Origin of the sequence: Pseudomonas sp. 65/3-MNA-CIBAN-0223 (assembly GCF_040310425.1) — a bacterium.
Lineage (GTDB): Bacteria > Pseudomonadota > Gammaproteobacteria > Pseudomonadales > Pseudomonadaceae > Aquipseudomonas > Aquipseudomonas gregormendelii.
In genome coordinates, this window is sequence record NZ_JBEOPV010000011.1 from 111,954 (window position 1) to 217,317 (window position 105,364).

104 protein-coding genes, 2 tRNA genes, 4 pseudogenes and 1 riboswitch (1 of these 111 running past the window's edge) are annotated in these 105,364 nt (G+C 59.5%); of the genes and pseudogenes, 64 read left to right on the plus strand and 46 right to left on the minus strand.

Translation table 11 applies throughout. From position 1 onward, the window contains the following. From gcsR to gap, 10 genes and pseudogenes are all read right to left on the minus strand, one after another. Positions 1-1,163 carry the 5' portion of a transcriptional regulator GcsR gene (gene gcsR / locus AAEZ09_RS15675; RefSeq protein WP_045058213.1) on the minus strand. It extends 346 nt beyond the left edge of the window, so 1,163 of the gene's 1,509 nt are visible here — the first part of the coding sequence; it begins with the start codon at positions 1,161-1,163; the stop codon falls past the left edge of the window. 184 nt (positions 1,164-1,347) lie between these two features. Next, a complete protein-coding gene (locus tag AAEZ09_RS15680) occupies positions 1,348-1,707 on the minus strand; it encodes a DUF5064 family protein (RefSeq protein WP_045058212.1) in 360 nt (119 codons plus the stop codon). A 168-nt stretch (positions 1,708-1,875) separates the two neighbouring features. Next, positions 1,876-2,631: a methyl-accepting chemotaxis protein gene (locus AAEZ09_RS29465; protein WP_442963619.1), complete on the minus strand. Its 756-nt coding sequence runs from the start codon at positions 2,629-2,631 to the stop codon at positions 1,876-1,878. A 102-nt stretch (positions 2,632-2,733) separates the two neighbouring features. Then, a pseudogene (locus AAEZ09_RS29470) lies at positions 2,734-4,014 on the minus strand (methyl-accepting chemotaxis protein); the annotation flags it as partial. A 250-nt stretch (positions 4,015-4,264) separates the two neighbouring features. After that, positions 4,265-4,654 carry a YbaN family protein gene (locus tag AAEZ09_RS15690; RefSeq protein ID WP_045058281.1) on the minus strand — a complete coding sequence of 130 codons (390 nt, stop codon included), beginning with the start codon at positions 4,652-4,654 and terminating at the stop codon, positions 4,265-4,267. A gap of 191 nt (positions 4,655-4,845) precedes the next feature. Then, a complete protein-coding gene (locus tag AAEZ09_RS15695; protein ID WP_350599973.1) occupies positions 4,846-5,448 on the minus strand; it encodes a biliverdin-producing heme oxygenase in 603 nt (200 codons plus the stop codon). A gap of 119 nt (positions 5,449-5,567) precedes the next feature. Then, positions 5,568-8,132: a TonB-dependent receptor gene (locus tag AAEZ09_RS15700; protein ID WP_350599974.1), complete on the minus strand. Its 2,565-nt coding sequence runs from the start codon at positions 8,130-8,132 to the stop codon at positions 5,568-5,570. A 122-nt stretch (positions 8,133-8,254) separates the two neighbouring features. Continuing rightward, on the minus strand, positions 8,255-9,220 hold the full coding sequence (locus tag AAEZ09_RS15705; protein WP_350599976.1) for a FecR family protein: 966 nt from the start codon (positions 9,218-9,220) through the stop codon (positions 8,255-8,257). Between the two features lie 82 nt (positions 9,221-9,302). Further along, positions 9,303-9,821 carry an RNA polymerase sigma factor gene (locus AAEZ09_RS15710; RefSeq protein ID WP_045057895.1) on the minus strand — a complete coding sequence of 173 codons (519 nt, stop codon included), beginning with the start codon at positions 9,819-9,821 and terminating at the stop codon, positions 9,303-9,305. Between the two features lie 175 nt (positions 9,822-9,996). Beyond that, the gene (gene gap, locus AAEZ09_RS15715; RefSeq protein WP_045057896.1) at positions 9,997-10,998 is read right to left on the minus strand and encodes a type I glyceraldehyde-3-phosphate dehydrogenase; all 1,002 of its coding nucleotides are present in this window, start codon (positions 10,996-10,998) and stop codon (positions 9,997-9,999) included. Between the two features lie 220 nt (positions 10,999-11,218). On the opposite strand from gap, the gene edd reads away from it, so the two are divergent. From edd to AAEZ09_RS15770, 11 genes are all read left to right on the plus strand, one after another. Next, a complete protein-coding gene (gene edd / locus AAEZ09_RS15720) occupies positions 11,219-13,045 on the plus strand; it encodes a phosphogluconate dehydratase (RefSeq protein WP_045057897.1) in 1,827 nt (608 codons plus the stop codon). After that, a complete protein-coding gene (locus AAEZ09_RS15725; protein ID WP_350599977.1) occupies positions 13,042-13,992 on the plus strand; it encodes a glucokinase in 951 nt (316 codons plus the stop codon). Before edd ends, AAEZ09_RS15725 begins: the two co-directional genes overlap by 4 nt. 175 nt (positions 13,993-14,167) lie before the next feature. Next, positions 14,168-14,899, plus strand: coding sequence for a response regulator (locus AAEZ09_RS15730; protein ID WP_045057899.1), 732 nt, complete (start codon positions 14,168-14,170; stop codon positions 14,897-14,899). After that, complete coding sequence (locus AAEZ09_RS15735; protein ID WP_205892696.1) at positions 14,889-16,358, plus strand: ATP-binding protein; 1,470 nt, start codon at positions 14,889-14,891, stop codon at positions 16,356-16,358. Before AAEZ09_RS15730 ends, AAEZ09_RS15735 begins: the two co-directional genes overlap by 11 nt. 234 nt (positions 16,359-16,592) lie before the next feature. Beyond that, a complete protein-coding gene (locus AAEZ09_RS15740) occupies positions 16,593-17,852 on the plus strand; it encodes a D-mannose isomerase (RefSeq protein ID WP_350599978.1) in 1,260 nt (419 codons plus the stop codon). A gap of 116 nt (positions 17,853-17,968) precedes the next feature. Further along, a complete protein-coding gene (locus AAEZ09_RS15745; RefSeq protein WP_045059713.1) occupies positions 17,969-19,267 on the plus strand; it encodes an ABC transporter substrate-binding protein in 1,299 nt (432 codons plus the stop codon). A gap of 154 nt (positions 19,268-19,421) precedes the next feature. Beyond that, positions 19,422-20,330: a carbohydrate ABC transporter permease gene (locus AAEZ09_RS15750; RefSeq protein ID WP_045059712.1), complete on the plus strand. Its 909-nt coding sequence runs from the start codon at positions 19,422-19,424 to the stop codon at positions 20,328-20,330. Further along, positions 20,323-21,168: a carbohydrate ABC transporter permease gene (locus tag AAEZ09_RS15755; RefSeq protein ID WP_045059711.1), complete on the plus strand. Its 846-nt coding sequence runs from the start codon at positions 20,323-20,325 to the stop codon at positions 21,166-21,168. The genes AAEZ09_RS15750 and AAEZ09_RS15755 overlap by 8 nt, the downstream gene beginning before the upstream one ends. Before the next feature lie 3 nt (positions 21,169-21,171). After that, positions 21,172-22,332: an ABC transporter ATP-binding protein gene (locus AAEZ09_RS15760; RefSeq protein ID WP_350599980.1), complete on the plus strand. Its 1,161-nt coding sequence runs from the start codon at positions 21,172-21,174 to the stop codon at positions 22,330-22,332. Between the two features lie 69 nt (positions 22,333-22,401). Beyond that, the gene (locus tag AAEZ09_RS15765) at positions 22,402-23,748 is read left to right on the plus strand and encodes a carbohydrate porin (protein ID WP_122840174.1); all 1,347 of its coding nucleotides are present in this window, start codon (positions 22,402-22,404) and stop codon (positions 23,746-23,748) included. A 114-nt stretch (positions 23,749-23,862) separates the two neighbouring features. Further along, positions 23,863-24,711: a D-hexose-6-phosphate mutarotase gene (locus tag AAEZ09_RS15770; protein WP_350599982.1), complete on the plus strand. Its 849-nt coding sequence runs from the start codon at positions 23,863-23,865 to the stop codon at positions 24,709-24,711. Positions 24,712-24,862: 151 nt separating this feature from the next. Here AAEZ09_RS15770 and AAEZ09_RS15775 read toward each other — a convergent pair whose 3' ends face one another. After that, positions 24,863-25,723, minus strand: a complete 861-nt coding sequence (locus AAEZ09_RS15775) for a MurR/RpiR family transcriptional regulator (protein WP_177328568.1) — start codon at positions 25,721-25,723, stop codon at positions 24,863-24,865. Between the two features lie 224 nt (positions 25,724-25,947). Between AAEZ09_RS15775 and zwf the strand changes: the two genes are divergently transcribed. Genes zwf through AAEZ09_RS15790 form a run of 3 tightly spaced genes read left to right on the plus strand, consistent with a single transcriptional unit; the run spans position 25,948 to position 28,800 of the window. Beyond that, positions 25,948-27,417, plus strand: coding sequence for a glucose-6-phosphate dehydrogenase (gene zwf, locus AAEZ09_RS15780; protein WP_045060432.1), 1,470 nt, complete (start codon positions 25,948-25,950; stop codon positions 27,415-27,417). After that, complete coding sequence (gene pgl / locus AAEZ09_RS15785; RefSeq protein ID WP_122840176.1) at positions 27,404-28,117, plus strand: 6-phosphogluconolactonase; 714 nt, start codon at positions 27,404-27,406, stop codon at positions 28,115-28,117. Before zwf ends, pgl begins: the two co-directional genes overlap by 14 nt. Positions 28,118-28,134: 17 nt before the next feature. Continuing rightward, positions 28,135-28,800: a bifunctional 4-hydroxy-2-oxoglutarate aldolase/2-dehydro-3-deoxy-phosphogluconate aldolase gene (locus AAEZ09_RS15790; protein ID WP_205892680.1), complete on the plus strand. Its 666-nt coding sequence runs from the start codon at positions 28,135-28,137 to the stop codon at positions 28,798-28,800. A 223-nt stretch (positions 28,801-29,023) separates the two neighbouring features. Here AAEZ09_RS15790 and AAEZ09_RS15795 read toward each other — a convergent pair whose 3' ends face one another. Then, positions 29,024-30,205 carry an aminotransferase class V-fold PLP-dependent enzyme gene (locus AAEZ09_RS15795; RefSeq protein ID WP_350599984.1) on the minus strand — a complete coding sequence of 394 codons (1,182 nt, stop codon included), beginning with the start codon at positions 30,203-30,205 and terminating at the stop codon, positions 29,024-29,026. Positions 30,206-30,219: 14 nt separating this feature from the next. Next, entirely contained in the window at positions 30,220-30,456 is a 237-nt protein-coding gene (locus AAEZ09_RS15800; RefSeq protein WP_045061551.1) for a DUF3820 family protein, read from the minus strand. 204 nt (positions 30,457-30,660) lie between these two features. Between AAEZ09_RS15800 and AAEZ09_RS15805 the strand changes: the two genes are divergently transcribed. Then, positions 30,661-31,128, plus strand: a complete 468-nt coding sequence (locus AAEZ09_RS15805) for a PA2169 family four-helix-bundle protein (RefSeq protein ID WP_045061535.1) — start codon at positions 30,661-30,663, stop codon at positions 31,126-31,128. 80 nt (positions 31,129-31,208) lie between these two features. Here the strand turns inward: AAEZ09_RS15805 and AAEZ09_RS15810 are convergent, their stop codons facing one another. Both AAEZ09_RS15810 and AAEZ09_RS15815 read right to left on the minus strand, forming a co-directional pair. Further along, entirely contained in the window at positions 31,209-31,679 is a 471-nt protein-coding gene (locus AAEZ09_RS15810; RefSeq protein WP_045061536.1) for a MaoC family dehydratase, read from the minus strand. 41 nt (positions 31,680-31,720) lie between these two features. Continuing rightward, a complete protein-coding gene (locus AAEZ09_RS15815) occupies positions 31,721-32,665 on the minus strand; it encodes an alpha/beta hydrolase (protein WP_045061537.1) in 945 nt (314 codons plus the stop codon). Positions 32,666-32,894: 229 nt separating this feature from the next. Here AAEZ09_RS15815 and fadD2 point away from each other — a divergent pair, with 229 nt between their 5' ends. The 3 genes from fadD2 (at position 32,895) to AAEZ09_RS15830 (ending at position 38,133) form a co-directional block, all read left to right on the plus strand. Further along, positions 32,895-34,583: a long-chain-fatty-acid--CoA ligase FadD2 gene (gene fadD2, locus AAEZ09_RS15820; RefSeq protein ID WP_350599986.1), complete on the plus strand. Its 1,689-nt coding sequence runs from the start codon at positions 32,895-32,897 to the stop codon at positions 34,581-34,583. Positions 34,584-34,919: 336 nt separating this feature from the next. Continuing rightward, positions 34,920-36,614, plus strand: coding sequence for a long-chain fatty acid--CoA ligase (fadD1, locus tag AAEZ09_RS15825; protein ID WP_205892677.1), 1,695 nt, complete (start codon positions 34,920-34,922; stop codon positions 36,612-36,614). A gap of 229 nt (positions 36,615-36,843) precedes the next feature. Beyond that, complete coding sequence (locus AAEZ09_RS15830; protein ID WP_350599987.1) at positions 36,844-38,133, plus strand: pentapeptide repeat-containing protein; 1,290 nt, start codon at positions 36,844-36,846, stop codon at positions 38,131-38,133. Here AAEZ09_RS15830 and AAEZ09_RS15835 read toward each other — a convergent pair. Then, a complete protein-coding gene (locus AAEZ09_RS15835) occupies positions 38,108-38,485 on the minus strand; it encodes a hypothetical protein (protein ID WP_109634211.1) in 378 nt (125 codons plus the stop codon). The genes AAEZ09_RS15830 and AAEZ09_RS15835 overlap by 26 nt on opposite strands. Positions 38,486-38,686: 201 nt before the next feature. Between AAEZ09_RS15835 and AAEZ09_RS15840 the strand changes: the two genes are divergently transcribed. The 3 genes from AAEZ09_RS15840 (at position 38,687) to def (ending at position 40,556) form a co-directional block, all read left to right on the plus strand. Further along, on the plus strand, positions 38,687-38,878 hold the full coding sequence (locus AAEZ09_RS15840) for a CsbD family protein (protein WP_350599989.1): 192 nt from the start codon (positions 38,687-38,689) through the stop codon (positions 38,876-38,878). 185 nt (positions 38,879-39,063) lie between these two features. Then, positions 39,064-40,020 carry a YihY/virulence factor BrkB family protein gene (locus AAEZ09_RS15845; protein WP_045061541.1) on the plus strand — a complete coding sequence of 319 codons (957 nt, stop codon included), beginning with the start codon at positions 39,064-39,066 and terminating at the stop codon, positions 40,018-40,020. Further along, entirely contained in the window at positions 40,017-40,556 is a 540-nt protein-coding gene (gene def / locus AAEZ09_RS15850; protein WP_350599990.1) for a peptide deformylase, read from the plus strand. The genes AAEZ09_RS15845 and def overlap by 4 nt, the downstream gene beginning before the upstream one ends. A 44-nt stretch (positions 40,557-40,600) precedes the next feature. On the opposite strand, the gene AAEZ09_RS15855 is transcribed toward def, so the two are convergent. Then, positions 40,601-41,011 (minus strand): GNAT family N-acetyltransferase, encoded by a 411-nt coding sequence (locus tag AAEZ09_RS15855; RefSeq protein WP_350599991.1) that lies wholly within the window; start codon positions 41,009-41,011, stop codon positions 40,601-40,603. A gap of 736 nt (positions 41,012-41,747) precedes the next feature. Here AAEZ09_RS15855 and AAEZ09_RS29475 point away from each other — a divergent pair. After that, a pseudogene (locus tag AAEZ09_RS29475) lies at positions 41,748-42,425 on the plus strand (PAS domain-containing protein); the annotation flags it as partial. A gap of 111 nt (positions 42,426-42,536) precedes the next feature. Further along, positions 42,537-42,968, plus strand: a pseudogene (locus tag AAEZ09_RS29480) (methyl-accepting chemotaxis protein); the annotation flags it as partial. A gap of 25 nt (positions 42,969-42,993) precedes the next feature. On the opposite strand, the gene AAEZ09_RS15865 reads toward AAEZ09_RS29480, so the two are convergent. Beyond that, positions 42,994-43,626 carry a glutathione S-transferase family protein gene (locus tag AAEZ09_RS15865; RefSeq protein WP_350599994.1) on the minus strand — a complete coding sequence of 211 codons (633 nt, stop codon included), beginning with the start codon at positions 43,624-43,626 and terminating at the stop codon, positions 42,994-42,996. A gap of 62 nt (positions 43,627-43,688) precedes the next feature. Further along, positions 43,689-44,120 (minus strand): PACE efflux transporter, encoded by a 432-nt coding sequence (locus AAEZ09_RS15870; protein ID WP_350599995.1) that lies wholly within the window; start codon positions 44,118-44,120, stop codon positions 43,689-43,691. A 127-nt stretch (positions 44,121-44,247) separates the two neighbouring features. Between AAEZ09_RS15870 and AAEZ09_RS15875 the strand changes: the two genes are divergently transcribed. Beyond that, on the plus strand, positions 44,248-45,123 hold the full coding sequence (locus tag AAEZ09_RS15875) for a LysR family transcriptional regulator (protein WP_350599997.1): 876 nt from the start codon (positions 44,248-44,250) through the stop codon (positions 45,121-45,123). 49 nt (positions 45,124-45,172) lie between these two features. On the opposite strand, the gene gntR is transcribed toward AAEZ09_RS15875, so the two are convergent. Beyond that, positions 45,173-46,204 (minus strand): HTH-type transcriptional regulator GntR, encoded by a 1,032-nt coding sequence (gene gntR / locus AAEZ09_RS15880; protein WP_350599998.1) that lies wholly within the window; start codon positions 46,202-46,204, stop codon positions 45,173-45,175. A 214-nt stretch (positions 46,205-46,418) separates the two neighbouring features. Here gntR and AAEZ09_RS15885 point away from each other — a divergent pair, with 214 nt between their 5' ends. Together AAEZ09_RS15885 and AAEZ09_RS15890 are read left to right on the plus strand one after the other, a co-directional pair. After that, positions 46,419-46,952 (plus strand): gluconokinase, encoded by a 534-nt coding sequence (locus AAEZ09_RS15885; protein WP_350599999.1) that lies wholly within the window; start codon positions 46,419-46,421, stop codon positions 46,950-46,952. Between the two features lie 82 nt (positions 46,953-47,034). Continuing rightward, positions 47,035-48,387, plus strand: a complete 1,353-nt coding sequence (locus AAEZ09_RS15890; protein ID WP_350600001.1) for a GntP family permease — start codon at positions 47,035-47,037, stop codon at positions 48,385-48,387. An 80-nt stretch (positions 48,388-48,467) separates the two neighbouring features. Here AAEZ09_RS15890 and alaC read toward each other — a convergent pair whose 3' ends face one another. After that, positions 48,468-49,685: an alanine transaminase gene (alaC, locus tag AAEZ09_RS15895; protein WP_045060723.1), complete on the minus strand. Its 1,218-nt coding sequence runs from the start codon at positions 49,683-49,685 to the stop codon at positions 48,468-48,470. A gap of 139 nt (positions 49,686-49,824) precedes the next feature. On the opposite strand from alaC, the gene AAEZ09_RS15900 reads away from it, so the two are divergent. From AAEZ09_RS15900 to AAEZ09_RS15910, 3 genes are all read left to right on the plus strand, one after another. Beyond that, positions 49,825-50,487: a LysE family translocator gene (locus AAEZ09_RS15900; protein ID WP_350600002.1), complete on the plus strand. Its 663-nt coding sequence runs from the start codon at positions 49,825-49,827 to the stop codon at positions 50,485-50,487. A gap of 68 nt (positions 50,488-50,555) precedes the next feature. Beyond that, positions 50,556-51,044, plus strand: a complete 489-nt coding sequence (locus AAEZ09_RS15905; RefSeq protein WP_350600003.1) for a GyrI-like domain-containing protein — start codon at positions 50,556-50,558, stop codon at positions 51,042-51,044. 41 nt (positions 51,045-51,085) lie between these two features. Beyond that, complete coding sequence (locus AAEZ09_RS15910; RefSeq protein ID WP_205892670.1) at positions 51,086-51,574, plus strand: GNAT family N-acetyltransferase; 489 nt, start codon at positions 51,086-51,088, stop codon at positions 51,572-51,574. 160 nt (positions 51,575-51,734) lie between these two features. Here the strand turns inward: AAEZ09_RS15910 and AAEZ09_RS15915 are convergent, their stop codons facing one another. Next, the gene (locus tag AAEZ09_RS15915) at positions 51,735-52,340 is read right to left on the minus strand and encodes a pyridoxamine 5'-phosphate oxidase family protein (RefSeq protein WP_045060727.1); all 606 of its coding nucleotides are present in this window, start codon (positions 52,338-52,340) and stop codon (positions 51,735-51,737) included. Further along, positions 52,324-52,836 (minus strand): GNAT family N-acetyltransferase, encoded by a 513-nt coding sequence (locus tag AAEZ09_RS15920; protein WP_045060728.1) that lies wholly within the window; start codon positions 52,834-52,836, stop codon positions 52,324-52,326. The genes AAEZ09_RS15915 and AAEZ09_RS15920 overlap by 17 nt, the downstream gene beginning before the upstream one ends. 141 nt (positions 52,837-52,977) lie before the next feature. Here AAEZ09_RS15920 and AAEZ09_RS15925 point away from each other — a divergent pair, with 141 nt between their 5' ends. The 4 genes from AAEZ09_RS15925 to AAEZ09_RS15940 all read left to right on the plus strand — a co-directional run bounded on the left by AAEZ09_RS15925 (position 52,978) and on the right by AAEZ09_RS15940 (position 55,580). Then, positions 52,978-53,403: a YybH family protein gene (locus tag AAEZ09_RS15925; RefSeq protein ID WP_045060729.1), complete on the plus strand. Its 426-nt coding sequence runs from the start codon at positions 52,978-52,980 to the stop codon at positions 53,401-53,403. 79 nt (positions 53,404-53,482) lie between these two features. Continuing rightward, the gene (locus AAEZ09_RS15930) at positions 53,483-53,827 is read left to right on the plus strand and encodes a YciI family protein (RefSeq protein ID WP_045060730.1); all 345 of its coding nucleotides are present in this window, start codon (positions 53,483-53,485) and stop codon (positions 53,825-53,827) included. Positions 53,828-53,853: 26 nt separating this feature from the next. After that, positions 53,854-54,345 carry an SRPBCC family protein gene (locus tag AAEZ09_RS15935; RefSeq protein WP_205892668.1) on the plus strand — a complete coding sequence of 164 codons (492 nt, stop codon included), beginning with the start codon at positions 53,854-53,856 and terminating at the stop codon, positions 54,343-54,345. After that, on the plus strand, positions 54,345-55,580 hold the full coding sequence (locus tag AAEZ09_RS15940; RefSeq protein WP_350600004.1) for an RNA polymerase sigma factor: 1,236 nt from the start codon (positions 54,345-54,347) through the stop codon (positions 55,578-55,580). Before AAEZ09_RS15935 ends, AAEZ09_RS15940 begins: the two co-directional genes overlap by 1 nt. 98 nt (positions 55,581-55,678) lie before the next feature. Here the strand turns inward: AAEZ09_RS15940 and AAEZ09_RS15945 are convergent, their stop codons facing one another. Then, complete coding sequence (locus AAEZ09_RS15945; protein ID WP_045060733.1) at positions 55,679-56,533, minus strand: LysR family transcriptional regulator; 855 nt, start codon at positions 56,531-56,533, stop codon at positions 55,679-55,681. An 89-nt stretch (positions 56,534-56,622) separates the two neighbouring features. Between AAEZ09_RS15945 and AAEZ09_RS15950 the strand changes: the two genes are divergently transcribed. Next, on the plus strand, positions 56,623-57,060 hold the full coding sequence (locus tag AAEZ09_RS15950; RefSeq protein WP_350600005.1) for a multidrug/biocide efflux PACE transporter: 438 nt from the start codon (positions 56,623-56,625) through the stop codon (positions 57,058-57,060). Between the two features lie 125 nt (positions 57,061-57,185). On the opposite strand, the gene AAEZ09_RS15955 is transcribed toward AAEZ09_RS15950, so the two are convergent. After that, the gene (locus AAEZ09_RS15955; protein WP_350600006.1) at positions 57,186-58,802 is read right to left on the minus strand and encodes an inorganic phosphate transporter; all 1,617 of its coding nucleotides are present in this window, start codon (positions 58,800-58,802) and stop codon (positions 57,186-57,188) included. A gap of 107 nt (positions 58,803-58,909) precedes the next feature. Beyond that, positions 58,910-59,932 (minus strand): transporter, encoded by a 1,023-nt coding sequence (locus AAEZ09_RS15960; protein ID WP_045060736.1) that lies wholly within the window; start codon positions 59,930-59,932, stop codon positions 58,910-58,912. 855 nt (positions 59,933-60,787) lie between these two features. Here AAEZ09_RS15960 and AAEZ09_RS29485 point away from each other — a divergent pair. Continuing rightward, a pseudogene (locus AAEZ09_RS29485) lies at positions 60,788-60,898 on the plus strand (hypothetical protein); the annotation flags it as partial. A 228-nt stretch (positions 60,899-61,126) separates the two neighbouring features. Then, positions 61,127-61,831 (plus strand): methyl-accepting chemotaxis protein, encoded by a 705-nt coding sequence (locus AAEZ09_RS29490; protein WP_442963632.1) that lies wholly within the window; start codon positions 61,127-61,129, stop codon positions 61,829-61,831. A gap of 61 nt (positions 61,832-61,892) precedes the next feature. Here AAEZ09_RS29490 and AAEZ09_RS15970 read toward each other — a convergent pair whose 3' ends face one another. Further along, positions 61,893-62,201 carry a PepSY domain-containing protein gene (locus AAEZ09_RS15970; protein WP_045060738.1) on the minus strand — a complete coding sequence of 103 codons (309 nt, stop codon included), beginning with the start codon at positions 62,199-62,201 and terminating at the stop codon, positions 61,893-61,895. Positions 62,202-62,344: 143 nt separating this feature from the next. Beyond that, on the minus strand, positions 62,345-63,472 hold the full coding sequence (locus tag AAEZ09_RS15975; protein ID WP_350600008.1) for a glycerophosphodiester phosphodiesterase: 1,128 nt from the start codon (positions 63,470-63,472) through the stop codon (positions 62,345-62,347). A 217-nt stretch (positions 63,473-63,689) separates the two neighbouring features. Between AAEZ09_RS15975 and AAEZ09_RS15980 the strand changes: the two genes are divergently transcribed. Then, positions 63,690-64,016 carry a DUF2025 family protein gene (locus tag AAEZ09_RS15980; RefSeq protein WP_045060740.1) on the plus strand — a complete coding sequence of 109 codons (327 nt, stop codon included), beginning with the start codon at positions 63,690-63,692 and terminating at the stop codon, positions 64,014-64,016. A 35-nt stretch (positions 64,017-64,051) separates the two neighbouring features. On the opposite strand, the gene AAEZ09_RS15985 is transcribed toward AAEZ09_RS15980, so the two are convergent. Beyond that, on the minus strand, positions 64,052-64,591 hold the full coding sequence (locus AAEZ09_RS15985; RefSeq protein WP_045060741.1) for a DUF1003 domain-containing protein: 540 nt from the start codon (positions 64,589-64,591) through the stop codon (positions 64,052-64,054). A 125-nt stretch (positions 64,592-64,716) separates the two neighbouring features. After that, positions 64,717-65,328 (minus strand): TetR/AcrR family transcriptional regulator, encoded by a 612-nt coding sequence (locus AAEZ09_RS15990; RefSeq protein WP_205892660.1) that lies wholly within the window; start codon positions 65,326-65,328, stop codon positions 64,717-64,719. A gap of 213 nt (positions 65,329-65,541) precedes the next feature. Here AAEZ09_RS15990 and AAEZ09_RS15995 point away from each other — a divergent pair, with 213 nt between their 5' ends. Next, entirely contained in the window at positions 65,542-66,594 is a 1,053-nt protein-coding gene (locus AAEZ09_RS15995) for an MBL fold metallo-hydrolase (protein WP_350600009.1), read from the plus strand. Positions 66,595-66,735: 141 nt separating this feature from the next. On the opposite strand, the gene AAEZ09_RS16000 is transcribed toward AAEZ09_RS15995, so the two are convergent. From AAEZ09_RS16000 to AAEZ09_RS16030, 7 genes are all read right to left on the minus strand, one after another. Then, positions 66,736-67,056 carry a helix-turn-helix domain-containing protein gene (locus AAEZ09_RS16000; RefSeq protein WP_350600010.1) on the minus strand — a complete coding sequence of 107 codons (321 nt, stop codon included), beginning with the start codon at positions 67,054-67,056 and terminating at the stop codon, positions 66,736-66,738. After that, the gene (locus AAEZ09_RS16005; protein WP_502947582.1) at positions 67,049-67,240 is read right to left on the minus strand and encodes a type II toxin-antitoxin system RelE/ParE family toxin; all 192 of its coding nucleotides are present in this window, start codon (positions 67,238-67,240) and stop codon (positions 67,049-67,051) included. Before AAEZ09_RS16005 ends, AAEZ09_RS16000 begins: the two co-directional genes overlap by 8 nt. Before the next feature lie 43 nt (positions 67,241-67,283). Further along, complete coding sequence (locus AAEZ09_RS16010) at positions 67,284-67,601, minus strand: helix-turn-helix domain-containing protein (protein ID WP_045060746.1); 318 nt, start codon at positions 67,599-67,601, stop codon at positions 67,284-67,286. Between the two features lie 205 nt (positions 67,602-67,806). Further along, on the minus strand, positions 67,807-68,790 hold the full coding sequence (locus tag AAEZ09_RS16015) for a hypothetical protein (RefSeq protein ID WP_350600011.1): 984 nt from the start codon (positions 68,788-68,790) through the stop codon (positions 67,807-67,809). Between the two features lie 114 nt (positions 68,791-68,904). After that, on the minus strand, positions 68,905-69,384 hold the full coding sequence (locus AAEZ09_RS16020; RefSeq protein ID WP_082069214.1) for a YbaK/prolyl-tRNA synthetase associated domain-containing protein: 480 nt from the start codon (positions 69,382-69,384) through the stop codon (positions 68,905-68,907). Between the two features lie 9 nt (positions 69,385-69,393). Continuing rightward, positions 69,394-70,158 (minus strand): sulfite exporter TauE/SafE family protein, encoded by a 765-nt coding sequence (locus AAEZ09_RS16025; RefSeq protein WP_045060748.1) that lies wholly within the window; start codon positions 70,156-70,158, stop codon positions 69,394-69,396. Between the two features lie 5 nt (positions 70,159-70,163). Next, positions 70,164-71,249 carry a TauD/TfdA family dioxygenase gene (locus AAEZ09_RS16030; RefSeq protein WP_350600012.1) on the minus strand — a complete coding sequence of 362 codons (1,086 nt, stop codon included), beginning with the start codon at positions 71,247-71,249 and terminating at the stop codon, positions 70,164-70,166. 109 nt (positions 71,250-71,358) lie between these two features. Here AAEZ09_RS16030 and AAEZ09_RS16035 point away from each other — a divergent pair, with 109 nt between their 5' ends. Then, the gene (locus AAEZ09_RS16035; protein ID WP_350600013.1) at positions 71,359-72,282 is read left to right on the plus strand and encodes a LysR family transcriptional regulator; all 924 of its coding nucleotides are present in this window, start codon (positions 71,359-71,361) and stop codon (positions 72,280-72,282) included. A gap of 202 nt (positions 72,283-72,484) precedes the next feature. Next, a complete protein-coding gene (locus AAEZ09_RS16040) occupies positions 72,485-72,994 on the plus strand; it encodes a hypothetical protein (protein WP_350600014.1) in 510 nt (169 codons plus the stop codon). Between the two features lie 195 nt (positions 72,995-73,189). Here AAEZ09_RS16040 and AAEZ09_RS16045 read toward each other — a convergent pair whose 3' ends face one another. Next, positions 73,190-73,480 carry an XRE family transcriptional regulator gene (locus AAEZ09_RS16045; RefSeq protein WP_045060752.1) on the minus strand — a complete coding sequence of 97 codons (291 nt, stop codon included), beginning with the start codon at positions 73,478-73,480 and terminating at the stop codon, positions 73,190-73,192. A 14-nt stretch (positions 73,481-73,494) separates the two neighbouring features. Then, on the minus strand, positions 73,495-73,836 hold the full coding sequence (locus tag AAEZ09_RS16050) for a type II toxin-antitoxin system RelE/ParE family toxin (RefSeq protein ID WP_350600020.1): 342 nt from the start codon (positions 73,834-73,836) through the stop codon (positions 73,495-73,497). A gap of 393 nt (positions 73,837-74,229) precedes the next feature. On the opposite strand from AAEZ09_RS16050, the gene AAEZ09_RS16055 reads away from it, so the two are divergent. Beyond that, positions 74,230-74,556 (plus strand): type II toxin-antitoxin system Phd/YefM family antitoxin, encoded by a 327-nt coding sequence (locus AAEZ09_RS16055; RefSeq protein ID WP_237142268.1) that lies wholly within the window; start codon positions 74,230-74,232, stop codon positions 74,554-74,556. Positions 74,557-74,687: 131 nt separating this feature from the next. Here the strand turns inward: AAEZ09_RS16055 and AAEZ09_RS16060 are convergent, their stop codons facing one another. Further along, entirely contained in the window at positions 74,688-75,326 is a 639-nt protein-coding gene (locus tag AAEZ09_RS16060; RefSeq protein ID WP_350600015.1) for a helix-turn-helix domain-containing protein, read from the minus strand. Between the two features lie 287 nt (positions 75,327-75,613). Here AAEZ09_RS16060 and AAEZ09_RS16065 point away from each other — a divergent pair, with 287 nt between their 5' ends. From AAEZ09_RS16065 to AAEZ09_RS16075, 3 genes are all read left to right on the plus strand, one after another. Further along, complete coding sequence (locus AAEZ09_RS16065; protein WP_350600016.1) at positions 75,614-75,979, plus strand: avidin-fold protein; 366 nt, start codon at positions 75,614-75,616, stop codon at positions 75,977-75,979. A 283-nt stretch (positions 75,980-76,262) separates the two neighbouring features. After that, positions 76,263-76,574 carry a type II toxin-antitoxin system TacA family antitoxin gene (locus tag AAEZ09_RS16070; protein WP_045057826.1) on the plus strand — a complete coding sequence of 104 codons (312 nt, stop codon included), beginning with the start codon at positions 76,263-76,265 and terminating at the stop codon, positions 76,572-76,574. Beyond that, positions 76,546-77,106 carry a GNAT family N-acetyltransferase gene (locus tag AAEZ09_RS16075; RefSeq protein ID WP_350600017.1) on the plus strand — a complete coding sequence of 187 codons (561 nt, stop codon included), beginning with the start codon at positions 76,546-76,548 and terminating at the stop codon, positions 77,104-77,106. The genes AAEZ09_RS16070 and AAEZ09_RS16075 overlap by 29 nt, the downstream gene beginning before the upstream one ends. Before the next feature lie 116 nt (positions 77,107-77,222). On the opposite strand, the gene AAEZ09_RS16080 is transcribed toward AAEZ09_RS16075, so the two are convergent. From AAEZ09_RS16080 to AAEZ09_RS16100, 5 genes are all read right to left on the minus strand, one after another. After that, positions 77,223-77,918: an HNH endonuclease gene (locus tag AAEZ09_RS16080; protein WP_045057828.1), complete on the minus strand. Its 696-nt coding sequence runs from the start codon at positions 77,916-77,918 to the stop codon at positions 77,223-77,225. Between the two features lie 138 nt (positions 77,919-78,056). Next, on the minus strand, positions 78,057-78,572 hold the full coding sequence (locus AAEZ09_RS16085) for a BRO-N domain-containing protein (RefSeq protein ID WP_045057833.1): 516 nt from the start codon (positions 78,570-78,572) through the stop codon (positions 78,057-78,059). A 386-nt stretch (positions 78,573-78,958) separates the two neighbouring features. Beyond that, complete coding sequence (locus AAEZ09_RS16090; RefSeq protein WP_045057829.1) at positions 78,959-80,209, minus strand: ribonucleotide-diphosphate reductase subunit beta; 1,251 nt, start codon at positions 80,207-80,209, stop codon at positions 78,959-78,961. A 518-nt stretch (positions 80,210-80,727) separates the two neighbouring features. Then, positions 80,728-81,003: a hypothetical protein gene (locus AAEZ09_RS16095; RefSeq protein ID WP_045057830.1), complete on the minus strand. Its 276-nt coding sequence runs from the start codon at positions 81,001-81,003 to the stop codon at positions 80,728-80,730. A gap of 184 nt (positions 81,004-81,187) precedes the next feature. Then, positions 81,188-81,451 (minus strand): DUF2790 domain-containing protein, encoded by a 264-nt coding sequence (locus AAEZ09_RS16100; RefSeq protein WP_045057831.1) that lies wholly within the window; start codon positions 81,449-81,451, stop codon positions 81,188-81,190. Between the two features lie 474 nt (positions 81,452-81,925). On the opposite strand from AAEZ09_RS16100, the gene acs reads away from it, so the two are divergent. The 14 genes from acs (at position 81,926) to astE (ending at position 98,248) form a co-directional block, all read left to right on the plus strand. After that, positions 81,926-83,881, plus strand: a complete 1,956-nt coding sequence (acs, locus tag AAEZ09_RS16105; protein ID WP_205892650.1) for an acetate--CoA ligase — start codon at positions 81,926-81,928, stop codon at positions 83,879-83,881. Between the two features lie 701 nt (positions 83,882-84,582). After that, positions 84,583-85,356: an L-arginine-binding protein AotJ gene (gene aotJ / locus AAEZ09_RS16110; protein ID WP_045057457.1), complete on the plus strand. Its 774-nt coding sequence runs from the start codon at positions 84,583-84,585 to the stop codon at positions 85,354-85,356. A gap of 92 nt (positions 85,357-85,448) precedes the next feature. Then, a complete protein-coding gene (locus tag AAEZ09_RS16115; RefSeq protein WP_045057456.1) occupies positions 85,449-86,138 on the plus strand; it encodes an ABC transporter permease in 690 nt (229 codons plus the stop codon). Then, positions 86,135-86,833: an ABC transporter permease gene (locus AAEZ09_RS16120; protein ID WP_045057455.1), complete on the plus strand. Its 699-nt coding sequence runs from the start codon at positions 86,135-86,137 to the stop codon at positions 86,831-86,833. The genes AAEZ09_RS16115 and AAEZ09_RS16120 overlap by 4 nt, the downstream gene beginning before the upstream one ends. A gap of 1 nt (position 86,834) precedes the next feature. After that, positions 86,835-87,947 (plus strand): M14 family metallopeptidase, encoded by a 1,113-nt coding sequence (locus tag AAEZ09_RS16125; RefSeq protein WP_045057454.1) that lies wholly within the window; start codon positions 86,835-86,837, stop codon positions 87,945-87,947. Between the two features lie 27 nt (positions 87,948-87,974). Continuing rightward, positions 87,975-88,739, plus strand: a complete 765-nt coding sequence (locus AAEZ09_RS16130; protein ID WP_045057453.1) for an ABC transporter ATP-binding protein — start codon at positions 87,975-87,977, stop codon at positions 88,737-88,739. Positions 88,740-89,026: 287 nt separating this feature from the next. After that, on the plus strand, positions 89,027-90,007 hold the full coding sequence (locus AAEZ09_RS16135) for a GlxA family transcriptional regulator (RefSeq protein WP_010457247.1): 981 nt from the start codon (positions 89,027-89,029) through the stop codon (positions 90,005-90,007). A 326-nt stretch (positions 90,008-90,333) separates the two neighbouring features. Beyond that, the gene (locus tag AAEZ09_RS16140) at positions 90,334-91,554 is read left to right on the plus strand and encodes an aspartate aminotransferase family protein (RefSeq protein ID WP_045057452.1); all 1,221 of its coding nucleotides are present in this window, start codon (positions 90,334-90,336) and stop codon (positions 91,552-91,554) included. 227 nt (positions 91,555-91,781) lie between these two features. Beyond that, on the plus strand, positions 91,782-92,801 hold the full coding sequence (gene aruF / locus AAEZ09_RS16145; RefSeq protein WP_045057451.1) for an arginine/ornithine succinyltransferase subunit alpha: 1,020 nt from the start codon (positions 91,782-91,784) through the stop codon (positions 92,799-92,801). 83 nt (positions 92,802-92,884) lie between these two features. Next, positions 92,885-93,910 carry an arginine N-succinyltransferase gene (astA, locus tag AAEZ09_RS16150; RefSeq protein WP_045057450.1) on the plus strand — a complete coding sequence of 342 codons (1,026 nt, stop codon included), beginning with the start codon at positions 92,885-92,887 and terminating at the stop codon, positions 93,908-93,910. After that, entirely contained in the window at positions 93,907-95,376 is a 1,470-nt protein-coding gene (gene astD / locus AAEZ09_RS16155) for a succinylglutamate-semialdehyde dehydrogenase (protein ID WP_240889566.1), read from the plus strand. Before astA ends, astD begins: the two co-directional genes overlap by 4 nt. Before the next feature lie 160 nt (positions 95,377-95,536). Further along, on the plus strand, positions 95,537-96,883 hold the full coding sequence (gene astB / locus AAEZ09_RS16160) for an N-succinylarginine dihydrolase (RefSeq protein WP_350600018.1): 1,347 nt from the start codon (positions 95,537-95,539) through the stop codon (positions 96,881-96,883). 51 nt (positions 96,884-96,934) lie between these two features. Further along, positions 96,935-97,225, plus strand: coding sequence for a hypothetical protein (locus AAEZ09_RS16165; protein ID WP_045057447.1), 291 nt, complete (start codon positions 96,935-96,937; stop codon positions 97,223-97,225). A 12-nt stretch (positions 97,226-97,237) separates the two neighbouring features. Continuing rightward, positions 97,238-98,248 carry a succinylglutamate desuccinylase gene (gene astE, locus AAEZ09_RS16170; protein WP_045057446.1) on the plus strand — a complete coding sequence of 337 codons (1,011 nt, stop codon included), beginning with the start codon at positions 97,238-97,240 and terminating at the stop codon, positions 98,246-98,248. Between the two features lie 108 nt (positions 98,249-98,356). Here astE and AAEZ09_RS16175 read toward each other — a convergent pair whose 3' ends face one another. Next, a complete protein-coding gene (locus AAEZ09_RS16175; protein ID WP_045057445.1) occupies positions 98,357-98,866 on the minus strand; it encodes a 6,7-dimethyl-8-ribityllumazine synthase in 510 nt (169 codons plus the stop codon). 102 nt (positions 98,867-98,968) lie between these two features. Next, positions 98,969-99,139, minus strand: a riboswitch (FMN riboswitch). A 268-nt stretch (positions 99,140-99,407) separates the two neighbouring features. Between AAEZ09_RS16175 and ltaE the strand changes: the two genes are divergently transcribed. From ltaE to AAEZ09_RS16205, 6 genes are all read left to right on the plus strand, one after another. Further along, on the plus strand, positions 99,408-100,412 hold the full coding sequence (gene ltaE / locus AAEZ09_RS16180) for a low-specificity L-threonine aldolase (RefSeq protein ID WP_350600019.1): 1,005 nt from the start codon (positions 99,408-99,410) through the stop codon (positions 100,410-100,412). Between the two features lie 146 nt (positions 100,413-100,558). Then, complete coding sequence (gene alaS / locus AAEZ09_RS16185; protein WP_122840234.1) at positions 100,559-103,177, plus strand: alanine--tRNA ligase; 2,619 nt, start codon at positions 100,559-100,561, stop codon at positions 103,175-103,177. A gap of 91 nt (positions 103,178-103,268) precedes the next feature. Continuing rightward, positions 103,269-104,510 carry an aspartate kinase gene (locus AAEZ09_RS16190; protein WP_031319071.1) on the plus strand — a complete coding sequence of 414 codons (1,242 nt, stop codon included), beginning with the start codon at positions 103,269-103,271 and terminating at the stop codon, positions 104,508-104,510. A 186-nt stretch (positions 104,511-104,696) separates the two neighbouring features. Then, complete coding sequence (gene csrA / locus AAEZ09_RS16195) at positions 104,697-104,885, plus strand: carbon storage regulator CsrA (RefSeq protein WP_002554426.1); 189 nt, start codon at positions 104,697-104,699, stop codon at positions 104,883-104,885. A gap of 62 nt (positions 104,886-104,947) precedes the next feature. Next, positions 104,948-105,038, plus strand: a tRNA-Ser gene (locus AAEZ09_RS16200). Between the two features lie 107 nt (positions 105,039-105,145). Next, positions 105,146-105,222 (plus strand) — tRNA-Arg (locus AAEZ09_RS16205). Positions 105,223-105,364 lie beyond the last annotated feature (142 nt).

Consider the following 105,364-nt stretch of genomic DNA (forward strand, 5'->3'; position numbering starts at 1 on the left):
TGGATCTGTGCACAGGCCTGCTGCATGAAGTAACGGGCCAGCAGGAGGATGTCCTGGCCCCGCTCACGCAGCGGCGGGACTTCGACATTCAGGACATTCAGGCGGTAGAAGAGGTCTTCGCGGAACGAGCCTTCGCTGACCATTTTTTCCAGGTCGCGGTGGGTTGCGCTGAGGATTCGCACGTTGACCTTCACTTCGCGGTCACCACCGACTCGCCGAAAGCTGCCGTCATTCAAAAAGCGCAACAGTTTCGCCTGCAGGTAGGGAGACATCTCGCCGATCTCGTCGAGAAACACCGTACCCTGGTTGGCCAGTTCCATCAGTCCCGGTTTACCGCCTCGTTGCGCTCCGGTGAATGCCCCGGGGGCGTAGCCGAACAGTTCGCTTTCGGCGAGGTTCTCCGGCAATGCCGCGCAGTTCAGCGCCAGGAAAGGTGAGCTGTACCGGGCGCTGATGGCGTGGCAGGCGCGCGCTACCAGTTCCTTGCCGGTGCCCGTTTCGCCCTGGATCAGCAGGGGCGCATCCAGGGCCGCCACGCGCTGGGCACGGGCCTTGAGGGTGCGGATGGCGGGAGATTCGCCAAGTAGCGCATCAAAGCCTTCGGCATGGTCATGGTGCAGCGCTGACAGGCGCTCGCCGATGCGGTTGGGTTGATACAGGGTCAGCAACGCACCGGCGTCGGTAATGGGCGTGGCGTCGAGCAGCAGGGTCTGGCCGTTGACGGTGATCTCGCGCAGCGGCAGGCGAAAGCCGTGCTCCAGCAACGCGTCGAGCAGCGCCGGGTCGGCAAACAGCTCCGCCACGCTTTCCCCGGCCGGTTCGCGACCATACAGGGCAATCAGTGCCGGGTTGGCCAGCAATACATTGCCCGCACTGTCGAGCGCCAGCACCGGGTCGGTCATGGCTGCCAGCAAGGCATCGAGCTGCAGGTGCCGGCGCTGGCCAGGCAGGATGTCCACCACCGTCACGGCCTGCACGCCGCGCACGCTGAACAGCGCATCGCGCAGCTCTTCGAGTACTTCCGGGCTCAAGGTCGGAGCGTCGATGTAGACGTTGGGCGGCACCATTTCCACCGCATCCAGGTTGAGATTGCGCCCACCGAGCAACGCCAGAACTTCCTGGGTGATGCCGACTCGGTCGATGAAGCTGACGTGAATGCGCATGGGGCGATGGGGTTCTGGCGTGCGGAGGGTGGCAAGTATGCCTTGGGCAGGGCTGCAGGTGAAATCCTGGACTGATATCGCGGCCCTTCAGAAGCAAAGGTTGCCTGGTGTGCCATGGTCCGTGGGAGCAAAGCTTGCTCCCGCAGGACTCCCTTACAGCTTTACACCTACAGGGCTGTGCCGGTTACTCGAGGTGTTCGGGTTTGACCGGGTCGCCGGATTTGACGTCGAGCTGTGCCCGGACGTCTTCAAACATCAGGTCGTACGCCTTGTGCACCGTGCCGATGCCGGCGTCCTTGGGCAGGCCATGCTTCTGCGCCAGGCGAGTGGCATGGCGGGCGAAATCGAATGCCTGGTCCTTGGGCAGGAAAAACTCCTCCTGCAGTTCCTTGCCCTGCACCGAGCCATGCATCTTGAACAGCATGCCTTCGCCTTCCTTGGGGTCCTGGGTCACTTCATAGTCGATGCTCAGCGCGTAGCTGTAGTCATCCTTGTTCAGCGCCGTGCGCTCGATATGCAGGTGACCGGGCTCGAACGTAGCCATTGGCATCTCTCCGTATCAGTTGGTAATGCCAGGTGTCGCCGCGCAGACGGGAGCGCAGGCAGGGCCCTGGATAATCGTTTCGCTGTCCGAGAGTGGACCGAACAGCGCGATATTTCCAGTAAAGCGACCTCGTTCGAGTATTTCCAGGCTCACGCCCACAGGGGCCTGTCAGACGCGGAACTGATCCATCAGCTTCATCTGATGGGTCGTCAGCGAATTGAGGTGGCTGCTGATCTGTGCCGATTCGGTCGCTTGCCCGGTCAGGGTCTCGGTGACGGTGCGGATGGCCGAGACGTTGCGGTTGACCTCTTCGGCCACGGCGCTTTGCTGCTCGGCGGCGCTGGCGATTTGCAGGTTCATGTCGCTGATCACGGTGACCGCATCGCTGATCTTGCTCAAGGCCTGGACCGCTTGCTGGATCTGGCCAGCGTTGCTGTGGGCCTGGGTCTGGCTCGAGTGCATGGTGGCAACCACGCCGCGGGTGCCTGTCTGAATACGTTCGATCACGCTGCGAATTTCTTCCACCGAGTCCTGGGTACGTTTGGCCAGGTTGCGCACTTCATCCGCCACCACCGCAAAACCACGGCCACTCTCGCCGGCGCGTGCGGCTTCGATGGCGGCGTTGAGGGCCAGCAGGTTGGTTTGTTCGGCGATGCTGCGGATCACTTCCAGCACTGAACCGATCTGCTCGCTGTTGACCGCCAACGCTTCGACTTCGGTGACCGCCTTGCTGACTTCATCGGCCAGTTGATTGATGTCGCGGGTGCTGCGCTCAATGATCTGCATGCCATCGCGGGCCGATTGGTCGGCGCCTTTGGCGGCGTTGGCCGCATTGGAGGCACTGTTGGCGACGTCATGGGCGGTGGCGCTCATTTCATTGGACGCAGTGGCAACCTGATCGATCTCGCGGAACTGCACCTGCATGCCTTCGCTGGTCTGGCGGGCAATTTCCGAGGACTGGTCGGCCGTGCCGCGCGCATCGGTAATGCTCTGTTTGATCTGCGCGATGGTCGGCTGCAGCTTGTCGAGGAAGCGGTTGAACCAGCTGACCAATTCGCCCAGCTCGTCTTTCTTGCTGTACTGCAGACGCTGGGTGAGGTCGCCGTCGCCGCTGGCAATCGCCTTGAGCATCTGGGCAACGCTGTTGATCGGCCGGGTCACGCCCGAGGCGGTGAGCCACATCAGCAACAGGCCGACCAGGCCAGCCGCCACCGCCACCAGCACGGCTTTGATGGTGCCGCTTTGCTGGGCCTCATCGAGTACCGCTTGCAGCTTCACCGAATCGGCCAGCAAGACGTTTTTCGGCAGGTCGATCACCACGCCCCAGGCCTTGGAATCAGTAATCGGGCTGACCGGATACACGGCGCGAATCAGCTCGCCCTGCTCGAGGATTTTCGGCGTGCCAGCGCTGAGCAGCTGCAGCACTTCCTTGCCATCGCTGCCCAAGGTGTCGGCGATGCTTTTGCCGACCTTGCTGGCGTCAACGCTGTAACCTGCGAGCACGCCACTGCCGGAGACGATCAGCATGTGCCCGGCGCTGTTGAACAGGTCACGCTGGGATTCGACAGCGGCCGCTTGCAGGGCATCGAGGGCGATATCCACACCGACCACGCCGATGGTTTTGCCATCCACCAGCAGCGGCACGGAAATGGTGGTCATCAGCATTTCCTTGCCGTTGACGGTATCGGCATACGGGTCCAGCAGGCAGGTGCGCTTGCTGTCGCGAGGGCAGGTGTACCAGCTGTTATAGGGCGTGCCGTTGATGTTGAGGGTGGTCTTGGTCATGTCGTCTTCGACCATGATCGTGTTGACCCCGGCACCACCGGCACGGCTCCAGTAACTGGCAAATCGCCCGGCCTCGTTGGACTGGCGCGCCGCGTCGTTGGCGAATTCGCTGTCCTTGCCGTCCAGGCCGTTGGGTTCGAATGCCAGCCAGATCCCCAGCACTTTGCTGTTGCGCTCGAAGGCGGTTCGCAGGCTCTGGTTCAATTCCTCACGCACAGTCCCCGCTTCCAGCGACCGCTTGGCCGCCATGCTGCGCAGGTCCTGGATCTGATCCGCCAAAGCCGTGACCACCGTCAGGCTCTCGCCGAAGGTCTTCTGCACCCGCACGGCTTGCTCTGCTGCTTTGGCTTGCAGCAGATTCTGCACGCTGTCGGTGAGCATTTTGCTGCTGGAGGCGCTGACCAGTTCGTCGTTCTGGTTGGTCTGGTAGATATTCATGCCCACGATCAGGGCAAGCACGCCCAGCAGGCAAAGGCCGGACAGCAGCACGATTTTCAGGCGGATGGAGAGAGAGTCGAACATAAGGCGAACTCGCGAATGGATGAGGTGTTGGCTGTGGGTCGAGACCGACCCGGTTCGCCAAGTCCATTCAGCGCCATGGGAGAGGCATCGGCGTCGGGAAGGTTTGCATGAGTAAAAGCCGATGAACGGTCAGCGCAAGCGTTTGCGAGGGTTCATTGGGTGTCGGGAAGCTCGCTCCCACATTGAACCGGGTCACTGTGGCAAATACCTGTGGGAGCCAGCCGGCTGGCGATGGGCACGACTCGGTCTTTCAGGAAGAGTGCGCCAGGGACTCGGGCCTCGACCAGATCCACAGGTTGCCCAGGCTCATCCCGGCGATGGCCAGGTAGATCGGCCAGCCATGATCGAGCATCACCAGCATCAGCCCGGCGCACAGCAACATGCTGGCCGTGGCGCTGACTTTGGCGCGACGGGTGATGATCTTGCCGTTGCGCCAGTTGTGGAGCATCGGGCCGAACAGGCGGTGGTTCTCCAGCCAGGCGCTAAGGCGTGGGGAGCTGCGGGTAGCGGCCCAGGCGGCGAGCAGGATGAACTCGGTGGTTGGCAGGCCAGGCACCACAATAGCGACCAGGCCTATGCCCAGGCTGACGTAGGCCAGCAGGCCGAAAAGAAAACGTATGAGTCTGGAAGATGAGGGCATGGGCTCAAGGTAACGCATGTGGGGCTTGATCGGAGGAGCCAGGGTGCGGTCCTTTTGGGAGGAGCCGGGGCGCGGTCCTGTGGGAGCAAGGCTTGCCCGCGTTAGCGATGCCGCGGTCCAACCTGTCAATCGCGGCGCCTCAATCGCGGGCAAGCCTTGCTCCCACAGACCAGCAAGCCAGCTCTAACCTGTCAGGCAAATTCAGGGGTATAGGCCTGTTCCAGCAGCACGGTGAAGCGATTAAAGGCATCGATCGCACCTTTATCCAGTTCAGCTTCTTGCTGTGCACTCAACTGCAGTCCATCCAGGGTCTTCACGAAGCGCTTCCAGCCCTCCGCACGACCACCGACGGGTTCAGCGAGGTGGCGCGCGCCAAAAGTCTCGCTCAGCCCCAGGCCCACCGCGCGCTTGATCAGGAATGCCGCGCCCAGCTTCGAGCCTTCGGACACAAACAGCCAGCCCAGGGCCTCGGCCTGGGTTGGAGCGTTCACCGCGCCTGCCACGGGTGCCGGTACCTCGGTGTCGAGGTCTGCCAGGTCAGCCCTGGCCGCTTCCGCCCGGCAGCGCGCCGGCAGGTCGGGGACGATGGCGGTCAGTTCGACGTCGTTGTACAGCGCCACCAGTTCCGACTGGAACAGGTACTGCGCGACGACGAAGCGGGCGAAGTTGGCCTGGGTTTCGAAAGGCGCGTGGGCTTTGACCAGTGCATCGAGTTTGGTGTGTGGTTCGTGGGTGATCTGGTTCAAGCGTTGTGAACGCAGAGCGGGGCGTTGAGCAGTGTCCTGGGTGGTCATGACAAATCCTTGAGAGAAAATGGTGCTTGGTAACGAGACGAACGAACAGGCACCGGACAGTAAAAAAACCTCGTTGCGCGGGGGGGGGGAGAGGCCGCCGCGCAATGAGGCACGCAGGATCAGATATCCCACACCAGATTGACCGAGAAGTTGCGCCCCGGCTGGGTCAGGCGGTCGAGGTTGGCAGGCTGGGTCACGGAGGCTTCGCCCACGCTGTCGTAGCCGCGCACGTCATCCCACTGCCAGTACTTCTTGTTGGTCAGGTTGTACAGGCCGGCGTTGACGGTCACATCGTCGGTCACCTTGTAGAAACCGGCGAGGTCGAGCACGCCATAACCCGGGGTCTTGAACTGGGTGCTGGTGCCATCAGGCGTATTGAAGTTGGTGCTGTCGACCCGGTCCTTGCGTTTGACCAGGGTCCAGCTGAGCAGTGCGCCGTATTTGTCCTGGTCATAACCGAGGCCGAATACGCCGGTCAGCGGGTTGATGCTGTTCAGCGGTTCGCCGCTGTCATCGTTGCGACCGTACAGGTAAGACAACGAACCCTGGGTGTAGAGGCCATCGGGCGCGCCGAATGTGTCCAGGTTCAGGCGACCCTTGAGTTCCACTCCCTTGATGGTGGCATGCTTGATGTTGTTGCTCTGGAAGGTGAGTTCGTCGTAACCCGGGGTAATGGCGTTCTCGTTGATGAAGTCGCGGTACTTGTTATGGAACACCGCGACGTCGAAGTTGCCGGCTTCAAACTGGCCACGCAGGCCGGTTTCGTAGCTCTTGCTCTTTTCCGGTTCGAGGTTGGGGTTGGGCGCGACCTGATAACCGCCGGAGGTATTTTCGAAGCGGCCGTACAGGGCCTTGGCACTCGGTGTGCGGAAGCCTTCGGCGTACTGGCCGTACCAGGTGTAGTGTTCGTTGAACTGGTAAGTGGTGCCAAACTTCGGCGACAGGCGATGCCAGGTCTTGGTGCTGTCATTCACCTGGCCATTGCCGCTCTGGTCGGCGGTGGCCAGGAATCGCTCGGTCAGCTGCGGCTTGAGCTGGGTGTAGTCGTAGCGCATGCCGGGTACGAAGGTCCAGTTGTTCCAGCTGATCTGATCCTGGGCAAACAGGCTGTAGGTGTTGATGGTCGGGTCCGGGAAATCGCTGGCCGGGGTCAGGGTGTCGGCGGCGCTCGGCGCTCCGATCACCCGGCAGGCGCCGGCCACGCTCAGACAGGTGCCGTCACCGGTGCGCAGGCCGGTGACCTTGTCCTGCTTGAGGGTGGTGCCGTAGGTGACGAGGTGATCGGTTGCGGCGACGGCAAACGCCTTGTCGGCCTGGGCATCGAACACCCACTGGCGATCCTTGTAGGTGGTGTTGCGATTACGCAGCACGGTGCGCGACGGCGCGTAGATTTCCTGGGTGCTCTGATCGGTCTTGGCGATCTGGTAGTTCAGGGTCCACTTGATGTTGTCCGCCAGCGCGCTGTCGAGGCCGAAGCGGTGCTCAAGGCCAAAGCGCTCGCGAGTAATGGTTTCGTTGCCACTGCGCGCTTTATAAAAGCCAAAACCGCGCCCGGCGTTGAACGGTCCGCCCACCGCACTCAGCTGGTTGGTGTCACGGTCGTCCTTATAGTGCTCGTAAGTCAGGCCGAATCGCCCGTCCTCGGCATAGTCCCAGCCCAGCTTGGCGAGGATGTTGGTAGTACGCACGTCTTCTGGGTTGGCTCCGGTGCGATTGAGCCCGGTGCCGCCGGTCTCGCCATAGGACTCGGTTTCATGCCCGTTGCGCTGGCTCAGGTGCAGCAAGCCATCAAAGTCGCCAGCGCGCCCGGCGACGGTGCCGGAGGTCAGCCAGCTCTCGTCGGCCGAGCTGTAGCCGGTCTTCAGGCGAGCGCCGACATCCTGGCCGGGTTTGATGATGTCGTCCGGGTCGAGGGTGTAGTAGCTGACTGCGCCGCCGATGGCGTTGCTGCCATACAGCACCGAGGCCGGGCCGCGGAGGATCTCCACGCGCTTGACGATTTCCGGGTCGACGTAGTTGCGATTGGTCTGGGCGTAGGGGCCGTTAAAGAAACCGTCGGGCACTTGTACACCGTCGACCTGGGTCAGCACCCGGTCGCCATCGATGCCGCGGATGTTGTAGCCGGTGATGCCGGAGCGCTGTCCTGTGCCACCTACGGATACGCCTGGCTCGTAGCGCACCAGGTCCTTGATGGAGTTGATGTTGTTGCGGTCGAGTTCTTCACGGGTGTGCACCGTGACCGTGCTCGGTACGCTGCTCACGTCCTGTTCCTGGCGGGTCGCGCTGATGGTCACCTGCTGCAGGTTCAGCGCGCCGGTGTTGTTGCGCAACGCCAGGACGATGTTGTTGTTGCCCAGTTTGCGATAGCTCAGGTTGGTCCCCACCAACAGGCGATCGAGGGCGGTTTCCGGCCGCAGGGAGCCGCGCACGCCGGGCGAGGGCACCCCCTGCGCCAGCTCGGCGGAAAACCCGACCTGCCAGCCCGTCACAGCGGTAAACGCATTCAGCGCCGACACCAGGGATTGCTGGGGAATGGCGAATGCGTAGTCACCGATGTTGCGGGTCTGTTGGCCGTCTGCGGTGGCGGCCAGCAATGGCGCGCTGCCGGCCATCAGAATGGCGGCGGTCAGCAGCGACAGCACGCGCGAAGGGGTAGAGGACTGGCGGGTAAGGCGAGAGGACATCGATAGCGCTCCGTGTCGCACGAATCTTTATAGGTGCTGATTGGCATTTGTGGATGCGAATCAATTGCATTGGCTATAACGAGACGAACGAGCTTCAGCTATCGAGTAAAAATAATTCTCATTTAGTTCAAAATCACCAGCGCCGGGAATTCCCTGAGTTGCGCCGAGGTGATGTGGGCCAGCGAGCGCACCACGTCCAGCGGCTGGTCGAGGCGATAATTGCCGGTCACGTTGATGTCCGCCAATTGCTCGTTGTTGTTGATGATCCAGCCAGGGTAATAGCGACGCAGTTCCGCCAGCACCTGGCTCATCGGGCAATTCTCGAACACCAGGCGGCCCTGGACCCATGCCAGTTCGGTGGCGGCGTCGAGTTTGGCCGGGCGGTCAAAACCGTTGGGGCCGATGCGAATACTTTCCCCGGCCGACAGGCGCACCCTTGCATCGTCGCGCGTGGCGCGCAGGTCGACATCCCCGCGCTGCACCTGAACCTGCGCCACGCCGTCCAGATAACGCACGGCAAAGGCGGTATCGCGCACGCTGGCCTTCACCGGGCCGGCATCGATTTCCAGCGCCTGGCCACGATTGGCCGCCACTTCAAAAAACGCTTCACCCTGATACAGGCGGGCAATGCGCTGCCGATCATTGATGGTGCTGGAAAACGCCGAGTTGGTATTGAGCAGGACTTTTGAACCGTCCTCCAGTTGCAGGCGCTGGCGTTCCCCGACGACGGTCAGGTGATCGGCCTGCAGGCGTATGGGCAGATTGCTGAAGCTGAACAGGCCGAGGATCAGCACGGCGGCGGTTGCCAGGGGTTTCCAGTGCGGACGCAGGCGCGACAGCACCGTTACCTTTGGCGGCCGGGCCGCCAGTGTCTGCGCGCTCAGCATCACTTGCGGGCCATCCCATATCGCCTGCGCCTCGGCAAACGCCTGGGCATTCAACGGGTCGGCGGCGAGCCAGGCCTGAAATGCCTGAGACTGGTCCTCGCTCGGACTGCCCAGCACGATGAGCCAGTCCAGGGCCTGGTCCATCGCGTTGGCGCGGTCCTGCGCCGGGGAGGGCGGAGGCGAGCGGCGGGTGTGCGTCACGGGTTTTCCTCGGCAGTGTCTGTGCACTGCTGTTTTTTTAGTGGAGCGTGAAAAGACGCAAGGGTAGCAAAGCCTCGCGAATTCAGTCGCCGTTCAGGCGTTCAGCGACCCCGATGCAGATCGCCATGATCAGCTTCAGTTCCTTTTGCACGGTGCTCATCGAGACGTCCAGTTGCTCGGCAATTTCCAGGTAACTGTGGCCGTGCAGGCGACTGAGGATGAAGATCTGCTGTTGGCGCGAGCTGAGTTGATTGAGACTCACGTTCAGGCGCTCCAGCAATTGTTCGGCATGGGCGGCATCCTCGGCGCTGCTGACCGGCGCGGCGACACTTTCGACCACCTCCGGTGGCACGTCATCGACCAGGGTGCGCGACTGGACGCGCCGCGCGCGCAGGTGGTCAAGCGCGAGGTTGCGGGCAGTCTGGAACACAAAGGGTTCAAGGTGATCGATGGCCCGTTCACTGAGCGCACGCGTCACTCGCAGGTAGGTTTCCTGCAGGAGGTCTTCGGCGGTGCTGTGATTGTTGACCATCCGCTCCAGCGTGCGCAGCAGGGAAATCCGCTGGGCGATGAAGACATGATTGAAGCGCGATTGACTCACGGGAGGACCTGATCCATTTCGAGCGAATGATAATGCTTATCATCTACTGTCATGGTCAAGCGCTTAATCGTGAAAATCTGCGTAGGAGCTGCCGCAGGCTGCGATCTTTTGATTTTGCTGTCAAAAGATCGCAGCCTGCGGCAGCTCCTACGGGAATTCGTGGTGAGTGGCCGATTTACTCGGCGTTACACAGCGCCAGGCAGTTATCCAGCATGCGGTTGGAGAAGCCCCATTCGTTGTCGTACCAGGCCAGCACCTTCAGCAGCTTGCCGCTGGATTTGGTGTGGTTAGCGTCAAAGATCGACGACAGCGGGTTGTGATTGAAGTCACTGGAGACCAGCGGCAAGGTGTTATAGCCGAGGATCTTCGAATGCTGGCTGGCTTCCTTGAGCAGCGCGTTCACTTCATCAGCCGAGGCTTCGCGTTTCAATTGCACGGTCAGGTCGACCAGCGACACATTGATCACCGGCACCCGTACCGCCATACCCGTCAGCTTGCCCGCCAGTTCCGGCAACACCAGCCCGACCGCTTCAGCCGCCCCGGTTTTGCTCGGGATCATGTTCTGGGTCGCCGAGCGGGCGCGGTACGGGTCGGTGTGGTAGACGTCGGTCAGGTTCTGGTCGTTGGTGTAGGCGTGAATGGTGGTCATCAGGCCACTTTCGATACCGAGCTCGCGGTGCAGCACTTGCGCAACGGGGGCCAGGCAGTTGGTGGTGCACGAAGCGTTGGAAATGATCTGGTGCGACTGGCGCAGAATGTCGTGGTTGACGCCATACACCACGGTGGCGTCGGCGCCTTTGGCCGGGGCCGAGATGATGACTTTGCGCGCACCGGCAGTAATATGCGCGGCGGCCTTGGCCCGGTCGGTGAACAGCCCGGTGCATTCGAACACCACGTCGATTTTTTCCGCAGCCCAAGGCAGTTCTGCCGGATTGCGAATCGCGCTGACGGCAATGCGGTCGCCGTTGACGGTCAGGCTTTCCTGATCGTGCTGCACATCGGCGTCGAACGTGCCGTGAACGGTGTCGTATTTGAGCAGATGAGCGTTGATCGAACTGTCGCCCAGGTCATTGATGGCAACGATCTGCAGGTCCTGGCGATAACCTTGGGTATACAGTGCGCGCAGGACGTTGCGGCCGATACGGCCAAAACCATTTATTGCAATTCGAAGAGTCATTTAACTGGGCCGCCGTCGTTTTGTTGTTGGAATTACAAGATTATTCGCATAAAAATAGAAAACAAGCCTTTTTAGTGGCAATATTTTGTTCAATCTACAACGAGTGACCTGAATCAACTGGTCCGACCGATCAAGAAAACCGTCTGTCATCCCAATCACAGCGGTGCTTGTTCAGCATAGACAATCAGGTCGCCACATCCGTTAGCCTGGAGTTCTAAACATGCATCCCCGCGTCCTTGAGGTCACCGAACGGCTTATCGCCCGCAGCCGCGCAACCCGCGAGGCTTACCTTGCGCTCATTCGCGGTGCTGCCAGCGACGGTCCGATGCGCGGCAAGCTGCAGTGCGCCAACTTCGCCCATGGCGTGGCGGGTTGCGGCACTGAAGACAAGCACAGCCTGCGGATGATGAACTCCGCCAACATCGCAATTGTTTCGTCATATAACGACATGCTCTCGGCGCATCAGCCGTACGAAGTCTTCCCTGAACAGATCAAGAAGGCGCTGCGCGAGATCGGGTCGGTCGGCCAGTTCGCCGGCGGCACCCCGGCCATGTGCGATGGCGTGACCCAGGGCGAGCCCGGCATGGAACTGAGCCTGCCGAGCCGCGAAGTGATCGCGCTATCGACCGCCGTGGCCCTGTCCCACAACATGTTCGACGGCGCATTGATGCTGGGCATCTGCGACAAGATCGTGCCGGGCCTGATGATGGGGGCGCTGCGCTTCGGTCATCTGCCGACCATCTTTGTCCCCGGCGGGCCGATGGTCTCGGGTATTTCCAACAAGCAGAAAGCCGATGTGCGCCAGCGCTATGCCGAAGGCAAGGCCAGCCGCGAAGAGCTGCTGGAATCGGAAATGAAGTCCTACCACAGCCCGGGTACGTGCACCTTCTACGGCACCGCCAACACCAACCAGTTGTTGATGGAAGTGATGGGCCTGCACTTGCCGGGTGCTTCCTTCGTCAACCCGAATACGCCGTTGCGCGAAGCCTTGACCCGCGAAGCGGCACATCAGGTGACCCGCCTGACCAAGCAGAATGGCGACTTCATGCCCATCGGCGAAATCGTCGACGAGCGTTCGCTGGTCAACTCGATCGTGGCGCTGCATGCCACCGGCGGCTCGACCAACCACACCCTGCACATGCCAGCGATCGCGATGGCGGCCGGTATCCAGCTGACCTGGCAGGACATGGCCGACCTCTCCGAGGTGGTGCCAACCCTGAGCCACGTGTACCCCAACGGCAAAGCCGATATCAACCACTTCCAGGCGGCGGGCGGCATGTCGTTCCTGATCCGCGAACTGTTGGCGGCCGGGTTGCTCCATGAAAACGTCAACACCGTGCTGGGTCATGGCCTGAGCCGCTACACCCTGGAGCCTTTCCTGGATAACGGCGAGCTGGTGTGGCGCGAAGGCCCGACCGACAGTCTCGACGAGAGCATCCTGCGTCCGGTGGCCCGGGCGTTTTCCCCCGAGGGCGGCCTGCGCGTGATGGAAGGCAACCTCGGGCGCGGCGTGATGAAAGTCTCGGCAGTGGCGTTGGAGAACCAGATAGTCGAGGCGCCAGCGATGGTGTTCCAGGACCAGCAGGACCTGGCCGATGCGTTCAAGGCCGGTCTGCTGGAGAAGGATTTCGTTGCCGTGATGCGCTTCCAGGGCCCGCGTTCCAACGGCATGCCGGAACTGCACAAGATGACGCCGTTCCTTGGCGTGTTGCAGGACCGTGGCTTCAAAGTGGCGCTGGTGACCGACGGGCGCATGTCCGGCGCCTCGGGGAAAATCCCGGCGGCCATTCACGTCAGCCCTGAAGCTTATGTCGGCGGCGCTTTGGCCCGGGTGCAAGAGGGCGATATCATCCGCGTCGATGGCGTCAAAGGCACCCTGGAGCTTAAGGTGGACGCCGACGAATTTGCAGCGCGCGAACCTGCCAAGGGCCTGTTGGGCAATAACATCGGCAGCGGTCGCGAACTGTTTGGTTTCATGCGCATGGCCTTCAGCTCGGCGGAGCAGGGCGCCAGCGCCTTCACTTCTGCCCTGGAGACGCTTAATTGAAACTGGCTTTGGTCGGTGACATCGGTGGCACCAACGCACGGTTTGCGTTGTGGAAAGACCAGCAACTGGAAGCCATCCAGGTGCTGGCGACGGCCGATCACGCCAGTCCGGAGGAGGCCATTGCCCTCTACCTGAGCGGGCTCGACCTGGCGCCGGGCTCCATCGGCTCGGTGTGCCTGTCGGTGGCTGGCCCGGTGAGCGGCGACGAATTCAAGTTCACCAACAATCACTGGCGACTCAGTCGCAAGGCGTTCTGCCAGATCCTGCAGGTGGATGAGCTGCTGCTGGTCAATGATTTCTCAGCCATGGCGCTGGGCATGACCCGTTTGCAGTCGGACGAGTTTCGTGTGGTGTGCCCAGGCACGCCGGAGCCGTTGCGCCCGGCGGTGGTCATCGGTCCGGGCACCGGCCTGGGAGTCGGCACCTTGCTTGACCTGGGCGCCGGGCGTTTTGCCGCCTTGCCCGGGGAGGGCGGTCACGTCGATCTGCCCCTGAGCAGCCTGCGGGAAACCCAGCTGTGGCAGCATATTTTTAATGAGATCGGGCATGTCAGCGCCGAGACGGCGTTGAGTGGCGGTGGCTTGCCGCGGGTGTACCGGGCAATTTGTGCGGTGGACGGGCACGAAGCGGTGCTCGATACCCCGGAGTCGATCACAGCCGCCGGCCTGGCCGGCGACCCGATTGCGCTGGAAGTGCTGGAGCAATTCTGCTGCTGGCTCGGCCGTGTGGCGGGCAACAACGTGCTCACCACTGGCGCACGGGGCGGCGTGTACATCGTCGGCGGGGTGATTCCGCGCTTTGCCGATTTCTTCATTGAAAGCGGGTTTGCCCGGTGTTTTGCCGACAAGGGGTGCATGAGCGATTACTTCAAGGGCATCCCGGTGTGGCTGGTGACGGCGCCGTATTCCGGGCTGATGGGTGCGGGTGTGGCGCTGGACCAGGCCTGAAACCGCGTTGCCTCCATCGCGGGCAAGCCACGCTCCCACAGGATTACCTGCATCTGAAAATGTGCGCATGACCTTGTGGGAGCGGGCTTGCCCGCGATGGGGTCCGAACAGGCAATAAATTTCTGAGGTTCATCAGGCATAATCCGCCCAACTCAAACAACAAGGACGCCGCCCCGTGAGCTCAGTCAACAAGTCGATTTTGTTGGTCGATGACGATCAGGAAATACGCGAGTTGCTGGATACCTACCTGACCCGCGCGGGTTTCCAGGTGCGTACCACACCGGACGGCGCCGGCTTCCGGCAGGCCATGAACGAGGCGCCGAGCGACCTGGTGATCCTCGACGTGATGCTGCCCGATGAAGACGGCTTCAGCCTGTGCCGCTGGATTCGCCAGCATCCGCGGCAGGCCCAGGTGCCCATCATCATGCTCACCGCCAGCTCCGATGAAGCTGACCGCGTCATCGGCCTGGAGCTCGGTGCCGACGATTACCTCGGCAAACCCTTCAGTCCCCGGGAACTGCAGGCGCGGATCAAGGCGCTGCTGCGGCGCGCACAATTTGCTCAGGAACGCTCCGGCGGTGAGGTGCTGGCCTTCGATGACTGGCGCCTGGACATGGTCAGCCACCGGCTGTTCCACACCGACGGCGAGGAAGTCATTCTCTCCGGCGCCGATTTCGCCTTGCTCAAACTGTTTCTCGATCACCCCCAGGAAATCCTCGACCGCGACACCATCGGCAACGCCACCCGTGGCCGCGACCTGATGCCCCTGGATCGTATCGTCGACATGGCGGTCAGCCGCCTGCGCCAACGCCTGCGCGACACGGAAAAACCGCCACGGCTGATCCGCACCGTGCGCGGCAGCGGCTATCAGCTGGCAGCCAATGTGGTTGCCAGCAATGGTCACTGAGTTCCTGCGCAAACTGGCGGCCAGGGTGCCGGTGCCGCGTTCGCTGCTGGGGCGGATGTTGCTGCTGACACTGTTGGCGGTGTTGTTTGCGCAGGCGTTGTCGAGCGTGATCTGGGTGTCGCAGCTGCGTGCTACCCAGCTCGAAGGCCTGGTCACCAGTGCCCGCAGCCTCGCGCACTCAATGACCGCCAGCGTCAGTTACTTTCGATCCCTGCCCGTCGCCTTCAGGCCGCTGGTCCTTGACCAGTTGCGCAGCATGGGCGGCACCCGTTTTGTCGTGACGCTCAACGACAAACCCCTGGGCATGGAAGTGCTGCCGATCACCCCGCGTAAAGCGGCGGTGCTCAAGGCGGTGGACGAAGTGTTGCGCCAGTCCTTGGGACAGGACGCGGACATCTCCGTGACCTTCGTCAGCCCCGAGGACCTGCGAATTTTCAACGGCGGCCTGAAACTCGACGAGTTGCCACGCTCCTGGGCGCATTACGCGCTGACCCTGGAGCCGGTGAATCCACCGGTGCTGGTCACGCAGATCCAGATGGCGCCCGGCGAATGGTTGTACATCGCCTCGCTCCTGCCCGAGCCTTACACCAGCCTGGAAGAGCAGGGCCTGCCTGCGCAGCAAGTGTGGTTCATCGTGCTCACCAGTGGCTTTTTGCTGTTGTTCATCGGCTTGCTGGTGCACTGGCAAAGCCGGCCGCTCAAGCGCCTGGCGCGAGCCGCGCGAGACATGTCCCTGGGCGCCGAGGTAGAGCCAGTGGCTGAAGGCGGTGGCAGTGAAGTGGTCGAAGTGGGCCGCGCTTTCAACGCCATGCGTGAACGCATCAGCCGCTACCTGACCGAGCGCAGCCAGTTGTTCAGTGCCATTTCCCACGACCTGCGCACGCCGATTACCCGGTTGCGCCTGCGCGTGGAATTGCTCGAGGACGAACAGTTGCAAGCCAAGTTCGGCCGCGATCTGGATGAGCTGGAATTGCTGGTCAAAGGTGCGCTGCAATGCGTGAAAGACACCGACATCCACGAGAACATCGAGGCGGTGGACCTCAATCACGTGCTCGATTGCCTGGTGGAGCCGTACCTGGCGCCCAACGGCAACGGTCGCGTCACCCAGCAGGGCCGGGCGCTGGCGGCCTACCCTGGCAAGCCGCTGGCACTGAAGCGGTGCATTGGCAACCTGATCGACAATGCCTTGAAGTACGGGCAGAACGCGCACTTGCATATCGATGACGATGAAAGCGCGTTCATCCTGCATGTCGATGATGAAGGCCCGGGTGTGCCGGAGCAGCGTTTGGAGCAGGTGTTCGAACCGCACTTCCGGCTGGCAGGGCAGCAGCAGGGGTATGGGTTGGGGTTGGGCATTGCGCGCAATATCGCCCACAGTCATGGCGGCGAAGTCAGCCTGCAGAACCTGCGTGAAGGTGGGTTGCGGGTGACGTTACAGTTGCCGCGTAGTGTTGAGTAGGTACACCGCGTAATCGTTCTTCGCGGGCGAGCCCGCTCCCACAGGATTACCTGCATTCTCAAATTATGTGCATAACCCTGTGGGAGCGGGCTTGCCCGCGAAGGCGTCAGTCGATCCAACCCATACCCAGATCAAATGTCACAAAGTGGTGACATAACCCGCCCCCTTCGTTACAAGCCCGCCACCCCCCGTTGTTTAGACTGCCCCCAGTCATAACAACAAAAAAGGCACCCCATGCACACCTTCCAACCCGTCTTCAGCAGCTGGCTGAACGCCCCCGCGCATCAGCAATGGCTGGCCGCCGAAGGCTTGCGCCTGCTGGCGTTCGCTAAAGCCTCCAGACTGCCTGAAGGCTTCGGTAACCTTGATGAAAAGGGCCGCCTCCCGGCCAATGCCCGCGCCGAAACCATGAACACCGCACGCATGACCCACAGCTTTGCCATGGCTCACATCCAGGGCCTGCCGGGCTTTGCCGAGCTGGTAGACCATGGCGTCAAGGCCCTCAGCGGGCCAATGCGCGATGCCGAGCATGGTGGCTGGTTCGCCGTTGCCGATCATCAGGACGGCAACACCGGCAAGGCCGCCTACCTGCACGCCTTCGTCGCTTTGGCTGCCAGCTCCGCTGTCGTCGCGCAACGGCCTGGCGCGCACGCCTTGCTCGCTGACGCGATCAACATTATCGACACGCGTTTCTGGAGTGAAGAGGAGGGCGCCCTGCGCGAATCCTTCAATCGCGACTGGAGTGAAGAGGAGCGCTACCGCGGCGCCAACAGCAACATGCACGCCACCGAAACCTTCCTCGCCCTGGCCGATGTCACCACGGACAAACGCTGGCTGTGCCGCGCCCAGCGCATTGTCGAGCGGGTGATCCGTGATCACGCGGCCGCCAACGACTACCTGGTGGTCGAACACTTTGACCGCGACTGGCAGCCCCTGCGCGAGTACAACCACGACAACCCGGCGGACGGTTTTCGCCCCTACGGCACCACACCCGGCCACGGGTTCGAGTGGGCGCGGCTGTTGCTGCACCTCGAAGCGGCACGGGTCCAGGCCGGGATGCTTACGCCGGGCTGGCTGGTCACCGACGCGCAAAAACTCTTCGAGCACAACTGCCGTCACGGTTGGGAGGTCGATGGTGCACCCGGTCTTGTCTATACCCTCGACTGGGACAATCGCCCGGTGGTGCGGCACCGTCTGCACTGGACCCATTGCGAGGCCAGCGCCGCCGCCAGCGCATTGCTCAAGCGCACCGGCGACAGCCAGTACGAAGCCTGGTACCGGCTGTTCTGGGAATTCTGTGACCGTTACTTCATCGATCGCGAAGCCGGCAGCTGGCATCACGAACTGGACCCGCAAAACCGTGCCAGTGCCGATATCTGGCCGGGCAAACCCGACCTGTATCACGCCTGGCAGGCCGTCCTCATTCCCGGCCTGCCCCTGGCGCCGAGCCTGGCCACCGCTCTGGGGCGCGTGTCCCAGGGTGTTCCTGTGTAACCATGTGGTGACATTCCAGCGTCCCTTCGTTACCTGCGAGGGGCTGACTCCTGTTTAAAATCCATGCAGCGCAAGCACCAGACTTGCATGCATAACAACAAGAAAGGTACTTCCAGATGAATGCGATTTCTCGCCTCGCTACGCTCATTTCTCTTGCCTCCCTGTCTGCGCTCCCTCTCAGTGCTCTTGCCGCCGATGCCAAAGGTTCGGTGGAAGTGGTTCACTGGTGGACGTCGGGTGGTGAAAAAGCAGCGGTCGATGTACTCAAGGCTCAAGTTGAAAAAGACGGCTTCACCTGGAAAGACGGCGCCGTAGCCGGGGGTGGCGGTTCAACGGCCATGACCGTGTTGAAAAGCCGCGCCGTCGCCGGCAACCCGCCTGGCGTTGCCCAGATCAAGGGCCCCGACATCCAGGAATGGGGCAGCACCGGCCTGCTCAGTACCGACACCCTGACCGACGTCGCCAAGGCGGAAAACTGGGACGGCCTGCTGTCGAAGAAGGTCTCCGACACCGTCAAGTACGAAGGTGACTACGTTGCCGTGCCGGTGAACATCCACCGCGTCAACTGGCTGTGGATCAACCCGGAAGTCTTCAAGAAAGCCGGGATCGACAAGGCTCCCACCACCCTCGAAGAATTCTACGCCGCCGGCGACAAGCTCAAGGCCGCCGGCTTCATCGCCCTGGCCCACGGCGGTCAGCCTTGGCAGGACAGCACTGTATTCGAAGACGTGGTGCTCTCGACCATGGGCGCCGAAGGCTACAAGAAAGCCCTGGTAGACCTGGACCAGAAAACCCTGTCTGGCGCTGAAATGACCAAGGCTTTTACCGAACTGAAAAAGCTCACCGGCTACATGGACCAGAACCGCGCCGGTCGTGACTGGAACATCGCTGCCGCCGACGTTATCAACGGCAAGGCCGGCATGCAGATGATGGGCGACTGGGCGAAAAGCGAATGGACGGCGGCGAAGAAAGTCGCCGGCAAGGACTACCAGTGCGTGCCGTTCCCGGGCACCGAAAAAGCCTTCACCTACAACATCGATTCCCTGGCCGTGTTCAAGCTCAAGGCCGATCGCAAAGGCGACATCGCCGCTCAGCAAGACCTGGCCAAGGTCGCCCTGGGGACCGATTTCCAGAAAGTCTTCAGCATGAACAAAGGCTCGATTCCGGTGCGCACCGACATGCTCAACGACATGAGCGCCCTGGGCTTCGATTCCTGCGCCCAGACCGCAGCCAAGGACTTCCTGGCTGACGAGAAGACTGGCGGCCTGCAACCGAGCATGGCGCACAACATGGCCACCTCCCTGGCCGTGCAGGGTGCGATCTTCGACGTGGTCACCAACTTCATGAACGACAAGGATGCTGACCCGGCCAAGGCCAGCGCCCAACTGGCATCGGCTGTCAAAGCGGCCCAGTAATCCCCGACAGCGAGTGAGCCCCTGGTAGGAGCTGCCGCAGGCTGCGATCTTTTGATCTTGATTGTAAAAAAACAAAATCAAAAGATCGCAGCCTGCGGCAGCTCCTACGAGGGATCGCACTTCGATCCTTTATATTTAAACCTGGATTATCCCGATGAGCTCTGTGGCGGTTTTCAGCAAAGCCTCACCGTTCGATGCGCTGCAACGCTGGTTACCCAAGTTGGTACTCGCGCCGAGCATGCTCATCGTGTTGGTTGGTTTCTACGGTTACATCATCTGGACATTCGTCCTGTCCTTCACCAATTCCAGCTTCATGCCGAGCTACAAATGGGTCGGCCTGCAGCAGTACACCCGGCTGCTGGACAACGACCGCTGGTGGGTCGCGAGCAAGAACCTCGCCCTGTTTGGCGGCATGTTCATCGGCATCAGCCTGGTGCTGGGGGTGTTCCTGGCGGTGCTGCTGGACCAGCGCATTCGCAAGGAAGGCTTCATTCGCACCGTCTACCTGTACCCGATGGCGCTGTCGATGATCGTCACCGGTACCGCCTGGAAATGGCTGCTCAATCCAGGCCTTGGCCTGGACAAGATGCTGCGTGACTGGGGCTGGGAAGGTTTTCGGCTTGACTGGCTGGTGGATCAGGATCGCGTCGTGTATTGCCTGGTGATCGCTGCCGTATGGCAAGCCTCCGGGTTTGTCATGGCGATGTTCCTGGCCGGCCTGCGCGGTGTCGATCAATCGATCATCCGTGCCGCGCAAGTCGACGGTGCGAGCTTGCCGACCATCTACCTGAAGATCGTGTTGCCGAGCCTGCGCCCGGTATTTTTCAGCGCCTTCATGATCCTCGCGCACATCGCGATCAAGAGCTTCGACCTGGTGGCTGCAATGACCGCAGGCGGCCCGGGCTACTCGTCCGACCTGCCAGCGATGTTCATGTATTCCTTCACCTTCAGCCGTGGCCAGATGGGCATTGGTTCGGCCAGCGCCATGATGATGCTCGGCGCGATCCTGGCGATCCTGGTGCCTTACCTGTACTCGGAACTGCGAGGCAAACGCCATGAGTAATCAACTGGGCAAACCGGCGCTCAGCTTCAGCCGCATCGCCATTTACGCCACGTTGTTGCTGGCCGCCGCGGTCTACCTGATCCCGCTGGTGGTGATGCTGCTGACCAGCTTCAAAACCCCCGAGGACATCCGCACCGGCAACCTGCTGAGCTGGCCAACCGTGATCGATGGCATTGGCTGGCTCAAGGCCTGGGACAGTGTCGGCAGTTACTTCTGGAACTCGGTGAAAATCACCGTGCCCGCAGTGCTGATCTCCACCTTCATCGGTGCAATGAATGGCTACGTGCTGTCGATGTGGCGCTTCCGTGGCTCGCAACTGTTCTTCGGCCTGTTGCTGTTCGGCTGCTTCCTGCCGTTCCAGACCGTCCTGCTGCCAGCCTCGTTCACCCTCGGCAAGCTCGGCCTGGCCAACACCACCACCGGCCTGGTGCTGGTGCACGTGGTCTACGGCCTGGCGTTCACCACGCTGTTCTTTCGCAACTACTACGTGAGCATTCCGGATGCGCTGGTCAAGGCGGCACGCCTGGATGGCGCGGGCTTCTTCACGATCTTCTGGAAGATCCTGCTGCCGATGTCGATCCCTATCGTCATGGTCTGCCTGATCTGGCAGTTCACGCAGATCTGGAATGACTTCCTGTTCGGCGTGGTATTCGCCAGCGGCGATGCACAACCGATCACCGTGGCCCTGAACAACCTGGTCAACACCAGCACCGGGGCCAAGGAATACAACGTTGATATGGCTGCCGCGATGATCGCCGGGCTGCCGACACTGCTGGTCTACATATTCGCTGGCAAGTATTTCCTGCGTGGGCTGACGTCCGGCGCGGTCAAGGGGTAGAACATGGCAACTCTCGAATTACGTAACGTCAACAAGACCTACGGTGCCGGCTTGCCGGATACCCTGAAGAACATCGAACTGAAGATCAATGACGGTGAGTTCCTGATCCTGGTCGGTCCGTCGGGCTGCGGTAAGTCCACGCTGATGAACTGCATCGCCGGCCTGGAGAACATCAGCGGCGGCGCGATCCTGGTGGACGACGCCGACATCAGCGGCATGAGCCCCAAGGATCGCGACATCGCCATGGTGTTCCAGTCCTACGCGCTGTACCCGACCATGAGCGTGCGCGACAACATCGCTTTCGGCTTGAAGATTCGCAAAATGCCGGCGGCCGAAATCGACGAAGAAGTTGCGCGCGTGGCTAAGCTGCTGCAAATCGAACACCTGCTCAACCGCAAACCGGGCCAACTCTCTGGCGGCCAGCAACAGCGTGTGGCCATGGGCCGGGCACTGGCGCGGCGGCCGAAGATTTACCTGTTCGATGAGCCGCTGTCCAACCTCGACGCCAAGCTGCGAGTCGAGATGCGCACCGAAATGAAATTGATGCACCAGCGTCTGAAAACTACCACGGTCTACGTGACCCACGACCAGATCGAAGCGATGACCCTGGGCGACAAAGTGGCGGTGATGAAAGACGGGATCATCCAGCAGTTCGGCACGCCGAAAGACATCTACAACAACCCGGCCAACCTGTTCGTGGCGAGCTTCATCGGCTCGCCGCCGATGAACTTCATCCCCCTGCGTTTGCAGCGCAAGGACGGTCGCCTGCTGGCATTGCTCGACAGCGGCCAGGCCCGTTGCGAGTTGCCACTGGGCATGCAGGACGCCGGTCTGGAAGATCGTGAAGTGATTCTGGGCCTGCGTCCGGAGCAGATCGTGCTGGCGGGCAACGAGCCGAACGGGCTGCCGACCATTCGCGCTGAGGTCCAGGTGACCGAACCGACCGGCCCCGACACCCTGGTGTTCGTCAACCTCAACGACACCAAGGTGTGCTGCCGCCTGGCGCCGGACGTCGCGCCAAATGTCGGCGAGACCCTGACCCTGCAATTTGATCCGTCGAAGGTTTTGTTATTCGACGCCAAGACCGGCGAGCGCCTGGGGGTTGCCGGCCAACCAAAAGCCGAAGCCCACAGCGCCAACGTCGCCCAGTTCAAGGGTCGCTGATGTAGGAGCGAGGATTTGTAAACCGCGTTAGATAAAAACAGTTAATAACAATAAAACGAGGATGTAGGGATGAAGAAGAAGAACAACGCTCAGCTGATCTGCCAATTGTCAGCGATTGCGGCGATGAGCCTGGCTGGCACCGTGCACGCTGCTGAAGCGTTCAGCCCCGAGTCGAAGTGGATGACGGGCGACTGGGGTGGTGAGCGGACCAAGCTGATCGAGGCGGGCTACGATTTCACCCTGGAGTACGTGGGCGAAGTCGGCTCCAACCTCAAGGGCGGCTACAACGATGACACCACGGCGCGCTACAGCGACCAGTTTGCCTTGGGGGCGCAACTGGACCTGGAAAAGATCTTCGGCTGGAAAGACGCCGAGTTCAAACTGGCGATCACCGAGCGTAGCGGCAAGAACATCTCCAACGATCGCATCGGCGATCCACGGGCTGGCACCTTCAGTTCTTCCCAGGAAGTCTGGGGCCGGGGCCAGACCTGGCGCCTGACGCAATTGTGGGTCAAGCAGAAGTATTTCGATGGCGCCCTGGACGTCAAGGCCGGTTACTTCGGCGAAGGCGAAGACTTCAACAGCTTCCCGTGCGACTTCCAGAACCTGGCGTTCTGCGGCTCGCAAGTGGGTAACTGGGTGGGCGGCATCTGGTACAACTGGCCGGTCAGCCAGGCGGCGATCCGCGTGAAGTACAACATCAACGACGAGCTCTACGCGCAGATCGGCGCGTACAACCAGAACCCGTCGCAACTGGAAACCGGCAACGGCTTCAAGCTCAGCGGCAGCGGCACCAAGGGCACCATCATTCCAGTCGAGCTGGTGTGGTCGCCAAACGTCAACAGCCTGCCGGGCGAGTACCGCGTCGGTTACTACAAAAGCACCGCCAAGGCCGACGACGTTCGTGAAGATGCCAACGGCAACGACGCGGCCGTCAGCGGTGATGCGTACCGCAGCCACAGCAGCAAGTCCGGCTACTGGTTCGTCGCCCAGCAACAGCTGACCGACCACAATGGCGACAAGAGCCGTGGCCTGAGCATCGCGGCCAACGCCACCTTCCACGACAAGGACACCAACGTCGTGGACAACTATCAGAACCTGATGCTGGTCTACAAAGGCCCGTTCAACGCGCGCCCCAAAGACGATGTGGGCATCGGGATCGCCCGTATCCACGTCAACGAAGACGCGCAGAAAAACCGCAAGCTGATCAATGGCGTCAACGGCATCGACGACTACGACAACCCGGCCTTCCTGCCTATCCAGGACACCGAGTACAACGCTGAAATCAACTACGGTTTTCACGTCACCAACTGGCTGACCGTGCGTCCCAACCTGCAGTACGTGAAGCACCCCGGTGGTGTGGATCAGGTGGACGACGCGATCGTGGCCGGCCTGAAAATTCAGTCGGTGTTCTAACGCTGTTGCGATAAGCTTCTCTCCATGTGCGCATTTTTGCGGACGGCCAAGGCTGTCCGCTTTTTTTTGGGGCGGGCACTTCCCGGTAACAGATGATTTTCAGGACTGCGGCACATGCATGAGCATCCGCTACAACGCTTCTTCAAATCCTTGCGCGAGCGTCCTGTGTTCGCGTGGGAGCGCTATCAACTGCGCGACGTGCTGGTGATCGATCATCCGCTCTGCCAGGCGGTGTTCAGTCGCCAGGGTGCGCAGTTGCTGCACTTCCAGCCCAAAGGCCAGAAACCCTGGCTGTGGTGCGCAGCGAAGTGGCCGCATGTCGGCGCGATTCGAGGCGGGGTGCCGGTGTGCTGGCCGTGGTATGGCCGCCATCCGAGCGAAAACGCCTGGCCGTCCCATGGCTGGGCGCGTCTGCTCGACTGGAAGTTACTCGACAGCAGCACGGACGACGACGGCGTGCGCCTGCACTGGCAACTGCAACTGTGCGACTGGCAAGTGGACCTGCATGCGCACCTTGGCGAGCGCCTGGACCTACGCCTGGCGACTGAGCATCAGGACAGCCTGCCGTGTCAGTTGAGTCAGGCTTTGCACGCCTACTGGCGTATTGGCGACGTGGGCGAGGTAGCGCTGTCTGGGCTCGATGGGGTGCAAGGTTACGACCAGTTGAAGCGCCAGGCATGCCAGCAGGAAGGAGAGCTGCGGGTGGATGGCGGCTGCCAGCGAGTGTTCCAGCACGAGGGCGAATTACAGCTCAAGGACCCTGTCTGGCAGCGGCAGTTGTGCATCGATACCGGGGATGACGCAAACACCGTGGTCTGGCACCCGGGGACGCGGCCGTTGCTGGGAGTGAGCTGGAACGAGATGTCTGAATTTGTCTGTGTCGAGGCGGCGAGTGGAGGTGGGCGGGGACTGGCGCCGGGGGAGCGGGCGAATTTGAGTTTGCAGGCGCGGGTGGGGGCTTAGCTCGGAATGGGTGGTGTTGCGGCTGGCCTCATCGCGGGCAAGCCCGCTCCCACAGGGATCTGCGAAGCGCACGAATCCATGCTCACTGAAGATCTCTGTGGGAGCGGGCTTGCCCGCGATGAGGCCCGACCAGGCAACACCGATGTTGGGCTTAGTTAAACTCATCCCCCACCGGATACCGGCTCGCATTCAGGCTCTCTTTGATCTTACGCAAATGCGGTTGGAAATCCACGCCCCGGCGCAGGGTCATGCCGGTTGCCAGTACATCCAGCACGGTCAGTTGAATGATCCGCGAGGTCATCGGCATGTAGATGTCGGTGTCTTCCGGCAGTGGAATATTCAGGCTCAGGGTGCTGGCCTTGGCCAGGGGCGAGCCCTCAGCGGTCAAGCCCAGCACCGAGGCGCCGTTTTCCCGGGCAATGCGCGCCACTTCCACCAGCTCGCGGGTGCGGCCGGTGTAGGAAATGATCACGAACAGTTCACCGGTATGTGCCACCGACGCAATCATGCGCTGCATCAGCACGTCGGCATGGGCGGTGACGGCCAGGTTGAAACGGAAGAACTTGTGCTGCGCATCCAGCGCGACCGGGGCTGAAGCACCGAGGCCGAAGAAGTGGATCTGCCGGGCCTGGATCAACAGGTCGACAGCGCGGCTGATCAGGTTCGGGTCCAGGGCCTGCAGGGCGCTGTCCAGGGACGCGATGGCGCTGCCGAAAATCTTCTGGGTATAGGCTTCCGGATTATCGTCCGCCTCGACCGCACGGCTGACGTACGCGGCTCCGCTGGCCAGGCTCTGGGCCAGTTGCAGCTTGAGTTCCGGGTAGCCGCTGACACCGAACGAACGGCAGAAACGGTTGACCGTCGGCTCACTGACCTTCGAGGCCTGGGCGAGGGCGGCGATGCTGAAGCGGGTGGCCTGCTGTGGGTTGAGCAGGATCACCTCGGCGACTTTGCGTTCGGCCTTGTTCAGGTCTTCAAGGCGATTCTGGATCTGTTCCAGTAAATTTCGCACGCGGTCCATATATGTTCCTTGATTCACCTGTAAAAAGCCGCTCGGCTATGCGAATTGAGCCTTTGGTGAGGCCCGGGACGGTGGCCTATCCTACTGATGGCTCCGACTGACCACCACTCGCAATCCATATTTTGCGAAAATGTTGTGGTTATTACTACATTTTCTCTTGAGCGATGCCTTGAAAAAAGGTATTTGTAGCTTAACTTGATAAAAGAACCAACATCATGCCTTCGATTACGGTTGAACCGTGCACCTTTGCCTTGTTCGGCGCCCTTGGCGACCTGGCCCTGCGCAAGCTGTTTCCTGCTCTCTACCAGCTTGACGGTGCAGGCCTGCTGCACGAGGACACGCGCATCATCGCGCTGGCCCGTGAGCCGGGCAGCCAACAGGAGCACCTGGCGTTTATCGCCACGGAGCTGCGCCGCTACGTGGGCGCCAAGGAGCTGGACGAAGCCGTGGTCGAGCGTTTCCTCGCCCGCTTGAGTTACCTGCATGTCGATTTCCTCAAGGCCGATGATTACGTCGCCCTGGCGGAGCAAGCCGGTAGCGCCCAGCGAGTCATCGCCTATTTCGCCACCCCGGCCGCCGTCTACGGCGCCATCTGCGAAAACCTGGCGAAAGTCGGCCTGGCTGAAAATACCCGCGTGGTGCTGGAAAAACCGATCGGCTCGGACCTGGAATCCTCGCGCACGGTCAACGACGCGGTGGCCGAGTTTTTCCCGGAAAACCGCACCTATCGCATCGACCACTACCTGGGCAAGGAAACCGTCCAGAACCTGATCGCCCTGCGATTTGCCAACAGCCTGTTCGAAACCCAGTGGAACCAGAACTACATCTCCCACGTGGAAATTACCGTGGCCGAGAAAGTCGGGATCGAAGGCCGCTGGGGCTACTTCGACAAGGCCGGCCAGCTGCGCGACATGATCCAGAATCACCTGCTGCAGCTGCTGTGCCTGATCGCCATGGACCCGCCAGCCGACCTGTCCGCCGACAGTATTCGCGACGAGAAGGTCAAGGTGCTCAAGGCGCTGGCGCCGATCAGCCCGGAAGGCCTGACCACCCAAGTGGTGCGCGGCCAGTACATCGCCGGCTACAGCGAAGGCAAACCGGTGCCGGGCTATCTTGAAGAGCCGAATTCCAATACCCAGAGCGACACCGAAACCTTTGTCGCCCTACGCGCCGACATTCGCAACTGGCGCTGGGCCGGTGTGCCGTTTTACCTGCGTACCGGCAAGCGCATGCCGCAGAAGCTGTCGCAGATCGTCATCCATTTCAAGGAGCCGTCGCACTACATCTTCGCGCCGGAGCAGCGCCTGCAAATCAGCAACAAGCTGATTATCCGCCTGCAGCCGGACGAAGGCATTTCCTTGCGTGTGATGACCAAGGAGCAAGGCCTGGATAAGGGCATGCAGCTGCGCAGCGGTCCGTTGCAGCTGAATTTTTCCGATACCTGGCGTAGCGCACGGATTCCCGATGCCTACGAACGGTTGTTGCTGGAAGTAATGCGCGGCAATCAGAACCTGTTTGTCCGTAAAGATGAAATCGAAGCCGCGTGGAAGTGGTGTGACCAGTTGATCGCCGGGTGGAAAAAATCCGGTGATGCGCCCAAGCCGTACGCGGCCGGGTCCTGGGGCCCCATGAGCTCCATTGCACTGATCACGCGGGACGGGAGGTCGTGGTATGGCGATATCTGATTTGAAACTGCCTCAGGGCGTCAGCGCCCATGAGTACAAGAGCCCGGTGCTGTTGGCCGATGCCTTGGCACTGAATGTGGCCAAGCAGCTGAGTGACGCTATTGATGCTCGCGGCACCGCGACGCTGGTGGTGTCCGGTGGCCGTAGCCCGGTGGCCTTTTTCCAGAACCTGGCCAGGCAAAAGCTCGACTGGTCCAAGGTGGTTGTCACCCTGGCCGACGAGCGCTGGGTGCCGGTCGAGCATGCCGACAGCAATGCCGGGCTGCTCAAGCGCTACCTGCTGCAAGGCCCGGCGGCCAAGGCGCAATTCCTGAGCCTGTACAGCGCCACGGCGAACCTGGAGCTGGCCGCCGAGCAAGCCGATCGTCTGTTGGCAGAGTTGCCGCCGATCGACGTGCTGATACTCGGCATGGGCGATGACGGTCATACCGCGTCGCTGTTTCCCAACAGCCCGAACCTGGCTGAAGCGTTGGCAGCCGATGGCACTCGACGCTGCTACCCGATGCTGGCCCCGACCGTGCCGCATCAGCGCCTGACCATGAGTCGTGCGCTGCTGGCCTCGGCCGAGACCACAGTTCTATCGATTTCCGGTCAGTCCAAGCTGACCACCCTGAGTGCCGCATTGGCCGGTGACGATGTCGGCGCCATGCCGATTCGCGCGTTTCTGCAACCTACGTTAGAGATTTACTGGTGCCCATGAGCCAAGGATCAGCCGCTATGAAAAACACTCCCCCGACCGTTTCCATGGCGGACAAAGTTGCCCTGATCGACAGCCTCTGCGCCAAGGCGCGGATTCTGCCGGTCATCACCATCGCTCGCGAGCAGGATGTCCTGCCCCTGGCCGATGCCCTTGCCGCCGGTGGCCTGACTGCCCTGGAAGTGACCTTGCGTTCGCAGTTCGGCCTCAAGGCTATCCAGATTCTGCGCGAGCAGCGCCCGGAACTGATGACCGGTGCCGGTACCGTGCTGGATCGCAGCATGCTGGCCGCGGCCGAGGCGGCAGGTTCGCAGTTCATCGTCACGCCAGGCATTACTCGTGACCTGCTGGAAGCCAGTGTCGACAGCCCGATTCCACTGTTGCCGGGGATCAGCAATGCTTCCGGGATCATGGAGGGTTATGGCCTGGGCTATCGCCGTTTCAAGCTGTTCCCGGCGGAAGTCAGCGGTGGCGTCGCGGCGATCAAAGCCCTGGGCGGTCCGTTCGGCGAAGTTAAATTCTGCCCGACTGGCGGCGTTAGCCCGGCCAACATCAAAAGCTACATGGCGTTGAAAAACGTGATGTGCGTGGGCGGCAGCTGGATGCTTGATCCGGAGTGGATCAGGAACGGCGACTGGGCCCGCATCCAGGAATGCACTGCCGAGGCGTTGGCGCTGCTGGACTGATTGGTTTTACTGACACGTCGTTGTGTGTTCTACGGCTTTAACGGTGCGCTTGGTCGGTGCACCGTTTTTTTTGTCTGAAGAAAGCCCCACCGTGTACGCCATAACCCTGTAGGAGCGAGCTTGCTCGCGATGGCCGTTAACGATAACGCTGGAAACCTGACACCCCTTGGCGGTCTCAGGTTTTTCGCGAGCAAGCTCGCTCCTACAGCGGGGCGGTGGTGAATCAGCGCAACTGGTCCAGCGCCTTGATCAGCGCCGCGATATCCGCCGCTGTGGTCGTCAGCCCCGGTGTTATGCGGATACAGGGTCCGCTCGCCGCGCCGCTGCGTACAACGGTGAACAGGTTGAACTCATTCAACAGCCGGTCGACCATCACCTGTTGATCCGCATGCCGGGTAAACCGCATCGAGGTTATCGCGCAATACAACCGTGGGTCGTCCGGGGTCATCACCTCGATACCCGGCCAATTCCGCACCGCCCGGACCCACTCATTGCGCAGATAATTAAGCCGCGCGCCTTTGGCTGCGGAGCCGCCCATGGCCAGGTGTTCCTCGAACACCAGCGGCAGCGTCAGCAGCGCCGGGATATTGGGGGTGCTGTACGGCGTGCGGGCGCGAATGTCGTTGAGCGGGAAATGCTGCTCGCCCATGTCCGGGTCAATATCCGCCAGGCGCTCCGGGGCGATGTACATGAAACCCAGTGTCAGCGGCGCACCGATCCACTTGTGCAGGTTGTAACCGGCGAAAACAATGCCCAGCTCTGCGAGATTGAACTTCATCTGCCCCAGCGCATGGGCGCCGTCGAGAATCACATCGATGCCGTGTTCCCTCGCAGCCGCCGCAATGGCCTGCACCGGCATCACCAGCCCGGTGCGATGGGTGACGTGGGTCAATGCCATCAGCTTGAGCCGTGGGTAACGCTCGAAAGCCTCACGGTAACTGGCCAGCAGCGAGTCGAAAGAGGCGGGGTGCTGGTGATCAATCTCTATCACCTCCACACCGCGATAACGCGCCAGCCAGCGCATGGCACCTTTTACCGTGTCGTATTCGAGGTCGCAGATCAGCACCTGATCGCCCGGCTGCAGGCGGTTGTAATTGCGGATCAGCGATTGCAGGGCGTCGGTGGCGTTACGGGTCAGGGCAACGGCTTGCGCCCGCACGCCAATCAGCTCCGCCAGCTGCGCGCGAATCTCCAGGCTTTCGACCTGTTCGAAGCGCTGGCGCACATGAACCGAGTTGCTGCGGTTGATCAGCTCGATGTTGCGCTGGTATTCCTCGACCACCGTGCGCGACATTCGGCCGAAATAACCGTTTTCAAGATTGATCGGGCCAGGTTCCTTCGAGTAACGATCGGCAAACGTCAGCCAGAACAGCTCATCACGGGCGCGGCGGGTGTTATCGGGCATGGCTTACTCAGTCTTCAATGACGCGGGGCAGGTTTGCCGTGTTTGGCGCGCAGCGGTTCAAGCAGCTCCGACAGGCCGTTGTGGTCGATCTCCTGCATCAGGGCCAGCAGGCCGCCCAGTTCGCCGTGGGGAAAACCTTCCCGGGCAAACCAATTAAGGTACTGGCCGGGAAGGTCGGCAATGATGCGTCCTTTGTATTTTCCAAAGGGCATTTGGCGAGTAATCAGCAGTTCGAGCTTTTGCGGGTTCATCATTTGATCGTCTTGAGTCAGTCACATTTGAAAATACAGGCATTCTGCATGCAGGCCAAATGACAGATCATGCAAAAAAAGCGGATGCAGATTTCGCGATAAAACATAAATCATTGAAATATAACGAATTTATTTTCAGTGAAAAGCTGGCATGCAGGGTGCAATAGCTATTGCATCTTTCATCAACCCGCAAGGAATTGAAAAATGACCGACATGAATAAAGAAGCCATCTCTGTACTCAACGACCTGATCGAAGTTAGCAAAGACGGTCAGGAAGGGTTCAAGACCTGCGCCGAAGACATCAAGCACCCAGAACTCAAAACCCTGTTCGTGACCCGTTCCGCTGATTGCGCAACCGCCGCGGCAGAACTGCAGGCAGCCGTGCGTTCCATGGGTGGCGATCCGGAAACTTCCACCAGCGTCAGCGGCGATCTGCACCGCCGTTGGGTTGACGTGAAGGCCATGTTCACCGGCAAGGATGAAGAAGCCGTGTTGAACGAAGCCGAGCGCGGTGAAGACCATGCGCTGAAGGCTTACAAAGAAGCCATCGAAAAAATCAACAAGCACAATCTGGTGGGCATTCGTGACCTGGTTGAGCGTCAGTACCACGGCGTACAACGCAACCACGACCAGGTCAAAGCCCTGCGTAACCAGGCTCGCGCTCGCTCGTAAGCGTTCGTAGCAGCCAAAAAAACGCCGGTTGATCCGGCGTTTTTTTCGTCAAAAGATCGCAGCCTGCGATCTTTTGCTTTTCAACCGATGCTGATCGCCGGCAATGTGGTCAACGTCACGGTCTGCTGCTTGCGCGGCGCCAGAATCTCCGCTTCACCATCCACTACCAGCTCATCACGCTGATTGAAAACGCGAGTCGCAATGCGCACGCGAAACTTCGGCAGTTTTTCGAGGATTTCAAGGCGCACGGTCAACGTGTCGCCAATCTTTACCGGCTTCTGGAAGCTCATCTGCTGGCCGATGTAGATAGTCCCGGGCCCGGGCAGTTCGCAGGCCACGGCTGCGCTGATCAAGGCGCCGCTGAACATGCCATGGGCGATACGCTCCTTGAACATGGTGCCTGCCGCATATTCGGCGTCCAGGTGCACCGGGTTGTGATCGCCGGACATCGCGGCGAACAACTGGATGTCGCGCTCTTCGACCGTTTTGCTGTAGCTGGCGGTCTGGCCGACTTCGAGGGCTTCATAAGGGGTGTTGGTAACCTGGGTCATCTGTTTCAATTCCTGTCACGAATAAATAAATCGCAAAAAAACTATTCCGACCGGGTGGGTCGGCGGTGGCTCAGCGCCTGCTCGATCCAGTTCAACAGATCGTTGATAACCTGATCGCGGTTGATCTCGTTGAAGAGTTCATGCCGGGCCTGGGGGTAAATAATCAGATGCAGATTCTGGCTGCCGGCCTTGCGCAGGGCATTGGCCAGACCTTTGAGACGCTTGCCTTCACTCACCGGATCACATTCGCCGCCAATCACCAGCAACGGCAGGCCCGGATCAATCTGCGCGAGATTGGACGCTTTGCTGATTTGCTGCAAGCCGCCCAGCAAATCGACCCACAGCTGATTGGTGCAGCGCATGCCGCAAAGCGGGTCGTTGATGTACTTGTCGACTTCGGCCGGGTCGCGGCTCAGCCAGTCAAAAGGCGTACGTACCGGCTTGAAATGCTTGTTGAACGAGCCGAACGACAACCACTCGATCAGCGCACTGCGGCCCTTGGGACCTTGGCGCAGCCGTTCGGCGCGGGCGATCTGCCGGGCGGCGCGATAAAGCGCCACGGGCTGGAAGTTCGAGCCGCTCAGCACAGCGCCGTGCAGGCTGGCGCTGTGGTGCAGCAGATAGGCCTGGGCGAGGTAGCTGCCCATGCTGTGGCCGATCAGCAGGATCGGCACCCCGGGATGCTGCTGACCGACGTGCTGATTGAGGCTCGCCAGGTCGCCGACGACCTTGCACCAGCCATCGTCGTCGGCGAAATGCCCCAAGGTGCCATTTTCGGCGGTTTTGCCATGTCCTCGCAGGTCGGGGGCATAGACACCGTAGCCCTGCTCGCAGAGTTTTTGCGCCAGGCCTTGGTAGCGGGCGCTGTGCTCCGCCATGCCGTGGGCCAGCAGCACGATGGCTTTCAGGGGAGGGGTGGGTAGCCACTGATTGACGAACAGGCGACTGCGGTCACTCGCGGTCAGCCAGAAAGTGTCGTGGATCATGGCGATTCCTTTGCGCTGGGTCGATGCATTGTATAGCGCATTCCGGGTGCGGCCGTGCGAACTGCCTTACACCACGGCAGGAAGATTCACACGATCAATGACGGTATCGGTCATGTTTGCCTGATTCGCCATAACTGCTAGTGTCCGTGAAGCTCCGCTTTTCGCGTCAGGTCTGACGAAACTGACAGAACAGCGGCCCGGATAGGTTCAGGTAAAGAGGACAAGAACAATGCAACCTGATTTCTGGAATGACAAACGCCCGGCCGGCGTACCCCTGAACATCGACCTTGGGGCCTACAAGTCGGTCATTGAGGTGTTCGAGCGTTCCTGCAAGAAATTCGCCGACCGCCCGGCCTTCAGCAACATGGGCGTGACCCTGACCTACGCCGAACTGGAACGCTACAGCGCCGCGTTTGCCGGTTACCTGCAAGCCCATACCGACCTGGTGCCAGGCGATCGCATCGCGGTACAGATGCCGAATGTCCTGCATTACCCGATCGCCGTGTTTGGCGCCTTGCGTGCCGGCCTGATTGTGGTCAATACCAACCCGTTGTACACCGCGCGGGAAATGCGCCATCAATTCAAGGATTCCGGTGCCCGGGCGCTGGTGTACCTGAACATGTTCGGGCAAAAGGTCCAGGAAGTGCTGCCGGACACCGACATCCAGTACTTGATCGAAGCCAAAATGGGCGACCTGATGCCGGCCGCGAAGGGCTGGCTGATCAATACCGTGGTCGACAAAGTGAAGAAAATGGTTCCGGCCTATTCACTGCCCCAGGCCATCTCCTTCAAGAGCGCGCTGCGCATGGGCAAGGGGCAGGGGATCAAACCGTTGAACGCCGGTCTCGACGATGTCGCAGTGCTGCAGTACACCGGCGGCACCACTGGCCTGGCCAAGGGCGCGATGCTGACCCACGGCAACCTGGTGGCGAACATGCAACAGGCGCGGGCCTGCCTTGGTCAGTTCGGTACCGACGGCCAGCCGCTGCTGCGTGAAGGGCAGGAGGTGATGATTGCGCCGCTGCCGCTGTATCACATCTATGCCTTCACGGCGAACTGCATGTGCATGATGGTCACCGGCAACCATAACGTGCTGATCACCAATCCACGGGACATCAAGGGCTTTATCAAGGAACTGAAGAGCTGGCGTTTTTCCGCGTTGCTGGGTTTAAACACTTTGTTTGTCGCGTTGATGGATCATCCGGATTTCAAGACCCTGGACTTCTCCAGCCTCAAGCTGACCAATTCCGGTGGTACTGCGTTGGTCAAGGCCACTGCCGAACGCTGGGAAAAACTCACCGGATGCCGCATCACCGAAGGCTACGGCCTGACCGAAACGTCACCGGTGGCGTGCACCAACCCCTACGGTGACAAGTCGCGCATCGGTACGGTGGGCCTGCCAGTACCGGGTACCACGCTGAAAATCATCAACGATGAAGGTGTCGAGCAAGCCTTGGGCGAACGCGGCGAGCTGTGCATCAAGGGCCCGCAGATCATGAAAGGCTACTGGCAGAAGCCTGAGGCGACGGCCGAAGTACTGGATGCCGAGGGCTGGTTCAAGTCCGGCGATATTGCAGTGATCGACCCGGATGGTTTTGTGCGCATCGTCGATCGCAAGAAGGACATGATCATCGTCTCGGGTTTCAACGTGTACCCGAACGAGATCGAGGACGTAATGATGGCTCATCCGAAAGTCGCCAACTGCGCGGTGATCGGTGTACCTGACGAGCGCTCGGGGGAGGCGGTGAAATTGTTTGTAGTGGCGCGCGAATCCGGGGTCAGCCTTGAAGAGCTGAAGGCCTACTGCAAGGAAAACTTCACGGCTTACAAAGTACCCAAGCATATTGTGTTGCGCGAATCGTTGCCGATGACGCCGGTGGGCAAGATATTGCGGCGGGAGCTGCGTGATATTGCTTAGTGATCAGTAGAGTTGGATGACGCCAAAAGATCGCAGCCTTCGGCAGCTCCTACATGAGAATGCGTTCCTCTGTAGGAGCTGCCGAAGGCTGCGATCTTTTGCTTCCAGGCGACCAATAGAATTTTTGCTCTAAAACTGACTATAAGCTATTCAAGAGTCACCAGCGTGACTGTAGAGCCCGCTTTTGGCTCTGGTCGACCCTTGGCAAAGCTGCTACTCTCGGCGCGCTTTGGGACTTCCCGGCCTTTTAAAACGCCGTTTTGGCCCCTGACCAAACACCAATAATAATCGCATCAAATGCGGTGCTGAATTCGCGTTGCTGAGGAGTGGGCTTCCATGATCGAAGACTTTTGGAAGGATAAGTACCCTGCCGGGATTGCTGCCGACATCAATCCGGACGAGTACCCGAATATTCAGGCAGTACTGAAGCAGTCCTGCCAACGCTTCGCCAACAAGCCGGCGTTCAGCAACCTGGGCAAGACACTCACCTACGGTGAACTGTACGAACTGTCGGGCGCCTTTGCCGCTTATCTGCAACAGCATACCGACTTGCAGCCAGGCGATCGAATCGCCGTGCAATTGCCCAACGTGTTGCAGTACCCGGTGGCAGTCTTCGGTGCGATTCGCGCCGGGCTGATCGTGGTCAACACCAACCCGCTGTACACCGCGCGGGAAATGGAACATCAATTCAACGACTCCGGTGCCAAGGCCCTGGTCTGCCTGGCCAACATGGCCCATTTGGCGCAGACCGTGGTACCCAAGACCGGGGTCAGGCACGTCATCGTTACCGAAGTCGCCGACCTGCTGCCGCCGCTCAAGCGCCTGCTGATCAACAGCGTCATCAAGTACGTGAAGAAAATGGTCCCGGCCTATCACTTGCCCAAGGCGATCAAGTTCAACGACGTATTGAGCAAGGGCCACGGCCAGCCAGTCACCGAAGCCTGCCCGGCCAGCAGTGATGTGGCCGTGTTGCAATACACCGGTGGCACCACCGGCGTGGCCAAAGGCGCGATGCTGACCCATCGCAACCTGGTGGCGAACATGTTGCAGTGCAAGGCGCTGATGGGTTCCAACCTGAATGAAGGTTGCGAGATCCTGATCACGCCGCTGCCGCTGTACCATATCTATGCCTTTACCTTTCATTGCATGGCGATGATGTTGATCGGCAACCACAACATCCTCATCAGCAACCCGCGCGACCTGCCGGCGATGGTCAAGGAGTTGTCGAAGTGGAAGTTCAGCGGTTTTGTCGGCCTTAATACGCTCTTCGTTGCGCTGTGCAACAACGAAGGTTTCCGCAAGCTGGACTTCTCTGCGCTGAAAGTCACCCTGTCGGGCGGCATGGCCCTGCAACTGGCGGCCGCCGAGCGCTGGAAGGCGGTCACCGGTTGCTCCATCTGTGAAGGGTACGGCATGACCGAAACCAGTCCGGTGGCCACGGTGAATCCGATCCAGCACATCCAGATCGGCACCATCGGCATTCCGGTACCCTCGACCCTGTGCAAGATCATCGATGATGCCGGCGTGGAACAGCCACTGGGTGAAATCGGTGAACTGTGCGTGAAAGGGCCGCAGGTGATGAAGGGTTACTGGCAGCACCAGGACGCCACCGATGAAATCCTCGACAGCGAAGGCTGGCTGAAGACCGGTGACATCGCCCTGATCCAGCCGGATGGCTACATGCGTATTGTCGATCGCAAGAAAGACATGATCCTGGTGTCCGGCTTCAACGTGTATCCCAACGAGCTGGAAGACGTGCTGGCGACCCTGCCGGGCGTGTTGCAGTGCGCAGCGATTGGCGTGCCGGACGAGAAGTCGGGTGAAGCGATCAAGATCTTCATCGTCGTCAAGCCGGGCGTGACCCTGACCAAGGAAACGGTGATGGAGCACATGCGTGCCAATGTCACCGGCTACAAGGTGCCGCGTTCCGTGGAGTTCCGCGATGCGCTGCCGACCACCAACGTCGGCAAGATCCTGCGGCGCGAACTGCGCGACGAGGAGTTGAAGAAGCTGGGCCTGAAGAAGGCCTGAATGGCAACTGGCGTCGCCTGCCGATCCGGGGACGCTGGCTGAGCATTGAACCGTCGAAAAATCCGCGACCCGAAACGGGCTGCGGATTTTTTTTGCGCGCTATTCCGCAATGGGTCGCACTGCCGCACGCATGCATCAGCCCATTGTGCGTTTTCTGAAAGTCTTGGGTATTGGGGCGTGATTTGATTGCTTGCTCTTGGCCAATGCCATCTTTCATGGAGTGATGCTTATGCCGCAGATAAAGACCAACACCTCTTCGCTCGTGAGTGATAACCCTATCCTCATGGGCATCCTAATCAAAGAGCCCATGCCTGTTACCAAGAAGCTGAAGCGCGCCAGCAACGTCGACCTCCCCTTTCCCAAGCGTGGCTTTACACTGACCGACGCACCAACAAACGCAATCGCTTCCCAAGAAAGGCTAAAAGGATCAGTGATGAAAACTCATCGCGGTGGGATGCGCACTGGCGATGACTCCTCGCTCGAGCAACCTGTTCGGGCAGGTGGGGCCCGTAACCAAAACGAAGTTGCGAATTTATCCGGGGGCAGCAGGCCTGATTCGCGGACCTCTGTCATCGATCTTAGAGGACGTAACTTTAGCTACGAAGACCTGACAAACCGCCTGTATCAGAATTTCAATCTTGGGGAATCGAATTTCGAGGCCGCCATCTTGTCCGGGGCGACATTCAAAAATACCATCCTCTCACAGTGCAATTTTCGTGGAGCCGTCCTAACCAACCTTTGTTGTGAAGACGTGTTCTTCGTTGGCGCCAGGGTGGGCAGGACGATGATCAAATCTGGCCATTACTCAGGCTGCAATTTTTCTTGGGCCGAACTATCCAACGTTGACTGTGTTGACGTGAACTTCAGTGGCAACAATTTTTTCTCAGCGAAACTCATAAAAGTCATTTTCGTGGACTGCGATCTTAGCGGGGCCAACCTAACCAACCTTGACCTTGATGACGTGGACTTCAGTGGCGCGAATCTCACCGACGCGCAGATGTCCTTGAGTCAAAAGTGTATCGAGGAAACTCTGCTAGGGCCCATCACCAGCGACAGAGAACGTCAGCTTAACGCCTATTGTCCCGAGACGGGCATCAGCAATTTATTGGTGACTATCCACAGCATCAATCCCACTTATCAGAATCTGAAAAACTCCTTAATGCGATCGGTGATCGAGCAAGTGAACCGCTTGGATGACGGCGCGCTGCAGCTCCACCTGCCGGCGCTGGTGGAGATGTTGCTCAATAGTCCTGGCTATGACGAAGTACCTGAAATCGCGTCGTTCAATAATCGATTGCTGAAATTGTGGCTGCAACTAAAAGAACGGGAGCCGTATCGCCGCGGTGAAGTCGATCGGGACCTGGTGCTGAAACTGATCAAACGCCATCCATCCGGGGAGGACCACTTGGTGAGTAACTACGGGAAAACCCTCGCCCGAAATGAGCCGAGGGCTTCGTCTGACGCGCAAACGGCCAGTCTTCAGACTCCGGCGATTACAACCGAAACGGCGCAAAATTGACGTTGGTGCCCGCCGGACGCATGTCCTGCAGATACGAGTCTTTGTCGGCACTCAGTTCCAGGCTCAGGGCCGCCTTGCGCTTGCCCTCGTTGCGCACCACCAAGCCTTCGAGCTTTTCACGCAGGAACACCGTGGGCACCTTAAGGTGCAGCAGTTCGTCGGTGTCTGGTGTGTGCATCAACAGGTGCACCCACTCGTACTGACCAATGGCCAGGCGAGCGACCGGAATATCGAACCACCAGATGTTGCGGTTGCGGTTCAATTCGGTGAAATGGCAGTTGTTGACGCCAAGCACAGCACCGCCGAGTTCCTGGTTTCTGCGGGCAATGGCCTGCTTTTTATCGAGTTTCATAACATTCCTACGGGGTTGGATCTTCAGCGCCATGGCCTGAATACGTTGCGCATTCTCGGGTGTTGGCGGGCAAACATAAAGCCCAACCTGCCGGGATCGATGAAATCTTCTGCGCAAAATAAATGAAACTCCCGGCAAATCCCTCCGGTCAATCTTTCTGTAAGCACTTTTTTTCGTTCAATTGTTCACAGGAGAGACACCATGAGCAGCACTGGCGATAAAGTAAAAGGCGTCGCTAACGAAGCAGTCGGTAACGTCAAACAAGGCGTAGGCAAGGCTACCGGCAACGATAAAATGCGTGCCGAAGGCGTAGTGCAGGAAAAGAAAGGCGAAGCTCAGCAAGCAGTGGGCAAAGTCAAAGACGCGGTAAAGAAAGGCGTCGACAAGGCCTGATCTGGCCTGTGAAGCTATTATGAACGGCCATCTGCGGATGGCCGTTTTTGTTTCAGCTGGAACTTGAACACAGAATTTGTTTCAAAGTGGCCGAACAAGGCTATTTTGATGCAGGCTACATTGATAGCAACGGCCCCTGAGTCGCCCCGACTTGAACCCGATTTTTGCGGCGAAAGGAGACGCTAATGATTTTCCCGGACATGAAAGGCCTGCCCATCCACCGCGTGATGGTGCGAACGGTCACCGAATTCATCGATGACGAGATGTCGACCTATGCGTCGGCGCTGGCCTATCAGATGTTGTTCTCGCTATTCCCCTTCATTCTGTTCCTGATCGCCCTGATCGGTTTTTTGCACCTGCCGGACTTCTTCTCCTGGTTGCGCCTGCAGTCGGAGCTGGTGTTGCCGCCCCAGGCCGTGGAGCAGGTGAACCCGGTGATCGACCAGCTGCAGCAATCCAAGGGCGGTTTGCTCTCGGTAGGTATCGTGATTGCGCTGTGGACCGCGTCTGCCGGCGTACGCCTATTGATGAGTGCGATGAACGCTGCCTATGACGTGGTCGAAGGACGTCCGGCGTGGAAACGTCTCCCGCTGTCGATTTTCTACACCATCGGCATTGCCGGCATGCTGCTGATCGCGGCGGCGCTGATGGTGCTCGGGCCGCAGGTGATGGGCTGGATCGCCGCGCAGGTGGGCATGGAATATTTCATCGTGACCCTGTGGACCATCGCCCGCTGGCCTGTGGTCGTGATCCTGCTGATGGTGGCGGTGGCGCTGATCTATTACGTGATGCCTGACGTCAAACAGGAGTTCCGTTTCATCACCCCAGGCTCGGTACTGGCGGTGGTGGTGTGGATCCTCGCGTCCGTGGGTTTTGGCTTGTACGTGAAGGAGTTTGCCAACTACAACGCCATGTATGGCAGTATCGGCGCGATCATCGTGTTGCTCCTGTATTTCTACATTTCTGCTGCCGTGTTGTTGCTGGGGGCGGAGATGAATGCGGTGATCGAACACATGTCCAGCGAAGGCAAGGACCCGGGCGAAAAAGTCCCCGGGGAGCTCGCCGAAGAGCCTAAACAACATGTTTCCGGACTGGGTCGGGATCACTCGATCAAGCCATCCACTGACGAAGTCATCAAATGATCCGTGAAATCCTGAAAATGGGCGATGAGCGACTGCTGCGCATCGCCCCGCCGGTGCCTGTCGAAATGTACGACTCGCCGGAGTTGTGGCAGTTGATCGACGATATGTTCCAGACCATGGAGAGCGTTGGTGGCGTCGGCCTGGCCGCTCCGCAAATCGGCGTTGACCTGCAACTGGTGATCTTCGGGTTCGAACACAGTGAGCGTTACCCGGATGCCGACGCCGTGCCGCAGACCATCTTGATCAACCCGCTGATCACGCCGCTGAGCCAGGTGATGGAGGAGGGGTTCGAAGGCTGCCTGTCGGTCCCGGGCCTGCGCGGTGCGGTAAATCGGTATCGGGAAATCCGCTACGAAGGTTTTGATCCCAAAGGCCAACCCATTGTGCGTTTTGCGTCGGACTTCCATGCCCGGGTGGTGCAGCATAAGTGCGATCACCTGATCGGACGACTGTACCCTTCGCGCATCACCGATTTCAGCAAGTTCGGCTTCACTGAAGTGATGTTCCCGGACCTCGACCCGAACGCTGACGACTGACCAGAATTACCCTCAATGCAATAGGGTCCTGCCGCAGGGGCGGGTTACAGGCCTGCCCCCATTGCAATCATCGGCTTGCTGCGCGCATAACGGCTCAACCGTTCAGCCATCGCATACGGCAGCACCGGGTCGAAGCTGAACCCGCGACGCTCATAGAAGCCGCGCAAGTCCGGATGACAGAACAACCACACCGGCCCCTGCAGACCTTTAATGGCCTGGGCAATCAACGCGCCCGCGATCCCCTGTTCACGACAACCTGGGTCAACAAACAGTCCGGTCAACCAATGCCCGTCCGCCACCGGCCGCAAACACAATGCACCGATGATTTCTTCACGCCTTGCGACCCATAGCTGGGCGTCGCGCACGGCTTTCATCGACGATTGATGGCTGCGATAAAACTTGTTCATCAGCGGCCACAATGGCTCGGCGAGCAGGGTGTACTGGGTGTCGGGCATGGGTTCGGTCTGTCGGTGCGCAAAGCCTTTGATTATAAAAGAACGCGCGCGCGGCGATAGGTGTATACCTGATCTCACATCCCGTATGAGTGGAGTACGTATCATGGCCAAAGGCATGGATTCAAAGAAAGCAGCGAAGAAAAAACCGGCGAAAACCGCTGATGAAAAGCGCGCGGACAAGAAGGCCAAGAAGGTGGACGTGTTCGGCCATTGATCCCGCAAAAAGGGAGCCCGGTCCTCGGGCTCCTGCTGCACGGCTGTGCAGCGTAAGCATCGTGTCCTCCGCGATGTTCGTAAGGTTCGCCCACTGAAAAAAGTTCAATTTATGCTGCGTAATGGCTGACTAGTGGCCTTGCGTACGGTTATTGCCTGTCTATGCTGACTCGTAACAAGGAGCGGTACGCGAAAGGGATTTATTCATGAGACTGTCAGGTTTGGCTCGATTCCGGGCTATCAAGAGAAGGATGTCTTGATAAGAGCGTCGCACCATGGACCCTCCGATTGAACATCATTTATCACCTGAGCGAACCCTCCATTTGATGGGGGGGCGTATGCCATGTTCCATGGAGCATTGTGGTGGATACGTAGAAAGGCCGAACTTTCTTCAATCAAAAGACCGTGCTTAGGGTGATACGACATGTTTAACCTACATCACAAGGCTGACCTGCTGGAAATCGAGCGCTTCAGTGGCGCGTTGACCGAAGCCAACGGCAAGCTGGCCGCAGTCAGCCGGTCGATGGCAATCATCGAGTTCACGCCTGATGGCATTGTCATCGATGCCAACGAGAACTTCTGCAGCACCATGGGTTACAGCGCCGAGGAAGTACGCGGCAAGCACCACCGGATTTTTTGTGAGGAGGCGTTTTACCGCAGCGAGGAATACGCGAAGTTATGGCGGGACCTGGCGCGGGGCGAACCGCTCAGTGGTACATTTCAGCGCCTGGACAGGAACGGTCGGGAGGTCTGGCTGGAGGCCAGCTACATGCCGGTATACGGGGCTGATCGGCAGGTGCAAAGCGTGATGAAAGTCGCGGCGGACATCACCGCCCGGATCAATCGGGAGCACGAAAACGACAGCCTGCTCGCCGCTATCGGGCGCTCCATGGCCGTCATCGAATTCAAGCCGGACGGCACCGTCATTACGGCCAACGATAACTTCCTTAAAACCATGCATTACTCGCTGAACGAAGTCGTGGGCCAGCACCACAGCCTGTTTTGCCATCGTACTGAGAGCGAGTCGCAGGCCTACAAAGCGTTCTGGGCCTCGCTTAATCGCGGTGAATATCACTCGCACCGTTTCGAGCGCAAAGACAAGCTCGGTCATACGGTGTTCCTGGAAGCGTCCTATAACCCGCTGTTCGATGCCAAGGGGCGCCTGTACAAAGTCGTCAAGTTCGCCAGTGACATCACGACTCAGGTCACCACCCTGCAGACCGCTGCCGAATCGGCCCACAGCACGTCGGTACAAAACGACGCCTGCGCCCAGAAAGGCTCCCAGGTGGTGCAGCAGACCGTGCAGATCATCCAGGACATTTCCCGCGACCTGAACGAGGCGGCACTGAGCATTGATGCCGTGAGCAAGCAGTCCGAAATCATCGGCAGCATTGTCCAGACCATTCGCGGCATTGCCGATCAGACCAATCTGCTGGCGCTCAACGCGGCCATCGAAGCGGCCCGGGCGGGGGAGCACGGCCGTGGTTTTGCGGTAGTGGCCGACGAAGTCCGCAGCCTGGCAGCGAGGACCAGCCAGGCGACGCTGGAGATTGTCGAAGTGGTACGCAAGAACCATGACCTGTCGCTGAGCGCGGTGACGAGCATGCAGTCGAGCCTGAGCCGCACCGGGCTTGGGGTTGAACTGGCGAACGAAGCGGGGGAGGTGATCCTGGAAATCCAGCAGGGCTCGCGACATGTGGTGGATGCGATCAGTCAGTTCAACTCGACGTTACAGTTGAACTGATCGCCGCGATTGCACTCACCCAACTTCACGGCAAGCCATTGCAGCCATGCCTGAGAAACCCCGGACGTTGCGCCAGCCGTTGAAAATACTCATCGACGGCGGGCAGGTCGGGGCGATCCATGGGGGTCATCAGCCAGCGGTTGATCGAAAGGCCGATGACGATGTCGGCCACGGTAAAGTGCGGCCCGGCGACATAGGCACCGGTGGCCTTGAGCTGTTGCTCGAGTATGGCCATTTTCTGGTTCCAGCCGCGCACCCCGGTGGCGATCAGGTGCGGGTCAATGAACTCAGGATCCCGACGCACCAGCCCGGTGAACGCATAACTCCAGGAACGATTGAGTTCGGTGGCCTGCCAGTCCATCCATTGCTCGACGCGGGCCCGGGCTGCCGGTTCGCCAGGCAGCAGTTCGGTGTGATGGTGCTTGCCGGCGAGGTAGCGACAGATGGTGTTGGATTCCCACAACACACCGGCTTCGTCGATGATCACCGGCACCTGGGCGTTGGGGTTGAGCTTGATGAATTCGGGGCTGTGGGTTGATGCGAAGCCGCTGCCCCAGTCCTCACGTTCGTAGGAAACGCCCAGTTCGTCGCAGGTCCACAGGACTTTTCTGACGTTGATCGAGGACGCTTTACCAAGAATCTTCAGTGCATGTTCCATCGAGCTACTCCTTTAGCGTTCAGCCGCTTCAGGAATCTGACAGGGTAATGTCCGACTGGCAATCAGGCCGGGTCCGGTAGTGCTGAAGCGGGCAAACCGAAGGTGCGATCAAACAACCAGTTGAACGCGAACGTGTAGCAGGGGATGAAGATGATCAGCGCCAGGTCCAGCAGGAAGGCTTGTACCAGGCTGATGTTCATCCACCAGGCGATCAACGGGATCAGAAACACTATCAAGGTTAGTTGAAATCCCACTGCATGGGCGATGCGCCGTTTCACGGTGCGGGTACGCGACACCTGACGGCTTTCCCAGCGCTCGAACAGCGAGGTGTAGATGAAATTCCAGGTCACGGCGATGGTGGTAATGATCACCGCCAGGGGGCCGGTGCTGCCGGGCGATGAGCCCGACAACAGCGCCAGGCCAAGTGCCGAGAATGTCATGCCGATGATTTCATACAGCGACACATAGACCAGCTTTCGTTTGAGACCTTGCATGGTTACAACCTCTTGCGACGAATAAAACGCCAGGTTTGTTGAAACGACTGGCGGAGGCGGCGCAAGATAGCTTCAATAGGGATGACAGAAAAAGTCAGAAGCTTTCAGTTTTATTGACAGGTTAAACATGAGTTTCAACAGCGATAGCATCGAACTGTTTCTTGCCGTGATTGAGCGCGGGTCGTTTTCTGCTGCCGCTCGATCCTTGGGCCGGGTGCCATCGGCGGTCAGCATGGGTATCGCCAACCTGGAGGCTGAACTCGGTTACCTGTTGTTCGATCGAAGCCATCGCGAACCGGTGCCAACCGCCATGGCCGCTGCCCTGGTGCCCCATGCAAGGTTGATCGCCGAGCAGCTCAAGCAGTTGCAGGTGCACGCCATCGAGCTGTCGTTGGGGCTGGAAAGCAAGTTGTCGATTGCAGTGGTGGCCGACCTCGACAAGCACGCGGTGCTGGCCGCGATCAAGGTCATCGCCCAGCGTTTTCCGCTACTGGACATTGAACTGCTCACCGCCGCGCAAGATGACGTGCTGGCCATGCTGCACAGCGGCAGGGTCAGTGTGTGCCTGGCGTTCGCCGGGCTGAGCATGAACGTGCTCGAGCGATTCCAGTTTGTCGGTTCGGAACGAATGATTGCCACACTCTCGGCGGATTATCCGCTGGTACCGGGGCAGGATCTGTTTCTGGAAGACCTGGTGCACCTGCGCCAGATCATCGTTGCCAGCCGTGATCTGCCGATCAGTGACACCCGGCCGCTGTTGGGCGAGTCCCATTGGCGCACCGATACCCTGGCGATGGCGCTGGACATGGTTGAAGCCGGGTTGGGTTGGGGTAATTTTCCGCAGTCGGTGGTGCAGCCATTACTCGACGCCGGCCGGCTCCAGCGCCTGAATTTCCGCAATATCGAGAATGGCCTGGTGCTGCCAGTGCATGCGGTGTGGCTCAAGAGCCAGCCGCTGCAGAAGGGCGCGTTGGCGTTTGTGGAGCTGATGGCCAACCAATGACACCGGCCTCCTTCCGCAGGGGGGCGGGTTTCTTCAGAACCGTCGCAAGTTACGTGCTCTCGCGCACCTTCAACTCAAACCCCATGTCCAGCACTGGCCTGGCCACGGTGTTGCCGGCCAGCAAGGTCAGCATCAACTCCGCCGAACGCCGGCCGATGGCCTCGCGCGGCGTACTGATGCTGCTCAGGCGCGGCACCATGTGCGCTGAGGCCGGCAGGTCGTTGAAGCCCAGGATTGCCACCTGTTCCGGGACCTTGATCCCGAACCGCATGGCTTCGAGCAACGCACCCTGGGCCAGGTCGTCGTTGCCAAAGAAGATGGCATCGACGTCGGGATAACTGGCCAGCAACTGCATGAACAACTCGCCGCCCAGGCCAACGGAGGAAGGGCGCGGCGTCAGGATCTCCAGATCGGGATCGTACAGCCCGGCCTGTTGCAGCGCCCTGCGAAAACCTTCGCCGCGCAACAGGGTGCGCTGGTCCAGCTGGGCGCCGATGTAGGCCAGGCGCTTGCGGCCGCGGGAGAGCAAATGTTGCGCCGCTGTTTCACCGGCGGCCAGCTGCGAAAAGCCCACGCAGTTGACGCCCGCAGCGCTGTCGAGCTCCATCATGTACACACACGGGATGTTGCTGGCCTCGATCATGCGTCGCGAGCTTTCAGTGCGGTCAAAACCGGTCAGCAGCAAGCCCCGTGGCTGATAGGCCATGTAGTTGCGCAGCAGGTTTTCTTCTTCGTCACGCGAGTAGTGGAAGTTGCCGATCAGCACCTCGAAGCCTTTGGGACGTAAAACCTGATGAATGGCTTCCAGGGTCTCGATGAACAGCAAGTTGGACAGCGACGGCACCAGCACCACCACGGAATGGCCCTGTGCAGAGGCGAGGGCACGGGCGGCGGGGTTGACCACGTAGTTGAGTTCCAGCGCCGCTTTCTGCACCTTCTCCACCAGGTCGGCGGCCACGGTGCTGACCCCGCGCAGGGCTCGGGATGCGGTAATCGGGCTGACACCGGCCAGGCGCGCCACTTCGTTGAGGGTAGGGCGGCCAGTGGTGCGCGTATTCTTATCGTTTTTAGGGGAGATCATCGGACGGCTTGCCAAACAAAATTCGAGGCACTAAGGTAGCGCTGTCCCGAAGCAGCTGCAAATGCGTAAGCGAGTTTTGCCTGAACCTCGCTTCTCGGCGTTGGGTACGAAATGTTGCAACCCACAAAAATGACAAGAAGGCGTCGGCAACTTCTGCTTTTGAACCAGTGTCAAAGCTGGCAAAGGTAGCGCTGTCTGCGTGCTGAGGTGTTACATGAATCATCCCATCACCGCCCTGGTCATCATGGGCGTTGCCGGTTGCGGCAAAACCTGCGTCAGCGAAGCGCTGTGCCAGCTCAGCGGCGCAACGGCCATCGAAGGCGACACTTTCCATCCTGCTGCCAACATCGAAAAGATGAGCGCGGGCATCCCCCTCAATGATCAAGACCGTGCCGGCTGGCTCGACAGCCTGTGCGATGAACTGCGCCGGGTCGACGCCCAGGGCCAACGCCCGGTATTGACCTGCTCGGCCCTCAAGCACAGCTATCGCGAAGTATTGCGCAGTGCGCTGCCAGGCCTGGGTTTTGTGTTTCTCGAATTGACCCCTGAAGTGGCCGCCGAGCGTGTGTCGCACCGCCCGGGGCATTTCATGCCGTCGACCCTGATCGACAGCCAGTTCGCCACGCTCGAGTCGCCCAAGGGCGAACCGCTGACCCTGGCGCTGGATGCATCCAGCCATAGCGTCGACGAGTTGGCCGTTCAAGCACACCGCTGGTGGCTGGAACATGGCCTGAAGCTCGCCGTATGAGTGTTGTGCGAAAAGATAGCGCTGTCCTGATGGCTTGCGAATTACCCGCTTTAATAACAACAACAACCAGGAGACACCCCTAATGTTTGGCATGTCCCACGAGACGTTCCTGCTGCTTGATGCAGTGGTCACGGTGATCGGGCTTATCGTCCTGATCACCAAGTTCAAACTCCACCCGTTCATCGCCCTGATCATTGCCGCAGCATTCCTCGGCCTGACCTCGGGCATGCCGATCGGCACCATCATCAAGGCATTCCAGGACGGCTTCGGCGGGGTGCTGGGTTTTGTCGGGATCATCCTGGCGCTGGGCACCATGCTCGGCAAAATGATGGCCGAATCCGGCGGGGCGGACCAGATCGCCCAGACCCTGATTCGCGCATTCGGCAAGGACAAGGTGCAGTGGGCGATGATGTTCGCCGCCTTCCTGGTCGGCATCCCGCTGTTCTTTGAAATCGGCTTCGTGCTGCTGATTCCGCTGGTGTTCATCGTCGCGCGGCGCACCGGTGTATCGATCATCAAGATCGGTATCCCGCTGCTGGCCGGCCTGTCAGCCGTGCACGGCCTGGTGCCACCGCACCCGGGCCCGTTGCTGGCGATCGGTGTGTTCGGTGCCGACATCGGCAAAACCATCCTGTACGGGCTGATCGTGGCGCTGCCAACCGCCATCATTGCCGGGCCGATCTACGGCACCTTTATTGCCAAGTACATTCCCGGTCATCCCAATCAGGAACTGGTGGATCAGCTGGCGCGGGAGCCGGACGCCAAAGAACTGCCAAGTTTCAGCATTACCCTGATCACCGTGCTGCTGCCGGTGTTCCTGATGCTGCTCAAGACCTTCGCCGATGTCGTGTTGCCTGAAGGTAACTTCTTCCGCTCGTTCATGGACCTGATCGGTCACCCGATCTCGGCGCTGCTGCTGGCGTTGCTGCTGTCGCTGTACACCTTCGGCCACCGCCAGGGCATCGGTTCCAACCAGATTCTCAAATTGCTCGATTCCAGCCTCGCGCCGACGGCCGCGATCATTCTGATCATTGGTGCAGGTGGTGGCTTCAAGCAGATGCTGGTGACCAGCGGGGTGGGTGACGTGATCGGCCACATGGCGGTCAACGCGCAGATCTCGCCGATCCTGCTGGCCTGGCTGGTGGCTGCGGTGATCCGTATCGCGACAGGCTCGGCCACCGTGGCGACCATCACCGGTGCAGGCATCGTGGTGCCGGTGGTGGGCATGATCCCGGGCGTGAACCGTGAGCTGCTCGTGCTGGCCACCGGCGCCGGTTCGCTGATCCTGTCCCACGTCAACGACGCCGGTTTCTGGCTGGTGAAGCAGTACTTCAACATGACTGTGGCAGAAACCTTCAAGACCTGGACCGCGATGGAGACCATCCTGTCCGTGGTGGCGTTGGGCTTTATCCTACTGTTGTCGATGTTCGTGTAAGCGCTGTTTGAGGCACAAAAAAACCGCAGCAATGCGGTTTTTTTGTGGGCAGGGGGTGGGGTCGGGGGGCGGGTCAGGCGTCAGCCGCTGGTTTTGCTGGCCAGCCCATCGGCGCGGAACATCCCGCGAATGCCGCGCACGGCCTGGCGGATCCGGTCCAGGTTTTCGATCAGGGCGAAGCGCACGTGATCATCGCCGTATTCACCGAACCCCACGCCCGGCGAGACGCAGACCTTGGCCTCGGCGAGCAACTTCTTGGCGAACTCCAGCGAACCCAGGTGCGCATACGCCTCTGGAATCTTGGCCCAGACGTACATCGCCGCTTTCGGGTTTTCCACCATCCAGCCCAATTCATGCAGGCCTTTGACCAGCACGTTACGCCGCTGCCGGTATTGCTCGGCGATGTCCTTGACGCACTGCTGATCCCCCTCAAGCGCGGCGATGGCCGCTACTTGCAGCGGGGTGAAGGTCCCGTAGTCGTGGTAGCTCTTGATCCGCGCCAGGGCGTTGACCAGCTCCGGATTACCGACCATGAAACCGATGCGCCAGCCGGCCATGTTGTAGCTTTTGGACAGGGTGAAAAACTCCACCGCAATGTCCTTGGCGCCCGGCACCTGCATGATCGAGGGGGCTTTCCAGCCGTCGTAGACGATGTCGGCGTAAGCCAGGTCGTGTACCACCAGCACGTCGTACTGTTTGGCGAGGGCGATCACCCGCTCGAAGAAATCCAGTTCCACGCACTGGGCGGTGGGGTTGGATGGAAAACCCAGGATCATCATCTTCGGCTTTGGAATCGAGCCGCGAATGGCCCGCTCCAGTTCGGCGAAAAAATCCACACCCGGAATGAGCGGCACCGAGCGCACCTGGGCGCCGGCAATCACGGCACCGTAGATGTGAATCGGGTAGCTGGGGTTCGGCACCAGCACGGTGTCGCCCTGATCCAGCGTGGCCAGCATCAGGTGCGCCAGGCCTTCCTTGGAGCCGATGGTGACAATGGCTTCGGTTTCCGGGTCGATGTCGACCTGATAGCGATCCTTGTACCAATTGGAAATCGCCCGGCGCAGGCGTGGAATGCCCTTGGACGTGGAATAACCGTGGGTGTCTTCGCGTTGGGCAACGGTGACCAGTTTCTCGACAATGTGCGGCGGTGTCGGCCCGTCGGGGTTGCCCATGCTCAAGTCGATAATGTCTTCGCCACGACGCCGGGCGGCCATTTTCAGCTCGGCGGTGATGTTGAAAACATAGGGGGGGAGTCGATCTATGCGCGCAAAGCGGCGCGGCGAACCTTGTTCGGCCATTGTTGCCTCGGATAACGTAAGCGCCCGGAACCGTCCGAGCGACGTTGGCCACTGCGGTGGCCTGTGGCGGAATGTAAGGGCAGCTGTGGCAAACTGTCCAGCGGCTTTGTAAACAAAATTTTCCGAAGGAAACCGTTCGATGGAATTCACCAGTGGCTTCTTGCTGAGCCTTTCGCTGTGCCTGGACATTGGCGTGGCCAACATCGCGATGATCACCCTGGCGATGCAGCGCGGCTATTTTCAAGGGTTTGCCCTGGGCCTGGGAACCTGCGTCGGCGACCTGATCTACGCCGTGCTGGCACTGGCTGGCATGACCGTTTTGCTGCAGTACGAGACCGTGCGCTGGGTGTTGTGGATCGGCGGCTCGGCGCTGCTGATGTACTTTGCGGCGAAGATGATCTATTCGGCCATTCACCACGAAGCGGTGCTGGCACAAGCGGCCGAGGTGGGGCAGAACTCCCATCGCAAGGAGTTCTTGCGCGGGATCTTCCTGGCCATGTCGTCGCCCAGTGCCATCCTCTGGTTTGCCGCAGTAGGCGGCACCCTGATCGCGCGTTCGGGTGCCGGTGGCCCGCTCGGGTCGGCGTTGTTCCTGGGGGGCTTCTTCTGCGCCGGGCTGCTGTGGAGTGGTGGCCTGTGCTTCGCGGCGAGCCATGGCGGCAAACTGTTGGGCGATAAGTTGCTGCGTTACTCCTACATGGCATCTGCAGCGATCTTCTGCTATTTCGCGGTGTATGTGATTCTATCGGGCTACAACGAGTTTATCGGCGGCGGCGCGGTCGAGCAGTTGCACGCGCTGTGATTTGGCGAATCGGGTTTGGCTTCTATACTCCCAGCCGAACCCACTTTTTACCTTCCAGGAGTCGAGTCATGGACGAGCAAAAAACCGTGGAAATAACTGAACCTCGCTTCGAGCATGGGCACTTCCTGTTGATCGCAGGGCTTGGCGGGCGGTTCACCCAGGACACTACGGCTGGCATCCCCGATCTCTGGGAAAAATTCATCCCCGAGATTGGCAACATTCCGGGTCAGAAGGGCGAAGTGACCTACGGCATCTGCTGCAATCCCGATGGCAAGGGCGGCTTCGAGTACATTGCCGGCGTCGAGATCAGCAAGCTCGATGATTTGCCCGAGAAATACCGCTGGGTCGAGGTTCAGCCCCAGCAATACGCAGTATTCGAGCACAAAGGTTCGCTGGACAGATTGCCCCAGACGTTCCAGTACATCTGGAAAGCCTGGTTGCCAGGTTCCGGGCGCGAGGCGGCGGATGCGCCGGAATTCGAACGCTACAGTGCCGACTTCAACCCGACACTGAACACCGGTTCGCTGGAAATCTGGCTGCCACTCAAGCCGCAATAATCTATTATCTGCAGCCCTTTCATCGCCGAAATCGAGTTGTCATGACCCCTGTTATCCGCCTCGTCACGCCTGCTGACCTGGACCGCTGCTACGCCATTGAAACCCTCGCCTACGAGGGCGATGAGGCCGCGACCCGGGAAAAGATTGCGACCCGCATTGCCACCTGGCCTGAGGGTTTCATCGTCGCCGAGGTGGATGGCGTGGTCGCCGGTTTCATCAATTCCGGTGCGGCGTTTGAAGTGCAGATGTCGGACGAGGCCTTCAAGGAACTGATCGGCCACGATCCGGCAGGGCCTAACGTGGTGATCATGTCGGTGGTGGTGCACCCGGATTATCAGGGGCAGGGCCTGGCGAAAATGTTGCTGGGCGAGTTCATCGAAAGGATGCGCGGGCTGGGCAAGGCGAGCATTCACCTGATGTGCAAGGAGCGGCATATCCCGCTGTACGCCGGTTTCGGGTTTGCCTACATCAAGCCATCGGCGTCGGACCATGGCGGAATGGCGTGGCATGAGATGACCCTGACCCTGTAGGAGCTGCCGAAGGCTGCGATCTTTTGACCCTGATCTTCGGTCCCCCCCGTAGGAGCTGCCGCAGGCTGCGATCTTTTGATCTTGATCTTTAAAAACAAGATCAAAAGATCGTCCGATCGCGGCCCGAGCCTTCGGCAGCTCCTACGGGGGGATGTTTGAGTCAGTAAAGACTGTCCTTGACCCGCGCCGGCGCTTCCCGGTCATACGATTCGGCATCAAACGCCCCATCATTCAACCGCTTGTGAAACGCCCCGGCCGTCGGCAGTGCCGAGCGATCCAGGTATTTGTCCGGGTTCCACAGGTCCGAGCGCACTATCGCCTTCGAGCAATGGAAATACGCCGCGTCCACGGTCACCAGCATCACCGTGCGCGCCGGCTTGCCGTTGACCGCAAAACTCTCCAGCAACTGCGGTTCGGCGCTGATTTGCGCCGTGCCGTTAACGCGCAATGTCTCGCCGATCCCCGGGATGATGAACAGCAGCGACACCCTTGAATCCAGCACCACATTGCGCAGCGTGTCGATGCGATTATTGCCGGGGCGGTCGGGGATGGCCAGGGTCTGCGAATCGATGATGCGCACAAAACCGGGCGTATCGCCCCGCGGCGAGCCATCCATGCCGTCGGGGCCTACCGAGCTGATGATCACCAGCGGCGAAGCGCGGACCATCGCCTGGTAGTCCTCGTTGAGGAAGGGAATCTGCTTGCGCACGGCGCGATCGTGGGGAAGGCCGTACAGCGCCTCCAGTTCTTCAATGCTGTTGAGCATGACCAGACTCCTCGAAAACCAGGCCCATTCGCCGTTCATAGCCGATCCGGCCCCGATAGGCTTCGCCGCTGTCGACCCAGCCAAACCGGGCATACAGCGCGATCGCCGCGGTGTTGTCCGCATCCACCGACAGTTCCAGCCCCCTGATTTGCGGCCAGGCCTGGCGCGCAACCTGGGGCAGGGCCTGCAGGCACGCCTTGCCGTAACCCTTGCCTTGCGCCCGTTGATCGACCTGCAAGGCATGCAAGGTGGCGCTGTGTTCATTGGCCCAGGCAGGCAGGACCGGCGGGCGTTTGAGCAGCAGAAAGGCGACGGGAACACCTTCGACCAGCAGGGCAAATCCCTTCACTCCCGGGCCTGGCTTGGACAGCAGGGAGTGCAGCGCGCCGTGGATATCGCCGCTGAACCTGATCTGCTGCGGATGAACTTCAATGGCCTCGACCTGCTGGCGCTGGAGCGTCGTCAGGGTTTCATAAGGCACGAGTTGAGCTGTCACTGGAGAGTCCTTGTTCCATCACAAATGATTTCCGGATTCTAGCGATTTTGCGCGCAGGGTTTATTTTTATTTGGACTGTCGATTTGGCATTCCACCGGACGACTAAGGGTGTCTTCACAACAACAACCACGGAGCACGCTCATGACTGCTACCACCGAAATCCAGACCCTGATCGACACCTACCGCCAGGCAGTGATCGGCAAGGATGTGGAGAAAATCATGGCCCTGTATGCCGATGACGTCGTCTCCTACGATGCGGTCAAGGCCCTGCAATTTCGCGGCAAGGCCGCCTACCGCGCGCATTGGCTGGCGTGCATGGAGATGTGCCCGGGGCCGCACACCTTCGACTTTGATCACGTCAACATCGTCGCCGACGAGCACATTGCCTTCGCCCACTGGCTGGCCCATTGCGGCGGCACTAACGAGAAGGGCGAGACCCAGGCCTGCTGGATGCGTGTCACCGCCTGCTACCGTCGCGACGCGGGGCAATGGCGCATCGTGCATGAACACTGGTCGGCACCGTTCGACATGGCCAGCGGCGCGATGCTGTTCGATTTGCAGCCCTGATGCGTGGGCTGGTCGTCGGGAAAGGGCGCCTGGGCGCCAAACTGAGCCATAGTTGATCCGTTCGATCCGGGAGTGCGCCATGAAGTATTTATGCCTGGTCTACAGCAACGAGCGTGAACTGCATTCGCTGCCAGAGAGCCCCAAAGACGAAGAGTGCATGGCCTATGCCGAGTCGATCCAGGGCAGCGGCCGGATGATCGCGGCCGAGGCGCTGGAGTCGGTGCAGACCGCCACCACCGTGCGCATGCGCAACGGCAAGGTGTCGATCACCGACGGCCCGTTTGCCGAAACCAAGGAGCAGTTGGCCGGCTTCTATCTGATCGATGCACGGGACCTTAATGAAGCCTTGCAGGTCGCCGGAAATATCCCGGCGGCCCGGGTCGGCTGTGTCGAGGTGCGCCCCGTTCGCCAGTTGAATCCCTGAATAACAATCACAACAGGAGATCCTTCATGAGTCCGCATGCCCTTCAACAAAAACCTGCGGCTTTCGAGTTGTCCATCAGCCGCCTGATCGATGCCCCGCGGCGCAAGATTTTCCGCGCCTGGACCGAGCCGGCCTTGCTCACCCAGTGGTGGGGACCCCACGGCATGACCACGCCCGAATGCGAAATGGACCTGTGGGTGGGCGGGCAATTTCGTACCCTGATGCGCGCCCCGGACGGTGCCGAATACCCGACCCAGGGGGTGTTTCTGGAAATCGTCGCGCCCGAGCGGCTGGTGTTTACCGACGCGTTTATCCCCGGCTGGATCCCTTCGGGCAAACCTTTCATGTCGGCTCAGGTGACGCTGGAGGAACGTGATGGCAAGACGCTGTACACGGCGCGGGCGATGCATTGGTCGGAAGAAGACCGCCAGGCGCACGAGTCCATGGGCTTTCACGATGGTTGGGGGCAGAGCCTGGATCGACTGGTCACGCTGGTGACCGAAGGCATGCCGGACTGATGCCTGGCGCCGCCGTCAGCGCTCGGGTCGAGCAGGTTTACCGGGAAGACTCGCGGCGAATCCTGGCGACACTGATTCGCCTGCTCGGGGATTTCGACCTGGCTGAAGAGGCGCTGCACGAAGCGTTCTTCGTCGCGGTCGAGCGCTGGCAACGGGACGGCGTGCCGGATAATCCACGGACCTGGCTGGTGTCTACCGGACGCTTCAAGGCTATTGATGTGTTGCGTCGGCGTGCCCGGTTCAACGCCTCTCGCCCCCTGTTGATCGCGCAGCTGGAAGAACTGGAGCAGGCGCACTGGAGTGGCGAGGAAGTGGAAGACGATCGCCTGCGGCTGATTTTCACCTGCTGTCACCCGGCACTCGCCGCCGACGCGCAGGTGCCGCTGACGCTGCGGGAAGTCTGCGACCTGACCACGGAAGAAATTGCCCGGGCGTTCCTCGTGGCTCCCGCCACCATTGCCCAGCGAATCGTGCGGGCCAAGGCGAAGATCCGTGACGCGAAAATCCCCTACCAGGTGCCGACCCTGACGGAATTGCCCGAGCGCCTCGACAGCGTGTTGCGGGTGATTTACCTGGTGTTCAACGAAGGCTACTCGGCGTCTGTCGGTGATGAGTTGACCCGCGAGGATCTGACTCGCGAAGCCATTCGCCTGGGCCGTCTGTTGATGGAACTGCTGCCCGAGCCGGAAGTGATGGGGCTGCTGGCGCTGATGCTGCTGCATGAATCCCGCCGGCCGGCACGAACTTCTGCTGACGGCGAGTTGATTGTGCTGGACGAGCAGGATCGCGGGCTGTGGGATGCCGGGCTGATCGCCGAAGGCTGCGGCTTGATCGAGCGCGCCTTGGCCGGCGGACGGTTTGGTCCTTACTGCCTGCAAGCGGCGATTGCGGCGGTGCACGCCGAGGCGGCAACTGCGGCGGATACGGATTGGCCACAGATCGTGGGTTTGTACGACGTGTTGCTGCGGGCGGTGCCGTCGCCCGTGGTCGAGCTGAATCGTGCGGCGGCGCTGGCACAACGGGATGGGCCATTGGTGGGGTTGACGCAAATCGACGGGATTCTGCAGCGCGGTGAACTGCTGGATTACCACTTGGCGCATTCGGCCCGCGCCGAGTTTTGCCGGCAGTTGGGCCGGGTAGAGGAGGCTCGGGCGGCGTATTTACGGGCGCTGGAATTGACCCGGCAGGTGCCGGAACGGCGGTTTCTGCAGGAGCGGTTGCGGGGGTTGGATTAGCAAAAGATCGTCCGATCGCGGCCCGAGCCTTCGGCAGCTCCTACATTTTGAAATGCGATCCCCCTGTAGCAGCTGCCGAAGGCTGCGATCTTTTGCTCTCATTCCAACATCTTGCCCAACAACCAACTCCCCGCCGGCCCCGGCGGATGCAGCCGCGACCACAGCGCATCAACAAACAGCGGTTTCGGCCAGCCGCGCACCTTCAATTCCACCAGCTCTCCCGCACCAAATCGTCCCACCAGCCAGCGCGGCAATGGCGCCCAGCCGAACCCGCCCTGGGCCATTTCCAGCAGCATCAGGTAGCTGGGCGCCGACCACACTCGGCCCTTGGCCCGGCTTTCATACGGATTGACGATGGTCGCCAGACGCAGTTCACGATGCTGCTGCAGCAGGTCCTGATCGATAGGGCTGAGCTGCGCCAGCGGATGTTTGCGCGAGACAAACAGGGCAATTTCCGTTTGCTCCTCGACCGTCGAACTGACCAGGTCCGGTGGGTAGCTGTCTTGCTTCTCGGCAAACGCCACATGCGCCCGACCGCGCTGGACCAGTGCCACCAGGTCATCGCACTCGGCAATCAGGCACTCCAGCTCCAGATCCGGGTAACGCTGCTCAAATGCCCTCAACGCCGCCTCGAACCGGTCGGACTGGTAGGTATCGGAGATCGCCACGGTGAGCTTTGCCTCAACTCCTTGTGACAGCTGACTGGCGGTCATTTCCAGGCGACTGGTGGCCGCCAGGATCTCTTCGGCCCGTTGCAGCATCACATGCCCGGCTGGTGTCAGGCCGGGTTTGCGGCTGCTGCGATCGAACAAGGTCAGGTTGAGGTCGATTTCCAGGCTGGCCACGGCAGCGCTGATGGTCGACTGGCTGCGCCCAAGCTTGCGCGCCGCTGCGGAAAACGAGCCTTGAGTGGCTGCCTGGACAAACGCCAGCAACACTTCGTGGGAGGGCATGAGCTATCGCCTTGATCGATGGTTATTGGTTATGAAGTATCGGGGTGGTGGTGGATCATGGCAACCACAGTCACTCAAGGAGTCAGGTCATGAGCACCGACAAATCCATTACAGAACGTGTAGTCCAGGCGGTAGGTTTTGAACTGCTGGCCATTGTCATCTGTACGCCGTTGCTGGCGTGGGTCATGGATAAGCCGATGCTCGACATGGGCGTCGTCACGATGGCCATCGCGGCCCTGGCGCTGGCCTGGAACGTGCTGTTCAACGGCATGTTTGACCGTTTACTGACACGACTTGCGATCGTGCGTACAGCCTGGGTTCGGGTGGTGCATGCGCTGCTGTTCGAAGGCGGGCTGGTGGCGCTTGGCGTGCCGTTGATTGCCTGGTGGCTGGATATCAGCCTGTGGCAGGCTTTTGTCCTGGACATCGGCGTGCTGCTGTTCTTCCTGCCGTACACCTACGTTTATCACTGGGTGTATGACGTGATTCGCGAGCGTGTGCTGCTGCGTCGGGCGTGCCAAGCCTGACACGCCCCTTGTAGGCGCTGCCGAAGGCTGCGATCTTTTGATCTTGTCTTTAAAATCAAAAGATCGCAGCCTTCGGCAGCTCCTACGGGTTGTGCGCGGCATCAGATACGGGTTATGCCGCGGCCTCAAAACAGTTTTGTGAACAACCAATACAAACTTCCCGACAACAAAATCGCCGCCGGTAACGTCAGCACCCACGCCATCAACAAATTGCGGATAGTCTTCATCTGCAACCCGCCACCATTGGCGACCATGGTCCCGGCCACCCCCGAGGACAGCACATGGGTGGTCGACACCGGCAGTCCAAATATATCCGCCGCGCCTATGGTCAGCATCGCCACGGTTTCTGCCGAGGCGCCCTGGGCGTAGGTCAGGTGCGTCTTGCCGATCTTCTCGCCAACGGTCACCACGATGCGCTTCCAGCCGACCATGGTCCCCAGCCCCAACGCGATGGCCACGGCGATTTTCACCCACAGCGGAATAAAGCGCGTGGCGTTGTCGATCTGTTGCTTGAACAACTGCAGCTTGCCGGAGGTGTCGGCGTCAAAATTGCCCACCTTGTTCTTGTCCATCAGGCGAATGGTTTCGCTGGTCAGGTACATGTCGTTTCGCACATTACCCATGGCCTCCGCCGGGACTTTCGACAGCGAGCCGTAGCCCTTCACCTCGTTGCCAATGTTGCCAGTCAGGGCGGCGAGGGCGGGGATCAATTGCGGCGTCACTTCCTTGCTGCGTACGTAATCGGACAGGATCGGCCGCGGGTCTGCCGGGGCTGGCTGCGGCGAGCTGCGTACCAGGGCTTGCTGGGTCACCTCCGCTACGGCGGCAAATTGCAGGGCCTGGTCCGCCGGCATGGTGCGGTTCAACGCATAGGCCATGGGCAGCGTACCCACCAGAATCAACATGATCAGGCCCATGCCTTTCTGCCCGTCATTGGAGCCGTGGGCAAAGGACACGCCGGTGCAGGTCAGGATCAACAGGCCGCGAATCCACCAGGGCGGTGGCGTGTTGCCTTGCGGCGCTTTGTACAGCGAACGATTCTTCACGAAGGCGCGCAACGCCAGCAGCAACAGGGCGGCAAAACCGAAACCGACCAGGGGCGAAAGCAGCAGCGCATAACCGATCTTGGTCGCCTGCGCCCAGTCCACGCCGCTGGTGCCGTCGCGCCCGTGCATCAGTGCATTGGCCACACCGACACCGATGATCGAGCCGATCAGCGTGTGCGAAGAAGACGCCGGCAACCCCAGCCACCAGGTGCCGAGGTTCCACAGGATCGCGGCGATCAGCAGGGCGAAGATCATCGCGAAGCCGGCCGAAGAACCCACCTGCAGAATCAGCTCCACGGGCAGCAGGGCGATGATGCCGAACGCCACCGCGCCGCTGGATAACAGTACCCCCAGAAAGTTAAAAAAGCCGGACCAGGCCACGGCGAAATTCGGTGGCAGCGAATTGGTGTAGATCACCGTAGCCACCGCGTTGGCGGTGTCGTGGAAACCGTTGACGAACTCGAAACCCAAAGCGATCAGCAGCGCGACGCCGAGCAGCAGAAACGGGGTCCAGGTGGTGACCACGGTGCCCAGTTCCTGCATGTCATGCATCAGGCTGTAGGCGGTGAACAACAGCCCGCTGGCCAGCACGCCGAAGAAAATCACCAGGGTGAACAGGCCGGGTTTTTTATCGAACTGCGCTCTGGCGCTACCAGCGGAAGCCGGGGCTTTGGCGCTGTAGGAGGGAGTAGCCATGACGGGGACAATCCTGAGGGGGAGGAGTGTCGCCCATGATCGTTGCTAAATGTTACAGGGAGCCTGCTTCAGGTCAGGGTTATGGGTTTTTGCGGGCGCCGTTGATCTTAATAATCCTGCCGCTTGCGAAAAGCCCAGCGCCCGGCAATCACGGTGAAGGTGGCCACCAGCGCCACCAGAATCCAGAATCCCTGCGGATCTCCTGCCAGCGGCACCCCTCCCACGTTCATGCCAAAAAAACCGGCAATGATGTTGATCGGCAGTGCCAGCACCGTCACCACGGTCAGGGTGAACAACGTGCGGTTGCTTTGCTCGTTGAGATTGGCGGCGATTTCTTCCTGCAACAATTTGATGCGCTCACCCAGCGCGGTCAGGTCGTTAATAATCAACGCGAACTCCTCCGTGGACTTGCGCAACTCCTTCACGTCTTCCTTCTGCAACCACTGCGGCGGTCGATTTAGCAAGCGCAGCAATGAACCCGGCTCCAGTGCCAGCAAGCGCTGCAAACGCACCAGCACCCGACGGTTGGCGCCCAGTTCGGCGCGGTTGGTCGACAGTCGCGAGGACAGCAGTTCGTCTTCAATCTGATCAACGCTCAGGCTGGTGCGCCGCACGATCTGGGTCAGCACTTCACCTTGATCGCGTAGCAGATGCACGAGTAACTCCAGGGGCGAACGAAAGCGCTCACCGGCTTTGACCGACGAGCGCAGCTTGTCCACCGAGTGCAAGGGTTGCAGGCGCGCGCTGATGATCAGCCGGCTGCGGGCGCAGACCCACAGCGTCGACACATCGGAGGACACCATGCTGCTGAGGTTGAATACCACGTCGTTGACCACCGCCAGCAGCGCTGAATCCACATGCTCGATGCGCGTTGATCGCGAGCCTTCGTGAAGGGCTTCGAAAAACTCATCGGGCAATTCCAGATGGCTTTTCATCCAGCGCTCGCAGGCGGCGTGTGCCAGGTTCAGGTGCAGCCAGAGGAATTCTTCGCTGTCCTGGGGCTGCTGCAGGCACTGCAGCGCCTGGGCCGAATCGATCTCTCGGCCAGGCTCGCCGGGCCGAAAACTGAAACCGTACAGTAGACCGAACAGGTCCTGGTCGCGATGGCTGTGATCGATGCTGTGGTTCATGAGCTCTCGCTGCGGGAGGCGAATGTTGCAAAGTTTTACAGGAACACTTAAGCCGCAGCATGGCGCTGAATTATTACCATTTTATGACGTTTTGATGATGGATGATTCTCGTGCGCCATTGGTCTAAATCGCTAAAGAAAGGCTCTGGCGCGCCGATGACGGGTAGCTGGTTCTATTGCGATGAAGGTCGTGGACCTGCGTCGCCGACAGGGATGTCCGGACATCTTGCACGCCTGCCTGGCGTGTCTTATCCCTGCCATGAGATACCACTCGATGTTTTTGCAAAAATCCCTGAGAGCACAAATCCTCGCTTTGTTGAGCGGCAGCCTGCTGGCGATGTTGCTGATCGCGCTGTCCTGCTTTCACTTCTTGTCTGGCGGCGTTCAGAGCTACGCCAATCTCATCGAAGGTCCTTTGCACACTTCGCAGTTGATCGACGAAGCCAACCTGCAATTCAAGGTGCAGGTACAGGAATGGAAAAACGTCCTGCTGCGTGGCAAGCAACCGGCTGAACTGGCCAAGTACTGGAAGCAGTTCGAGGACCGCCAGCACGACGTGCAGAATATTCTCGGTGAACTGGCCGGGCAGAAGGGCATCGAACCGCAACTGAAGACGCGCATCGAACGTCTGCGCGATGAGCATCGCCAGCTGGGCGCCGCTTACCAGACGGGACGCGATGCCTATGTGGCGGCGGGTGCTGATCCGACGGTGGGGGACGCCGCGGTCAAAGGTGTCGACCGTGCCGCCAGCGAGCAGATGAGCGAACTGGTCAGCGAGCTGCGTAAGCAGGGCACTGAGCAGTCGACAGTGATCAGCGCCACTGCCGATCGCACCGTGTTGCTGGGCCTCGTGGTGATGCTGGTCTCGGGTCTGTTGATCGGCCTGTTGAGCCTGTGGCTGGTCAACCGCAACCTGGTTGAGCCGATCCGCAAATTGATCGACTACGTGGCGCAACTCAGCCAGGGGCGTTTTGCCGAACGAGTGGCCAGCACCCGTCAGGATGAGTTGGGCAAGCTCGCCGTTGCGGCCAATACCCTGCGCGACTTTCTCGCCGATACGTTTAGTCGTCTGCAGCGCAGTGCGTCGGACCTGGACAGCGCCAGCGGCGAGTTGAAGTCGATCGCGAGCCTCATGGCCGGTGGCACCAATGAACAGTTCAACCGCACTGATCAGGTGGCGACGGCGATGAACGAAATGTCCGCTACCGCCCAGGAAGTTGCGCGTCACGCAGCCGACGCAGCACGTGCTGCCGACGACGCCGACCAGTCAGCCCAGCAGGGCGAAAAAGTCATGCAGGGCACCATTCAGACCATCACCTTGATGCGTGGTGAAATTGCCAATACCGCGACGGTCATTCGCCAGCTGGAAACCGACAGCGGGCGTATCGGCAAGGTTCTGGAAGTGATTCGCGGCATCGCCGAGCAGACTAACCTGCTGGCGCTCAACGCCGCGATCGAAGCCGCACGGGCTGGCGAAGCAGGACGCGGTTTTGCCGTGGTGGCCGATGAAGTTCGCAGCCTGGCCCAGCGCACGGCGGCGTCGATTATCGAAATCAACCAGATCATACAGACGGTGCAAACCGGTGCGGTGGATGCGGCTCATGCAATCGAGAGTGGCCAGTCCCGCAGTGAGGAAAGCGTTGCGCAAGTTACCCAGGCTGGCGCCATGCTTGAACGTATCACCCTGGCGGTGGAAGCGATCCGCGACATGAATCGCCAGATTGCTACGGCTGCCGAAGAGCAGACCTCAGTGGCCGAGGACATTTCGCGGAACCTGACCGAGATCACCAGCATTGCCAGCACCAATCTGGATAACGTGCAGCGTACTGAAGCGGCCAGCCACAACCTGCACGGTTTGTCCGGGCAGTTGAATGAAGTGACGGCGCGCCTGAGTGCGTAGTTTTTTCGGAACAGCAAAAAGCCGCACGATCGTGAAATCGTGCGGCTTTTGGTTTGGTTAATCAGTCGTCTTGTTTGTTCTTCAGAACTTCGCCGGTCGCAGCGTTCAAGTCGACGTCCCACTCAACGCCTTTGGCGTCTTTGAGTTCGACTTCGTACTCGTAGCCGTTGAAGTGGTTATCCAGGTCGCTATCGGTGATGGTGGCGCCTGGGTGCAGTTTCATCACGATCTGGTTCAGTTCTTCCAGTGGCTTGATCTTTTTGTCCTTGACCAGTTGCGGGATCTGATCCATCGGAACATCGTCAGCCTGGGCCAGGCCAGCGGTGAGGGTCAGAGCAGCAGCAGTAAAGAGAGCAGTCAAAGTTTTCATTAGGTTCTTTCCTTGGATGAGCTGTTTAAGTGGAACCAGATTAACTGTGGCAACTTAATTCAGGCTTAATTCCCCTGTTTTTGCAGAAGCAAGACTTGTGTGGGAGCAAGGCTTGCCCGCGACGCAGTCACCTCGGTCCCAACTCAATACCCATTATTCTGCAACAACTGCCCAACACTCGCCGCCGCTGGACGCTTGTAGAACTTCAGCAGCTCACTGGCGCGGTTGGTGAAGATGCCATCAACCCCCGCATCCGTGACCTTCTGATAATCCACCGCATCGTCGATCGTGTAGACGTGCACCAGCAATCCCTGATCGTGGGTGTACTGGTTCATCCACGGTTGCACCAGATCGGAGTAGCTCTGGTCACCGCCCTTGGTCAGCGCCGCAGAAGGGCCGGTGCCGATGGCGCCGGCAGATTTAGCGTACTCGACCCATTGCTGGAATTCGGCTTTGCTCTTGGGTTCCTGTTTGGCGTAGTAGGTGGCTTTGTCCTTGTCGCCGGATTCAGCGAAGGTCACCTTGGACTTCGGCTCGATGCTGCCCGGGCCGACCCACAGCAACAAGATCTTCGGCACCTGGGGCATTTCCTTTTCCAGCAGTTCCAGGCTGCTCTTCTCGAACGTCTGCAGCACCACCTTGCCTTTGCCCTGGCCGACGGCCAGTGGGCTCTTTGCCAGCTTTGAACCAGCGGGGCTCAGCCAGCCGCGGTCCTGGAGCTTGTCCTTCAAATCACGTTCCAGCCCTGGAAACTGCTTCGGTTCCTTGGTCTCGATGTACAGGCCCGGCTTGTGCAACGGATTGCCCTGGGCGATATCGATGATTTCGTCGAGGGTCAGGATCTGCAGGCCGACGAATGAGGAGCGAGCGCGGTCCGGGTAGGCCTTGTTGAACCAGCTGCCGGCGTCGAGAGTTTTCAGCTCGGCGAGGGTGAAGGCGTTGGCCGGGCTATCCTTGCGCTCGGGAAACTTGCTGGCTACGTCGGTGGTGCGTTGCAGGTTGTCGTCGTGCAGGGCGAAGAGTACGCCGTCTTTGCTGCGCTGCAGGTCCAGCTCGAGATAATCGGCGCCCAGGTCGCGGGCCAGCTTGTAGGCGGCGGCGGTGGATTCTGGTGCATCGAATGACGCGCCGCGGTGCGCAATCACCGCAGGGTGCGGTATACCCATGCGGGTAGCCAGCGCCTTAGGGCTTGGCTCGCTGGCGGCCTGTGCCTGGCCGAGACCGAGCAGCACGCTCAGCAGCAGAGCGCTTTGGGTGAAGGTGACAGCCATGGTCGAGGTCCTTTCGCAGTTTTCAAAGACGTCCCTTTTAACAACTGAGCGCCGACAGCGCTATCGCCAGACCGACATAAACCTGTTTAAAGCCATTCTTTTCAGCGCATTTGTGCGCTTCTTTGCAGTACTCTTGGCCACGGCAGTTTCCCCGGCAGAGGGAAACCCGTGCACCCGCCTTGCGTGTAAACCATCGATCACTTGTTGTGAGGTTTATATGCGCATCACTTCCCAGCTCATCTGCCAGGCCGCCGACCAGCTCAAGGGTTTCGTCGGCCTCAACCGCAAAACCGGCCAATACATCGTACGTTTCAGCGAAGATTCCTTCGGCATGGACGTGGCGGATGACGGCATTATTCCTGTGAGTGAGTTCGTCTGGTCGCCTGGGCCGGGGGAGGGCATGACGCTCAACCGGGAGTCGATTCAGTTATTGCTGGATCAGAACATCGATGACCGGATCAACGTCACCGAACCGTTGCGGGTGTACATGAACCGCAGGGAAGTGCCGGAGATTTTGGCGCAGCGCAGTCTTGTGCAGGGGTGAGGCGTTCCGACGAAGTGGCCCGACCAGGCGCCACATCAATTGTTAGTTGGCGGGTGCTCGAGCACAAGGTGCTGGTGCATTTGCGAAGTCAGGTTCTCGATGCGCTCGGTCAGCGCTTTTGTCATCTCGGTCAGGCGAGTGTTCTGTTCCAGCAATTCCAATAACTGCGCGGAGTTGTGCGCCGCCTGTGCCTGGCGCTCGGTGTTGGCCACCGCCAGTGCTTCGCGGTGCTGGGCGTCGGCATCCGACTGGGCTTTGTCCCGTGCTGCCTGGCGAGTCTGGGCCAATAGAATCAAGGGTGCGGCGTAGGCTGACTGCAGGCTGAACGCGAGGTTGAGCAGGATGAACGGATAAAGATCGAAGTGCGCCACGCCAAATACATTGAGGCACACCCACAGCACTACGATCAGCGTCTGTGCGCCGAGAAAGGTCGGGGTACCGAAGAACCGCGCGAATGCCTCGGCGCGCAGGGCGAACTTGTCGTTGCCAAAGGTCGGGGCGAGGTGAGCATGACGGCGGTGGAACCGCAGGTGATCGACAGGGGCCGCGGGTTTGGAATCAGTCGTCGTGGTCATGGTGCTCTCTGCGGGTCGTTAGGACAGAGGCACACTATAGCGCTGGCGCCGGTTTCATTCTGAAACACATCGCGAAGTTTCATGCAGCGTCAGCGAAACGTTGACCAGCGGTCAGACCTTGTCATTTATGCCAGCTGATAACAGGCCAGGAACATGTCCAGGGCCGAATCCACCACCTGGTCCTGCATCGCGGCCTCAAGGCTCGGCAAACCCAGGGAGATCTGTGGCCAGAACGCGAATGACTTGAGCATGCCTTGTATCTGATGCGCGGCGAAGGCCGGGTCGACCGGCTTCAGGCGACCATCCGCCTGTGCTGCACGAATCCACACCGTCAGGCCTCCCTCGCGCTCGTTCATGCGCGCAACCATGTCCTGACCGCGCTCGGGGGAATGGAGGGTGGCAGCAATGGCGACGCGCGCCAGGTTTAGAAAATTCTCATCCCCCAGCGTGTGCATCTTTGCCATCAGCAACTGGCGCATCTGGCCGCGCAGGGGCTCGTCGGGCTGGTACGCCACATCCTGTTCGGCAGTGACCCGGGCCCACAGCTGATTGAGGATCTCGGCAAACAATTCCTCTTTGCTCGGGAAGTGGTTGTACACCGTGCGCTTTGACACGTCCGCCGTCGCGGCAATCTTGTCCATGCTGGTGATGTCGAAACCGTTGGCGCGGAATTCGGCAATGGCAGCCTGGATGATGGCTTCGCGTTTTCGATCGGTCAGGCGCTTTGGAGCTGTCATAAGTACGCTTCGGCAGGAAGAGAGAAGAATTACACTCAGCAGTTTACTTGTGATCGGCTTTGATGCAACCTTGAAACTACACCGTGCAGTGTAATGTTGTGTTAATCCTGCGCTGGTAAAAAATAGATCTCTGGCTGATGCGTGCATGCTTGGCCATTCATCCCGGTTCACCGAGCCAACACGCAATCGTTTGCGCTCGTTCTGGAGTTTTTTATGGCCATCTCTGATTCAGACACGGTTCGCGAACCTGAATCTTCCCGTCAGGTCGAAGGGCTCTTTCGCAACCATGCCCCCGTCCAGCGCGAAGGCCTGCGCAAGATGCTGCGCATCATGTGGAACATGATCTTCCACAAACCGCGCAACACCCGCCCAGCCGCCGCGGTGCCGGTGCAGCCGCTGACCCGCGAGGCGCTGATCGCTGCACCCAATCACAGCGTCTACCGCCTTGGCCACTCGACCGTATTGCTGAAAATGCGCGACAAATTCTGGATTACTGATCCGGTGTTCGCCGAACGCGCATCGCCCGTGCAATGGGCCGGGCCCAAGCGCTTTCATCAACCGCCGATCAGCCTCGAAGCACTGCCGCCGATCGAAGCGGTGATCCTCTCCCACGATCATTACGATCACCTGGACTATCAGGCCGTGCTCCGGCTCGCGAGCAAGGCCAACTATTTCCTGGCCCCGCTGGGCGTGGGTGACACACTGATCAAGTGGGGAGTCGATGCCAGCAAGGTGCGACAACTGGACTGGTGGCAAGGTACCGAGGTCGACGGCATCCAGTTCATCGCCACGCCGTCGCAACATTTTTCCGGCCGTGGCCTGTTCGATGGCAACAGTACGCTATGGGCTTCATGGGTGATCATCGACGCCGATACGCGGATCTTTTTCAGCGGCGACAGTGGGTACTTCGATGGCTTCAAGCGCATCGGTGAGCAGCACGGCCCGTTCGACCTGACGCTGATGGAAACCGGCGCCTACAACGTCGAGTGGCCGCATGTGCACATGCAGCCTGAGCAAACCCTGCAGGCGCACATCGACCTCAAAGGGCGCTGGCTGCTGCCGATCCACAACGGTACTTTCGACTTGTCGATGCATGCCTGGTACGAACCGTTCGACCGCATCATGGCATTGGCCTGGGAGCGCAGTGTTTCGATAACCACCCCGCAGATGGGGGAGGCGTTTAACCTGAAGCAACCTTCCCGCGGGGAAGCCTGGTGGTACGAAGTCGAGCAGCCGGTTTACCAGAATCAACAAAGCCCGGGGTAAAAGCTACGGCTTGAAGTGAGGATTCGTACGTGATTTGAGGAACGGTGATGATTGCAGTTCTGGTCCGTCTGGGCCGGCTGGCGAATCAGTGAGTTCTGTCACTGACCCTCCGTCATCGTACGGTTGGTGAATGTGTAGTCTTCAGGCGAATACCACTTCAATTCGGCCCTCTTTCCTTGAATTGGGGGCTGACTTGATAACGATCTGCACATCTCGCCCGAGTAATAACAGGCAGTCCATCATTTTGGACTCGCTGATGCCACGAAACTTTCCTCGCAGCATTTCCGAAAGCCTAGGCTGAGTCAGCCCTAGAATTTCGGCCGCTTGAATTTGGGTCAAATGCCGGGCCTTGATGATCTCGCCAATCTTCGCCGCCAACTGGGATTTGACCTGCATTTCACTGGCTTCGGGTGTCCCGAGGTCTTCGTAAACGTTGCCGCTGCTTTTTTCAATTTCAATCATTCTTCGATCCTTTTGCGTGAGCCTGCGCCGCCTGGAGTCTCGTTCTGATTAATTCGACGTCGCTCTGCGCCGTTTTAATTCCCGTAGATGACTTTTTTTGAAAGCAGTGCAGTACGTAGATGGCATTGCCAAATCTCACCGTGTAGACCGCACGAGCCCACAGGAGCGACTTCCTTGTGCTCATATAAAAATATACCTATATTGGGATATTCGTCAATGCTGATCGCTCACTCAACCATCGCATAATCCGCCCGACCCACTGGATTGGGCGTCGACCCGCGCACATTCATTCCCCGACCCGGAGCAAAACCCGGGAAGAACGCCAACCCTTCCGACTCAAACCGATAGGCCAACGCCAGCCGCGTGACATCCAGCACCGGCTGCTGATTCTCGAATCGTTGAATGGCCTCCACCGACACCCCGGACTCCCGGGACAACTCTTCGATACTCCAATCCAGCATGGCCCGGGCCTGGGCGCAGTGGGCGGGGGTGAATTGGAAAAGGGCGATGCGTTCCAGGGTGATTTTGATCGCTTGAGAGGCCATGGTGTTCTCCGGGCTCGAGAGTGCTGTTTTTGATCTACTGTGTTTTTGTACAGTTGTTTTGCGCCCGGATCAAATTCATTTTTCGTTTTTTACACTTTCGGCTCATTCGGCCAGACGAACGGCGGACACCCCGAGAAGCAACAGAACCCGCAAAGATTATTGCTTCCCGATCGCCCCTGCGGAGCGCCAGCTTCGACAAGACTGATTACTTCTCAGCCAGCCCCGGCGCTTCCCGAATAATGAAGTGGTCCAGGTTCTCGATGTTCGCAGTGAAAACCCCGAACGTCTGCTCGGGGTTTTTCTTGCTCGGTACCTGCTTCAATTCCGGCGTCACCCCGTAGAAAAAACAAAACAGCTCTTTATCGCTGTCGATCGCGTGCTTGATCTCTTGCAGAAATACTTTGCGCTTGCGGTAGTTCTCGATCAATTTCTTGCTCAGGTAAACGTTGACCGAATAGGGCTTCTTCTTCGCCTCGTCCGCTTGCTTGAACCAGACCTTCTGTTCGAAATCGATGCGAAAGCTCTGGGTGTAATCCTTGATCTCCTTGATCTTGCCCCAGTAGATCAAGCCCTGATTGTCCTGCAGGTATTCGACCTTCTTGAAGAACGAGCCATAAGGCGCGGTGTGCTCGCCAATCTTGAGCGGAGTGCGCTTGAGCAGTTCCTTGTCGCCGAAGTTAGAGACAAAACACTCCACCGGGTGCGCGAAGACCGTGGTCTTGTCCGGTGCCGAATCGTTGGTTGGGTGTTCGCCATGGTCAGCGGCCGAAGGTGCTTTCGCAGCGTCGCGCACTGCATCCGGAGCCAACGCCGGGCTCGGCGGTTTACGCACGTACTGCCGCCGAGTGAGTAACAGCTCGGATGGGAAATGTTCCTCCCGACTGTCATCTCCTTCCACCCCGTCTACCCCTGGCGCCGCCGACTTGAGACTGACGTAAGGGCAATCTGCGACATGGCGGGTGCCGGGTGTGTTCTTGAAATGCGGGGTGCGAACGTAGTTCACGTTTTTGGCGTTGAACGTCGTCAACACATTCGCCGCATCAAATGCCGCCCGGCAAGCGTCGTTCGGGCACTGGAAGTGTTCCTTGGCGGAATCGAACGCCATCATCTCGTCGAAATTCAAATCGCGCACGTCATAGATCGACAGCTTGGTGTCGAGGCTGAGGCAGTAGGCGAGGTCGAATTTCATGGTGGGCTCAGGTCCTTGCAGGCGAGCTTGCTCGCAATGGTTGCTAACGATAACGCATAACACCTGACACCTTGCGGCGTTCTCGGCTTTCGTCGCAACCCTGCCCACCGGTGTTCAACCCTGGCGGATATCCACCAACCGGGGTTTGGCAATCGACAGGTAATCCTGCGTATCGAGCACCATTGATGCATCCAGCCGACCGGCGTTGAAGGCGATTTCGCCGTAGCCCGTGGTCAGGGACGGGTCGACGATCAACTGAATCCGCTCATCGAAGGTAAACGGAGGGATGGCGCCGATCCTGCACCCGGTCAGTTGCATGGCCGTTTGCGCGTTGACCAGCTCGGCTTTTTTTCCGCCCAGGGCCGCGCCGACTTTCTTCATATCGAGCCTCTGATCCCCTGGCAGTATCACCAAGGCATAGGGTTCGGCCTGACCCTTTAGCGCGCAGAGCATGGCTTTGGCGCCTTGGCCGGGTTCGGTGCCACGCAGTTCGGCGACCCGCGCCGACTGCCCCTCGGCATCGTGCATCAACACCCGATAGGTGGCGGCGTGGGCATCGAGTAGCGCCACCAGGCGATCAAACATGTTCTGCATGGGCTTTCCTCAGATTTTCAGCAACAGGTCGTAGGACAGTTTGCTGATCAGCATCACCAGCAACACCAGAAACAGCGCCCGGACAAAAGGCACGCCTTTACGCACCGCCAGCCAGGTGCCGGTCAACGCGCCCAGGATGTTGAAGGCCGCCATGGGGAGGGCGATCAGGTACAGCACGTTACCTGTCGGGATGAAGAACATCAGCGCCGCCACGTTGGTCGCGATGTTCACCAGCTTGGCCGACGCCGAGGCGTGCAGGAAGTCGAAGGCGAAGCAGCGGATAAACAGGAAGATCAGAAATGAACCGGTGCCGGGGCCGAACAGCCCGTCGTAGAAACCGATGGCACCGCCGATGACGACCGCCAGCCACTTCTGCCGGACACCGATGTGCGCGGGGGCGTGCAGGGCGCCGAAATCCTTTTTGCAGAAGGTGTATATCGCCATCACCACGATCAATACCAGCACCATCGGGCGCATCACCGACTGGGGCACGAACGATACCGTGGCCGCGCCGAAGAAGGCCATGACAAAGGCCGCGCAGGCGGCTGGAATCACCAGACCCCAGTTGATCACCACCTTGCGCACGAAGGACCTGGCCGCGAACGCGGTCCCGAACGCGGCCGCGACCTTGTTGGTCCCCAACAGCGCTGCCGGTGGGGCGGCAGGCAGCACGTTGAACAACGCGGGAATCTGGATCAGACCGCCGCCGCCCACCGCCGCATCAATCAGGCCGGCGGCGAAGGCGAACACACAAAGAACGACAATATCGACCATTAACATCAGGCTCTTGCGATGAAGGGTTGTTGGGGGTTCAGCGCCAGCACACGGGCCGGGTCGTTGACCCCGAAAACGCGCAGCAGCCAGCGGTCGCGCCCGTCGTAGCGCGGGGTAAAACCTTCCCTGGCATGCAGGGTTTGCTGGTTCTTGAAGATCAGCATGTCCCCCGGTTGCAGCAGGACGGGGCGTACGACATCGGGGTGATTGGCGGCGGCTTCGAACAGCTGCAGGGCCAGGTTCGCGATGGCGCCGGTGGCGGTGACACTGGCTTTGTTGTAACGGCAAAACAGCTCGCCGGTTGCGCTTTTGTACAGCAGGGGCACCTGTTCCAGCACATTGCCTGGCTTGCCGAAGGACACCGGTCGGCGAATGTCGAACTGCGGTTGAGACAAGGCTGTTTCAACCCAGGCGGGCAACATGGCCAGCACCTCGCTAATGGCAACGATGCGGGTCGGCACATCCAGCTCGCAGCGCAGACCGGTCAGGCACAGGTACTCCGGACAGGCCGACAACGCTGAGACCGGTTCGCAGGTCAAGGGCAGGTGCGGGTTGTCGACGTGCATGCACAGGTCCATGCGCGACCCGTAAGAGCTCTTTTCGGCTTCACACTGTTGCTTGGGCGACACGTGGCGGAACACCGTGTCGTCGTTTTCACCTTCGTAGGCCACCGGATGGGTTTGCAGGGTCTGCAGCACCGCCAGGATCGCGCCGGCCACTACCGGCAGTTGCTCAATACCCGGCGCCATGTCGTAGGGGGTGGCGGGCAGGTGTGAGTCCAGGGGCAGCCCCCTGACGATCATTGCCTCCTCGGGGGCCTTGGGGAAGTTACGCAAGCGCTCGATTTTTTCACTGCAAAGGACGCTCTCAAGCAACTGCCCCAAGGCTGGCATGTGACGGATACCGGAGAGGCTGTCGGTCACGGCCAGGGAGGCCAGGCCGGCGCGAAGCGCTTGCTGCTCCTGGAACGAGATATGAATCTGCGGTATCGCCTGTCGGGTTGAACTCGCTGAGTGACTGGGCCGCCAGTCACGAATCTGTTCCCCCAAAGAGGTCGTTGATGCCCCGATTATTTTTTCCATCTTTGTCATGTCCGTTTGCTCCTGTTTGCCTACATCCCTGTAAGTGAAAGCGAAGGTTAACGGACCGGCCTTTTTTGTGTTGCAATGCCACGTTGCGATAACTGCAATGAGGTGATCAATGGCTCTGGATCAGCTGTGGGCGCTCGAAGCCTTCGTGACCGTAGCGCGCAAGCGCAGCTTCATCGCGGCGGCACGCGTGCTGGGGCGCTCCCCCAGTGCGTTGACCCGCGCCGTTCAAGGCCTGGAGGAAGGTGCCGGGGCCAAGTTGTTTAATCGCTCCTCCAGCGCCGTAAGCCTGACCGAGGCGGGTGAACGCTTGCTGCCCCATGCCTGCAAAATGCTGGATGTGCAACGTGAGGCGGATGAAGACCTGGCCGGTCTTAGCGGCATGGCGAGCGGCTGGGTGCGTTTTTCCGCCCCGGAGTTCCTCGGCCAAGGCGTTTTGCCGCAATTGATCGCGCAGTACGCCGAGCGTTACCCGGACGTGAACGTCGACGTGATCTTTACCGATGAGACCCTCGACCCGGCCAGGAGCAAGCTGGACTTCTCGATTCGCGGCGCGTTTGCGCAATCCAGTGACCTGATCGGCTATCCACTCTGGCGTTACTCGCGTCATCTGTACGCCAGCCCCGGCTACCTGCAGCGGCGCGGGACGCCTGAGACCATTGACGGGCTGGAGGCCCACGCGCTGATCCTGCACACGGCGCCGCGCATCCTCAAGGAATGGAATTTTCGCAGTGAGCAGCAGGCCATCAGCGTTCGGGTTCATCCACGGTTTCGTTTCAGTTCGGGCGTTGCGGTGTTCCAGGCCGCCCTGGCGGGCATCGGCATCGCCCGCCTGGCGGACTGGCTGGCGGAGCCCGAAGTGCAAGCGGGGCGCCTGCGCCGGGTCTGCCCCGAGTACCGGCTCACCTCCAGCAACGGTGACAACCCGCAGATGCACGCGGTATACCCGGCCGGGAACTTGCCACTGCGGGTGAAGGCGCTACTGGAGGTGATTCGAGCCTTTGGTGACAGTCTTGAGCGCAAGCATTTACCTTAAGCCGCGAACCTTTTGATTGAGCACAATCAGGCCCTGAGGGCCGGGAAACCTACCGGGTGTCATCCTGCTAACCGTGCTGGACGATGTTCGTTGGTTGGAACGCACTACCCGGCAGATTCCTCCAACAGATTGCGATTGTCGTTCGCAGAGGAAACAATGCAACGGCCAATTCGGCAACGCGTCTCAAGGAGGATTCATCGCAATGAAGCACGGCTGGCTTTACTTCAACACCATATCCCTGGTGTCATCCATCTTAACAATCACTGCTTACTTCGTGCCTGACGGTGCATCAGGAGTGCTCGCATTCCTTTCCCGTGATGTTTCGATGGGGATGCTTTTCTTGGTAGTGGCGGTGGTCTCGATCATTTTGAGCCTGGTGTTCCGTCTGAACAGGAAAGACGAAAAGGCTCTCAACCAACGATTAGTTGATGAAAATGAAAGGTTGAAGCTTCAGCTGGAGCGGCAGGCTGCGGATTGTCAAAATGCCAAGGAGTTGCTCGTAAAATATCAAGGACAGGAGGATCTGGCGGAACGTCTTGACGATTACACAAGGCTCGAAAATCAGATTTTGAGTCACCTCAAAGGGGGATTGTCAAAAAGTGGCGAACAGCTCGCGGAGTTGACCGGTCGTGATCTGAATGACGTCATGCTCGCTTTACACGCTTTGGGTGAGCGCGTGGTCGGCGGAATAGGTTCTTATCGGCTTCGCTGATTGGATTGATAGATCAATGCAAATGGCTGAAGAGCAGCCACAAGCCTGTGCCGAACCTTCTCACATGCCACCCCGTACGCCCTCGCAGATTTATGTCTCTGCCCTGCGCAGAGAGGTGAAGCAGGAGGTTCGGGTGTTGGAAAGACAGATTCAGCAAGGCTGACTTTTCGGCCGACTCATTGTCGACCGCCGCATTCAACTGTTTTCCGGAACCAATCTGACTTCAACCCGGTGACCCAGCGCACGTGCGGCGCTCGCCAAAGTCGCGAGCGTCATCCCAGCATCATTCTGATCCAGCGCACGATCCACAGCGGTACGACTGGTGTGCATTCGCAGGGCCAGCGTCTTTTTGCTGACTTTCTGAGAGGCCATCGCTTGGGCAATCTGCCAGGCGATTACGCGCTTGAGGGCAGCGGCGGAGACCTCTTCGAGCATCCCTTGTTCTGCGAGGAAATCGTCAAAATTGGAGCCGATAGGATCGGTCATGGTGTTGTTGCTCCTCATAATCTTGCTTTACGAAGTCTCGCGGTATTCATATCGGCGGCCGGCATTTTCTGACTTTTTTTGATGAACCCATGAAGCAGAACCATTTCGCTGCCTACGACGGTGAATATGACACGAGCTATAGTGTCTGACAGCTCCGAACGTACCTCCCAAAGCCCGGCATCAAGCTTACGAACAACCGGCATTCCTATAGGCCAACCTATTTGAACCGTTTTGATATCCGTGCCGACGATTCGTCTGGAGTCCCTATCAAGGTCAGCTAGCCATTCTCGCACAGGCTCGTTACCGGCCTCTGTGCGAAAAAAGCGCACGGATAATACGAGGGGGATTCCATTCATATGTTGAGTGTACCAAAAAAGGTGCATGGCGCAAGCCGTTGGGCAATCACATGAGAGCTTGATAGTTCATCAAACGGCCGCTTGTTTCACGACCTGATCAGATACAAGAAATGTCCGTATTCGGAAGTCTGGGCAGACGCGTTCATAAACGCTTGCGCCGTCCTGTTCGGGGTCTGGTAGGGCATTCAGACCGCAGATGATTGCTGCATGGGCAGGAGGCGAGGGTATTCATGGCGGGCTCGGTTCCATTGTAGGAGCGAGCTAGCTCGCGAAAAGCTTAAGAACGCCACTGGGTAACTGGTTTGCGCGTGATAGTTCACGACGCTTGCTTGATCAGTTCACTGAGTAGCCTACTCAGGGCAACGTCGTAGTCAGAACCTTGAGACGCCATTTTTGACAGACGGTCTGCTCGACGCCTTGCCTTTGGAGAAGCATCGACTTGGGCTGCCATTACCTAATGCTATTGAGGTGCATATGAGTGAACTTGTGCAAGTAAACATGCACGAAGCGAAATCCCAACTATCTCAACTCGCCGAACGTGCATGGCATGGCGACAAGATTGTGGTTACCAAGGCAGGCAAGCCTTATGTGGATCTGCTGCCTCATATCGATACACCTCGGGCGCGTAAGCCTGGGCGGTTGAAGGGGAAAATTCGAATGTCTGCCGATTTCGATAAGACCCCTGAGGACATCATTGATGGATTTGAGGGCAGCCTATGAGGCGCTTGTTGCTGGATACCCACGTGTTTCTTTGGTGGCTGTCCGACGATCCGGCACTGGGCACTGATATTGCCAACCCTGTGGCAGCCCCCTGTGCGGGAGGGCTTGCGCGAAAGCGGCAGTGAATAAACCTACCCCTTAACCGGCGCTTTATCTGTCTGTCTGCGGCCCTTGGCAGCAACCATTTTGTATTCGCCGGCGTCGGCCTCTTTCCCTGGTCGTACGATCCGGCCGTCATTGCGAATGCGGTTGTAATTTGGGGTTTTTTTGACCGTGGGGCGAGCGGTTTCGGCAGGCAACGCCTTTCCCGGGGCTGTCGACACGAAAGCACCCGGTTCCATCGCAAACCGCTCTGCCAACGCGTACGCCATCTTGTGACTGATGGGCCGATCCCCACTGAGCACCTTGGATACTGCCGTTTTATCACCAATTTCAGGCAGGTCCGAACCGGTGAGCCCGAGTGTCTCCATCAGATCCTTGATCAGCTGCACAGGGGTACACGACGCCTCAAAAGTGGCATTCGATTCGCGAAACTGGTCGGAGTCGCGCTGGTAGGCCAAAATTTCGTCTTCGAGTTCAATGAGGATTTTCTCCTCGACCTTGCTCAATTCGCGCCCGTCGGTGAGCTCATCGAGCAGGTCGGTCGCACGCTCATACTCAGCGGGGGTCTTGATGCCGTGCACAAATTCACCGCGCAGGCGCTCCAGCGTTGCGTGCAGCTCGCCAAGTGTTGCGATCACGGTTTGAAAGTCGTTCCGGGCTGCGCTCATCGTTTTACCTCTTTGTTTCTTGCATACCAGACGTTGGCAACGTCGTAATCGGCATGCGTGTAGATGTGTTTGACGTACAACTTTTGCCGGGTGACTTCTGACACGGATTCACGCGCAGCCAATGAGGTTCATAACATTCCCGCCCGAACCCCTGTGGGAGCGGGCTCGCGAAACGGCCTCCGGTTTTTAGCAGACCTTTTGTAAATGACGGCTTCAGCCGTCCCCACAGAATCGTTTACGATCATCCCGAACGGAATGAACACACTGACCTAAAGGACTCGATCTCCATGCTAAAGCCCCTTCCTCAAATCAATCAACGCCTGAACAACCGCCGCTTCACCGTAGCCGGCAACACCCACGGACTCTCCGGCACTGGCACGGTGTTTCATTACCAGGTTGAGGGCGATGCCATTTCAAGCACCTACCAAGGCGGCCGAATTCGCATGGGCCACCAGGTTGGCCGCGTGACCGGCGTCGACTCCATCGAGTTGCTTTATCACTGCATCACCACCGAGGGCGAAATCCTGGCTGGCTGGTCCCGTGGAACGGTGGGCGTTGATGAGGCGGGGCGGACTACGCTGGCGTTTGTTTGGGGGTGGTTGTCGGGGGCGAGTGGCGGTGGGGAGTCGAGTTATGTTGAGATTTTGGAGTAGCGGGGTGACCGAGCAATCACTACCGGCTCCAAAGAGTCCAAGCAGTTGCGAGCGGTGCTGCTCGGTATGATTATAGCGTACGGATGATGTACGGATGCTCCTTGACATGGTGAGCATTGTACGGCTATGGTCCGTACCGTAAGGCTAGATATGTCCCGCCTACTGAACCTAAAACTGAACCACTAAGGGACTTACCATGAAGCTTAAAACGGTAAAGGTGCGCAAGCGCCTCTAGGATAACCACCTAAAAGGGAAAACCACTGACTACACAAAAGGCATTCTCATGACTGAATTACTAGAACTACTTAAAGCGCCAAAAACTGCAAGGCTTGAAATCAAGACCACGGATATCGCGAAAGAAACTATCCGAAAAGCAGCACTGCTATCTGGCTTAGACATGACGTCTTTCATAATGTCTTCCGCTTTTGAACGTGCTGAAGCTGTACTTGAAAACCACAGAAGGATTGAGGTTTCGGAAAAAACCTTCGCTCGACTACAAGAAGTACTCAATGAGGACAAAAGCGCCAAGCCTACCAAGGCTTTGATAAATCTGATGAGAGGGACTCATGGGAACTTCAGAGACCGTAACGTGTGAAATCGACTGCAATTTGTTAGCAACTTTTGAGCAGTACAACTTCCCTAAAGACTTCGACTGCGGGCTACCGCTAATCAATGAATATTTCAATGGTCGGCTGCGTCGGGCCTTGAAAAGCGAAAACGTTAAAGGCATCGGCGCAATTGTAGGCCACGATCTCTTGGGATTTTGCACTCTAACCGTCAGTGAAATCACGCGGGAAAAGGCGAAGCCTGGGCTTTCCAAGGCGACGAATCTAACGAAACAGATTCCCGTCGTACGGCTCGTCATGCTTGGCGTAGATAAGAAGCTTCAGAAGTGTGGGGTAGGCCTCGCCCTGATGCGAAACGCTTTGATGGAAACAGCACGACTGCATATGCAGATACCCATAAAAGGTTTGTATCTGGATGCAGCCCCTGGTGCTGTAAAATTTTACAGCCGGCTTGGCTTTAAAGTTTTGGGTGACCCTGATGAACATCAGAGTACACCAATGCTGCTGGGTATCTGCGTAATCATGGAGGCATATAATGATTGCCTGGAGAACGCTGACTAGCTCTAGCAGAGTCTGCCTATGTCGTTATCAATGAAACTTTGTATGCAGAGTCGCATTGATAACGAATGACCTGCTAAACCTAGTTAACCCATCTGTCAATACCTGTCAGTTCGCGATCATTCCCGCACCAGTCGTTTCAGCCTCGTGTAAAGCGCCAAGGTAAAAGCTTCCCTGTCGTTCGAATGATGACAGCGTCGATGGCAATTCGGGCAAAGTGCGACGGCATTGCTCGTCCGATCCGAACCTTTCTGCGCCAAATGCTTAACGTGATGGACTTCTAGAAACGGCGTTCCGTCTTTCTCAAACGGAGCAGGCTTTCCGCAGCCCTCACAGATACCTTTAGCTTCCTGCCGAACCCAAGCCCTGACCTCCGGGTCACGAATGTAAGCGGCTCTGCTGGACACAGTTTGCTTGGGTTTCAAGATACCTTTTGGTGCCTTCTCGAACGTCTTCTGCTCAAGGGCTATGGCACGACGCTCAAGAGTGTCTTCGTCGGCAGACGGTTCAAAGACGTCAGTGACAAGTGCTTCGCGAATGCCCTGTTCGACATTGGCGCCTACATTCGTCGCAGGTTTGTATCCCACTATCCAATCGCGTCCCATTCGTTGCAAGACGGTGGAGATGTTGCGCATCCGGAACTCGACGGAACCTTCGGTGCGATCTGCCAATGCACCCTGACGAAGCAAGCGATTCTCTAGAGCTTTATTGAATTTTTGCCCTTTCTGCTCAAGTGTAAGCATCGTCAGATAGGCACCGACTGATGCCTTTATCTCGGCCTCGCTCCAATCTTCGTTCTTCTTTCCAATGTCCATACAATCGCCGAGGGTTGAAAACCCTCGGACGATACTGAGTGGCCATCACGGCTGTCTACGAAAATTCCTACAGAGAATACCTACGCGTCGCTCAATCTGTCCTACAACGACGCCACCGCAATAACCCACCGATTGTTTCTAAGACTGAAACACCTCTACAACCCTCCGCCACAACGGCTTAACCACCGGTATCCGCCGCCGCGTGCGATTGAGCAGCAGATAAGGCATGTCGCGCAATCGAATCCAGCTTTCGTCCTGCCAATGCAGGAGACTGAGCGACATTCCAGGCCCTTTCATCAAGCTCATTGTTGGCCGGTCCAGGTTTTTCGCCCCCCCTGCATCACGCAGCGCCGGCACCACCTGATGAGTTAACCATTCACGCAACAACCGATTCTCGGGCGCGTAGTGATAAACCAACAACGCATACGCGCCGGACTCACTGATCATCAGCCGTTCCTCCGGCTGGCCGTAGTATTCGATCAGCAACCTTTGCCTCTGATCCTCATCCAGTTTGCTCACGATCCGATCACTCAAATGGAAGCCCATTAAACGACCCAAATCGCGAGCGCAGAACCACGGCTGGTTTTCCAGGAGGAGGGTGTGGAGTGAGAGGCTGCGGCGAGAGAAGACAGTTACAGAATAGGGATCAGTCATTATCTGAGCCCCCATTGCAAGATGGGAAGAAGGTGTATTCCGGCATATCCATGACCTCTACGTGAATTCAGGCGGGCCAGACCCAACGTAGAGTGGAAGGAAATCCCAACGAGCGAAGCCATTGCACATCTGCACCACAATCACCAAAGTGAATTGCGTGTCTGACGTATTGGCTGCGCTTCTATGTTGGGCGTTTCTTAGGCACCTGGGCAAAGCATATGGATGTTTTCAATAGGTATCAATGCGGGAGAGGCTGAGAGATTTGTAGGAGGTTTCCGTTGCGGCGTAAGATTCTGCACAAATAAAAAAGCCCCGATCAAGTCAGGGCTTTTTTCGTTCGATTTAACGATTAAATAACCATCGTTCAATCGGGACTAGCCAAGAAATCAATCCCAGCTCAACGCCCCACCAGTCTGATACTCAATAACTCGCGTCTCAAAGAAATTCTTCTCTTTCTTCAAGTCCATGATCTCGCTCATCCAAGGGAACGGGTTAGTCGTCCCTGGGTACTCTTCCTTCAAACCGATCTGCGACAGACGACGGTTAGCGATGAACTTGAGGTAGTCCTCCATCATCGCCGCGTTCATGCCCAACACGCCGCGAGGCATGGTGTCACGGGCGTATTCGATTTCCAGCTGAGTGCCCTGCAGAATCATCTGCGAAGCTTCTTCCTTCATCTCGGCATCCCACAAGTGCGGGTTTTCGATTTTGATCTGGTTGATCACGTCGATGCCGAAGTTCAGGTGCATGGATTCGTCGCGCAGGATGTACTGGAACTGCTCGGCGACGCCGGTCATCTTGTTGCGACGGCCCATGGAGAGGATCTGGGTGAAGCCGCAATAGAAGAAGATGCCTTCCAGAACGCAGTAGTAGGCGATCAGGTTGCGCAGCAGCTCTTTGTCGGTTTCGACGGTGCCGGTTTCGAACTTTGGATCGGAGATCGAACGGGTGTATTTGAGGCCCCAGGTGGCTTTTTTCGCGACCGATGGGATCTCGTGGTACATGTTGAAGATCTCGCCTTCATCCATGGCCAGCGATTCGATGCAGTACTGGTAGGCGTGGGTGTGGATCGCCTCTTCGAACGCCTGGCGCAGGATGTACTGGCGGCATTCCGGGTTGGTGATCAGGCGGTACACGGCCAGCACCAGGTTGTTGGCAACCAGGGAGTCGGCGGTGGAGAAGAAGCCCAGGTTGCGCATCACGATGCGGCGCTCGTCGTCGGTCAGGCCTTCCGGGTCTTTCCAGAGGGCGATGTCGGCGGTCATGTTGACTTCTTGCGGCATCCAGTGGTTTGCGCAACCGTCCAGGTACTTCTGCCAGGCCCAGTCGTACTTGAAAGGTACGAGCTGGTTGAGGTCGGCGCGGCAGTTGATCATGCGCTTTTCGTCAACGGCGACGCGGGCAGAGGCGCCTTCGAGTTCGGCCAGGCCTTCGGCGACGTCGAGGTTGTCCAGGGCAGCCTTGGCGCGAGCGATGGCGGCGGAGTCGGACGCGGTTACAGCGCGAGCTTCTTGAGCCGCAACACCACCGGCGGTGTCGAGGCGGTCCATGTTGGCTTCAGTCGCGTGGCCGGCGTTGGCGCCTTTAACCACGGTCTCGCCGCTGTCTTCTTTGTCGAATTCGTCCCAGCTCAGCATGACGTGTCGTCTCCTGCGTGAGGGCCAGATGCCCGTGTGAAAACTGAAAGGTTGGTTTTTCACACGACCGTTCTGGCCGCGTTGGATAGCGTTTTTTGCAGCGGTACACGCAGGCAAATAAACATAATTTTTTACGGGGTTCCGAGAGCCTCTGACGGGCGCCGGAATCGATGACGACTTCGGCGTGGGCTTCAGACTGGCTGTCATCCCTGTAAGGGGATATTGCAGGCCCGTTTAAGCCGGCATTATAGGGAAATTTTTGCGGCCGTGGTGGGGCGAATCCGCACATGCGGCGGTGAAGAAGAGGGGATTTTCGGTCGGAGCGAGGGTTTACAGGGCTTTGGCTGGATATCGCGGGTGAAGATTTTTTTTGATTAATTTTTCCGGGCCGTTTGATTTGTACAAAAAACAGCCAAAAAAGCGCTTTTTTACTACATGTTGTGTTTTGAGCGGGTTTTCGATGGCCCCAGACACAACTAAGCCCGGCCGAAGTCGGGCTGTAAAGTCACGCGATGTGATCAGCTGAAGCGCGCTGCGCCGACGTGATCGGAACCGTCTGCGGCGACTTTGGCGGCGCCGGTGCGATCAAAACCGTCGGAAGCCAGTTTGCCAGCACCGACGTGATCGGCACCATCAGCGGCGAAGGACGCGGAACCGGTGTGGTCGTAGCCGTCGGAGGCGACTGCGGCTTCGGTGGTGAAAGCTGCCGAGCCGGTGCGATCGTAACCATCGGCGGCGAAGGTGTTGGCGGCCAGGACGGAGAGGGTCAGGGCGAGGATCAGTTGGGTTTTCATGGTGGTTGCTCCAGGTTCGTTGGCGTTTTGTGCCTTGGGTGTGGAATCAATACTACGCCAGATAATTTGATTAAAAAGTGCAAATAAGCGCTTAAAATAATCTAATAAATCGATGTATTAGGCTCGGCGCTGCATCTGTCTGATTGAGACGGGTCGAGCCGTTTATAAAGAGTCGGGCGGGTGTTTAGCCGTTGGAGCAGCCGTTACCCATGATGCTGTAGCGCAGGATGTGTCGTTGGCCGTGGGAATCGTCGTATTCCATTTTCATCGGCACCACTTCACAGACGTTGGGGATTTCGCTCATGGACACGACTTTGGCGATGTCCAGATGGGTGGAGTAAGTGTATTCCTCAACTACCGGTTGTTGCTGTGCGACATCAGTCGGGACCTCGTCTGCCATGGCGGTTGCGCACAGGCTGGAGAGGGCCAGAACTAATAAAGCTTTCATCTCAGTTTTACCTTTTAGAGGTCGAGTGGGGTCACGCAACCTTTAGGGGGTTGCGTGTGGAACTTGATTGCCGGGGTTTTGATTAACTGCCTTCGTGGGGGCTGCAACTTGGTTAATCAGGGGTTGCCTTGTTGGCGAGAGGGATTTTAGGCGTGAGGGGTGGATTCATATAGGTGGGGTTTTGATAAACACTTTTGACAGATTTCGTAACAATCACGCAATGGTCTGGTGTATGCGATCCCTGTAGGAGCTGCCGGAGGCTGCGATCTTTTGATCCTGGCGACCTTTTAAGATCAAAAGATCGCAGCCTTCGGCAGCTCCTACAGGGGGCGTAGATACCCGGCGGAGCGGGGGAAAGGGATTGTCAGGGCAATTTGTAGGGGCTTGTTACTACCATCGTCGAATGGTTCTATAGGGCCGCCCCGGGCTACAACAGGGCCATACAAAAACAACTATTCCACCGAGGTAAGAAAGATGAGTGCGGCTTCCCTGTATCCCGTTCGTCCCGAGGTAGCGGCCAACACGCTGACCGACGAGGCAACCTACAAAGCCATGTACCAGCAGTCGGTCGTCAACCCGGACGGCTTCTGGCGCGAGCAAGCCAAGCGCCTCGACTGGATCAAGCCTTTCACCACGGTGAAGCAGACTTCCTTCGACGATCACCACGTCGACATCAAGTGGTTCGCCGATGGCACCCTGAACGTTTCCTACAACTGCCTGGACCGCCACCTGGCCGAGCGCGGCGATCAGATCGCGATCATCTGGGAAGGCGATGACCCTGCCGAAAGCCGCAACATCACCTACCGTGAATTGCACGAAGAAGTCTGCAAGTTCGCCAACGCCTTGCGCGGCCAGGATGTGCATCGCGGCGACGTGGTGACTATCTATATGCCGATGATTCCCGAAGCCGTGGTCGCCATGCTGGCGTGCACCCGGATCGGCGCAATTCACTCGGTGGTGTTCGGTGGTTTTTCGCCGGAAGCCCTGGCGGGTCGGATCATCGACTGCAAATCCAAGGTGGTGATCACCGCTGACGAAGGCATTCGTGCCGGCAAGAAGATCCCGCTCAAGTCCAACGTCGATGACGCCCTGACCAACCCGGAGACCAGCAGCATTCAGAAGGTCATCGTGTGCAAGCGCACCGGTGGCAACATCAAGTGGAACCAGCATCGCGACATCTGGTACGAAGACCTGATGAAAGTGGCGGGCAGCGTCTGCGCGCCGAAAGAGATGGGCGCTGAAGAAGCGCTGTTCATCCTCTACACCTCCGGTTCCACCGGCAAGCCTAAAGGCGTGCAGCACACCACTGGCGGTTACCTGCTGTATGCGGCCATGACCCACGAGCGCGTGTTCGACTACCGCCCGGGTGAAATCTACTGGTGCACCGCTGACGTCGGCTGGGTCACCGGCCACACTTATATCGTCTATGGCCCGCTGGCCAATGGCGCGACTACCGTGCTGTTCGAAGGCGTGCCGAACTACCCGGACATCACCCGGGTGGCGAAGATCGTCGACAAGCACAAGGTCAACATTCTCTACACCGCGCCAACGGCGATCCGCGCAATGATGGCGGCGGGTAACGCGGCAGTTGAAGGCGCTGACGGCAGCAGCCTGCGCCTGCTGGGTTCGGTGGGTGAGCCGATCAACCCGGAAGCCTGGGATTGGTACTACAAGAAGGTCGGCCAGTCGCGCTGCCCGATCGTCGACACCTGGTGGCAGACCGAAACCGGCGGCAACATGATGAGCCCGCTGCCGGGTGCGCATGGCTTGAAGCCTGGTTCGGCAGCTCGTCCGTTCTTCGGCGTGGTGCCGGCACTGGTGGACAACCTGGGTAATATTCTGGAAGGCGCCGTTGAGGGCAACCTGGTGATTCTGGATTCGTGGCCAGGCCAGGCGCGCACGCTGTATGGCGACCATGACCGTTTTGTCGACACCTACTTCAAGACCTTCCGTGGCATGTACTTCACCGGTGACGGTGCCCGTCGTGACGAGGATGGTTACTACTGGATTACCGGTCGCGTGGATGACGTGCTGAACGTGTCCGGCCACCGCATGGGTACCGCCGAGATCGAGAGCGCGATGGTTGCTCACCCGAAAGTCGCCGAGGCGGCCGTGGTGGGTGTGCCGCACGACATCAAGGGCCAGGGCATTTATGTGTATGTGACCCTGATCGGTGGCGAAGAGCCGAGCGAGCAGCTGCGCCTGGAGTTGAAGAACTGGGTGCGTAAAGAGATCGGGCCGATTGCTTCACCGGATGTGATCCAGTGGGCGCCGGGGCTGCCGAAGACGCGTTCGGGCAAGATCATGCGCCGTATCCTGCGCAAGATTGCGACCGCTGAGTACGATGGGTTGGGGGATATCTCCACCCTGGCGGATCCGGGTGTGGTGCAGCATTTGATTGATACGCACAAGACGATGAATGTGGCTTAACCGCCTTCTCTGAGTCAGTAAAACCCCCATCCGGTGTTGTGCCGGATGGGTTTTTTTTGTCCGGGATTTTTGTGGGGGGGCTGTTCGGGCCTCATCGCTAGCAGGCTAGCTCCCACAAGGATCTCCAGTGGATTCAAAATCTGAGTCCAGCGCATGTCCCCCTGTGGGAGCTAGCCTGCTAGCGATGGCGATCAGTCAGACGCTAAACGAACATCAGCCAATAATTATCGGCATCCCCTGTCATCCTTTTCCCACTGTTACCGGCTATCGCTCAAGTAACTAAATGTGTAACCGCCCGCCCCGATCCGGGGCATAGGGAAACGCAAAGCCCCATCCTTGGGCGTCTGCAGCCTGTCTAAAAAATAAGTCCCCACGCTACGCTTGCCGGATTAGAAGGCTTTGCCAATAATAGGCCCGCAATTTGCAGCATAGATCGGTTAACTTTCTTTTGCTCTTGCATGAAATTGCAGGGCTGTCAACGTGCCAAAACGGCATTCTCGGTGCTTCTGTAATTTGTTGTCGCATTGAAGAAATATCGGCTTCGGGCCTGTCGTTAGAATGCCGATCACTCGCTCGTCGTTGCGTGCGTTGAAAACAACGCGTGTTACGTAGGACGCAGCAATCGCTTTCCGGTTTTACTCACTCGCATGTTGGGCTGTCGCTCACTCTGCCTTTTAGCCCTATACCGATGGAGTACCAAGATGAAGAAACTCGTGCTGCTTGGCGCCCTGGCACTGTCCGTGCTGTCGCTGCCTACCTTCGCTGACGAAAAGCCGGTGAAGATCGGTATCGAAGCGGCTTATCCTCCGTTCGCCTCCAAGTCGCCGGATGGCAGCATCGTGGGTTTTGACTACGACATCGGCAACGCCCTGTGCGAAGAGATGAAGGTCAAGTGCGTGTGGGTCGAGCAAGAGTTCGACGGCCTGATCCCGGCACTCAAGGTGCGCAAGATCGACGCGATCCTGTCGTCCATGTCGATCACCGAAGACCGCAAGAAGTCCGTGGACTTCACCAACAAGTACTACAACACCCCTGCGCGCCTGGTCATGAAGGCCGGCACTCAGGTCAGCGACGGCCTGACCGAGCTCAAGGGCAAGAACATCGGCGTGCAACGTGGTTCGATCCACGAGCGTTTCGCCCGTGAAGTGCTGGCCCCGCTGGGTGCCGAGATCAAGCCGTACGGTTCGCAGAACGAAATCTACCTCGACGTGGCCGCTGGCCGTCTCGACGGTACCGTGGCTGACGCCACCCTGCTGGACGACGGTTTCCTGAAAACCGACGCCGGCAAAGGTTTTGCGTTCGTGGGCCCGGCTTTCACTGACGTTAAATACTTCGGTGACGGCGTCGGTATCGCAGTGCGCAAGGGTGACGCGTTGAAAGACAAGATCAACGCCGCGATCACGGCCATCCGCGACAATGGCAAGTACAAGCAAATCCAGGACAAATACTTCGCCTTCGATATCTACGGCAAGTAACAACGTCCCGGCGACAAGTCCGAAATGGCGCAAGCAACAGGATCTCTGAGGTTTGCGCCATTTTTTCATCCCAACTTTCGAGGACCTGAATCATGTTGAAAGGCTACGGGGCTGTCATCCTCGATGGCGCATGGCTGACGCTTCAGCTCGCCTTGTCTTCCATGGCCCTGGCCATCGTTCTGGGGCTGATCGGCGTTGCATTGCGTCTGTCGCCGGTGCGCTGGCTTGCGTGGCTGGGCGATCTGTATTCCACGGTGATCCGCGGTATTCCCGACCTGGTACTGATCCTGCTGATTTTCTACGGCGGCCAGGACCTGCTCAACCGCGTGGCACCGATGCTCGGTTATGACGACTACATCGACCTGAACCCGTTGGCGGCCGGTATCGGCACCCTGGGCTTCATCTTCGGTGCGTACCTGTCGGAAACCTTCCGTGGCGCCTTCATGGCGATCCCCAAGGGTCAGGCAGAGGCGGGCATGGCGTACGGCATGAGCAGTTTTCAGGTGTTCTTCCGGGTGTTGGTCCCGCAGATGATTCGCCTGGCGATTCCGGGGTTCACCAACAACTGGCTGGTACTGACCAAGGCCACCGCGCTGATTTCGGTGGTGGGTCTGCAAGACATGATGTTCAAGGCCAAGCAGGCGGCAGATGCCACCCGCGAGCCTTTCACCTTCTTCCTCGCAGTGGCGGCAATGTACCTGGTGATCACCAGCGTCTCGTTGCTGATACTGCGTCAACTTGAGAAGCGCTACTCGGTAGGCGTAAGGGCGGCTGATCTATGATCTTCGACTACAACGTCATCTGGGAGGCCTTGCCGCTGTACCTCGGCGGCCTGCTGACCACCCTGAAACTGCTTGGCCTGTCGCTGTTTTTCGGCCTGCTGTGTGCGCTGCCCCTGGGCCTGATGCGCGTCTCGAAGAACGCGGTGGTGAACATGAGCGCCTGGCTCTACACCTACGTGATCCGCGGCACGCCGATGCTGGTGCAGCTGTTCCTGATCTACTACGGCCTGGCGCAGTTCGAGGCCGTACGCGAAAGCTTCCTGTGGCCGTGGCTGTCCAGTGCCACCTTCTGTGCATGCCTGGCGTTTGCGATCAACACCAGCGCCTACACCGCAGAAATCATCGCCGGCAGCCTGCGCGCCACGCCGAATGGCGAGATCGAAGCGGCCAAGGCCATGGGCATGTCGCGCTACAAGATGTACAAGCGCATCCTGCTGCCGTCGGCCCTGCGCCGGGCGTTGCCGCAGTACAGCAACGAAGTGATCATGATGCTGCAGACCACCAGCCTGGCCTCCATCGTGACCCTGATCGACATCACCGGTGCCGCGCGTACCGTGAACGCCCAGTATTACCTGCCGTTCGAGGCGTACATCACCGCCGGCGTTTTCTACCTGTGCCTGACGTTCATCCTGGTGCGCCTGTTCAAAATGGCCGAGCGCCGCTGGCTGGGCTATCTGGCCCCGCGGAAGCATTGATATGGAACGCATCGACCACCCATTGCCGTGGAGTCACCTGGGCTGCGAACGCCAGATTTCGGTGTTCCGCTTCGGTAGAGGTGAGCGCAAGGCCTACATCCAGGCCAGCCTGCACGCCGACGAACTGCCGGGTATGCGCACGGCTTGGGAACTGAAAAAGCGTCTGACTGAACTCGAAGCCCAAGGCTTGCTCAACGGCGTGATTGAACTGGTGCCGGTGGCTAACCCACTGGGGCTTGGGCAGTTGCTTCAGGGCAGTCATCAAGGGCGCTTCGAGGCCGGCAGCGGCAAGAATTTCAACCGCGATTTCGTCGAGTTGAGTGCGCCGGTGGCCGCTGCTGTGCAAGGCCGCCTGGGCGATGATGCCCACGCCAACACTCAGCTGATTCGCCAGGCCATGAGCGATGCGCTCGACGCATTGCCGCCGGCTTCGAGCCAGTTGCAAGGCATGCAGCGCGTGCTGCTCAGCCATGCCTGCACCGCCGATGTGGTGCTGGACCTGCATTGCGATGCGGAAGCGGCGTTGCACATGTACGCACTGCCGCAACACTGGCCTCAGTGGCGTTCGCTCGCCGCGCACCTGGATGTGAAGGTGGGTTTGCTGGCGGAGGATTCCGGCGGCAGTTCCTTCGACGAGGCCTGCTCGCTCCCGTGGTTGCGCCTGTCGCGGCTGTTTCCCGAGGCGCCGATTCCATTGGCGTGCCTGGCGACGACCATCGAGCTTGGTGGTCAGGCTGATACCGGTCGCGGGGAAGCGCAAGCGTATGCCGAAGGCATCCTCGCGTTCCTGGCCGAGCAGGGCCTGATCAGCGGTGAGTGGCCCAAGGCTGGCCGGGATGCCTGCGAAGGCATGCCGTTCGAAGGCACTGAATTGCTGTTCGCGCCGCACCCGGGGGTGATCAGCTTTTTGCGCAAGCCCGGCGAGTGGGTCGAGGCCGGTGACGAGATTTTCGAAGTGATCGATCCGCTGGCGGATCGGGTCAGCACGGTGTGTGCTGGTACGTCCGGGGTGCTGTTTGCCATTGAACGGCTGCGTTATGCCCAACCCGGTTTCTGGCTGGCCAAGGTGGCGGGGCGCGAAGCGCTGCGTCACGGGCGCTTGCTCAACGACTGACTGACTGTTTTTGTGAGAACCGACCGCATGTACAAACTTGAAGTCCAAGACCTGCATAAACGCTATGGCAGTCACGAAGTGCTCAAGGGTGTGTCCCTGAAAGCGGCGGCTGGCGATGTGATCAGCATCATCGGCTCCAGTGGCTCCGGCAAAAGTACTTTCCTGCGTTGCATCAACCTGCTCGAGCAGCCGCACGCGGGCCGTATCCTGCTCAACAACGAAGAGCTCAAGTTGGTGGCGAACAAGGACGGCGCCATGAAAGCCGCCGATCCGAAGCAGCTGCAGCGCATGCGTTCGCGCCTGTCGATGGTGTTCCAGCATTTCAACCTGTGGTCGCACATGACTGCGCTGGAAAACATCATGGAAGCGCCCGTGCACGTGCTGGGCATGTCCAAGGCTGAAGCCCGCGAGAAGGCCGAGCACTACCTGAACAAGGTGGGCGTGGCCCATCGCAAGGACGCCTACCCGGGCCACATGTCCGGCGGCGAACAACAGCGCGTTGCGATTGCCCGTGCGCTGGCGATGGAGCCGGAAGTGATGCTGTTCGACGAACCGACTTCGGCCCTCGACCCGGAACTGGTGGGCGACGTGCTCAAAGTCATGCAGGCCCTGGCGCTGGAAGGCCGGACCATGGTGGTGGTGACCCACGAAATGGGCTTCGCCCGCGAGGTGTCGAACCAGTTGGTGTTCCTGCACAAGGGCATCGTTGAAGAAAGCGGCAATCCGCGCGAAGTACTGGTCAACCCACAGTCCGAGCGCCTGCAACAATTCCTCTCGGGTAGCCTGAAGTAATCAGGACTGCCGTTGTGCACCTGGATGGTGCATGCTTCGCAGCCTGAAGCTGGCCGCGATCCCCCTGTAGGAGCTGCCGAAGGCTGCGATCTTTTGATCTTGATTGTTCAAATCAAAAGATCGCCGCCTCGTTTCACTCGACAGCTCCTACAGATCATCGGTGTAGGGGCGGGCGCGAGCCGGCCGGCCCCCCATAGTTGATCGGTGTCGGTTTCAAGATTTGCGTTCATTTTCGGGCTAGCATTGGCCCATGCCTTCATCACTGTTTTCGTTTCGGACTGCCCTCCATGACTGCCCATCGAATTGGTTTCCTGATTTGGCCCAGCACTAAAGCACTGACGCTTGCGCTGGCTGAGGAGGCCTTGCGTGTTGCCCAGCGTGTGCATCCGGACGTTGTCTACGAGCTGTCGTTCCTGCAGGCCGAACCGCCGACCGAAGGCGCCTGGCAATTGCCGGGCGAGCCTTGGGCCGGCAAGCTGGAAAACTTCCAGAAACTGTTTCTGCTCGCTGACGAGCCGCCGACCACCCTCGCGCCGGCCCTCAGCAGTTCGTTGAAACAATTGGTGCGCGCCGGTTGTGTCATTGGTGGCCTGTCTGCCGGTGTGTACCCGTTGGCGCAGTTGGGTTTGCTCGACGGTTATCGGGCCGCCGTGCACTGGCGCTGGCAGGACGATTTCGCCGAGCGCTTCCCGAAAGTCATCGCCACCAGTCATCTGTTCGACTGGGATCGCGATCGCCTCACCGCGTGCGGCGGCCTCTCGGTACTCGACCTGCTGCTGGCGGTATTGGCCCGTGATCACGGTGCGGAACTGGCCGGTGCGGTTTCCGAGGAGCTGGTGGTTGAGCGCATTCGCGAAGGCGGTGAGCGCCAGCGCATTCCGCTGCAGAACCGCCTGGGCTCCAGCCATCCGAAGCTGACCCAGGCCGTGTTGCTGATGGAGGCCAACATCGAAGAGCCGCTGACCACCGACGAAATCGCCCAGCATGTGTGCGTGTCCCGTCGGCAGCTGGAGCGCATCTTCAAGCAGTACCTCAATCGCGTGCCCAGCCAGTACTACCTGGAACTGCGCCTGAACAAGGCCCGGCAGATGCTGATGCAGACCAGCAAGTCGATCATTCAGATCGGCCTGTCCTGCGGTTTCTCCTCGGGGCCGCATTTCTCCAGCGCCTACCGCAACTTCTTCGGTGCCACGCCACGGGAAGATCGTAACCAGCGGCGCAGCAGCAGCCCGTTCGAATTGTCGTCGGTGCCTTCCGAGCGCGGCTAGCTCCAGCGCCCGTTGATCGGTCACTATCCCCTGTAGGAGCTGCCGCAGGCTGCGATCTTTTGATCTTGAAAAATCACAATCAAAAGATCGCAGCCTGCGGCAGCTCCTAAAGAGCATCGGTTTGCGCAGTACTGCCTATAAGCACGCTCGACAGTTTAAACTGCGCCTTTGCGAAGCTATATGTCGCATTGCCGTAAACCCGGTTGAAACCGGGGTTTGCGCTATAAGAAGTTGTCGCTTGGCGGCAAGGCCAGGGCGAAAACTCTCCCTACAATCCCCCCATCGCTCGCCAGTTCCAGGCGGGTGTTCCTCTTCAGGAGACTCCGATGTCCGTTGAGCACGCTGCGGTAGAACGCGCCGATTTTGACCAGGTAATGGTTCCCAACTATGCGCCTGCCGCATTCATTCCGGTGCGTGGCGCCGGTTCCCGCGTGTGGGACCAGTCCGGCCGCGAGTTGATCGACTTTGCTGGCGGGATTGCCGTTAACGTATTGGGCCACGCTCATCCAGCGCTGGTCGGTGCCCTGACAGAGCAGGCGAACAAGCTGTGGCACGTGTCCAACGTGTTCACCAACGAGCCGGCCCTGCGCCTGGCGCATAAACTGATCGACGCCACCTTTGCCGAGCGCGTGTTCTTCTGCAACTCCGGTGCCGAGGCCAACGAGGCCGCGTTCAAGCTGGCGCGTCGCGTCGCGTTTGATCGTTTTGGTAGCGAGAAGTACGAAATTATCGCGGCGCTGAACAGCTTCCACGGCCGCACCCTGTTCACTGTCAACGTCGGTGGCCAGTCCAAGTATTCCGATGGCTTTGGTCCGAAGATCACCGGTATCACCCACGTGCCTTACAACGACCTGGCCGCTTTGAAAGCGGCGGTGTCTGACAAGACTTGTGCAGTGGTGCTGGAGCCGATCCAGGGCGAGGGCGGCGTGCTGCCGGCCGAACTGGCTTACCTGCAAGGCGCCCGCGAGCTGTGCAACGAGCACGACGCGCTGCTGGTGTTCGACGAAGTGCAAACCGGCATGGGCCGCAGCGGCAAGCTGTTCGCCTACCAGCATTACGGCGTGACGCCGGACATCCTGACCAGCGCCAAGAGCCTGGGCGGCGGTTTCCCGATCGCGGCGATGCTGACGACCGAAGCGCTGGCCAAGCACCTGGTGGTCGGCACCCACGGCACCACCTACGGCGGCAACCCGCTGGCCTGTGCGGTCGCCGAAGCGGTGATCGACGTGATCAACACCCCTGAAGTGCTGGCTGGCGTGAATGCCAAGCACGACAAGTTCAAGGCGCGCCTTGAGCAGATCGGCGAGAAGTACGGCCTGTTCACCCAGGTGCGTGGCTTGGGGCTGCTGATTGGCTGCGTGCTGAATGACGCCTGGAAAGGCAAGGCCAAGGACATCTTCAACGCTGCCGAGAAAGAAGGCCTGATGATTCTGCAGGCGGGCCCGGACGTGATTCGTTTCGCCCCGAGCCTGGTGGTTGAAGATGCCGATATCGATGCCGGCCTGGATCGTTTCGAACGCGCTGCGGCGAAGTTGACGCAAGCCTGATAGACCTTTCGGCGCCTGAGCGTTCAGGCGTCGATCCCAATTTTTATGCCGGACCGAATCAAACTGTGGGAGCCAGCCTGCTGGCGATGAGGGCCTGACAGCCAACATCATTGTTGCCTGACAGGACGCTATCGCCAGCAGGCTGGCTCCCACAGTTGACTCTGAGTTGTTTCAGGGATGGCCCGGGATTTTTTCTTTTGTAAGTTCTGAGATTAAGGAGTGACACCATGCTGGTGATGCGCCCCGCGCAAATGGCTGATCTGGGCGAGGTACAGCGTCTGGCTGCGGACAGCCCGATTGGTGTCACTTCCTTGCCGGATGACGTTGAACGCCTGAGCGACAAGATTGCTGCGAGCGAAGCGTCGTTTGCCGCCGAAGTGAGCTTCAACGGCGAGGAAACCTATTTCTTCGTCCTCGAAGACACCGCCACCGGCAAGCTGGTGGGCTGTTCGGCCATCGTGGCCTCGGCCGGTTATTCGGAACCCTTCTACAGCTTTCGCAATGAAACCTTCGTGCACGCTTCCCGCGAGCTGAAGATTCATAACAAGATTCACGTGTTGTCCCAGTGCCACGACCTGACCGGCAACAGCTTGCTCACCAGCTTCTACGTGCAGCGTGAGTTGGTGGGTTCGCCCTGGGCCGAGCTTAACTCCCGTGGTCGCCTGTTGTTCGTGGCCAGCCATCCGGAGCGTTTTGCCGATTCCGTGGTAACCGAGATCGTCGGCTATAGCGACGAGAACGGCGACTCGCCATTCTGGGATGCCATCGGGCGTAACTTCTTCGACCTCAACTATGCCGAAGCCGAGCGCCTGTGCGGGCTGAAAAGCCGCACCTTCCTCGCTGAACTGATGCCGCATTACCCGATCTACGTGCCGTTGCTGCCGGACACCGCCCAGGAGGCGATGGGCCAGGTGCACCCGCGGGCGCAGATTACGTTCGACATCCTGATGCGCGAAGGCTTCGAGACCGATCATTACATCGATATTTTCGACGGCGGCCCAACCCTGCATGCGCGCGTCTCGGGGATCCGCTCCATCGCCCAGAGCCGTGTGGTCCCGGTGAAAATCGGCGAGCCGGCCAAAGGTGTCGGGCGCCAGTACCTGGTGGCCAATGCCCAGTTGCAGGATTACCGCGCCGTATTGCTTGAGCTCGATTATGCGCCGGGCAAACCCGTGACCCTGGACCTGGAAACAGCCGAGGCCCTGGGTGTCGGTGAAGGTGCCAGCGTGCGCCTGGTAGCGGTTTAACCCCGCTGCCGCGCCTGGAAAGAATTGCCTAGATAGCAGCGAAGTTTCGCGGGTGGCGCAAGCGGCCCGACTGAGGAGATAGCATGATCGTTCGTCCCGTACGCAGCAGCGATTTACCCGCTCTGATCGAGCTGGCCCGCAGCACTGGCACCGGCCTGACCACCTTGCCGGCCAACGAAGAGCGGCTGGCCCACCGGGTCGGCTGGGCCGAGAAGACCTTTCGCGGAGAAGCCGGGCGGGGCGATGCGGACTACCTGTTCGTGCTCGAAGATGACAGCGGTCGCGTGGTGGGCATTTCCGCCATCGCCGGCGCGGTCGGCCTGCGTGAGCCCTGGTACAACTTCCGGGTTGGCCTGACGGTCAGCGCTTCGCAAGAGCTGAACATCTATCGCGAGATTCCGACGCTGTTCCTGGCCAACGACCTGACCGGCAACTCCGAGCTGTGCTCGCTGTTCCTGCATGCCGATTACCGCAACGGCCTCAACGGACGCATGCTGGCCAAGGCGCGGATGCTGTTCATCGCCGAATTCCCGCAGCTGTTTGGCAACAAGATCATTGCCGAGATGCGCGGCATGTCCGACGAAGCCGGGCGCTCGCCGTTCTGGGAAAGCCTGGGGCGGCATTTCTTCAAGATGGAATTCAGCCAGGCGGACTACCTGACCGGCGTTGGCAACAAGGCCTTCATCGCCGAACTGATGCCCAAATTTCCGTTGTACACCTGCTTCCTGTCGCCGGACGCGCGCAACATCATCGGCCAGGTTCATCCGGACACCGAGCCGGCACTGGCCATGCTCAAGAGCGAAGGTTTCAGCTACCAGGGCTACGTCGACATCTTCGACGCAGGCCCGGCAGTGGAGTGCGAAACCACGAAGATCCGCGCGGTGCGCGACAGCCAGCCGCTGGTGCTGGCCATCGGCACCCCGGGTGACGACGCCACGCCTTTTCTGATTCACAACCGCAAGCGCGAGGACTGCCGGATCACTGCCGCTCCCGCACGCTTCGCCGCCGGCACCCTGGTGGTCGACCCACTGACCGCCAAACGCCTTCAACTCAACGCCGGCGACCAGGTGCGCGCCGTTCCGTTGTCCGCTGCCCGGGAGTCGAAATAATGAATTCGCTATACATTGCAGGTGAGTGGCTGTCTGGCCAGGGCGAAGCGTTCCAGTCGCTGAACCCGGTGACCCAGCAAGTGCTTTGGTCCGGTGAAGGCGCCAGCGCTGCCCAAGTGGAATCCGCCGTCCAAGCCGCGCGCCAGGCGTTTCCGGGCTGGGCTCGGCGCACCCTGGACGAGCGCATCAGTGTGCTGGAGGCCTTCGCCGCCGCGTTGAAAAATCACGCTGACGAGCTGGCACGGACCATCGGCGAAGAAACCGGCAAACCGCTTTGGGAATCGGCGACCGAAGTGACCAGCATGGTCAACAAGATTGCCATCTCGATTCAGAGCTACCGCGAGCGTACCGGTGAGAAGAGCGGCCCTCTGGGCGACGCAACTGCCGTGCTGCGCCACAAGCCACACGGCGTGGTCGCGGTGTTCGGGCCTTACAACTTCCCCGGTCACCTGCCCAACGGCCACATCGTCCCAGCCTTGCTCGCGGGTAACAGCGTGCTGTTCAAGCCGAGCGAGCTGACGCCGAAAGTCGCCGAACTGACGGTCAAATGCTGGATCGAAGCCGGCTTGCCGGCTGGCGTGTTGAACCTGCTGCAGGGCGCTCGCGAAACCGGGATTGCCCTGGCGGCGAACCCTGGCATCGACGGCCTGTTCTTCACCGGTTCGAGCCGCACCGGTAATCACCTGCACCAGCAATTTGCCGGTCGGCCTGACAAGATCCTGGCGCTGGAGATGGGCGGTAACAATCCACTGGTGGTTGACCAGGTGGCTGACCTGGATGCGGCGGTCTACACCATCATCCAGTCGGCATTCATTTCTGCCGGTCAGCGTTGCACCTGCGCGCGCCGCCTGCTGGTGCCCCAGGGCGCCTGGGGCGACTCGTTGCTGGCACGCTTGGTGGCGGTGACTTCGACCATCGAAGTGGGCGCTTTTGATCAGCAACCGGCGCCGTTCATGGGCTCGGTGATTTCCCTGGCTGCGGCCAAGTCCCTGATGGATGCCCAGGCGCATCTGCTGGCAAATGGCGCCATGGCGCTGCTGGAAATGACCCAGCCACAGGCTCAGGCTGCCTTGCTGACCCCAGGCATTTTGGATGTAACGGCCGTGGCCGAGCGTCCTGACGAAGAACTGTTCGGCCCGTTGCTGCAAGTGATTCGCTACGCTGATTTCGAAGCGGCGATCGCCGAGGCCAACGACACCGAATACGGCCTTGCCGCCGGCTTGCTCTCGGACTCCGAAGCGCGTTACCAGCAGTTCTGGCTGGAAAGCCGGGCCGGTATCGTCAACTGGAACAAGCAGCTGACCGGTGCGGCCAGCAGTGCGCCGTTCGGCGGGGTGGGTGCCTCGGGTAACCATCGTGCCAGCGCCTATTACGCGGCAGATTACTGCGCGTACCCGGTGGCATCGCTGGAAACGCCGAGCCTGACCTTGCCTGCCGCCCTCACGCCTGGCGTGAAAATGGCGTGATGCCAATCGCCAGCAGGCTGGCTCCCACAGGTTCGGTGGTGTTTACACACTGTGTGTACGACGTAATCCCTGTGGGAGCCAGCCTGCTGGCGATGGCCACGCCTCGGTCTCAAATCCGGTTACTGAAGCCTAACAACAGAATTCTCGTGGAGCCTCGCTGATGAAATCCTATGAAGTCAATTTTGACGGTCTAGTGGGGCCGACCCATAACTACGGCGGCCTGTCCTACGGCAACGTCGCGTCCCAGAGCAACAGCCAGCAGTGTTCGAACCCGAAGGAAGCTGCGCTGCAAGGCCTGGCGAAAATGAAAGCGCTGATGGAAATGGGCTTTCAGCAAGGTGTCCTCGCCCCTCAGGAACGGCCAGACGTAGCAGCCCTGCGGCGCCTGGGCTTCGGCGGCACCGATGCGCAAGTGATTGAGCGCGCCGCCAAGGACGCGATGCCCTTGCTGGTCGCCAGTTGCTCGGCCTCGAGCATGTGGGTGGCCAACGCCGCCACCGTCAGCCCGAGCGCCGACACCGCCGACGGTCGAGTGCACTTCACCGCCGCCAACCTCAACTGCAAATATCACCGCAGCATCGAACACCCGACCACCAGTCGCGTACTGGGGGCGATGTTCGCTGATCAGCAGCACTTCGCTCACCACGCCGCATTGCCGGCCGTGGCGCAGTTCGGCGATGAAGGTGCGGCCAACCACACGCGTTTCTGCCGTGAATACGGCGAAGCCGGCGTCGAGTTTTTCGTGTTCGGCCGCAGTGCCTTCGACACCCGTTACCCGGCTCCGCAGAAGTACCCGGCACGCCAGACCCTCGAGGCTTCCCAGGCGGTCGCCCGCTTGCACGGTCTGAGTGACGACGCGGTGGTCTACGGTCAGCAGAACCCTTCGGTGATCGATCAGGGCGTGTTCCATAACGACGTGATCGCGGTCGGTAACGGCGAGGTGCTGTTCTATCACGAGGACGCGTTCCTCGACACCGAACAGATGCTCGCCGAGCTGCACGGAAAGCTCGCCAAGGCAGGCGGGAATTTTCAGGCGATCTGTGTACCGCGTTCTGCGGTCACCGTGGAAGACGCCGTTCGGTCCTACCTGTTCAACAGCCAGTTGCTGACCCGTCCCGACGGCTCGATGTTGTTGATCGTGCCGGAAGAATGCCGTGGCAATGAGCGGGTATGGCAATACCTGCAGGGCCTGACCAGTTCGGGCGGGCTGATCCGTGAAGTCAAAGTCTTCGATTTGAAACAAAGCATGCAAAACGGCGGTGGCCCGGCTTGCCTGAGGTTGCGCGTCGCGCTGAATGAAACGGAACTGGCGGCGGTCAATCCAGGCGTTATCATGACGGCACCGTTGTACGGCTCGCTGACCGAATGGGTCGACAAGCACTACCGCGACCGCATGGCCGAGAGCGATCTTGCGGACCCGCAATTGCTGCTTGAATGCCGGACGGCACTGGATGAACTGACGCAAATCCTTAAACTGGGCGCGGTTTATCCATTCCAGATCAATTGAAAGTCGGCGCTGCATGCGCCGCTTCATCTCCTTTAGAGAGCGTAAAAAAACATGAGCGATACCCTGCAGCTGATCCTTGAAGACACCGACGGCACGCAACTGGAAACGTCCTGCACCCGCGTCGCGGTCATGTGGCAAGGCAAAGAGCTGTGGATCCAGCAGGATGGTCGTGGCCAGTTGCTGATCGGTGTGGACGTCGAAGAAGGTGACGCCGAATACGCCAACCTGCTGCTGCGCCCATTGGCGACTAATCTGGTAAGTCTGCAACTGGAAATGGAACCGGCTGACCTCGGCGACGACGAGGAACACGTGCACGGCCCGGATTGCAATCACGACCATTAAGGAAGTCGCTCTATGCTCGCCCTCGGCAAACTGCTTGAACTGACCCTCGCCGGCCGCGAACCGGCGGAGAAGACTCAACTGACTGTCGAAGGCGTGCGGATGCGCTGGTTGAGCGAGGGGGCGCTGGAAGTCCGGCCCCCCGAAGCTCGCGACAACGGCCTGGACCTGCTGCTGTCAGCCGGTATCCATGGCAACGAAACAGCGCCGATCGAGCTGCTCGATCGCCTGTTGCATGACATCGCCCGCGGCGACTTGAAGCCGCGCGCCCGTATTCTGTTCCTGTTCGGCAACCCGGAAGCGATTCGCAAGGGCGAGCGCTTTATCGAGCAGGACGTCAATCGGCTGTTCAACGGCCGTCACGAACAAAGCAGCGGTTGCGAAGCCCTGCGCGCTTGTGAGCTGGAGCGTTTGGCCGCGAGCTTTTTCAGCCTGCCCGACCGCGAGCGCCTGCACTACGACCTGCACACCGCCATTCGCGGCTCGAAGATCGAACAGTTCGCCCTGTACCCCTGGAAGGAAGGTCGCCAGCATTCGCGCAAGGAGCTGGCGCGTTTGCGCGCGGCGGGAATGGAGGCGGTGTTGCTGCAGAACAAGCCGTCGATCGTGTTCAGCTCGTTCACCTACGACAAGCTGGGCGCCGAGTCTTTCACCCTGGAGTTGGGCAAGGCGCGACCGTTCGGGCACAACGACGGGGTCAATGTCGATCGCCTGGAGACACGTCTCAAGCAAATTATCGAAGGCAAGGAGCCCGAGCTGGCCGATGACTCTTTGGACGGCCTGCAGCTGTTCAGCGTGGCACGGGAAATCATCAAGCACAGCGACAGCTTCCGCTTGAACCTGCCCGCGGACGTCGAGAATTTCTCGGAATTGGAAGTGGGTTACTTGCTGGCCGAAGACATCGCCCAGACCCGCTGGATCATCGAGGAGGAGGGTGCCCGGATCATCTTCCCCAACCCCAAGGTCAAGAACGGCCTGCGCGCCGGTATCCTGATCGTGCCGACGACCGACGAAAACCTGGCCTGACACGGTCCCTGTAGGAGCTGCCGAAGGCTGCGATCTTTTGATCTTGCTCTTTTCAGATCAAAAGATCGCAGCCTCGTTGCACTCGTCAGCTCCTACGGGGTTCGGTGTTTAGACGGCTAACGCCCGCGGCTCAGCGCGACGCAGCGCGCGGATCTTATGCAGTGTGTCGGCACAAGTCTTCGCCGCTTCCTGGCCCTTGTGCACAAAGTGCTCAAAGAAAAACTTGTGGTGCTCCTCGCCCGCGTGGAAGTGGTGCGGGGTCAGCGACACCGAGAACACGGGTACTTCGGTTTCCAGTTGAACCTGCATCAGACCACTGACCACCGATTGGGCGACGAACTCGTGACGGTAGATACCGCCGTCCACCACCAGGGCTGCGGCGACGATGCCGGCATAACGGCCGGTCTTGGCCAGCAACTTGGCGTGCAGGGGCATTTCAAACGCGCCGCCCACTTCGAAGAAGTCGATGTCTGATTCCTGGTAACCCTGGGCAATCATTTCGGCCAGGAAACCTTTACGGCTCTGGTCGACGATATCTTTGTGCCAGCAGGCCTGGATGAACGCGACGCGCTCGCCCTGATGGTTTTTGCTTTTGCTGTCGATTGCGGTGGGTTGCATGTTCTGACTCCTGTTTGTGTGAAAAACAGGGCATATGAATCGAATGGGATTTAAGGGTGCGCACGCTCGCACGAATGCCCGCGGACGGCCCTTTGGCGCCAATCCCGTTCTCTCTTCATCCGGACTATGACCGTCGGCCCCGGGATCACACCGGGTCTGCTGACCTTGCCGCCAGTACCGCCGAAGCCGGGACTGCCACCAAGCGCTCGCGGGCTATGCGCGTTGCGCGCAATTACCGCCGGTGGGGAGTTGCACCCCGCCCTGAGAACGTTTGCCGCCATAAAAGTTGGCGGCGCAGCGTTTTTAACACAATTTTTTGCGTGGCGCATAGCCAAAGTCGACGCGTAACCCTGTGGGAGCGGGCTTGCCCGCGATAGCGGTGTGTCAGCCTTCGACCCTATCGACTGACAGTCGGCTATCGCGGGCAAGCCCGCTCCCACAGGGTTTGTGTTTTTTCCCACACTAGGGTTGATTATTCGTCCACATGACCGCAGTAATCCCTGTCTGAAAGGGATTTCCCCTGCTTACCGAGGCCGGATTCATGAGCGTTATCGATCTTCGCAGCGACACCGTCACCCAACCGACCGCCGCCATGCTCGAGGCGATGACACGCGCCGCGACGGGTGACGACGTGTACGGCGAAGATCCGACGGTCAATCAACTGGAAACCGAGCTGGCCAGGCGCCTGGGTTTTGCCGCCGCGCTGTTCGTCCCCACCGGCACCATGAGCAATCTGCTGGGGCTGTTGGCGCATTGTGAGCGCGGCGACGAATACATCGTTGGCCAGCAGGCCCACACCTACAAATACGAAGGGGGCGGGGCGGCCGTGCTGGGATCGATCCAGCCACAACCGCTGGAAGTCCAAGCCGATGGCTCGCTGGACCTGGCCGATGTCGCCGCAGCGATCAAACCGGACGACTTCCATTTCGCCCGCACCCGCTTGCTGGCCCTGGAAAACACCATGCAGGGCAAAGTCCTGCCCCTGGAATACCTGGCGCGGGCCCGGGCTTTCACCCGTGAACACGGCCTTGCCCTGCACCTGGATGGCGCGCGGCTGTACAACGCTGCGGTCAAGCTGGGGGTGGACGCCCAGGAGATCACCCGGCATTTTGATTCGGTTTCGGTATGCCTGTCCAAAGGCCTGGGCGCGCCGGTCGGTTCGGTGCTGTGTGGCTCGGTCGAGCTGATCGGCAAGGCGCGGCGACTGCGCAAGATGGTCGGCGGTGGCATGCGCCAGGCCGGGCTGCTGGCGGCGGCGGGGCTGTATGCTCTGGACAACAACGTTCAGCGCCTGGCCGACGACCATGCCAACGCACAGTGGCTGGCCGACGGGCTGGTCAAGGCGGGTTATGCCGTCGAGCCCGTACAGACCAACATGGTGTATGTGCAGATGGGCGACCGTGCCGAGGCCTTCAAGGCCTTTGCCGCTGAGCGCGGTATCCGCCTCAGCGCTGCCGGGCGGCTTAGAATGGTCACGCACATGGACGTCGACCGCGCCGGGATCGAACAGGTGATCGCGGCATTCGTCGAGTTTTCACGCAACTGACAGCGTTAGCCGTCCAATTGACCGTTTCTATCGTATAAACACGCTGTACCCCGCGCGCAGGGCCGATATAATGCGGCCCTTTGCCGTCGCTTCGTCTGTTGACGTTTCGAACAGGCCTTTGGCCGCAGCCTCCGTGGAAGAACCTAATGAAAAGCGCAGAAATCCGTGAAGCCTTCCTTCGCTTCTTCGAAGAGCAAGGCCACACCCGTGTAGCCTCCAGCTCTTTGATTCCGGGCAACGACCCAACCCTGCTGTTCACTAACGCGGGGATGAACCAGTTCAAGGACTGCTTCCTGGGCCAGGAAAAACGTGCGTACACCCGTGCGACCAGCAGCCAGAAGTGCGTGCGCGCCGGTGGCAAGAACAGTGACCTGGAAAACGTCGGTTATACCGCCCGTCACCACACGTTCTTCGAAATGCTCGGTAACTTCAGCTTCGGTGACTATTTCAAGCACGACGCGATCACCTTTGCCTGGACCTTCCTGACCGGCGTGCTGAAGCTGCCAAAGGAAAAGCTTTGGGTCACTGTCTACGCCTCCGATGACGAAGCGTATGACATCTGGACCAAAGAAATCGGCGTGCCGGTCGAGCGCATGATCCGTATCGGCGACAACAAAGGCGCGCCGTACGCGTCCGACAACTTCTGGACCATGGGCGATACCGGCCCGTGCGGCCCTTGCACCGAGATTTTCTACGATCACGGCGACCACATCTGGGGCGGCCCACCGGGCTCTCCTGAAGAAGACGGCGACCGTTACATCGAGATCTGGAACAACGTGTTCATGCAGTTCAACCGCACCGCCGATGGCGTGTTGCATCCGTTGCCAGCACCGTCGGTGGATACCGGCATGGGCCTGGAGCGGATCAGTGCGGTGATGCAGCACGTCAATTCCAACTATGACATCGACCTGTTCAAGAACCTGCTCAAGGCATCGGCTGAGGCCATCGGCTGCGAGAATGGCGATCAGTCGTCGCTCAAGGTTGTTTCCGACCACATTCGGTCGTGCGGTTTCCTGATCGCCGATGGCGTGCTGCCGTCCAACGAAGGTCGTGGCTATGTGCTGCGTCGCATCATTCGTCGTGCCTGCCGCCACGGTAACAAGCTGGGCGCGACCGGCAGCTTCTTCTACAAGATCGTCGCGGCGCTGGTCGCCGAGATGGGCGAAGCGTTCCCGGAACTGAAGAAGCAGCAGGGCAACATCGAGCGGGTGCTCAAGGCCGAAGAAGAACAGTTCTCCAAGACCCTGGAACACGGTTTGAAGATTCTCGAGCAGGATCTGCTGGAACTCAAAGGCACCGTGGTGCCGGGCGATGTGGTGTTCAAGCTGTACGACACCTACGGTTTCCCGATGGACCTGACCGCAGATATCGCTCGCGAACGCAACCTGACCGTTGACGAAGCCGGCTTCGAGCGCGAAATGGAAGCCCAGCGCGTCCGTGCACGTTCCGCCAGTTCGTTCGGTCTGGACTACAACACCCTGGTCAAGGTTGACGTAGCCACCGAGTTCACCGGCTACAAGGCCACCAGCGGTTCGGCAAAAATTGTCGCCATCTATAAAGACGGCCAGTCGGTCGACGTATTGAGTGAAGGTCAGGAGGCGGTCGTCGTCCTCAACCAGACGCCTTTTTACGCTGAATCTGGCGGCCAGATCGGCGACTGCGGTTTCCTCCAGGCGGGCGAGGCACGTTTCGACGTGCGCGACACCACCAAGACTGGCGGTGCGTTCCTGCATCACGGTGTCCTGGCATCGGGCAGCCTGACCATTGGCGCGCCGGTAGAGACTCACGTCGATGCCGAAGTCCGTCACGCCACGGCGCTGAACCATTCGGCCACGCACTTGCTGCACGCCGCCCTGCGCCAGGTGCTGGGCGAGCACGTCCAGCAGAAGGGTTCGCTGGTCGACAGTCAGCGCCTGCGCTTTGACTTCAGCCACTTCGAAGCCATCAAGCCTGAGCAGTTGAAAGCGCTGGAAGACATCGTCAACGCCGAGATCCGCAAGAACTCCGCAGTTGAAACCGAAGAAACCGATATCGAAACCGCCAAGCAGAAAGGCGCCATGGCGCTGTTCGGCGAGAAGTACGGCGATAACGTGCGCGTGCTGAGCATGGGCGGGGCTTTCTCCGTCGAGCTGTGTGGCGGCATCCATGCCAACCGCACCGGCGACATCGGCCTGCTGAAAATCATCAGCGAAGGCGGTGTGGCTTCCGGTGTGCGACGCATCGAAGCGGTCACGGGCGCTGCCGCACTGGCGTACCTGAACGCTGCTGAAGAACAACTCAAGGAAGCGGCCAACCTGGTCAAGGGCAGCCGCGATAACCTGATCGACAAGCTGTCGGCTGTGCTGGAGCGCAACCGTCTGCTGGAAAAGCAACTCGAGCAGTTGCAGGCCAAGGCAGCCAGCGCGGCGGGCGACGATCTGTCGGCCTCCGCCCTGGACGTCAAGGGTGTGAAAGTGCTGGCCGTGCGTCTGGACGGCCAGGATGGCAAGGCGCTGCTGGCGCTGGTCGATCAACTGAAAAACAAACTCGGCCGCGCAGTGATCCTGCTCGGCAGTGTCCATGAGGAAAAGGTCGTTCTGGTTGCAGGCGTAACCAAAGACCTGACTGGCCAACTCAAAGCCGGTGATTTGATGAAGCAAGCCGCTGCAGCAGTGGGCGGGAAGGGCGGTGGTCGTCCAGACATGGCGCAAGGCGGTGGTACTGACGCTGGCGCACTGGATGCGGCCCTGGCCCTGACTGTTCCATTTGTAGAGCAGGGTTTATAAGGCAGGGTGTCCGGCCCGTTGTCTAGTGGCGGGCCGGCGCGCTGTTTGAGTGATTATTTGGGCGCCCTTCATGGGCAGAGGCGGCTTTGAAATGGCTTTGATCGTACAGAAATTTGGAGGCACCTCGGTCGGCACTGTCGAGAGAATCGAGCAGGTCGCCGACAAGGTTAAGAAATTCCGCGATGCCGGCGATGACCTGGTGGTTGTGCTGTCTGCAATGAGCGGCGAGACCAACCGTCTGATCGATCTGGCCAAGCAAATCAGTGGCGACGGCCAACCGGTTCCCCGTGAGCTGGATGTGATCGTTTCCACTGGCGAGCAGGTGACGATTGCACTGTTGGCCATGGCGCTGATCAAGCGTGGCGTGCCAGCGGTGTCCTACACCGGCAACCAGGTGCGGATCCTGACGGACAGCGCGCACAACAAAGCGCGTATCTTGCAGATAGATGACCAGAAGATTCGCGGTGACCTGAAGGCCGGTCGCGTAGTCGTTGTCGCCGGTTTCCAGGGCGTCGACGAGCACGGCAACATCACCACCCTGGGTCGTGGCGGCTCCGACACCACCGGCGTTGCCCTGGCGGCAGCCCTGAAGGCTGACGAATGCCAGATCTACACCGACGTCGATGGCGTCTACACCACCGACCCGCGTGTGGTGTCCGTGGCCCAGCGCCTGGACAAGATTACCTTTGAAGAGATGCTGGAAATGGCCAGCCTCGGTTCCAAGGTGTTGCAGATCCGTGCGGTGGAATTCGCCGGCAAGTACAACGTTCCGCTGCGCGTACTGCACAGCTTCAAGGAGGGTCCGGGCACCCTCATTACTATTGATGAAGAGGAAACCATGGAACAGCCGATCATTTCCGGCATCGCTTTCAATCGCGATGAAGCCAAGCTGACCATCCGTGGCGTGCCAGACACCCCGGGTGTTGCGTTCAAGATCCTCGGCCCGATCAGTGCCGCGAACATCGAAGTCGACATGATCGTGCAGAACGTTGCGCACGATAACACCACCGACTTCACCTTCACCGTACACCGCAATGACTTCCAGGCCGCACAAACCGTGCTGGAGAACACCGCTCGCGAGATCGGTGCCCGTGAAGTGGTGGGCGACATCAAGATCGCCAAGGTCTCGATCGTCGGCGTCGGCATGCGCTCCCACGCAGGCGTAGCCAGCCGCATGTTCGAATCCCTGGCCAAGGAAAGCATCAACATCCAGATGATCTCGACTTCGGAAATCAAAGTCTCCGTAGTGATCGAAGAGAAGTACCTGGAACTGGCTGTGCGCGCTCTGCACACGGCTTTCGAACTGGACGCACCGGCTCGTCAAGGCGAGTGATGCGTTTGCCAACAGGCGCGGTCTGACCGCGCCTGCTGTTTTTTGAAAGGCGCGACCCAAGGCTGTTCTTTTGCTCGCGCTGGTCAATACTCAGGCATGTAGGGCTGCGACCTTTTCAGGTGGTAGGTCGAGTGCCTTTTTTTTGCAGACTGTTGTCCCTGAAATGAAATGCGTGAGGAGAAAGGTATGCTGATTCTGACTCGTCGGTGCGCAGAAAGCCTGATTATCGGTGATGGCGAAATCACCGTGACCGTGCTCGGCGTCAAAGGAAATCAAGTGCGTATCGGTGTCAACGCCCCGAAAGAGGTAGCGGTCCACCGTGAGGAAATTTACCTGCGTATAAAGAAAGAGAAGGACGAAGAACCAAGCCATTAATTTTTATCGCTTTTTATGTTTGCAAACGGGGAAGAAGCTGGTTAATATACGCCCCGTGTTGCGGAGAGCTGGCCGAGTGGCCGAAGGCGCTCCCCTGCTAAGGGAGTACACCTCAAAAGGGTGTCGGGGGTTCGAATCCCCCGTTCTCCGCCATTATTTGCGTAGTACGTTGTAATCTGGCTTTTTCGGTAAGTTGTTGAAATTACTAGAAAAAGTGTTTGACATAGAGATTAGACGGCCTATAATGCGCGGCAACAAATGCACTCGTAGCTCAGCTGGATAGAGTACTCGGCTACGAACCGAGCGGTCACAGGTTCGAATCCTGTCGAGTGCACCATTTAAGAGTTGTTTGCAGCAATGCGAATAACTTGGCTACAACCAGTTGTGATCTGGTATAAAAACACAAATGCACTCGTAGCTCAGCTGGATAGAGTACTCGGCTACGAACCGAGCGGTCACAGGTTCGAATCCTGTCGAGT

Excerpts from the sequence above, each read along its gene's own strand:
- AAEZ09_RS16025 (WP_045060748.1), bottom strand. The coding sequence starts at position 70,158 with ATGGTCGATATTGTCGTTCTTTGTGTGTTCGCCTTCGCCGCCGGCCTG.
- AAEZ09_RS15975 (WP_350600008.1), bottom strand. The coding sequence starts at position 63,472 with ATGGCTGTCACCTTCACCCAAAGCGCTCTGCTGCTGAGCGTGCTGCTC.
- AAEZ09_RS15870 (WP_350599995.1), bottom strand. The coding sequence starts at position 44,120 with ATGCAAGGTCTCAAACGAAAGCTGGTCTATGTGTCGCTGTATGAAATC.
- AAEZ09_RS29465 (WP_442963619.1), bottom strand. The coding sequence starts at position 2,631 with ATGCAGGTGCAGTTCCGCGAGATCGATCAGGTTGCCACTGCGTCCAAT.
- AAEZ09_RS16000 (WP_350600010.1), bottom strand. The coding sequence starts at position 67,056 with ATGATTGAAATTGAAAAAAGCAGCGGCAACGTTTACGAAGACCTCGGG.
- AAEZ09_RS15735 (WP_205892696.1), top strand. The coding sequence starts at position 14,889 with ATGGTCACTGAGTTCCTGCGCAAACTGGCGGCCAGGGTGCCGGTGCCG.
- AAEZ09_RS15805 (WP_045061535.1), top strand. The coding sequence starts at position 30,661 with ATGACCGACATGAATAAAGAAGCCATCTCTGTACTCAACGACCTGATC.
- AAEZ09_RS15690 (WP_045058281.1), bottom strand. The coding sequence starts at position 4,654 with ATGCCCTCATCTTCCAGACTCATACGTTTTCTTTTCGGCCTGCTGGCC.
- AAEZ09_RS15800 (WP_045061551.1), bottom strand. The coding sequence starts at position 30,456 with ATGAACCCGCAAAAGCTCGAACTGCTGATTACTCGCCAAATGCCCTTT.
- AAEZ09_RS15700 (WP_350599974.1), bottom strand. The coding sequence starts at position 8,132 with ATGTCCTCTCGCCTTACCCGCCAGTCCTCTACCCCTTCGCGCGTGCTG.
- AAEZ09_RS16030 (WP_350600012.1), bottom strand. The coding sequence starts at position 71,249 with ATGACAAAGATGGAAAAAATAATCGGGGCATCAACGACCTCTTTGGGG.
- AAEZ09_RS15960 (WP_045060736.1), bottom strand. The coding sequence starts at position 59,932 with ATGAACCACAGCATCGATCACAGCCATCGCGACCAGGACCTGTTCGGT.
- ltaE (WP_350600019.1), top strand. The coding sequence starts at position 99,408 with ATGAGCGTTATCGATCTTCGCAGCGACACCGTCACCCAACCGACCGCC.
- AAEZ09_RS15905 (WP_350600003.1), top strand. The coding sequence starts at position 50,556 with ATGGACGAGCAAAAAACCGTGGAAATAACTGAACCTCGCTTCGAGCAT.
- AAEZ09_RS16120 (WP_045057455.1), top strand. The coding sequence starts at position 86,135 with ATGATCTTCGACTACAACGTCATCTGGGAGGCCTTGCCGCTGTACCTC.
- AAEZ09_RS15980 (WP_045060740.1), top strand. The coding sequence starts at position 63,690 with ATGCGCATCACTTCCCAGCTCATCTGCCAGGCCGCCGACCAGCTCAAG.
- AAEZ09_RS15755 (WP_045059711.1), top strand. The coding sequence starts at position 20,323 with ATGAGTAATCAACTGGGCAAACCGGCGCTCAGCTTCAGCCGCATCGCC.
- AAEZ09_RS16010 (WP_045060746.1), bottom strand. The coding sequence starts at position 67,601 with ATGGCCTCTCAAGCGATCAAAATCACCCTGGAACGCATCGCCCTTTTC.
- AAEZ09_RS16165 (WP_045057447.1), top strand. The coding sequence starts at position 96,935 with ATGAGCGATACCCTGCAGCTGATCCTTGAAGACACCGACGGCACGCAA.
- AAEZ09_RS16100 (WP_045057831.1), bottom strand. The coding sequence starts at position 81,451 with ATGAAAGCTTTATTAGTTCTGGCCCTCTCCAGCCTGTGCGCAACCGCC.
- AAEZ09_RS15745 (WP_045059713.1), top strand. The coding sequence starts at position 17,969 with ATGAATGCGATTTCTCGCCTCGCTACGCTCATTTCTCTTGCCTCCCTG.
- AAEZ09_RS15680 (WP_045058212.1), bottom strand. The coding sequence starts at position 1,707 with ATGGCTACGTTCGAGCCCGGTCACCTGCATATCGAGCGCACGGCGCTG.
- AAEZ09_RS16115 (WP_045057456.1), top strand. The coding sequence starts at position 85,449 with ATGTTGAAAGGCTACGGGGCTGTCATCCTCGATGGCGCATGGCTGACG.
- AAEZ09_RS15985 (WP_045060741.1), bottom strand. The coding sequence starts at position 64,591 with ATGACCACGACGACTGATTCCAAACCCGCGGCCCCTGTCGATCACCTG.
- AAEZ09_RS15855 (WP_350599991.1), bottom strand. The coding sequence starts at position 41,011 with ATGCCCGACACCCAGTACACCCTGCTCGCCGAGCCATTGTGGCCGCTG.
- AAEZ09_RS15865 (WP_350599994.1), bottom strand. The coding sequence starts at position 43,626 with ATGGAACATGCACTGAAGATTCTTGGTAAAGCGTCCTCGATCAACGTC.
- AAEZ09_RS16130 (WP_045057453.1), top strand. The coding sequence starts at position 87,975 with ATGTACAAACTTGAAGTCCAAGACCTGCATAAACGCTATGGCAGTCAC.
- AAEZ09_RS15970 (WP_045060738.1), bottom strand. The coding sequence starts at position 62,201 with ATGAAAACTTTGACTGCTCTCTTTACTGCTGCTGCTCTGACCCTCACC.
- AAEZ09_RS15930 (WP_045060730.1), top strand. The coding sequence starts at position 53,483 with ATGAAGTATTTATGCCTGGTCTACAGCAACGAGCGTGAACTGCATTCG.
- AAEZ09_RS15890 (WP_350600001.1), top strand. The coding sequence starts at position 47,035 with ATGTTTGGCATGTCCCACGAGACGTTCCTGCTGCTTGATGCAGTGGTC.
- AAEZ09_RS16190 (WP_031319071.1), top strand. The coding sequence starts at position 103,269 with ATGGCTTTGATCGTACAGAAATTTGGAGGCACCTCGGTCGGCACTGTC.
- AAEZ09_RS16035 (WP_350600013.1), top strand. The coding sequence starts at position 71,359 with ATGGCTCTGGATCAGCTGTGGGCGCTCGAAGCCTTCGTGACCGTAGCG.
- AAEZ09_RS15945 (WP_045060733.1), bottom strand. The coding sequence starts at position 56,533 with ATGCCCTCCCACGAAGTGTTGCTGGCGTTTGTCCAGGCAGCCACTCAA.
- AAEZ09_RS15940 (WP_350600004.1), top strand. The coding sequence starts at position 54,345 with ATGCCTGGCGCCGCCGTCAGCGCTCGGGTCGAGCAGGTTTACCGGGAA.
- fadD2 (WP_350599986.1), top strand. The coding sequence starts at position 32,895 with ATGCAACCTGATTTCTGGAATGACAAACGCCCGGCCGGCGTACCCCTG.
- AAEZ09_RS15695 (WP_350599973.1), bottom strand. The coding sequence starts at position 5,448 with ATGACCACCCAGGACACTGCTCAACGCCCCGCTCTGCGTTCACAACGC.
- AAEZ09_RS15875 (WP_350599997.1), top strand. The coding sequence starts at position 44,248 with ATGAGTTTCAACAGCGATAGCATCGAACTGTTTCTTGCCGTGATTGAG.
- AAEZ09_RS15925 (WP_045060729.1), top strand. The coding sequence starts at position 52,978 with ATGACTGCTACCACCGAAATCCAGACCCTGATCGACACCTACCGCCAG.
- AAEZ09_RS15750 (WP_045059712.1), top strand. The coding sequence starts at position 19,422 with ATGAGCTCTGTGGCGGTTTTCAGCAAAGCCTCACCGTTCGATGCGCTG.
- zwf (WP_045060432.1), top strand. The coding sequence starts at position 25,948 with ATGCCTTCGATTACGGTTGAACCGTGCACCTTTGCCTTGTTCGGCGCC.
- AAEZ09_RS15770 (WP_350599982.1), top strand. The coding sequence starts at position 23,863 with ATGCATGAGCATCCGCTACAACGCTTCTTCAAATCCTTGCGCGAGCGT.
- AAEZ09_RS15885 (WP_350599999.1), top strand. The coding sequence starts at position 46,419 with ATGAATCATCCCATCACCGCCCTGGTCATCATGGGCGTTGCCGGTTGC.
- AAEZ09_RS15910 (WP_205892670.1), top strand. The coding sequence starts at position 51,086 with ATGACCCCTGTTATCCGCCTCGTCACGCCTGCTGACCTGGACCGCTGC.
- AAEZ09_RS15760 (WP_350599980.1), top strand. The coding sequence starts at position 21,172 with ATGGCAACTCTCGAATTACGTAACGTCAACAAGACCTACGGTGCCGGC.
- pgl (WP_122840176.1), top strand. The coding sequence starts at position 27,404 with ATGGCGATATCTGATTTGAAACTGCCTCAGGGCGTCAGCGCCCATGAG.
- AAEZ09_RS15840 (WP_350599989.1), top strand. The coding sequence starts at position 38,687 with ATGAGCAGCACTGGCGATAAAGTAAAAGGCGTCGCTAACGAAGCAGTC.
- AAEZ09_RS15955 (WP_350600006.1), bottom strand. The coding sequence starts at position 58,802 with ATGGCTACTCCCTCCTACAGCGCCAAAGCCCCGGCTTCCGCTGGTAGC.
- AAEZ09_RS16070 (WP_045057826.1), top strand. The coding sequence starts at position 76,263 with ATGACTGAATTACTAGAACTACTTAAAGCGCCAAAAACTGCAAGGCTT.
- AAEZ09_RS16125 (WP_045057454.1), top strand. The coding sequence starts at position 86,835 with ATGGAACGCATCGACCACCCATTGCCGTGGAGTCACCTGGGCTGCGAA.
- AAEZ09_RS16020 (WP_082069214.1), bottom strand. The coding sequence starts at position 69,384 with ATGCAGAACATGTTTGATCGCCTGGTGGCGCTACTCGATGCCCACGCC.
- AAEZ09_RS15740 (WP_350599978.1), top strand. The coding sequence starts at position 16,593 with ATGCACACCTTCCAACCCGTCTTCAGCAGCTGGCTGAACGCCCCCGCG.
- AAEZ09_RS16005 (WP_502947582.1), bottom strand. The coding sequence starts at position 67,240 with ATGAGCACAAGGAAGTCGCTCCTGTGGGCTCGTGCGGTCTACACGGTG.
- AAEZ09_RS16175 (WP_045057445.1), bottom strand. The coding sequence starts at position 98,866 with ATGCAACCCACCGCAATCGACAGCAAAAGCAAAAACCATCAGGGCGAG.
- AAEZ09_RS16075 (WP_350600017.1), top strand. The coding sequence starts at position 76,546 with ATGGGAACTTCAGAGACCGTAACGTGTGAAATCGACTGCAATTTGTTA.
- AAEZ09_RS16080 (WP_045057828.1), bottom strand. The coding sequence starts at position 77,918 with ATGGACATTGGAAAGAAGAACGAAGATTGGAGCGAGGCCGAGATAAAG.
- AAEZ09_RS15765 (WP_122840174.1), top strand. The coding sequence starts at position 22,402 with ATGAAGAAGAAGAACAACGCTCAGCTGATCTGCCAATTGTCAGCGATT.
- astE (WP_045057446.1), top strand. The coding sequence starts at position 97,238 with ATGCTCGCCCTCGGCAAACTGCTTGAACTGACCCTCGCCGGCCGCGAA.
- astA (WP_045057450.1), top strand. The coding sequence starts at position 92,885 with ATGATCGTTCGTCCCGTACGCAGCAGCGATTTACCCGCTCTGATCGAG.
- AAEZ09_RS16040 (WP_350600014.1), top strand. The coding sequence starts at position 72,485 with ATGAAGCACGGCTGGCTTTACTTCAACACCATATCCCTGGTGTCATCC.
- gap (WP_045057896.1), bottom strand. The coding sequence starts at position 10,998 with ATGACTCTTCGAATTGCAATAAATGGTTTTGGCCGTATCGGCCGCAAC.
- AAEZ09_RS15830 (WP_350599987.1), top strand. The coding sequence starts at position 36,844 with ATGCCGCAGATAAAGACCAACACCTCTTCGCTCGTGAGTGATAACCCT.
- AAEZ09_RS16015 (WP_350600011.1), bottom strand. The coding sequence starts at position 68,790 with ATGAAATTCGACCTCGCCTACTGCCTCAGCCTCGACACCAAGCTGTCG.
- AAEZ09_RS16135 (WP_010457247.1), top strand. The coding sequence starts at position 89,027 with ATGACTGCCCATCGAATTGGTTTCCTGATTTGGCCCAGCACTAAAGCA.
- AAEZ09_RS16140 (WP_045057452.1), top strand. The coding sequence starts at position 90,334 with ATGTCCGTTGAGCACGCTGCGGTAGAACGCGCCGATTTTGACCAGGTA.
- AAEZ09_RS15935 (WP_205892668.1), top strand. The coding sequence starts at position 53,854 with ATGAGTCCGCATGCCCTTCAACAAAAACCTGCGGCTTTCGAGTTGTCC.
- AAEZ09_RS16065 (WP_350600016.1), top strand. The coding sequence starts at position 75,614 with ATGCTAAAGCCCCTTCCTCAAATCAATCAACGCCTGAACAACCGCCGC.
- AAEZ09_RS15810 (WP_045061536.1), bottom strand. The coding sequence starts at position 31,679 with ATGACCCAGGTTACCAACACCCCTTATGAAGCCCTCGAAGTCGGCCAG.
- aruF (WP_045057451.1), top strand. The coding sequence starts at position 91,782 with ATGCTGGTGATGCGCCCCGCGCAAATGGCTGATCTGGGCGAGGTACAG.
- AAEZ09_RS15845 (WP_045061541.1), top strand. The coding sequence starts at position 39,064 with ATGATTTTCCCGGACATGAAAGGCCTGCCCATCCACCGCGTGATGGTG.
- AAEZ09_RS15795 (WP_350599984.1), bottom strand. The coding sequence starts at position 30,205 with ATGCCCGATAACACCCGCCGCGCCCGTGATGAGCTGTTCTGGCTGACG.
- astB (WP_350600018.1), top strand. The coding sequence starts at position 95,537 with ATGAAATCCTATGAAGTCAATTTTGACGGTCTAGTGGGGCCGACCCAT.
- AAEZ09_RS15990 (WP_205892660.1), bottom strand. The coding sequence starts at position 65,328 with ATGACAGCTCCAAAGCGCCTGACCGATCGAAAACGCGAAGCCATCATC.
- AAEZ09_RS15995 (WP_350600009.1), top strand. The coding sequence starts at position 65,542 with ATGGCCATCTCTGATTCAGACACGGTTCGCGAACCTGAATCTTCCCGT.
- gntR (WP_350599998.1), bottom strand. The coding sequence starts at position 46,204 with ATGATCTCCCCTAAAAACGATAAGAATACGCGCACCACTGGCCGCCCT.
- AAEZ09_RS15790 (WP_205892680.1), top strand. The coding sequence starts at position 28,135 with ATGAAAAACACTCCCCCGACCGTTTCCATGGCGGACAAAGTTGCCCTG.
- csrA (WP_002554426.1), top strand. The coding sequence starts at position 104,697 with ATGCTGATTCTGACTCGTCGGTGCGCAGAAAGCCTGATTATCGGTGAT.
- alaC (WP_045060723.1), bottom strand. The coding sequence starts at position 49,685 with ATGGCCGAACAAGGTTCGCCGCGCCGCTTTGCGCGCATAGATCGACTC.
- def (WP_350599990.1), top strand. The coding sequence starts at position 40,017 with ATGATCCGTGAAATCCTGAAAATGGGCGATGAGCGACTGCTGCGCATC.
- alaS (WP_122840234.1), top strand. The coding sequence starts at position 100,559 with ATGAAAAGCGCAGAAATCCGTGAAGCCTTCCTTCGCTTCTTCGAAGAG.
- fadD1 (WP_205892677.1), top strand. The coding sequence starts at position 34,920 with ATGATCGAAGACTTTTGGAAGGATAAGTACCCTGCCGGGATTGCTGCC.
- AAEZ09_RS16090 (WP_045057829.1), bottom strand. The coding sequence starts at position 80,209 with ATGCTGAGCTGGGACGAATTCGACAAAGAAGACAGCGGCGAGACCGTG.
- AAEZ09_RS15900 (WP_350600002.1), top strand. The coding sequence starts at position 49,825 with ATGGAATTCACCAGTGGCTTCTTGCTGAGCCTTTCGCTGTGCCTGGAC.
- AAEZ09_RS16060 (WP_350600015.1), bottom strand. The coding sequence starts at position 75,326 with ATGAGCGCAGCCCGGAACGACTTTCAAACCGTGATCGCAACACTTGGC.
- AAEZ09_RS15950 (WP_350600005.1), top strand. The coding sequence starts at position 56,623 with ATGAGCACCGACAAATCCATTACAGAACGTGTAGTCCAGGCGGTAGGT.
- AAEZ09_RS16050 (WP_350600020.1), bottom strand. The coding sequence starts at position 73,836 with ATGAATGGAATCCCCCTCGTATTATCCGTGCGCTTTTTTCGCACAGAG.
- AAEZ09_RS16085 (WP_045057833.1), bottom strand. The coding sequence starts at position 78,572 with ATGACTGATCCCTATTCTGTAACTGTCTTCTCTCGCCGCAGCCTCTCA.
- AAEZ09_RS16045 (WP_045060752.1), bottom strand. The coding sequence starts at position 73,480 with ATGACCGATCCTATCGGCTCCAATTTTGACGATTTCCTCGCAGAACAA.
- aotJ (WP_045057457.1), top strand. The coding sequence starts at position 84,583 with ATGAAGAAACTCGTGCTGCTTGGCGCCCTGGCACTGTCCGTGCTGTCG.
- AAEZ09_RS15815 (WP_045061537.1), bottom strand. The coding sequence starts at position 32,665 with ATGATCCACGACACTTTCTGGCTGACCGCGAGTGACCGCAGTCGCCTG.
- acs (WP_205892650.1), top strand. The coding sequence starts at position 81,926 with ATGAGTGCGGCTTCCCTGTATCCCGTTCGTCCCGAGGTAGCGGCCAAC.
- AAEZ09_RS16095 (WP_045057830.1), bottom strand. The coding sequence starts at position 81,003 with ATGAAAACCCAACTGATCCTCGCCCTGACCCTCTCCGTCCTGGCCGCC.
- AAEZ09_RS15835 (WP_109634211.1), bottom strand. The coding sequence starts at position 38,485 with ATGAAACTCGATAAAAAGCAGGCCATTGCCCGCAGAAACCAGGAACTC.
- edd (WP_045057897.1), top strand. The coding sequence starts at position 11,219 with ATGCATCCCCGCGTCCTTGAGGTCACCGAACGGCTTATCGCCCGCAGC.
- AAEZ09_RS29490 (WP_442963632.1), top strand. The coding sequence starts at position 61,127 with ATGTCCGCTACCGCCCAGGAAGTTGCGCGTCACGCAGCCGACGCAGCA.
- AAEZ09_RS15915 (WP_045060727.1), bottom strand. The coding sequence starts at position 52,340 with ATGCTCAACAGCATTGAAGAACTGGAGGCGCTGTACGGCCTTCCCCAC.